The following is a 106,730-nucleotide window of genomic DNA, read 5'->3' on the forward strand; positions in this document are numbered from 1 at the left end:
TCGTACGTCGACGAGGTCCAGCCCGAGGCCGTGATCACCGACGTCGAGGACCTCCTCGCGACCGTGCGACCCCGGGAGCGAACGGCCGCACCGGTCGTCTGAGCCGGCGCAGGAGTGCACCCGGACGCCGGCTCCGACCCCGTCGGGAACCGAGCGATCGGGCGGGACGTGCCACGCGCACTGCGCCGAGCGTGACGGATCGGGCCCGCTCGGAGAACCGAGCGGGCAGACCGAGCGGACAGACCGAGCGGACAGACCCAGCGGGCAGACCGACCGGGCAGGACACGCCGGAGGCGTGCCGGCGCGCGGGCGCAATCTGTCGGCGTGCGCTGCCGAGCGTGACAGATCTGGCCCGCTCGGCGGACGGAGGCGACCGATGGAGCGGGCCGGGCCGGCCACGGACGTGACGGGAGGCGCGGTACCGACCGGCACCGCGCCTCCCGTTGCGTCGTCAGCGGGGCCTACGGCCAGCTGGGCTCCGTCGCGGGCATGATCGACAGCTCGCGGATCTCGCAGCCGGCCGGCTGCGACAGCGCGAACAGGATCGAGTTCGCCACGTACTCCGGCTCGATGAGCTGCGCGTCCGGGCCCGGCTTGTACTGCTCGGTCCGGCCCTCGAAGAACGCGGTGCGCATGCCGGCGGGGATGATGTTCGTCACACCGATGCGCCCGGCGGTCTCGGCGGCCAGCGCCTGCGAGAAGCCGCGCACGCCGAACTTCGACGCCGAGTAGGCCGTGCCGTCGCCGACGCCCTTGAGCGCGAGCGACGACGAGATCGTCACGACGCGGCCGTGCGTCGCCTCGAGGGCGGGCAGCGCGGCGCGCACCACGGCGGCGGTGCCGAGCAGGTTGACCCCGACGATGCGCTCCCAGTCGCCCGAGGAGATCCCGCCGATCGGCGCGGGCTTGTCGATGCCCGCGGCGGTGACGACGGCGTCGAGTCCGCCGTGGCGCTCCGCGGCCTCGCGGACGGCGCGCTCGGTCGCCTCGGTGTCCGTGACGTCCACGGCGACGGCGTCGGTGCCCTCCGGGACGCCGTCGACGCGCAGGTCGAGGACGATGGGGGTGCCGCCGGCCTCGACGACCGCGGCGACGACGGCCGCGCCGAGACCGGAGGCGCCGCCGGTGACGAGGACGCGACCGATGGGGGTGGTGGGGACGGGCATGGACTTCCTTCCGGGAGTGGCGTGGTGCCGGTCCGTCGGCGGTGCCGACGGGACGTGTGTGGTGACCGGTGACGGACGGGAGGCCCGTGGCGGCGGTGCGCCGTGCCTCCCGTCCGACGTGTGGTCGGGGTGGGTCCTCAGCCGACCGCGGCGAGTGCCGCGGCGAGCCGCGTGGTGGACCGACCGGGGTGGAACGGGACGGTGACGACCCGACCGCCCCACTCGGCGAGCGTCGCCGCCTCGGGGAGCTCGCTCGCGGCGTAGTCGCCGCCCTTCGCCCAGACGTCCGGGCGGAAGCGGCGGAGGGCCTCGTCCGGGGTGTGCTCGTCGAAGACGACCACGGCGTCGACGCAGTCGAGCGCGAGCAGCAGCTCGACCCGGTCGTCCTGCGTCATGATCGGGCGCTCCGGCCCCTTGAGGGCGCGCACCGAGTCGTCCGAGTTGAGGCAGACCACCAGGCAGTCGCCGAGCGCCCGCGCTGCGGAGAGCGTGCGGGCGTGCCCGGCGTGGAGCAGGTCGAAGCAGCCGCCGGTGGCGACGACGGTCCCACCGGCGCTGCGGACGTCGTGCACGACGCGCAGCGCGTCGCGGTCCACGCCGGGGACGGGCACCGGAGCCGGGCCGTCGTCGGCGAACAGCGCGGTCACGCCGCCGGCCGCGAGGTACTCCGAGGCAGCGAGCACGCCCGCGGCGACGGCCTCGGCGACGTCAGCACCCTCGGCGAGGGCGATGGCGACGCCCGCGGCGAGGCGGTCACCGGCGCCGCACGGGTCGCCGGCGGTGACGGACGGGGCCGGGACGAACCGGCTGTCCAGCGCGGCCGGCCGGGTGCCGTCCCCGCTGCGACGCGAGGCGACGAGTGCGCCGCGGTCGCCCATCGTGACGGCGACGGCGTCGACGTCCCAGGTCCGGACGAGCTCGGCCGCGGCGTCCGTGGCGAAGGGCACGCCCTCGCCGGACAGGTCGGTGAAGCGCCGGGCCTCGCTGGTGTTCGGGGTCACGACCGCGGTGCCCGCGACGGGGGAGGCACCCTTCGGGTGCGGGTCCCAGACCACGGGCGTCGTGCGGGCCACGGCGGCGAGGGCGGTACGGAGCCCGTCGGCGGCCGCGACGCCACGGCCGTAGTCGGCGACGACGATCGCGTCGGCGCCCTCGAGCGCCGCGGTCATCTCGGCGGTCGTGCCGGGGACGGGCGGGGTGGCGCACCCCTCGTCGATGCGGACGAGCGCGTGGTCGACCACGCGGACGCGGGTCTTCACCGGGGTCGGCGCACCGGACGGACCGGCGACGACGTGCACGTCGGGCAGCAGGGCGCGGATCTCGTCGGCACGATCGTCGTCGCTCAGCACGGTGACGAGCGTCACGTCGTGGCCGTCGCGTACGAGCATCGAGGCGACCAGGCCGGCGCCACCGGCACGACGGTCGTCGGTCCGGACGTCGACGACCGGGACGGGGGCGTCCGGGCTGAGCCGTTCGCTCGTGCCCGAGACGTCGACGTCGAGCAGGGTGTCGCCGACGACGACGATGCGACGCCGGGTGCCGTCGCCGGAGCCCGGCGTCGCGCTGGCGGTGCGCTCCGTGCCGCTCACCGGCGGCCGCCGCGGCGGAGGGCCGGCTCCATCGCACGGCAGAGGGCGTGCACGAGGACGAGCTGCGCCTCCTGCACGTTGGCCGAGGGGCCCTCGATGCGGATCGCGTCGTCGACCGCGTCGGCGAGCGGGTTCGGCCCGGGGCCGGTCATCGCGATCGAGCGTGCACCGACGGCCCGAGCGGCCTCGGCCGCGCGGAGCAGGTTCGGGCTCTTGCCGCTCGTGCTCAGCAGCACGACGACGTCACCGGCGCGCGCGTGCGCCGTCACCTGGCGGGCGAAGACCTGGTCGTAGCCGTAGTCGTTCCCGATCGCGGTGACGGCGGAGCTCTCGGCGTGCAGGGAGATCGCCGAGTACGCCGGACGGTCCCCGTCGAAGCGGCCGGTCAGCTCGGAGGTGAGGTGCTGGGCCTCCGCCGCCGAGCCGCCGTTGCCCGCGGCGAGCAGCCGACGGCCGGCGACGAGCCGTGCGGCGATGTCGTCCGCCCACGCCGCGATGTGGTCCTTGTGGTCGACGAGCGAGGCGATCACGGGCACCGAGGCGGCGATGTGGTCGACGACGGTCCGGACGCTGGCGCTCTCGGTCTCCGGCTCACGCGTGCCGGTCTGCTGCTCGATGGTCATCGTGCGGTCCTCTCCGTCGGGTGCGGCAGCACCGCGGGCGTCGGGCGGGCGGTCCGTCCGGCGCGTCCGGGACGGGCGCCCGGGATGGTCGTGGCGGGGGTGATCCCGACGGGGTCGTTCGACACGTGTGCCGTGTCGGTCCCGGTCGCCGCGACGGCGGGCGCGGCGAGGCCGTTCGCGGCGCCGGCGACGAGGCGCTCGTACACGCGCTCGCTCTCGGCGGCGACCTTGTGCCAGGTGTACCGGGACTCGGCGCGCTCGCGTCCCGCGCGTCCGTACGCGTCGCGCCGCTCGCGGTCGTCGAGCAGCGCGCCCACGGCGGCGGCCACGGCCTCCTCGTCACGGGGCGGGACGTGCAGGCCGGTGGCGTCCTCCACGACGGTGTCGATGAGTCCGCCGACGCTCGACGCGACGACGGGACGACCGCACGCCATGGCCTCGAGCGGCACGATGCCGAAGGGCTCGTACCAGGGGGCGCACACGACGACGTCGGCGCTGCGGTAGACGGCGGGCATGTCGTGCTGCCCGAGCTGGCCGCGGAAGGTCACGTGCTCGCGCACCCCGAGCGACCGGGCCAGGGCGTCGAGGCGCTGGTACTCCGGGTCGTCGGCGAGGTCGGCTCCGGCCGTGCCGGCTCCGCCGACCACCACGAGCTCGGCCTCGCGGCCCTCGTCGAGCAGCTTCGCGAGTGCGGCGATGGTCGTGCCGACACCCTTCCGGCGCACCAGGCGCGACGCGGTGAGCACCCGGAAGGGGCGCCCACGCTCCTCGACGGGGCCGTCGGGCCGGAAGAGCTCGGTGTCCACACCGCACGGCACCACGGAGATGGCGTGCAGCGGCACGCCGAGGGTCTTGAGCTCGAAGGCCTCGTCGGAGCACGTCGCGACGACCTGGTCGACGCTCCGGCCCACGGCGGGCTCGATCCACTCGCGCTCCGCGGGGCTCGTGTCGGCGGTGCCCTGGTGGCGACGCTTCACGACGCCCAGCGCGTGGAAGGTCTGCACGACCGGGATCCGGACGCCACCGGTGCGGGCGTGGACCTGCTTGACGGCCTCGAGCGCGGCGTACCCGGACATCCAGAAGTGCCCGTGCACCACGTCGGGGCGGTCGACGAACCACTCCGCCGCGAGCACCGAGGCGAACGTGTCCATGAACGGGAACAGGTCGTCCTTCGGGACGTGGCGGGCGGGCCCGGCGTCGACCTGCACGACCTCGACGCCCGGGCGCAGCAGCACGCGGACGGGCTGGTCGGCGTCGTCGCGCCGCGTGTACACGGTCACCTGGTGGCCGCGGTCCGCGAGGGCCGCGGACAGCTCAGCGACGTGCACGTTCTGTCCACCGGCGTCGACTCCGCCGAGCACCGCGAGCGGGCTCGCGTGCTCGGACACCATCGCGATCTTCATCGGAGGCTCCCTTCCAGCGCGGCGTCCGCCGCGCGTCCGCGCCGCGCACCACGCGCGACGGCGTCGTCGAGGAGGTCGTCCCAGTCCGCCAGGTACCGGCCGAGCGCGTGCCGCTCGAGCGCGGCCTCTCGGGCGACGGCACCGCGGCGACGGGCCTCCTCGGGGTCCTCCAGGAGCGTCCTGGAGGCACGGACCAGCTCGTCGACGTCGGTCGCGATCGCGCCGGCCTCGGCGGGCACGGTCCGTGGTGCGTCGGTCGTCGCGAGCACGAGGACCGGCATCGCCATGTGCATCGCCTCGATCAGCGACAGGCCGAGCGACGTCCAGCGGTTCGGGTGCACGTACGCGCGTCGTTGCGCGAGTGCGGCGTGCATGGGGTCTGCGGGGACGTCGCCGAGGGCGACGACGCGGTCGCCGAAGCCGAGTTCAGGGAGCCGGTCGGTGCCCATGCCCCAGAGGTCGACGGGTGCGACCTCGGCGAAGCGGGGGAGCAGGTCCGTGCCGACCACACGGCCGCGGCGGACCGGTTCGTTGATGACGACACCGAAGCGCTCGAGCGCGCCGGTGTAGAGCGGGCCCGGGTCGACGACGCCGTGCTCGACCACCGTCGTGCGGGTCGTGCCGCAGTCCCACATGAGGGCGTTCCAGTGCGTGACGTGCGCGATCACCAGGTCGTCGCGGTCGCGCATCGGGTGCAGGCTGCTCGGGACGTCGACGCGCGGGGCGTTGTGCTCGACGAAGACCACGGGGACCTCGCGGCCGCGGAGCAGGCGACGGGCCTCCTCGAGCTCCTCGGTGCGCTGCAGGACGACCACGTCGACCTCGGCGTCGGCGAGGTCGGCCGGGTCGATCTCGATCGCGTTCGCCGGCCAGTCGCGGCCGCCCCGCCCGAGCCCCCAGCCGTCGCGGGCCGGTGTGGTGGGGATGAGGTACTCGTGGGGGCCGCGGACGAAGGCGTCCATCCAGCCGCCGTGCACGTGCCACACGAGGATCCGCATGCAGGGCCTTTCGACGGTTCGGTGCCCCTCCGGACAGCTGCCCCGCCGGCGCTCGCGCGCGCTGCGCAGGTGCCGGGAAGAGGAGCAGGAGGAGCAGTGGCGCACGCTACGGGAGCACTGCTGGTCCTCCTCGCAGCTTCTCCTGCTTCATCCGCTGAGCGCACTGCCGTCCGCGACGGCGCCGGGTCCGGTGCCGCGCGCCAGCAGGCGTCCGTGTGCGTCGAGGACGTCCTGCACGCGCACTCCGGACAGGCACGGGTGGCCCGGGACCGGGCACTCCCGGGCACGGCTCAGGCGGCAGGCGGCGGTCTGGTCGCCGAGCAGTTCCACCTCGGGTGCGTACGGGGCCCACTTCACCGCCGGCACCACCGGCGAGAACAGGCTGACGATGCGCGCACCCACCGCGGCGGCGAGGTGTGCCGGACCGGTGTTGCCGACGACGACGACCTCGGCGCCGGCGAGGACCGCGGCGAGCTCGGCGGGCGACGTCCGACCGCCGAGGTCGACCGCGGTGTCGCCCGCGACGGCGGCCGTGAGCGCCCGCTCGCCGGGGCTGCCCGTGACGACCACGGGGATCCCGCGCTCGGCGTAGGCCGCGACGAGGTCACGGTGGTGCTCCTCCGGCCAGGAGCGCGCCGGGACGCTCGCGCCGGGGTGGACGACCACGTAGCGGTCCAGGGCGGCCACCTCGGGTGGTGCGACGGCGTCGATCCGCACCACGAGCCTCCCGTCGTCATCCGCCGGCAGGGCGAACCCGGCGGCCTCGGCGATGCGGAGGGCGCGCTCCGGCTCCGGGAGGTCCTCCGGCAGGTCCTCGCCCGGGCGGAGCCGCACGTCGAGCAGCGACCCGGGGTGGTCGACCGACGCACCGGAGACCCGGGGCACCCCGGCCAGGCGGAGCAGCAGGGCGACCGGCAGGGGCGACTGGTGGAACGAGGTGAGCACGACGGCCTCGTCGGGCTGTTCCTCGGTGACGAGCGCACGGAACTCGCCGAGCAGCGCGTCGTCGATCGGCCGCGCGGTCTCGGTCACCCAGGGCGCTGCCCAGACCCGCACCCGGTCGACCCCGGGCAGCAGGTCTGCGGCCGGGGAGCCCTGGGGGCCGCAGAGCATCGTGACGTGCGCGGCCCCCGCGGCGACGGCGCGCACGGCGGGGCCGGCCACCAGGACGTCGCCGAACGAGTCGAGCCGGACGACCAGGACGCGCGGACCGGTCCGCTCGTCGGCCGTGGTCGACTCCGCACCCTCGGGACCGCGCTGCTCGGCGCGGCTCACGCCCGGGCCGCCGGGACCCGGGCCAGCACGAGGGAGACGGCGTCGTCGAGGGAGCCGGCGACGGTCTCCGCCGCCTCGACCTCCTCGGCGCGCGTCCGCGGCGTCGGCACCAGCACGCCCTGCGCACCCGCCGCCGCCGCCGCACCGACGTCGGCGCCGATGTCCCCGACCACCACGATCTCGGACGGGTCGAGCCCGAGCCGTCGCGCGGCGTCGAGCACCATCCCCGGACGCGGCTTGCGGCACGCACACCCGTCGCCGGCGTCGTGCGGGCAGACGCACCAGACGTCGAACGGGCCGACCAGCTCGTCCACGCGGGCGTTCGTCGCGTCGACCTGCTCGCGGGTCGCCAGGCCCTTCGCGATCGCCGACTGGTTCGTCACGACCCCGACGCGCAGACCGGCGGTCCGGGCGCGCTCGACCGCGCGGTGGGCGCCGGGCACGGGGACGACCTTGTGGGGGTCGGCGTTGTACGGGACGTCGATGACGAGGGTGTCGTCACGGTCGAAGAGCAGACCGCGGACGGCGCGGTCCTTCGCGAGAGCCATGCTCCTTGGTACCGTCCGCCGGCCGGGAACCGGCCCAGGCGCGGCCGGATACCGTCGGACCGTGACCGCCGTCCCCGCCCTGCCCCCGTCCGACGGACGCCCCGACCTGCTCGTCCTGCGCGCCATCAAGCTCGGGGACGCGCTCGTCGCCGTCCCCGCACTGCACGCGCTTCGCCGGGCGTTCCCCGGCCACCGGATCACCCTGGCGACGACCGCGTGGCTCGCCCCGGTCGTCGAGCTGCTGCCCGTCGACGTGCACCTCGCGCAGCACGGGCTCGACCACCCGATCGCCGCCCCCGCCGGAGCGGTCGACGTCGCGGTCAACCTGCACGGTGCCGGGCCGGAGTCGTCCGACCTCGTCGCCGCACTCGGTGCCCGGCGCGTGATCGGCCACGCCGACCCGACCCACGGGTACGAGGGCCCGGAGTGGCCGGACGACGTCCACGAGCGGGAGCGCTGGGCGGACCTGCTCACCTGGCACGGCATCCCCGCCGACCCCGACGAGGTCGCCATCGCCCGCCCGGCCGCCCCGTCCGCCGCGCCGGGTGCCGCGGTCGTGCACATCGGCGCCTTCCACGGTGCGCGGCACTGGCCGACCGACCGCTTCGCAGCCGTGGTGCGAGGGCTCCGCGAGCGCGGCCTCGACGTGGTCCTGACGGGAGGCGCGGACGACGTCGAGCGCGCCACCGCCGTCGCGCAGTCGGCCGGCTTGCCGCCGGAGGCGGTCCTCGCGGGCGCGCTGGAGCTGCAGGCCTTCGCCGGCGTCATCGCATCGGCATCGCTCGTCGTGACCGTCGACACGGGGGCGGCCCACCTCGCCTCCGCCTACGGGATCCCGTCCGTCGTGGTGTTCGGGCCGGCGCCGCCCGAGGCCTGGGGACCGCCCGCCTCCGGTCCGCACGTCGTGCTCACCGACGCGTCCGTGCGCCGCGGGGACGTGTTCGCGGAGGACCCGGACCCGGCGCTCCTGGCCGTCGGCGTGGACGACGTGCTCGCCGCCGTCGACTCGCTCCCGGTCGCCCCCGTCACTTCGCCGTGAACCCGCCGAGGGGTCGTCGGTAGCGTCGAGGCGTACCTGTCCTGCTCGAAGGGAGCGCCCCGTGTTCGAAGCCGCCAACATCCGTGACTGGATCGGCCTGCCCGTCGTCGACGAGACCGAGGACAAGATCGGCACGCTCGAGAGCATCTACTACGACACCGCGACGTCCGATCCCGCCTTCGGCGCCGTCACCACCGGGCTGCCCGGGTTCCAGAAGCTGCTCTTCGTCCCGCTCGTCGGTGCGACGGTGGCGCCGAAGCACCTGCTCGTGACGTTCCCGAAGAAGCTCGTCAAGGACGCCCCGACCATCCCGACCGACGGTGAGCTCGAGGCCTCGACCGAACCCGTGCTGTACGAGCACTACGGCCTGCAGTACCAGACCGGCAGCAACGGGGAACGGCGCCTGGGTCGTCGCTGACACCGGCACCCGGGACGGGCAGGTAGCCTTGCCCGTCCCGTCGTCGCGTCCACCCGGAGGACCCCCTGCAGCGCACCACCCGCTCGAAGCGGTCGACCGCCGTCGCCCTCGTGCTCGCGGTCCTCGCCGCGGTCGTCGTCGCGCCGTCGGGCCCGGTCGCGGTCGCACCGACCGACGGCGCCGTCGCGGCGCCGATGTGGCCGGTCCCGGAGCCGTACCCGGTGACGGACGACCCGGCCGAGACGCTCGCCGACCTGCCGCCGGGCAGCGAGTACGTCGCACTCGGCGACTCCTACTCGGCCGGCTACGGCCTGGGCGACCCGACCCGGCTGCCGACGAGCGCCTGCGCGCAGTCGGCGCGCGACTACCCCCACCGGCTCGCGGCGCGCTTCGGACTCGACCTGACCGACGTGACGTGCGCGGGGGCGACCAGTCGTGACGTCGTGTCGGGGTACCAGTTCCGCGGGGTGCCGCCCCAGGTCCGGGCACTGTCCGAGGACACCCGGCTGGTCACGCTGACGATCGGCGGCAACGACGCCGACCTGTTCGGCACCGCCGCATCCTGCCTGGCGCTGTCCTCCCGCGGCCCGGTGTTCTCCGGTCGGGACGCCCCGTCGTGCCGCAGCACCCTCGTGCACGACGGAGTGGACGACCTCGACGTGCGCATCCGGTCCCGGGTCGCGCTCGGGATCGCGGACACGCTCGCCGCGGTCCGCCGGGCCGCGCCGAACGCGGTCGTGGTCTTCCTCGGCTACCCGGCGATCTTCCCGGACGCGGCCCACACGCCGGCGCGGGGGTGCTTCCGCTCGGCGCTCGACCTCGGCTCGCTCGTGGGGTCCTTCCCGCGGGACACCTACCCGTTCACCGACGGCGACGTCCGGTACCTGCACGGGGTCCAGGAGTCGCTCGACGAGGTCTCGGCGTCCGCTGCCGAGGCGGCCGGCGTCCCGTTCGTCGACGTGTTCGCCCGGTCGCAGGCGCACTCGGCCTGCGCGACCGACGACCCGTACGTCGCGGGCGTCTCGCTCTCCGGGGCGGGCGACCTGAGCCGCATCGACATGGTGCCCGGGGCCCTGCACCCGAACGGGCGCGGGGTGGCGTGGTTGACCGGGCAGGTGGCCTCGGAGCTCCGCCGGCTCGCGGACTGAGCCGTGCACGGCCGCTCGTCGTAGGGTCGATCGGTGGTCACCAGCGCCGGACTCCTGCTGCACCGTCGGTCGCCCGTGGACGGCACCCCGGAGGTCTTCGTCGCGCACATGGGCGGACCGTTCTGGCGTCGACGCCCGCGCGCGTGGTCGATCCCGAAGGGGCTCGTCGAGGACGGTGAGGACGCACTCGACACCGCGCGCCGCGAGTTCGCCGAGGAGATCGGGGTCCCCGCACCGACGGGACCCGTGCTCGACCTCGGCGAGGTCCGCCAGGCCTCCGGGAAGCGCGTCCGGGTCTTCGCGGCACGGGCCGACGACTTCGAGGTCGACGAGGTGCTGAGCAACACGGTGCAGGTCGAGCTCCCGCGCGGTTCCGGTCGGTTCGTCGCGGTCCCCGAGGTCGACGACGCCCGCTGGTTCGGCGTCGAGGAGGCGCGCGGGGTGCTCGTGTCCGGCCAGGTCGTCGCGCTCGACCGGCTGCTCGCGGTCCTGGAGGGCCGGTGATCCGCGACCCGCACCGGGGCTGTCCCTCGTCCGCGCTGCCCGGATAGCCTGAGCAAGCGTCGGGTATTCGTCGGCGCCGACACAGGGGAGCACACATGCGCAGATGGCGCTCCGTCATCGCCGGCGTCATCGCCGTCGCACTCGGGGCAGGACTGGCGGTGAGCGGCGTCACGAGCGCGACGGCCGCGACCACGGGGAACTGGGCCACCGTCACGGTGGACGGCACGAGTCGTGCGTACACCGGCTCGATCGCGCTCCCGGGGTTCCCGGACACCACCTTCACGTCCACCTCCCGGCAGGCCACGGTCGTCTCCGGCGCATCGACGTGGCAGGGGGCGTCGACGCCGCCCGGCACGGTCTACGGCACCAGTCGCGGTGCGACGTACCTCAACCAGCGGCCGGCGGCGGACGACGCGCGGAGCCCTGCCGTCACGACCTGGACGTTCGACGGTGGGACGCCAGGGGCCGGCGGTTGGTCCTTCGTCCTGGGCGACGTCGACGCCGACCAGGCGACGATCTCGGCGACCCTCGCGGACGGCACCCCAGCCACCGTGGACCAGCTCGGCTACGCGGGTTCGTACAACTCGTGCTCGACCGTCTCGCCCGGCGGGTGGAGCTGCCCGCGCGATCCCGGAGGCGTGGCGGCGGGTCAGGACCTGCCGTCCTGGGACCCGGCCACGGGGGTGCTGCGGGGCAACGACGCCGCGAACGACACCGCCGGCGCGAGCGCATGGTTCACACCGACGGCGTCGCTCGCGACGCTGACCATCGCCTACCAGCAACGCAGTGGCCTCCCCGTCTACCAGACCTGGTTCGCGAACCGGACCTCGTCCCTCTCCGGCACTGCGGCACTCGACGGCGAACCACTGGTGGACACGCTCGTCACCGTGACCGCTCCGAACGGCACCGAGTACACGACGACCACCGGTGCCGACGGTGCGTACGCGTTCCCCGCGCTCACCCAGGCCGACGGGTACCGGGTGTCGATCGCGACCCCGGACAACGCGGCGGTCGACCGCGCTCCCGCGGTGGTCGACCTCCGGACCGACGTCACGGACGCCGACTTCGTCCTCAGCACGGTCCCGGGGACCGTCGACCTCGACGGCTCGGTGGTCGACGCCGACGGCCGCCCCGTCGCCGACGCCGAGGTGACCGTCACGGACACCTCGGCGCTGCCCCTCGCCACCGTCGTCACGGACGCGGACGGGCGCTGGCGTGCCGTCGGCCTGCCGGCCGGCACTGCGGTCGTCGCGACGGTGAGCGGTGCCCCGCCGGTGTCGGGCTCGACCGGTGCCGACGGTGCCCCGGTGGCTGCGCTCGACCCGATCGTCCTGCCGATCAGCGTGGGGACGATCACGGGCCGCGTGACGCTCGACGGCGGCGCCCCCGCCGCACCCGCGCTCGTGGAGGTCCTGCAGGGCGGTGGCGTGGTGGCCACCGTCGAGACGGACGCCGACGGCACGTACGGTCTGGCGCTCCGGCCCGGCACCTACACCGTCCGTACCGAGGCCGCGGTCGCCGGTGCTCCGGAGCCGACCGAGCTGACGGTCGAGGTCACCGCCGACGGCACGGTCCGAGCGGACTTCCCGTTCACGACGCCGGTGGCGGTCACGGTCGGGCAGGCCGGTTCCGTCCGCTACGAGGACGGCACGCCCGTCGTGGACACGACCGTCACCGCACGGCCGGTCGAGGCCGGTTCGGGTGCCGTGGTCACGGTCGAGACGACCGCCGACGGCGGGTACTCGCTCGCCGGGTTGACGCCGTCGACGGAGTACGCCGTGAGCGTCGAGGGGGCCCCCGTCCGGACGGTCACGACGCCCGCCACGGGGACCGCCGCCGACGCCGTCGACTTCGTCCTGCCCCTGCCGACGGTCGACCAGCCGGGCACGGTCAGCGACGCGGACGGCGCCCCCGCCGCGGCCGTCCCGGTCGTGGCGACGCCGACCGGTGACGACGACGGCGAGCCGGTCAGCACGACCACCGGCGACGACGGCACCTTCGTGCTCGAGGGGCTCCGCCCGCTGACCGAGTACACGATCACGGCCGGGACCGGCTCCGAGCAGTCGGACCCGGTGGTGGTCACGACCGCCGCGGTCGGCGGCACGCCGGAGCCCGTGCGCCTCGTCCTCGCCGAGGTCGCCGGCACGCCGCAGCCCACCCCGACGGTGACGCCGCAGCCGACCGACGGCCCGACCCCGAGCGCGGCACCCGTCGCGGGCGGTACCGGCACGGGCGACGGTGGTGGCCCGACCGGTGGCGGACTGGCCTTCACCGGAGCCGACGTCACCCCCGCGGTCGCCGTCGCAGCGCTGCTGCTCCTGACCGGCGGCGGGTTGCTGTCGGTCGGCGCGGCACGTCGTCGACGGTCGGTCCCGCAGGACTGACCGCACACCCGGCCGTCGGGCTCGGGGCTCCGGGCTCCGGGAGACGGGAGCGGGGCGGGTCGACACCGGTCGGCCCGCCCCGCTCCCGTGTCCCGGGCTCAGCGCCGCCGCTGCGTCCGCACGGATCCCGTCGCGGTCGACACCGTGCCGGTGGCGACGCCGATCGACCCGGTGATGGTGGCGATCGCACGGCTGACGACCGGCACCGAGCTGGTGACGACCGCGAGCGAGGACGTGATCGCCTCGACCGACGTCGTGGACAGGTGCTCCTGCGCGTGCGTGTGCACCGGGAAGCCGCGGCGCGCCGCGAGCACGACGCCGAGCGAGCCGATCAGCACGACGGCGCCGGCGAACGGCAGGTACTGCAGGCCGACCGCACCGAGCGCCTGCCCGCCGACGGCTGCCCCGCCCGCGATGCCGATGTTCGACGCGCCGTTGACGAGGGCGCCGGCGATGTCGGGGGAGACGCCACCGGTGCGGATCGCCGCGGCCATGAAGAGGGTGCCGGTCGTGCCGTTCGCCGCCATCCAGATCCCGGCGACCACCATGGTGCCGAACAGCGAGCCGTGCACGAACGGCAGCACGGCGAAGGCGGCGGCCATCACGGCGACGGCGGCGATCAACGTCTGCCGCGGTGCCCGGTCGACGAAGGTGCCGGCGAGCCAGAGGCCGACGATGCCGGTCCCGCCGAGCACCAGGAGCGCACCGCTCACCATGCCGGCGTCGAGCCCGGCGTCGATCGCGTACGGGCCGATGTAGGTGTAGACGACGTAGTGCCCGGCGAAGAGCAGCAGGTCTGCGACGACGACGGAGAGCAGTCCGGTGCGGGCCCACGCGCGGGGTGAACCGATGTGCGGGGACGCGGTCCCGCTGACCGCCGGCAGGAACGCGACCGCGACCAGCGCGAGGAGGGCTGCGGCGAGCGCGACGGAGCCGACGGCGGGGCGCCACCCGATCGTCTGCGCGACCCAGGTGGCCAGCGGCACGCCGAGGACGAAGCCGAGCGAGCTGCCGGAGTAGACGAAGGCGATCGCGCGTCCGGCCAGCCGCGGGGGCACGATCCGCGTCGCGTAGGCCGACGCGACCGAGAAGAAGAGCGCGTGTGCGACGCCGCCGACGACGCGACCCGCGCAGACGACGGCGAAGCTCGGCGCGACCGCGACCAGCACGTTCGAGACGGCGTAGCCGACCAGGGTCGACACCAGGACCGCCTTGCGGGGCAGCCGCGCGGTGAGCGACGTCAGCGGGAGGGCGAGGATCGCCACGGCTGCCGCGTACACGGTGACGACGAAGCCCATCGTCGACTCGCTGACGCCGAGGTCGCGGCTCATCGTGCCGAGCAGCCCGACCGGCATGAGCTCCGTGGTGATCGCGAAGAAGGTGGCGAGCCCGAGCACGGCGATGCCGACGATCGACCGGTTGGTGACGGTGATCGGCCGCGTGCTCGTCGACACGGCCGAGGTGGTGGTGTTGGTGGACACGCTGCTGACCTCCTCCGGGGAACGCCGGAGCGCGCGTCGGACCGGCCGTCGTGACGGCGGTGCGCGGTGCGCGCTCGCGGTGGGTGTGGTCCGGGTCGAACGACCCGGTCGGGTTGTGACGACTCCACGGCGAGTGCGCACATCCAGTGTTGCACGGAGCATCCGGATCGCGCGAGGGGGTCGCCGAAGAATCTTGTAGCGCTCCAACGAGATGCTCGGACGAGCATTCCCGTTCAGTTCTCGTTCGTCACCGTGCCCTGCACACCGCCGCCGCGCAGGGTGACGGTGAGCGTGCCGCTCATCGACTGGGCGGAGAGCGAGACGTTCCCGTGCAGGGCGTCCTCACGCGGGTAGCAGGCGGTGGTCGACTCGAGCCGGTTCGCGGTCGCCACCAGGCAGATGGTCTCGCGGTCGGTCCCGACCCCGGCCCACACGTTCCACGGAGTCTCGAAGGCGCTGCCGTCCAGGGCCCGGTTCGTGAACACGAGCCGGGTCGTGCGGAGGCTCACGGGCGCCTCGACCGGTCCCGGCAGCTGGTCCGCGGAGGTCTGCGGGATGTCCAGCAGCTCCTCGAGGGTGATCGCGCCGGGTGTCGGTGTCGTGCTGGGCGCGGCGGCCAGCTGCCCGTCGGTCGTGCCCACCAGCGTGCCCGCCGCGAACGCCAGGCCGACGACCGCTGCCGCGCCGAGCGCGATCCAGGCGCGCGGCCGCGCGGTCCAGAGCAGTCCGCTCACCCGCGTCCGCCACGTGGGACTCCCGGCCTGGAGGTCCGCCCCGCCCCCGGCGCGGGCGGCACCCGGTCCCGTGGTCCGTTCCTGCTCGCCCTCCGGCCCGACCGGGTCGGCGGGCGCCGACGCACCGGCCGAGCCGGGCCCGGTCCGGATCGGCCCCGCCGCCGGTGTCGGTCGGTCAGCGGTCGACGCAGCGACTGACGACCGTCCGGCCTCGCTCGTCGTGCGGTCCGCCGGACGTCCGTCGTCGGTCGTCGTCCCGGCCGGCGGCGTCGCGCCCGCGACGGTGCTGCCGTCCCGCAGCCCGCGGAGCTCGAGCCGGGCGCGCGCAGCGTCCTCGGCCGCGACCCCGGCTCCCCACGCGAGGGCCTCGAGTCGTGCCCGTTCCGCCGTGACGTCCTCGTCGGCCATGCGCACTCCCGGTCCGGACGCACCGGACACCCACATGCTCCCACCCGGACGACGGCACGTCCGCCCCCCGAGCGGGAGGTGTCCAGTCCCCGAGGCGTAGACGGGTGGCATGAGCACCGACGCAGGAACCGGGCACGACGCCTCCGGCCACGACCAGACCCGGCACGACGCCGAGCCCGAGACGCTCGAGCCCCTGAGCCACGACACCCAGTCCGGCGAGGCCGACTACGTGGCGACGAGCCCCGGCGGCAGCGGGACCGAGCGGCACGTCCCCACCCCCGACGAGGAGCAGGGCCGTGGCACCGAGTACGACCCCGTCGACCAGGGGCCCCAGCAGGAGGGCCAGGGCGGCTGAGACCGGCCGCCCCGCGCCCCCCTGCCCGGCTCAGCGGACGATCCGGCGCAGCACCGCGCGTTCCCCGAGGGTCCAGACGGCGCTCGTGACGACGTAGAGCGTCGCGGCGAGCGGGACGACCGCGGCGAGGACGACCGACGCGAAGGGCGCCCAGCGCGCCAGGGCAGCGGCCGGACCGGCCCCGGGCGTACCGGCGGCCGGCTCCGCCGTCGGGTTCCAGTGCACGGTGGCCCGGCGCGACGCCTCGACCACCACCGCCATCACGACGAGCAGCACGAGTACCACCCAGGCGTGGCTCCACAGCGGCGACGCGAGCGCCACCAGGAGCGTGTGCCCGAGCGGGATCCCGACCAGTGTCGCGTCGAGCAGGGCGTTCGCGGCACCGGCGACCGACGCGTGCGTGAAGAGCGCGTACACGAGCGAGAGGACCGGAGCCTGCGCGAGCACCGGGAGGCACCCGGCCAGCGGGGAGACGCGCTCGGAGGTGTACAGGCGCTGCACGGCCTCCTGGAGGCGTCGCGCGTCCGCACCGTGGCGCCTGCGGAGGGCGGCGAGCTGCGGGGCGAGTCGACGCCGGTCGCGCTCGGCCCGGACCTGCAGGACGGCGAGCGGGACGAGCACGATGCGCACGCCCAGGGTGAGCGCCACGACGGCGAGCGCCGCTGCGGCGCCACCGGCGACGGGGGACAGGGCTGCGGTGAGCGCGGTGAGCAGGTCGACGCCGGCGCGCAGCAGGTCGCCGACGACGGGCAGGGTGGTGATGTCCATGACGTTCCGTTCGAGTGGAGGGGTCCGTGACGACGTGACCCGACCACCCGCGGGCGGTCAGGCCGGGGTCGGCGCTCCCGGTGCTCGCGACCGCACCTGGCCGTCGGCGTCGGGGTGGCTCCACGCGATGCGGGTCGGCCGCTCCACCGCTGCGCCCGTCCGCTCGGAGCCCTCGGCACCCGGATCGACACCGAGCGCCGTCGCGAGCAGCCGGACGACGAGCACCGTGACGGCGACGGCGGCGAGGCCGAGCGCGGCGACGGCGAGCAGGGGCGCCGGGGAACCCGACGGACCGAGCAGGCCGGCATCGCCGATCTGCAGCACCGCGAGGGCGCGCAGCAGGAGTTCGACGACGGTCATGGTCCGTTCAGCGTAACCCCCGCGTGCCGTCGAGGACCGGCAGTCCCGGACGGGCAGGATCGCAGGCATGACCGCAGGATCGCCGAGCACCCCAGCGACCCTCGCCCTGGAGCGGGCGGGGATCCCGTTCACGCCGCACGTCTACGAGCACCACGAGACCGCGACCAACTTCGGTGAGGAGGCCGCCGCGGCACTGGGCCTCCGTGAGGACCAGGTGTTCAAGACGCTCGTCGTCTCGGTGGACGGGCAGCTGGCCGTGGCGGTCGTGCCGGTCGCGAACCGCCTGGACCTCAAGGCCATCGCAGCTGCCCTCGGCGGCAAGAAGGCGACGCTCGCCCAACCTGCCCTCGCCGAGAAGCGGACCGGGTACGTGGTGGGCGGGATCAGCCCGGTCGGACAGAAGACCAGCCTGCGGACGGTCGTCGACGAGACCGCGCTCGAGCACCCGAGCATCTTCGTCTCCGGCGGGCGTCGCGGGTTCGACATCGAGGTCGCGCCGGCCGACCTGGTCCGCGTCACCGGCGCCTCCACGGCGGCCATCGCGAGGACCTGAGTCGGTCTGACGCAAGTTTCTGCACCCGCCGGGAATGGAGCGGGTCCTCCAGCGTTGCATTGAGTCGAAGGCACTCAAGTTCCCAGGAGGTCCCTTTGCCAGCAACGTTCGGCCCGAGCGGTGGCGACGACGCGTTCGACGCGTTCCTCGCGCGGCTCATCGCGGCCCAGCAGTCCGGTGCCCAGCGATCCGTCCCGCTGGGACGCCCGGTCGACATCACGCGGCTCCTCAGCCGACGTACCCACGAGGTGCTCCAGCACACCGCCGAGTACGCCGTCGCACAGGGCCAGCACGAGATCGACGCGCTGCACGTCCTGCACGTGCTCGTGCGCACCGAGCCCTTCACCGCGGTCCTGCGCACCGCCGGTGTCGACCCGGAGCAGTTCGCCGCCGAGGTCGAGCAACGCCTCCCCGCGCCGACGGAGCCGCGTCCCGGGCGCACCGGGCAGCCCGCCCTGACCGGGACCGCACAGCGGATCCTGCTCGAGGCGACCCAGGCCGCCAAGGCCTTCGGCAGCACCTACACCGACCCCGAGCACGTCTTCTTCGCGCTCGTCACCGACCAGGACACCGTCACGGGGCAGCTGCTCGCGAGCGCCGGTGTCACCCCGCAGCACCTGCAGGAGCACGCCCAGCAGGCCGCGGCAGCAGCACGAGAGGGGCGCCCGATGCCCGGAGCCACCGAGACCACCGCCGACCCCACGAACGGCACGACGAGCGACACCCCGACGCTCGACCGGTTCGGCACCGACCTCACCGAACGCGCCCGCGACGGACGCATCGACCCGGTGATCGGCCGCGCCGACGAGATCGAGCAGACCGTCGAGATCCTGCTCCGCCGCACGAAGAACAACCCCGTCCTCATCGGTGAGCCCGGCGTCGGCAAGACCGCGATCGTCGAGGGGCTCGCCCAGCGGATCACCGACGGTGACGTGCCCGCGCTGCTCCGGGGCAAGCGGGTGGTCGCGCTCGACCTCGCCGGCATGCTCTCCGGCACCCGGTACCGCGGCGACTTCGAGGAGCGCCTGACGACGGCGATGGACGAGATCGCGGCGCACGCGGACGAGCTGATCGTCTTCATCGACGAACTGCACACCGTCGTCGGCGCCGGGGGCGGTGGCGAGGGCGGCTCGATGGACGCCGGCAACATCCTCAAGCCCCGCCTGGCCCGCGGCGACCTGCACCTGGTCGGCGCGACGACGCTGCGCGAGTACCGCCGCATCGAGAAGGACGCCGCGCTCGAGCGGCGCTTCCAGCCGGTCCGGGTGGGGGAGCCGAGCATCGAGGACGCCGTCGCCATCCTCGGCGGCCTCGCCCCGCGCTACGCCGAGCACCACGACGTGATCTACACCGACGACGCCCTGCGTGCCGCGGTGGAGCTCTCGCACCGGTACGTGACCGACCGGCACCTGCCGGACAAGGCAATCGACCTCATCGACCAGGCCGGGGCACGACGCCGTCTCGCCCTGTCGGGCGACGTCGACGTCGAGGCGCTCCGTGACCAGGTCGCGGAGCTGCAGGCCGACAAGGACCGCGCGGTGGCCGAGGAGCTGTACGAGGAGGCGTCGCGCCTGCGCGACGAGATCGACGGACTGGAGGCGCAGATCACCGCCGCCTCGCAGGGGGACGCGAGCAGTGCCTCCCGGCCGTCGACCGCCGACCGCGTGATCACCGAGGCAGACGTCGCCGAGGTCGTGTCGCGTGCCACCGGCATCCCGGCGACCCGGATCTCGCAGGGTGACCGCTCGCGCCTCGCCGCGCTCGAGGACGAACTCCACGAGCGCGTCGTCGGCCAGGACGACGCCGTGCGCGCCATCGCGACCGCCGTCCGACGCAGCCGGACCGGCATGGGCGACCCTCGTCGTCCCGTGGGCAGCTTCCTGTTCCTCGGCCCGACGGGCGTCGGCAAGACCGAGCTCGCGAAGGCCCTGGCCGGATCGCTCTTCGGCGACGAGTCCGCCATGCTGCGGTTCGACATGAGCGAGTTCGGCGAACGGCACACCGTCTCCCGCCTGGTCGGTGCCCCTCCCGGGTACGTCGGTCACGAGGAGGCCGGGCAGCTCACCGAGCGCGTCCGTCGCAACCCGTACTCGGTGGTCCTGCTCGACGAGGTCGAGAAGGCGCACCCGGACGTCTTCAACCTGCTGCTGCAGGTGCTCGACGACGGCCGCCTCACCGACGGACAGGGACGGACGGTCGACTTCCGGAACACCGTCGTCATCATGACGTCGAACATCGGCTCGGAGTTCCTCGCATCGCGCTCCGGTGCGCTCGGGTTCTCGGCCTCGGCGGACGGCGGCTACTCCGAGGAGGACCTGCGCGCCCGTGTGATGGGCAGGCTGCGCGAGTCGATGCGGCCCGAGTTCATCAACCGCATCGACGAGATCGTGCTCTTCCGCAAGCTGTCGCAGGAGCAGCTGCGGTCGATCGTCGACCTGCTGCTGCAGGACACCGCGCTCCGGCTCCTCACCCAGGGGATGACCCTGGCGGTGTCCGAGGCGGCGACCGACTGGCTCGCCGAGCACGGGTACGAGCCCGAGTACGGCGCCCGTCCGCTCCGTCGACTCATCCAGCGCGAGGTCGACGACCGCATCGCGACCCTGGTGGTCGACGAGCAGGCGCACGCCGGCGACACCGTCCGGATCGACCTCGAGGACGGCCGGCTCGTCGCCCGGGCGTCAGCCCCGGCGACGGTCTGATCCGACCCGCTCACACGGAACGGCCCCGGCACCCCAGCGGTACCGGGGCCGTTCCGCGTCCTGCGACGTCCTCGTGTGTTCTCGGATGCAATTCCGGAAATGTTCGAGAAAGGGGTTGCGCTCGCATTCCCGACGCCGATAGTGTTCACGAGCATCACCGGCTGTACGAGACCGAGAGGGGGCCGACAATGATGATCGCCATGACGAACCCGTTCCGTGGAATCCGTGGGATCGGCGGCACCCCGCTCCGTTCGCACTGACGCGGGACGTCCCGCTCCAGCCGTTCTCCTCGATCGACCGAGGTCCCGCTCGTCGCTGCCCTGAGCACGCGGTGGTGCGGTCCCGATCGTCGTCGCACAGCCCCGCTGTGCCGCACCACACACGCCGTGCAGGCCACGGCTGCCCGTCCAGCTGACGGACGCCCGTCCGGGTGACGGACGCCCGTCCTGCTGACGGCAGCCGGGGGCGCGGCGTGGTGGATCGAGATCGGACCGCGAGCGGCGGACGTCTCTCCGACGATTCCACTCGGTGACCCGATCGTTCACCGACAATGCAGCCTCGCGCATTCCTGCGCGCCCTGCCGATCATTTTCGCCCGCATTCACCGGGCGTTCTTCGCGATCCCGTTCCCGGCGCATGCACGCGGTCGGCGGTCGGGTTCTCCGTCATGCCCTCGGGCACCCACGAAAGGCACCATCGTGTCGAACGACATCGACGTCCGTCCCCCCGACACCCGCGCGGTGCGCCGCCGGGTCACGCTCGCCGACCGCATCGCCCTCCGGATCGGCATGTCGCTGATCATCTGGAGTCGTCGGACGCACCACGTGCGTCCGTCGGTCGACCACGCCACCCGTCAGCGGCTCGACCGGGAGCGGCGCGAGCGCGAGCTCGAGCTGCTCGTGCGGAGCGCCGCGATGCGCATGTGGCGCTGACGCGCCGCGACCCGGCCCGGCTGCGCCGACGCGGCGGCGCGCGTCCGGAGCCGCAGCCGCAGCCGCAGCCGCGACAGCGCCGCGCGCACGGCCTCCGCACAACCAGAAGCACCTCGCGCCATGCGATCGCATGGCGCGAGGTGCTTCCCGTTGTGCTCCACGACGAACGCCACACTCGCCGCGCCCGCCGCACATACGGCACCCGCCCCGCGCGGGACCGCGACCCCGCGCCTACCGCTTCCGGTTGGACACCAGTGCGACCGCGTACGACGGGAACCACGTCCCCGCCGCCGGCCCACCGTTGCAGGTCCCGTCGCTCGCCCCCGGCGTCTTCACCCAGAGCAGGGCGTCGAGCCGGGTCGTGCCCGCTGCGACGTGGGGCTTCCCTCCGAGACCGGCACCGGTCGGGTTGCACCAGGTGCCGAGCCACCCACGACCGTTCCTCGACACGTCGACGACGTACCGTGCCCCACCCGTCATCGCGCTGAGCCGCTCGGCGTAGGCCCGCTCACCGTCGACGCCGTAGAAGTTCGCGACGTTCGTGAAGAACCCCCGGGCCTGGGCGACACCGGCTTCCCGCAGGTACGTCGCCTGGAGCTCCGCGGGGTTCCAGTCCTCGTTCCCGCCGTCCAGGTAGGTGGGGACCCCCGCGGCGGCGTACACGCGCACGGCCGCCGCGATGAGGCCCGGCCGTCGGGCTCGCTCGGCGGTGCACGTGCTCAGGTGTGCCAGGGAGTCCGGCTCGACGATCACGACGGCCCGGTGCCCCTGGAGGTCGGCCGCGATGCGACGGTTCCACGCGGCGTACCGGGACGGGGAGAGGCCGCCCGCCGAGTACCCGCCGCAGTCGCGGTTCGGGACGGCGTACGTGACGAACACCGGCGTCGTGCCCGTCTTCTCCGCGGCGGCGAGGTTCCGCGCGATCACCCGGTCCAGCGCGTCGCCCGTGTACCACTCGCCGAGCCAGATCGCGATCGGCTGCTGCGCGATGGTGCGGGCCGCTGCGGCCTCGGTCGTCCTCCCCGCCGCGCTGAGCGCCGCCGCGGCCTGGGCGGGCTGGCTGTCCGGCTGCCGGTACAACCCACCGGCGAAGACCTGCCCGGGCGTCGCGGAGTGGAGGGCAGCGCGCGGCAGCGGCGCGGTGGACGCCGCCGTCGCAGCCGCGGGGAACGTCACGGTGCCCGCAGCCACCGCCGTCGCCACGGCGGCGAGCGCGACCATCGTCCTGATCCTCGAGTACATGGTCCCCGTCCTGTGTCCGTCCGCTGTCGGGACGTCCCTGCCGTCCCGCTCCACCTGCCGCAGACCATCAGAACCCGCGGGGCGGCGTCGGGGCGATCTCCAGAACGAGGGACAGGCGACGGACGGCCGGGCGCGTGCGGCGCCTGCGGTCGCGTACCGTTGTGCGGTGACCGAAACCGCAGCTGCACTCGTCGAACGCCTGACCGCCATCGTCCCGGACTTCCCGAAGTCCGGCATCCTGTTCCGCGACGTGACGCCGGTGTTCTCCGACCCCGTGGCGTTCGGACGGGTCTGCGAGGCCCTCGCGGCGCCGTTCGCGATCGGTGCGGGGTTCCAGGCGGTCGCTGGCATCGAGGCCCGCGGCTTCGCCCTGGCCGGGGGCATCGCGGCCCAGCACCAGGTCGGCGTGCTGACGGTCCGCAAGGCCGGCAAGCTGCCCGGCGAGGTCCTGAGCGAGCAGTACGCGCTCGAGTACGGCGAGGCAGAGCTCGAGCTCCGGCCGGGCCAGCTCCCGCAGGGCACGCGCGTGCTCGTCGTCGACGACGTCCTCGCGACCGGGGGCACCGCTGCGGCGACGATCACGCTCCTCGAGCGTGCCGGGTACGAGGCGATCGGCTTCGCGTCGCTGCTCGAGCTCGACGGGCTCTCGGGTCGGGAGCGCCTCGAGCCGCGCCTGCCCGTCACGACGCTCGGCCGCGTCCCCGCCTGAACCGCTGCCGCCGGCCTGGACCGCTGCCGCCGGCCTGGACCGCCGCGGCCGCGCCTTCACCGCGGCGGCCGCGCCTGGACCGCTGCGGCCGCGCACTAGTCTTGACCCACCCCTGAACCAACCGAGGAGCACCACGATCGTGACCGACGCAGTCGCACCAGAGCCCGCAGACCTGCCCCAGGCACCCGAGCCCCGCACCGCGACGACGGCCACGACGGGCACCGAGCTCTTCGACGGCGTCCGCGGTGTCGTCGCGATCCGCGTCGGCGGGGTGCTCAAGGACCTCGCGGCCGACGTGGAGGCGGGGGAGACCGTCGAGCCGGTGACGCTCGACGAGCAGGACGGCCTCGACATCCTCCGGCACAGCGCCGCACACGTGCTCGCGCAGGCCGTGCAGCAGATCAACCCGGACGCGAAGCTCGGCATCGGCCCGCCCGTCACCGACGGCTTCTACTACGACTTCGACGTCGCCGAGCCCTTCACCCCCGAGGACCTCAAGGCCATCGAGAAGGGCATGGACCGCATCGTCAAGCAGGCCCAGCGCTTCCGGCGCAAGGTCGTCACCGACGACGAGGCCCGCGAGCTGATGACGGGGGAGCCCTTCAAGCAGGAGCTCATCGGCCTCAAGGGCGCCGCGGCCGAGGGCGACTCCGGCGAGAGCGTCGAGGTCGGGGCCGGCGAGCTCACGGTCTACGAGAACGTCGACCCGAAGTCGGGCGAGGTCGTCTGGCAGGACCTCTGCCGTGGCCCGCACGTCCCGCACACCCGGTGGATCGGCAACGCGGCGAAGCTCATGCGCGTCGCGGCGGCGTACTGGCGCGGCTCGGAGAAGAACCCGCAGCTGCAGCGCATCTACGGCACCGCCTGGCCGGACAAGGACCAGCTCAAGGCGTACCTCGTCCGACTCGAGGAGGCCGCGAAGCGCGACCACCGCAAGCTCGGCGCGGAGCTCGACCTGTTCTCGTTCCCGGACGAGATCGGCTCTGGCCTGGCGATCTTCCACCCGAAGGGCGGCATCATCCGCCGCGAGATGGAGGACTACTCGCGCCGCCGGCACGAGCAGGAGGGCTACTCCTTCGTCTACACGCCGCACATCACGAAGGGCGACCTGTTCGAGCAGTCCGGCCACCTCGGCTGGTACAAGGACGGCATGTTCCCGGCCATGCACATGGACGAGGCCCGCGACGAGGACGGCAACGTCACCCGACAGGGTGCGGACTACTACCTCAAGCCGATGAACTGCCCGATGCACATCCTGGCGTACCGCTCGCAGGCCCGCTCCTACCGCGACCTGCCGCTCCGGATGTTCGAGTTCGGCACGGTCTACCGCAACGAGAAGTCCGGCGTCATCCACGGCCTGACCCGCGTGCGCGGCATGACCCAGGACGACGCCCACATCTTCACCACGCAGGAGAAGATGAAGGAGGAGCTGACCACGACGCTCGAGTTCGTGCTCTCGCTCCTCCGCGACTACGGGCTCGACGACTTCTACCTCGAGCTCTCCACGAAGGACCCGGAGAAGTACGTCGGCGACGACGAGGTGTGGGAGATCGCCACGAACACCCTGCGCGAGGTCGCCGAGGAGTCGGGCCTCGAACTCGTCCCGGACCCCGCCGGTGCGGCGTTCTACGGTCCGAAGATCTCCGTCCAGGCCCGCGACGCGATCGGTCGCACGTGGCAGATGTCGACCGTGCAGCTCGACTTCAACCTGCCCGAGCGCTTCGAGCTCGAGTACACGGCCCCGGACGGCTCGCGGCAGCGTCCCGTGATGATCCACCGCGCCCTGTTCGGCTCGATCGAGCGCTTCTTCGGCGTCCTCACCGAGCACTACGCTGGTGCGTTCCCGGCGTGGCTGTCCCCGGTGCAGGTCGTCGCGATCCCGGTCGCCGCGGAGTACGGCGACTACCTCGACGAGGTCGTCGCGAAGCTCCGTGCGCACGGTGTCCGCGCCGAGGTCGACCACTCGGACGACCGGATGCAGAAGAAGATCCGCACGCACACCAAGGCGAAGGTCCCGTTCCAGCTCATCGCCGGCGGCGACGACCGCGACGCCGGAGCCGTCTCGTTCCGCTTCCGCGACGGTCGCCAGGACAACGGCGTGCCGGTCGACGAGGCGGTCGACCGCATCCTCACTGCGATCCGCGACCGCGCACAGGTCTGATGGACCGCACGGGAGGCTCGGAGTCCGTCCCCGGGGCCGGTCACGTCGTCGACGTGGCCGGCTCCGGGGCCCCGGCCGACTCCGGGAGGCCGGCCGGCTCCGCGATCCCGGCCGACCCCGGTCCGCCGGTCGTCGACACGGGCGGTGCCGCGGGCACCGGCAGCGCGGACGACCCGCTGGTGATCCGCGACGCGGCCACGGGTGCGGCGGTGCCGGACGCCTTCCAGCGCCTGTGGAACCCGCACCGCATGGCCTACATCGACGCCGGGCGGGAAGGTCGGGGCCGCGGGCACGAGGACGACTGCCCGTTCTGCGAGGCGCCGCGGAAGTCCGACGAGGACGCCCTGATCGTCGCCCGCGGTGAGCACGCCTACGTGCTGCTCAACCTGTTCCCGTACAACAACGGGCACCTGCTCGTCTGCCCCTACCGCCACGTCCCGCTGTACGACGAGGCGACCGCGGAGGAGATCCGGGAGATCGCCGAGCTGACCCAGACCGCGATGCGCGTACTGCGTGCGGTGTCGCACTGCGACGGCTTCAACATCGGCATGAACCAGGGCGAGATCGCGGGCGCCGGTGTGGCCGCGCACCTGCACCAGCACATCGTGCCGCGGTGGGCGTCGGACTCGAACTTCTTCCCGATCATCGCCCGGACGAAGTCGATGTCCCAGATGCTCGGTGACACCCGCCGGCTCGTCGCCGACGGCTGGCCCGCTGCGGACTAGACTGTCGGCATCATGAGCGACAGCACCAGCACCTCGGGCACCAACGGCACCTCGATCACCGGCTCCGACCGCGTCAAGCGCGGCCTGGCCGAGATGCTCAAGGGCGGCGTGATCATGGACGTCATCGACGCCGAGCAGGCCCGCATCGCGGAAGAAGCCGGCGCCACCGCCGTCATGGCCCTCGAGCGCGTCCCCGCCGACATCCGTGCACAGGGCGGCGTGGCCCGCATGTCCGACCCGTCGATGATCGAGGAGATCATCGCCGCCGTCTCGATCCCCGTCATGGCGAAGGCCCGCATCGGCCACTTCGTCGAGGCGCAGGTGCTGCAGGAGCTCGGCGTCGACTACATCGACGAGTCCGAGGTGCTGTCGCCCGCCGACTACGTCAACCACATCGACAAGTGGAAGTTCACGACGCCCTTCGTCTGCGGCGCCACGAACCTGGGCGAGGCACTCCGTCGCATCACCGAGGGTGCCGCGATGATCCGCTCCAAGGGCGAGGCCGGCACGGGTGACGTGTCCGAGGCCACGAAGCACATCCGCACCATCTCGAAGGAGATCGCTGCGCTCCGTCACCTCAAGGAGGACGAGCTCTACGTCGCCGCGAAGGAGCTCCAGGCCCCGTTCGACGTGGTGAAGGAGGTCGCGCAGACCGGCAAGCTCCCCGTCGTGCTCTTCACCGCCGGTGGTGTCGCCACCCCGGCCGACGCCGCGATGATGATGCAGCTCGGAGCGGACGGCGTCTTCGTCGGGTCCGGCATCTTCAAGTCGGGCGACCCGGCGAAGCGCGCCGCGGCGATCGTCAAGGCCGTGACCTTCCACGACGACCCGAAGGTCATCGCCGAGGTTTCCCGCGGTCTGGGCGAGGCCATGGTCGGCATCAATGTCGCCGACGTCCCCGCTCCGCACCGCCTCGCCGAGCGCGGCTGGTGAGCGCCCGACCCCGCATCGGGGTCCTCGCGCTGCAGGGTGACTTCCGCGAGCACATCGCCTCGCTGACGGAGCTCGGCGCCGACGTGGTGCCGCTCCGTCGGCCCGAGGAGATCGAGGCGCTCGACGGCGTCGTGATCCCCGGCGGTGAGTCGAGCGTCATGGACAAGCTGTCCCGGACGTTCGGCGTCGCCGAACCGCTGAGCGCAGCGATCCGCGGGGGACTCCCCGCCTACGGCACCTGTGCCGGGATGATCATGCTGTCCTCCCGGATCGCCGCGGGCATCCCGGGGCAGCAGACGCTCGCCGTGCTCGACACGACCGTGCGCCGCAACGCCTTCGGCAGCCAGAACGACTCCTTCGAGACCGACATCCCGATGCCGGCACTCGGCGAGGCCCCCGTGCACGCGGTGTTCATCCGCGCCCCCGTGGTCGAGGAGCACGGCGCCGGCGTCCAGGTGCTCGGTGCCCTCGCCGACGGGCAGGTCGTCGCCGTGCAGCAGGACACCGTGCTCGCGAGCGCGTTCCACCCCGAGGTCGCCGGCGAGGACCGCTTCCACCGCCGCTTCCTCGACATCGTCCGCAGCGCCTAGGTCCTCCCGACCCGCAAGACGCAACGTCGGCGGTCCCTCGCAGCGGCATCGCACTGCGCGGTGTCGCCGACGTTGCGTTTCGCGCAAGGGGGCGGGGCGGCGGTGATCCGCGCCTCCCGGCCGGTAGACTGGTCCGGATCTTCCGCTAGACGCAAGGAGCACCGTGTCCGGGCATTCCAAGTGGGCAACGACGAAGCACAAGAAGGCGGTCATCGACCAGCGCCGTGCGAAGTCGTTCGCCAAGCTCATCAAGAACATCGAGGTCGCCGCGAAGATGGGCGGTGCGGACCTGTCGGGCAACCCGACCCTGGTCGACGCCGTCCAGAAGGCCAAGAAGACCTCGGTCCCGAACGACAACATCGACCGCGCGATCAAGCGCGGCGCCGGCCTGACCGGTGAGTCGATCGAGTACACGACGATCATGTACGAGGGCTACGGCCCGAACGGTGTCGCGATGCTCGTCGAGTGCCTCACCGACAACAAGAACCGCGCTGCGGCCGAGGTCCGGACGGCGATGTCCCGGAACGGCGGCACCATGGCCGACCCGGGCAGCGTCGCCTACAACTTCTCGCGCAAGGGCGTCATCTCGGTCACGAAGACCGACGGTCTCGACGAGGACACCGTCATGACGGCCGTCCTCGACGCGGGTGTCGAGGACGTGGTCGACCAGGGCGGCGGCTTCGAGGTCATCACCGAGGCAAGCGACCTCGTCGCGGCGCGCACGGCGCTGCAGGACGCCGGCATCGACTACGACTCGGCCGATGCCGAGTTCGTCCCCGGGGTGAAGGTCCCGGTCGACGCCGACACCGCCCGCAAGGTCTTCAAGCTGATCGACGCGCTCGAGGACAGCGACGACGTGCAGAACGTCTACGCCAACTTCGACATCCCCGCGGACGTCCAGGCCGAGCTCGACGAGGACGAGGACTAGTCCGGTGCTCCGTGTGCTCGGGGTGGACCCCGGGCTCACCCGGTGCGGCGTCGGCGTCGTCGAGGTCGCACCGAACCGGCGCGCACGACTCGTCCACGTGACGGTCGTGCGCACGCCCGCGGACATGGCGTTGGAGCAGCGGCTCCTGCGCATCGCCGACGGCATCGCTGCCGAGATCGACGACCACCGCCCCGACGCGGTGGCGGTCGAGCGTGTCTTCGCACAGGCGAACGTCCGGACGGTCATGGGCACCGCGCAGGCGGCGGGGCTGGCGCTGCACGCCGCCGCCGCCCGTGGGCTGCCCGTCGGGCTGCACACGCCGTCGGAGGTCAAGGCGGCGGTCACCGGCTACGGGAACGCCGACAAGCGCCAGGTGCAGACGATGATCGCGCGGGTGCTGGGGCTCGACGAGGCCCCGAAGCCCGCCGACGCCGCGGACGCGCTCGCCCTGGCGGTCTGCCATGCCTGGAGGCTCGGATCACCCGACCGGGTCGGTCCCGGCCCGTCGACGCTCACCCCGGCACAGCGCGCCTGGCGGGACGCGCAGGCCGGGGTCGCGGACACGCCGCTCGCGCGTGCCGCTGCCGCGGCATCGCGTCCGGGTGCCGCCGCGCGGCGGGCCGGCGCCGTCGGTGGGCGGCCCTAGGCTCGTGGGCATGATCGCGAGCCTCCGGGGAACCTGCATCGACGTCTCCGGATCGGCCGTCGTGGTCGAGGTCGGGGGAGTGGGGTACGCCGTCACGGTCACCCCGGCGCACGCACTGACGATGCGCCACGGCTCCGAGGTGTTCCTGCGCACGGCGATGATCGTGCGCGAGGACGAGCACCTGCTCTTCGGCTTCGAGTCGACCGACGCGCTCCAGGTGTTCGACCTGCTCCGCAGCGTCTCCGGCGTCGGGCCGAAGTCGGCGCTCGGTGTCCTCGCCCACATGGACCCGGCACAGGTCGCGAACGCCGTCGCGAGCGAGGACGACTCGGCGTTCCGCAAGGTGTCCGGCATCGGCCCGAAGACCGCGAAGCTCATCACGGTCGCCCTCTCCGGCAAGCTCGTGGCCTTCGAGCAGGCGCCTGCGTCCGCGACGGCCGCGGGTGGCAGCGCGCACCCGGCCGCGCTCGACGTCGTGTCGGCGCTCGTCGGACTCGGCTGGCGCGAAGACGCGGCACAGTCCGCCGTCGACGCCGTCGTGGCGAGCGACCCGGGTGCCGCTGCGATGGGCACGCAGGCCCTGCTCCGCGCCGCGCTCGGCACCCTGCGTCCCGCGGGGGCCGGCCGGTGAGCGGGATCACCTCGGCGGGAGCCGAGTCGCAGGAGGAGCTCGCCTTCGAGGGCGCGCTCCGACCGAAGTCGCTCGACGAGTTCGTCGGGCAGCGCAAGGTCCGCGGCCAGCTCGACCTCCTGCTCAAGGCGGCGGCCATGCAGGAACGCACCCCCGACCACATCCTCATGGCCGGTCCGCCCGGGCTCGGCAAGACGACCCTCGCGATGATCGTCGCGCACGAGTCCGGTCGGCCGCTGCGGATGTCGAGCGGCCCCGCGATCCAGCACGCCGGCGACCTCGCCGCGGTGCTGTCCTCCCTCGTCCCCGGCGAAGTGCTCTTCATCGACGAGATCCACCGGATGGCGCGCTCGGCGGAGGAGATGCTCTACCTCGCGATGGAGGACTTCCGGATCGACGTGATGGTCGGCAAGGGTGCCGGCGCGACGAGCATCCCGCTCGACCTCGCGCCGTTCACCCTCGTCGGTGCGACCACGCGCGCCGGGCTGCTGCCGAACCCGCTCCGCGACCGCTTCGGCTTCACCGCGCACCTCGAGTTCTACGAGAAGGACGAACTCGAACAGGTGCTGATCCGCGCGGCGCACCTGCTCGACCTGCGCATCGACCGGTCCGCCCTGCGCGAGATCGCCGGTCGCTCCCGCGGCACCCCGCGCATCGCGAACCGCCTGCTGCGCCGGGTGCGCGACTACGCCCTCGTGCACGGCACCTCGGACGGGATGGCCGCCGTGCAGGGGGCGCTCGACCTGTACGACGTCGACGAGCTCGGGCTCGACCGGCTCGACCGCGCCGTCGTCGAGACGATGCTCACGCGGTTCGACGGTGGCCCCGTGGGCCTGAACACCCTCGCCGTCTCCGTGGGCGAGGAGTCCGAGACGATCGAGTCGGTGGTCGAGCCCTTCCTGGTCCGCGTCGGACTCGTGACCCGGACGCCCCGCGGGCGGATCGCGACCCCGCAGGCCTGGCGTCACTTCGGGATGTCCCCGGGCGACGGAGTCGGCGCGCAGCCCGGCCTGTTCGACGACTGATCAGGTATACGATATTCTGATCCCGGTCGCCCGAGTGTCGTGGTCGGCCCGCACGGACTCAGGCGGTTGCCCGATCGCGGACACGCCCGTGCCCTAGACTGCTACGGCCCGAAGCCGAGCAGCGACCGCTCCGGCTGGATCCGAGCAACCAGAGAAGGCACCGCCCCCATGGACCAATCACTCTTCCTCATCGTCATCATCGTGGCGTTCGCCGCGTTCATGTTCTACAGCAGCCGCAAGCGCAAGAAGCAGCAGGCGGAGCTCCAGACGAAGATGGTCCCGGGCTCCCGTGTCATGCTCTCGTTCGGCCTCTACGGCACGCTCGTGTCCGTCGACGACGACAAGGTCACGGCGGACGTCGAGGTCGCCCCCGGCACCATCGTGACGGTGCACCGCCAGACCCTGTCGCGCGTGGTCGACGAGGACGCGTCCGACGTCGAGACCACCGTCGTGCCCGAGGACGACGCTGCGGCGCCGAAGCCGATCGCCGACCTCAACGGCGAGCCCGTCTACGGCGAGCGTGTCGACGAGTCGGACCCGACGAAGCGCAAGACCGAAGACTGACGCCCTCGGCCGCCGGGTCCACCGACCCGGCGGCCACACCCCTGCCGCCGGCCGTGAGGTCGTCGGTCCTGAACAGAAAGACGAGACGACCGGTGGCACGATCGACACCCGTCAAGAAGGCGCTGCGCTCGCTCACCTGGTTGGTGATCATCATGGCTGCCCTGGCCGGCCTGAACACCGCCGCGTCGGTGCTCGCCGCCAACAGCAAGGACGACACCGACGAGTGGTTCGCCGGCGCGAGCTGGGTCCCCGAGTTGGCGCTCGACCTGCAGGGCGGCACGCAGCTGACCCTCGCGGCGCAGAACACCGAGGGCGGTTCCGTCACCTCGCAGCAGTTGAACCAGGCGGTCAACATCATCCGCCAGCGCATCAACGCGACCGGCGTCTCCGAGTCCCAGATCAACACGCAGGGCACGAACAACATCGTCGTGTCGATCCCCGGCAAGCCCGACAAGGCGACGATCGACCGGATCGAGGCGGCTGCGAAGCTGACCTTCCGACCGGTGCTCTACACCGAGGCGGCCACGAACACGGCGGTCGGCGGCAGCGATGGCGGGACCGCCTCGCCGACGCCGTACTCGCCGCCGGCATCGCTCGACGCGACCCCGAGCGCGAAGCCGACCAACGGCAGCGACCTGTCCCAGGTCACGCCGGCGCTGCAGGACCTGTACACGAACTACAACTGCGCGGCCCCGGACGACGTCACGACGGCGCCCGACGACGAGCCGCTCGTCACGTGCGACCAGGACGGCGCCGCGAAGTACATCCTCGGCCCCGTCGAGGTCTCCGGTTCGGGCATCAGCAACGCGACCTCGGGTCTCGCCACCGACTCCCAGGGCGCGACCACCGGGCAGTGGGCCGTCAACCTGACGTTCTCGGGCAAGAGCTCGGACGACTTCCGCGACGTCACGAGCCGCCTCGTCAAGCTCCCCGCGCCGCAGAACCAGTTCGCGATCGTGCTCGACGGCACCGTCATCACGGCGCCCGCCTCGAACGCGGCCATCACGAACGGCAAGGCGCAGATCACCGGCAACTTCACCGCCGAGTCGTCCAAGACCCTGGCCGACCAGCTGAAGTACGGCGCCCTGCCCATCAACTTCCAGGTGCAGTCGAACGAGAACATCTCGGCGACGCTCGGCACCGCGCAGCTCGTCGGCGGTCTCGTCGCCGGCCTGATCGGTCTGATCCTGGTCGTGATCTACTCGATCATCCAGTACCGGGCGCTCGCGTTCGTCACCGTGCTCTCGCTCGGCGTCGCGGCGGTGCTGACCTACCTCGTGATCGCGATCATGTCGTGGCGTGTCGACTACCGACTGTCACTCGCGGGCGTGGCCGGTCTCATCGTGGCCATCGGCATCACGGCGGACTCGTTCATCGTGTACTTCGAGCGCATCCGTGACGAGCTCCGCGACGGCCGTGGTCTCGAGAGCGCCGTGGAGTCGGGCTGGAAGCGCGCCCTCCGCACGATCCTGGCGTCGGACTCGATCAACTTCCTCGCCGCGGTCGTGCTCTACATCCTGGCCGTCAGCGACGTGAAGGGATTCGCGTTCACGCTGCTCCTCACCACCCTGATCGACGTCGTCGTGGTCGTGCTCTTCACGCACCCGATGATGCAGCTCATCGCCCGGAGCCGGTTCTTCGGCGAGGGACACAAGTTCAGCGGACTCGACCCGTCCGCCCTCGGCGCCGTCTACCGAGGCCGGGCGCAGTTCCGCGCCCCGGTCGTGGACGGCAAGCGCCAGCGCAGCGCGGGCGAGGCCCAGCGCCGCCAGACGATCGCAGAGCGGAAGGCCCAGCAGGCCTCCGGCGACAACGGCTCCACGCCGGACGGGAAGGACGACTGATGGCCAGCTTCAGCCAGTTCGGCAGCGACCTCTACACCGGGAAGCGTTCGTACGACATCGTCGGGCGCCGCAAGACCTGGTACCTGATCGCCCTCATCGCGATCGTCGTCTCGTTGGCGGTGCCGTGGCTCCGCGGCGGGTACCACCTCGGCATCGAGTTCACCGGCGGGTCCGAGTTCACGATCTCGAACGCGAAGGACCTCGACCAGTCGGTCGCCACCCGAACGGTCGAGTCGATCGTCCCCGAGGGCGTGCCGCGCGTCTCCCAGGTCGGCCAGGACGGTATCCGCGTCCAGACCGAGCAGTTGACGGACCGCGAGACCAGCGAGGTGCAGGACGCCCTGGCCGAGGCCTACGGCGTGTCGGACGACCAGGTCGCCTCGACGTACATCGGCGCGACCTGGGGAGCCGACGTGCTCGCGCAGGCGATCCGCGGTCTCGTCATCTTCCTCGCGCTGGCGGCCGTGGTGATGGCCGTCTACTTCCGCACGTGGAAGATGTCCGTGTCCGCCATGGTCGCGCTGCTGCACGACCTGCTCATCACCGCCGGCGTCTACGGCATCGTCGGGCTCGAGGTCACCCCCGCTGCCGTCATCGGCTTCCTGACCATCCTCGGGTACTCCCTGTACGACACCGTCGTGGTGTTCGACAAGGTGCGCGAGAACACGTCGCGGGAGTCGCACCGCACCTTCATGCAGTCGGTGAACCTCGCCGTGAACCAGACGCTCGTCCGGTCGATCAACACCTCGGTCGTGGCGCTGCTGCCGGTCGCGGCGATCCTCTTCATCGGGTCGTACGTGCTCGGCGCCGGCACCCTGCGGGACATCTCGCTGGCACTGTTCATCGGCATCATCGTCGGCACCTACTCGACGATCTTCATCGCGTCGCCGATGTACGCGCACCTCCGCGAGAACGAGCCCAAGGTCAAGGAGGCCGACGCGAAGAAGACGCGGGCGGCCGAGAAGCGCCAGCGCGAGGTCGACGCCGCGGCCGAGGTCGCCTGATGGCGGTCGAGGTGCACGACGTCGACGTGGCCGAGGCTCGACGTCGGCTCGACGGAGGCGCGCGGTTGTTCGACGTGCGCGAGCAGGGGGAGTGGGACGAGGTGCACGCCCCGGAGGCGACGCTCGTCCCGATGTCCGAGCTCGTGGCCCGCTGGCAGGAGATCGACGGCGGTGACCAGCCCGCCATCGTCGTCTGCCACTCCGGCGCCCGCTCCGCGCGGGTCGTCGCCGCCCTCGAGCAGTCCGGGGTGCCGGCAGTGAACCTGACCGGCGGCATGGTCGCCTGGGAGCAGGCGGGCGAGCCGGTCGTGCGCGCCGGATCGTTCGGCGACGCCCAGGGCGAACCGCGTCACGAGCACTGACCGGACGCGCGTAGGCTTGCCAGACCGTACCCGGACACCGGTCGCAGGAGGCGCATCATGACGGACACCCGTGAGTCCTCGTCGCAGGGTGCGCCCACGCCCGGCGCGAGCCGTCCCGGGTCCGCGCCGCGGCCCTCCAGTCCGCTGAACGCGACGACCACCGGCAACCTCGGTTCCCTGCGGTCGCTGCTGCCGCGCCTCTTCTCGCGGGCGCAGCCCGCAGGGGCGGTCGACACGCTCATCCGCACCGTCCGGTCGCACCACCCGAAGGCCGACGTCACCCTCATCGAGCGGGCGTACTCGGTGGCCGAACGCGCCCACGACGGTCAGAAGCGGAAGTCCGGCGAGCCGTACATCACCCACCCGGTCGCGGTCGCGCAGATCCTCGCCGACCTCGGGATCGGCACGATCACGATCGCCGCGGCGCTCCTGCACGACACGGTCGAGGACACCGACTACCAGCTCGACCAGCTCCGTGCCGACTTCGGCGACGAGATCGCGATGCTCGTCGACGGTGTCACCAAGCTCGACAAGGTCAAGTACGGCGACAGCGCGCAGGCCGAGACCGTGCGCAAGATGGTCATCGCGATGTCGAAGGACATCCGCGTCCTCGTCATCAAGCTCGCCGACCGCCTGCACAACGCGCGCACCTGGGGCTTCGTGGAGTCCGCGTCCGCCTCGCGCAAGGCCAAGGAGACGCTCGAGATCTACGCGCCCCTGGCGCACCGGCTCGGCATCCAGATGATCAAGCTGGAGCTCGAGGACCTGTCGTTCGCGGTCCTGCACCCGAAGCTGTACGTCGAGATCGACAGCCTGGTCAAGGAACGGCAGCCGAAGCGCGAGCAGTTCGTGCAGAACGTGATCGGCACGCTCAAGAAGGACCTGAAGGCCGCGAAGGTCCGCGGCGAGGTCATGGGCAGGCCGAAGCAGTACTACTCGATCTACCAGAAGATGATCGTGCGCGGGCGCGAGTTCGACGAGATCTACGACCTGGTCGGCATCCGCGTGCTCGTGCCGACCGTCCGCGACTGCTACGCGATGCTCGGCTCCGTGCACGCTCGGTGGACCCCGCTGCCCGGTCGCTTCAAGGACTACATCGCGACGCCGAAGTTCAACCTGTACCAGTCCCTGCACACGACGGTGCTCGGACCGCAGGGCCGTGCCGTGGAGATCCAGATCCGCACGCACGAGATGCACCAGCGTGCCGAGTTCGGTGTCGCGGCGCACTGGAAGTACAAGCAGCGTGCCCAGGGACGGGACGTCGACGCCTCCTCGACCACCGACGACCAGGACATGGCGTGGCTCGCCCACATCACCGACTGGCAGGCCGAGACGAGTGATCCGGGCGAGTTCCTCGACTCGCTCCGCTACGAGATCGGCGCCAAGGAGACGTACGTCTTCACCCCGCAGGGCAAGGTCATCGGCCTGCCCGCCGGTGCGACCCCGGTCGACTTCGCCTACGCGGTCCACACCGAGATCGGGCACCGCACGATGGGTGCCAAGGTAAACGGGCGCCTCGTCCCGCTCGAGAGCACGCTGTCGAGCGGTGACGTCGTCGAGATCTTCACCTCGAAGAACCCGGACTCCGGCCCGAGCCAGGACTGGCTGACGTTCGTCCGCAGCCCCCGTGCCCGCAACAAGATCAAGCAGTGGTTCACCAAGGAACGCCGCGAAGAGGCCATCGAGCAGGGCCGTGACGCGATCGCCCGGGCGATGCGCAAGCAGAACCTCCCGCTGCAGCGCATCATGAGCCAGGACTCCATCGCCGAGGTCGCCTCGTCGATGCGGTACGACGACGTCTCCGCGCTCTACGCGGCGGTGGGCGAGGGCCACGTGTCCACGCAGTCCGTCATCGAGAAGGTGCTCGGAAACGTGCAGACCGAGGCCGAGACGGACGAGCCCGAGCTCGCCTTCCCGCGACAGGTCACGAGCCGCCAGCTCCGGAACAGCGACAGCGGTGTGCTCGTCCGCGGCGCGCCCGACATCCTGGTGAAGCTCGCGAAGTGCTGCACGCCGGTGCCCGGCGACCAGATCGTGGGCTTCATCACCCGCGGTCAGGGCGTCTCCGTGCACCAGGCGTCGTGCACGAACGTGAAGTCACTGATGAACGAGCCCGACCGGATGATCGAGGTCGAGTGGGCCCCGTCGTCGAAGTCGGTGTTCCTCGTGCAGATCCAGATCGAGGCGCTCGACCGCTCCGGGCTGCTCAGCGACGTCACACGCGTCCTGACCGACCACCACGTGAACATCCTGTCCGCGACGGTGTCGACGTCCTCGGACCGCCTGGCGCTCAGCCGGTTCGTGTTCGAGATGGGCGACACGACGCACCTCGACCGGGTGCTGAACGCCGTGCGGCGGATCGACGCGGTCTACGACGTGTACCGGGTCAGCGCGGGCTGACCCCGGCGGGCGCCTGATCGGGTGACGCGGCGATCGCCTGGTCGAGACGCCGGGCCGCCTGCCGCACCATGGGGATCGTCCCGAGCGCTGCCAGGCGGCGCCGGACCTCGTCGACCCGCACCACCCCGATCGCCACGAGGCCGCGCAGGGCATCGCGCGCGGACGCGTCGAACGCGCCGGGGGCGCGGAGCAGGTCGACCGCGGTGCGCTCCGGCGAGGTCACCCGGATCGGGCCCACCAGCACGGTGTCCTCGGCGGGGAGCCGGACCTCGCGCAGCCGCACGTCGAGGTCGACACGGATGCGGACGGTCGGCGGGACACTCACCTCGACCGGCGAGGGCGGGCGCGACGTCGCACCCCAGATCCAGGCGGCGGACCGCCCGCTCGCCACCACACGCTCGTCGGGCACGCGCCACGCGTGCGCGGCGGCGCGGAGGGCGGGCGTCTGCGGTTCCGCGGGGGAGGCCCAGCACCACCCGACGGGGACGAGCTCGCCGGCGAGCACCGCAGCGCGGAGCTCCGTCTCCGGCCAGTCGTCGCTGGTCAGCAGGCGGGGCGTCGGCACCCGCTCATCCTGCCGGACGGACGATCACCGCGGTCGGCCCTGTGGAGAGGACGTCGGCCTCGGCGCTGCGTGCGTAGCCGTGATCGCGACCGCGGCCCCGCGCCCAGTACGAGCGCGCGCCCGTGAACGGGCACGTGTGCCCGGGTGCCCTGGTGCCCGCGTCGCGTCAGCGCAGCACGTCTGCGCGGTGGACGAGCGCTGCCGCCCCGATGAGCGGCCCGTCCTGGGACAGCGCGGTCGGCACGATCCGGACCTTCGTCACGAAGCCGAACTCGACCCGCTCGGCCACCGCCTCGCGGGCGTACTCGAACAGGTCCGGCGTCACGTGCGAGAAGCCGCCGCCGATCGCCACGACCTCGAGGTCCACCAGGCTGGTCGCCGCCGCGACGGCCTGTCCGAGCGCCCGCCCGCTCCGCCGGACCGCCGCCACCGCGATCTCGTCGCCGGCCGCGTACGCGGCGGAGAGCTCCTCGCCGGTGCTCCCGGCGAAGCCCTGTCGCTGCGCCCAGGCGACGGTCTTCGGCCCGCTGGCGACCGCCTCGAGACAGCCGGTACCGCCGCAGGCGCACGGGTCGTCGAAGCCGCCGCACTCGACGTGGCCGATGTGTCCGGCGTTGCCGGTGGGTCCGCTCACCGTGCGCCCGTGCAGGATGAGACCGCCGCCGACGCCCGTCGACACGATCATCCCCATGACGTGGTCCGAGCCCTGCGCCGCACCGACCCAGTGCTCGGCCAGGGTGATCGCGAGCCCGTCCATCCGGAGCGTCACCGGCACCCCCTCGGGGACCAGGGCCGCGACCCGGTCGCGGAGCGGCCACCCGCGCCACACCGGCATGTTCAGGGGCGAGACGAGGCCGTGCTCCTCGTCGACCGGACCGGCCGCGCCGACGCCCACGCCGACGAGCCGGGCGTCCGCCGGCAGCGTCGCGAGGGTCGCCGTCACGACCTGGTCGACCGCCGCCTGCAGCTCGTCCGCACTCCGCAACGGTCCGGTGGGCTGCCGGTGCCGGGTGCCGGGCAGGACGACGCCCTGGTCGGTGACGAGGGCCGCCTCGACCTTGGTGCCGCCGAGATCGACGGCCAGCGCGATCGCGGACGAGGGGGACAGGGGTGCGGTGCTGGACATGCGCGCTCCGATGCGGCGGTCTGGAGGCCCGGCTCACCGTGACGACGTGACCTCGCGTCGGTGCGAGCCGGCCCCGGCGGTGTGGTCGGGTCGGTCGTTGCTGGTCCGGGCCAGGGTGGGGCCGCTCGCGTGCGCGGGCGGCCGAGACGTCAGTAGGAGGAGGTGTCGTCGCCGAGTGCCGACGCGGTTCCGGTGGACGCCCGGTGTGCGACCTCGTCGAGGATGCGTGCCGAGGCGCTCGTGCCGATGCGGTCGGCACCCGCGCGGACCATCTCGAGCAGCGTGTCGAGGCCGCGGACGCCGCCGGATGCCTTGACACCCGTGTCGGGACCGACGGTGTCCCGCATCAGGCGGATGTGCTCGGCCGTCGCGCCGCCGCCGGCGAACCCGGTCGACGTCTTCACGAAGGCCGCGCCGGCGCGCTGGGCCGCTCGCGATGCGGCGACGATCTCGTCGTCGGTCAGGAACGCGGTCTCGAGGATGACCTTCACCACGGTGTCCCCGGTGGCATCGACGACCGCACGGACGTCCTGCTCCACCCGGTCCCAGTCACCGGAGCGCGCTGCGCCGACGTTCTGCACCAGGTCGAGCTCGAAGGCGCCGTCGGCCAGGGCCTGCAGCGACTCGGCGACCTTCGCGGCGGTGGTCGTGGTGCCGTGCGGGAACCCGATCACGGTGCCGACACCCACCCCGGTGCCCTGCAGGCGCTCCACGGCGTGCGCGACGTCGCTCGGACGGACGCAGACGCTGAAGACCCGGTGCGCCGCGGCCTCGTCGAGCTGCGCATCGACGTCGGCGCGGGTGAGCTCGGGCTTCAGGATCGCGTGGTCGATGAGGGCGCGCACGGCGTCGGCGCCGAGCTCGTGCTGGTCGGCCCGGTCCTGGTGTGCGGGGATCGCTGCGTTGTCCACCCGGAAAGCCTACCCGGAGGCGACGCGCGTACCGTGCCCTCCATGCAGGTCCTCGTCACCGGTGCGACCGGGTACATCGGCGGACGACTCGTGCCCCGCCTCCTCGAGGCCGGGCACGACGTCCGTGTCTTCGTCCGCACGCCGCGGAAGCTCCAGGACGTGCCCTGGCACGACGACGTCGAGGTCGCCGAGGGCGACCTGCAGGACGCCGAGGCAGTCCGGTCCGCCGTCCAGGGTGTCGGGGCCGTCTACTACCTCGCGCACGCGATGGGTGCCGACGGCGACTTCGAGCAGGCCGAGCGGGACGCCGTCGAGACGATGGCGCGCGAGGCCCACGACGCCGGTGTGCGCCGCTTCGTCTACCTGGGCGGACTGCACCCCGACGGCGAGCTGTCGAAGCACCTCCGGAGCCGGAAGGAGGTCGGGGACGTGCTCCTGGCCTCCGGCGTGCCGACGATCGCCTACCAGGCCGGTGTCGTGATCGGCTCGGGGAGCACCTCGTTCGAGATGATCCGCCACGTGACGGACGTCCTGCCCTGGATGCCGGCACCCCGCTGGGTCCGCAACCGCATCCAGCCGATCGCCGTCCGTGACGTCCTGTACTACCTCGTCGAGGCGCTCGGCATCCCCGCCGACGTCAACCGGACGTTCGACATCGGTGGTCCCGACGTCCTCAAGTACGGGCAGATGCTGAACGGCTACGCGGTCGAGGCGAAGCTGCCGCAGCGGCGCTTCACCGTGCTGCCCGTGCTGACCCCGGGTCTCTCCGCACACTGGTTCAACATCGTGACGCCGATCCCGCGGAAGCTCGCGACACCGATCATCGAGTCGCTCCAGTTCGAGTGCGTGCAACGCGAGCACGACATCGACCGGTACGTCCCGCGTCCGGAGGGCGGACTCACCTCCTACCGCCGTGCCGTCCGGCTGGCCCTGACGAAGATGCGGAAGGGCGAGGTGCAGACGAGCTGGCGCAGCGCCACGCTCTCCTCGACCCCGGCGGACCCGCTGCCGAGCGATCCGGAGTGGGCCGGGCACACCGTCTACGTCGACGACCGGAAGCGGCACTCGAGCGCGAGCGCGGACGACGTCTGGGGCGTCGTGGAGTCGATCGGCGGCGAGAACGGCTGGTACTCCTTCCCCCTGGCGTGGGTGGCGCGCGGCTGGATGGACAAGGTCGCCGGCGGGGTCGGCCTGAACCGCGGTCGACGCGACCCCCACCGCCTGGAGCAGGGCGATGCACTCGACTGGTGGCGGGTGGAGCGGCTCGAACGCGGGCGCTACCTGCGGCTCCGCGCCGAGTTCAAGTCGCCGGGACGCGCCTGGCTCGAGATGCGGGTCACCCCGAGCGACGACGGCGGCAGCGACTACCACCAGCGGGCGATCTACTTCCCCCAGGGGCTGCCCGGACGCCTGTACTGGTACGGCATCCTGCCCTTCCACGGCATCATCTTCCCCGGCATGGTCGAACGCATCACGGCGGCGGCCGAGCGCGAGTCGCAGCACACGGAGTCGACGGGGCGGAACTGGACCCAGCAGAATGGGCCGCAGGAACCGGTACACGAGGAGGCAGCATGACCACCGAACACCCCACCGTCCTGTTCCTGGGCGACAGCATCACCGAGCAGGGTTCCTGGGACCAGTGGCTCCCGGGCGAGCGCACGAGCAACCAGGGCGTCGGCGGCGACACCACCGACGGGGTGCTCGCGCGACTCGACGCCGTGATCGTCGAGCAGCCCGAGGTGATCGTGCTGCTCATCGGGACGAACGACTTCGGGAACCACCGGTCGAGCGTCGAGCACGTCGTCCGCGGCGTCGAGTCGATCCTGGTGACGCTCCGCCGCGAGCTCCCCGGCGTCCGTCTGCTGCTCGTGTCGATCCTGCCCCGCCAGGCCGACTGGTGCGCCAAGATCGAGGAGGCGAACCGGCACCTCCGTCAGTTCGTCGCCACCTGCCACGCCCAGTACCTCGACCTCTGGCCGGCCCTCGCGGAGGACGACCACCTCGCCGACCGCTACACCGAGGACGGCCTGCACCTCACCGCCGACGGCTACCGCGCGGTCGTCGACGAGCTCGTCCCGGCGCTCGAGCGCGTCCGCGGGCTGCCGCCGATGTCCCGTCCGATCCAGGCGATCGACCTCGAGGAGGCCGGCGCCTGATGGCACGGAAGGGTCGGCCCCCCGCAGGCTCGTCGCTGCAGGGGGTGCCGACGCACCGCCCCGACGAGCGCCCGGCGACCACCGCGGCGTCGGCCGACGGGATGCCGCCCTTCACGCGCCCGGCACTCGCGCCGTCGCTGCTCGCCGCGGTCGTCCTCATCGCCTTCGTCGCGGTCCTCGACTCCTCGGGCTTCGTCTTCGTCCGGTGGGGCGTGACGGTGCTCGCGCTGATCGTGCTCGTCTTCGCCGTCCGGGGCCGCTCCTGGTGGGCCGTCGCGCTCACGGCCGCGATCGCGGTGTGTTGGAACCCCGTCGTGATCGTGCCGATCCCCGGCCAGGTCTGGGCGGGCCTCCAGCTCGTCGCTGCCGCGGCCTTCATCCTGACCGGCATCGCCGTCAAGGTGCCGCGCGAGACGGACTCGGGGCGCGCCTCCCGACCGTGACCGCGCGGCGCTCGCGCGCGCCCGCCGGACGGTAGGATCGCAGGAGCCGGGCACAGGGCCCGGCTGACGCGATGCGAAGGGCATGGATGAGCCACGAGACCGAGCCGGCGACCGAGAGTCCTCTGCTGAACCCTCGACCGTCCTCCGGCGGTCTCGACCGACCTGACGTCGTCGTCCGCAAGGGACGCCTGACCCTGGTCAACGGGCACCTGACGCCCCAGCAGTCGATGATCGAGGACCTGTTGTTCCTCGACGACGCGCTCACCGCCGGCGACGTCGACCACCTGCTCATCCGCGGCAACGACCGACGTCCGGTCGTCGCGGTCGACGAGCGCGACCGGCAGCGTGCCGAGAGCGCGATCATGGCCGCCGCGGTCAACGAGCCGTTCTACGCGAAGCCGCCGGGACAGCCCGCCGTGCTCGTGCTCGACGATGGTCTCGGATCGGTGGACGAGCCGGTGCTCCGGCTCTTCCGACCCCGGCTCGAGCCGATGGGACGCCTCCGCTACGGCGCCGAGACGAGCGTGCAGCTCGAGTTCTGGCGCGTGACCGACACCGAGGTGCTCGCCCCCGTCGAGAACGCCCTGATGCGCCGCAGTCTCCCCGTCGAGGAGTTCGAGCTCGTCGACATCGAACGCTACGGCCGCACCTGGCGCACCGTCGAGCACATGTTCGACGACCACGTGTCGGACATCCGGTTCCCGATCGACATCGTCTTCTCGTGGGTCGACGGCAACGCGATCGAGTACCAGCGGGCACGTCAGGCCGCGCAGGCGAACGCCGTGCTGGGGGAGGGCGACGACGCTCCGGCGCGCTTCCGACAGATCGACGAGCTGAAGTACGCGCTGCGCTCCGTCCACACCTTCGCGCCGTGGATCCGCCAGATCTACATCGCCACGGACTCGCCGGCGCCCGCGTGGCTCGCCGACCACCCGAAGGTCCGGATCGTCCGGAGCGAGGAGTTCTTCGCAGACCCCTCGGTGCTCCCGACGCACAACTCGCAGGCCGTCGAGTCGCAGCTGCACCACATCCCGGGCATCAGCGAGCACTTCATCTACTCGAACGACGACATGTTCTTCGGGCGGATGGTCGAGCCCTCGGTGTTCTTCAGCCCGGGGTCGGTGTCGAAGTTCATCCTCGCGACCACCCGCATCGGGCTCGGGACGAACAACCCGGCACGGAGCGGGTTCGAGAACTCCGCCCGCGTCAACCGTCGCCTGCTGCAGCAGCGCTTCGGCGCGGTGACCACACGGCACCTCGAGCACGCGCCCACACCGCTGCGCGCCTCGATCATGACCGAGATGGAGCACGAGTTCGCAGACGAGTTCCGCGCGACGATGGCATCGCGGTTCCGCGCGGCCGAGAACATCTCCGTGACGAACTCCCTGTACCACTACTACGCGCTGCTCACCGGTCGGGCGATCGTGCAGGAGAACGCTCCGGTGCGCTACGTCGACACGACCATGCAGTCCGGGCTGAAGGCGCTGGAGGACCTGCTCAAGAAGCGGAACGTCGACTTCTTCTGCCTGAACGACGGGAGCTTCCCGGAGGTCTCCGACGACGAGCGCACCCGGCGCGTGACGGACTTCCTGGAGAAGTACTTCCCGTTCCCGGCGCCGTGGGAGCAGGACGCGCAGTAGCCCCCAGCGGACCGTCCGGCCCGGTCTCCCTCGTCGCGGCGAACGGGCCGATGACGGCACTGTCGGTGCGGCGGGCGGGCCAGCCCTGGCGCCTCCGACCGAGCGGGCCATTCCTGTCGCGCTCAGCGCGCGGGCGCGACGAGTCGTACCCGGCGGACGACCGGCGCGCGGCATGTCGTGCTCGCTCGGCGGGCAGGAGTGGCCTCAGCGACGGACGGGAGGCTCGGCGCGCGTCTAACAGGGACGTCACCCGCATCGCGGTGTGCGGCCTGCAGCGACGTCAGGCCGTCATCGGCGGACGGCCGTCAAGGACGGACAGCCGTCAAGGACGGACAGCCGTCAAGGACGGACAGCCGTCGAGGACGCACAGCCGTCAGCGGCGGACGGGGGAGGTGGGCACCGTGTCGAGGGTGAACACCGGGATGCTCGAGGTGACGGGCGCCGGCTCGACGGCCGGGGCGATGGTGATGCCGGCCGCCGCAAGACGTGCCTCCGTCTGCTCCGACGACACCGGCTCACCGACCGTGGAGTAGTGGCCGATCGGCACCACCGAGTGCACGACGTTGTTCCCGTACACGTGGACGAGGTTGAACGACTGCGCGCCGTCCTGCCCCCGGGTGCCGCCCTGGTACTCGGTGAGGTCCTGCGTGTAACAGGTGGCACTCGCAACGGACACGGGCACGCCCGCGAACACGGCGCTCGTCGAGTAGTGCAGGTGTCCGGCGATGATCGAGATGACGTCCGACCCCTCGATCACCTCCGCGAGGGCCGCCTGGTCGCGCAGTTCGACGAGGACGGCGAGGTCCTGCACGCTCGGCACGGGCGGGTGGTGCATGGCGAGGATCGTGCCGTGCGGCGCCGCCTCGGACAGCACCTCGGCGAGCCAGTCGAGCTGCGCGGGGGAGACCTCGCCGTGGTGTGCCCCCGGCACGCTCGTGTCGAGGGTGATCACGCGGAGGCCGTTCACGTCGTAGACGAAGTCGACCGGACGATCGGTCGGCTGCAGCCCGAAGAGCTCCTGGCGGAAGGCCCCGCGCTCGTCGTGGTTCCCCATGGCCCAGATGACCTGCGCGCCGATCCGGCGGGCAGCCGGCTCGACGATGTCGCGGATCCGGACGTAGGCACCGACCTCGCCCTTGTCGGCGACGTCGCCGGTGACGACGATGGCCTCCGGGTGGGTGCCGGAGGCCTCGATGTCGGCGACGATCGCCGAGAGCCGTGCTGCGGAGTCGACGTCGCCGTAGAGCGCGCCGTCACCCGCCACGAGGTGGGTGTCGCTGAGGTGGAGGAGGAAGTGGTTCGGCCTGGGGTGTTCGGCCGTCCGGCTGTCCATCGGTCTCTCGTTCCGTTGGCGGATGCGTGGTGCAACACGTTGCCACACCGTCGATGACGAGTCCAGCACGCCACTCTGAATGCACGGTGAACCGGGAGTGGCGAGTCTGCTTCGGAACAGGCGAACGAACGAGCCCCCCGACCATGGTGTGGTCGAGGGGCTCGTTCGTTCTTGCCGAGGAACCTAGTGGTTGGCTGCGCCCAGCGCGGGGGCCTGGGCCTGGTGGTCGCCCTCCAGCTCCGGGCCGTGGTGCGCGGCGTGCGCTGCCTCGAGCTCGGCCTTCGTGACCGGCGCAATGCGGTCCTCGAAGAAGAAGCGGGACAGGTTCGCACGGACCTTCTGCACCCCGGTGATCCGACCCTTGGCGTCCGGACGGACCATGAGCGGCTTGTACTCGTTGAACTGCAGGAGCTTCCAGCGCTCGTACTCGTCGAGCTGCTCGTGCACCTCGATGTACTCGCCGTGCGGAAGCCGGACGATGCGACCCGACTCGTAGCCGTGCAGGACGATCTCGCGGTCCTTCTTCTGCAGCGCCAGGCAGACGCGCTTCGTGATCCAGAAGGCGACGAACGGACCGAGGACCGTCGTGGCCTGGATGACGTGGATCACGTGCTCGATCGACACCATGAAGTGCGTCGCGATGATGTCCGACGAGGCAGCGGCCCAGAGCGACGCGTAGAGCGTGATGCCCGCGGCACCGAAGGCGGTGCGGGTCGGAGCGTTGCGCGGACGGTCGGCCAGGTGGTGCTCACGCTTGTCGCCCGTGACCCACGCCTCGAGGAACGGGTAGGCGAACATCGCGATGATGAGCGCCATGAGGACGGCGATCGGGACGAGGATGTTGAACGACACCGTGTAGCCGAACCACACGACCTCCCAGTGCGGCGGCACCAGACGCAGCGCACCGTCAGCGAAGCCGATGTACCAGTCGGGCTGGGTACCGGCGGACACAGGGGAGGGGTCGTACGGGCCGTAGTTCCAGATCGGGTTGATCGTGAACAGCGACGCGATGAGGGCGAGGATGCCCGCGACGATGAAGAAGAAGCCACCGGCCTTCGCGGCGAACGCCGGGAGGATCGGGACGCCGACGACGTTCTCGTTGGTCTTGCCGGGGCCCGCGAACTGCGTGTGCTTGTTGATGACGACGAGCACGAGGTGGACGCCGAGCACCGCGACGAGGATCGCCGGGAGCAGCAGGATGTGCAGCGTGTAGAGGCGGCCGACGATGTCGGTGCCCGGGAACTCGCCACCGAACAGCAGGTAGGCGATCCACACGCCGATCACCGGGACGCCCTCGATCATGCCGACGATGATGCGCAGGCCGTTGCCGGAGAGCAGGTCGTCGGGGAGCGAGTAGCCGGTGAAGCCCTCGGCCATGGCCAGGACCCAGAGCACGAAGCCGAAGACCCAGTTGAGCTCACGCGGCTTGCGGAAGGCACCGGTGAAGAACACACGGGCCATGTGCAGCATCACCGAGGCGACGAACAGCAGGGCGGCCCAGTGGTGGATCTGTCGGACGAACAGACCACCGCGGATGTCGAACGAGATGTTCAGGGTGGACTGCAGCGCGGTCGACATCTCGACGCCCTTGAGCGGGACGTACGAGCCGTTGTAGACGACCTCGGTCATCGACGCCTGGAAGAAGAACGTCAGGAAGGTCCCCGACAGCAGGACGACGACGAAGCTGTACAGCGCGACCTCGCCGAGCATGAAGCTCCAGTGGTCGGGGAAGATCTTGCGCCCGACCTCCTTCACCAGGCCCGAGATGCTCGTGCGCTCGTCGATGTAGTTGGCGGTGGCCCCGATGAGTCGGGACCCGCGCGTCGGCTCGGGCCGTGTGGCCGTGGCCGGCGCGCTCGTGGTGGTGGTGCTGGTCATCAGCGTTCACGCTCCCAGAAGGACGGTCCGACCGGCTCGTGGAAGTCGCTCTGTGCGACCAGGTAGCCGTCGTCGTCGATCGCGATCGGAAGTTGGGGGAGGGGACGTGCAGCCGGGCCGAAGATGACCTCGCAGTTGTTCGAGACGTCGAACGTCGACTGGTGGCACGGGCACAGCAGGTGGTGCGTCTGCTGCTCGTAGAGCGCGACCGGGCACCCGACGTGGGTGCAGATCTTGGAGTAGGCGACGATGCCGTCGTAGCCCCAGTCCTCGTGCCCCGCGGAGGGGTTGAGGTCCTTCGGGTCGAGACGCATGAGGAGGACGGAGGCCTTGGCCTTCTCCTCGAGCATGTGCTCGGAGTCGAGCATGCCGTCCGGGATGACGTGGAAGACCGAACCGATGGTGACGTCCGACGCCTTGATCGGCAGACCCGTCGGGTCCTTCGTCAGGCGCATGCCGGACTTCCAGAAGGTGTGGCGCAGGAGCTCGTTCGGGTCCTCCGCCGGGGCGAAGTCACGGACGAGGACGACACCGGGCAGCGGGAAGGCCACCAGGGCACCGATCATCGAGTTGCGGATCAGCTTGCGACGGCTGAACCCGGACTCCTTGTCGGCGAGCTGGAACGCCTCGACCGCCTTGGCACGGGTCGCGTCGGTGCCACGGGTGCTGTGACGCAGTTCCGTGATCTCGCGATCCACGACGAGCGACTTCGACCAGTAGACGGCGCCGAGGCCCAGCGCGAGCAGGGCCAGGGCGATCGCCAGACCGAGCCAGAGGTTGCCGGCACGGACCGTGCCGAAGTCCTCGGGGTCGATCGGGAAGGCGATGTACGCGGCGATCGCGAGGACGCTGCCCACGATGGACAGGTAGAAGAACGTGGCGACCTGACGCTCGGCCAGACGCTGCTTCTTCGGGTCGACATCGGTGCGGCGCGCGCGGTGCGGCGGCTCACCCGGGTTCTCGAACGGGTCCGCGGGGACGACCGCGATCCCGGCCGACGTGCTGGTCGCGCCGTGCTTCTCGACAGCCGAGGACGAGTTCACTGCCTCGTCGTCGTGCTCTGCCATGGTGTTCCCTTCAGTGTCGTTCGACACGGACGATCAGTTGGACTTCGCGGTCAGCCAGACGGTCATCGCGACGACCGCGCCGAGTCCGAAGATCCAGATGAACAGACCCTCTGCCACCGGGCCGAGGGAGCCGAGGGCGAACCCGCCCGGCGACTTGTTGTCCTGCACGTACTTGAGGTACGTGATGATGTCGGCCTTCTGCTCCGGCGTCAGGTTGAGGTCGTTGAAGACCGGCATGTTCTGCGGGCCCGTGACCATGGCCTCGTAGATGTGCTTGCCGGAGACCGACTGCAGGTTCGGGGCGTACTTGCCCTCGGTCAGCGCACCACCGGCGCCGGCCACGTTGTGGCACATCGCGCAGTTGATGCGGAAGAGCTCGGCACCCTCGGCAGCGTCACCGCCACCGTTCGTGAGGTCGGAGGAGGGGATCGACGGGCCGGGGCCGAGCGACGCGACGTAGGCGCCCATCGCGTCGATCTGCTCGTCCGTGAACTGGGCGGGCTTCTCCTCGGCCTGGGGGCCCTGCGCGGCCATCGGCATGCGACCGGTCCCGACCTGGAAGTCGACCGACGCGGCGCCGACACCGATGAGGGACGGGCCCTCGCCGGTGCCCTGCGCGTCGAGACCGTGGCAGGTGGCACAGTTCGAGGCGAAGAGCTTCTCGCCCTCGTTGACCTTGGACTGGCTGGACACCGCGGAGGTGGTGCTGTCGTCGGCGTTGGCCGTCGAGCTGAACAGCGCGTACGCACCGCCGGTGGTCATGAGACCGACGACGATGAGCGAGACGGTCGCCATCGGGGAACGGCGGCCCTTCTTGGACTTGCTTCTGGTGAACATGCGGTGGGGGGTGTCCAGTTCCTACTTGAGAAGGTAGATGACAGCGAAGAGGCCGATCCAGACCACGTCGACGAAGTGCCAGTAGTACGACACGACGATCGCGGTGGTCGCCTCCTTGTGCCCGAAGTTCTTGGCGGCGAAGCCGCGGCCGAGGGTCAGGAGGAAGGCGATGAGACCACCCGTGACGTGCAGGCCGTGGAAGCCGGTGGTCATGTAGAACGCGGAGCCGTAGGCGCTCGACGAGAGCGTCACGCCCTCGTGCCAGAGGTTCGCGTACTCGAAGATCTGGCCGCAGACGAAGATCGCGCCCATGCAGTACGTGACGAAGAACCACTCCGTCATGCCCCAGTCCTTCGGGTTCCAGCTCGTGCGGTGCACCTGGAAGCGCTCCGCGGCGAACACCGCGAACTGGCAGGCGAAGCTGGACAGCACCAGGATGATCGTGTTCACCGAGGCGAACGGCACCTCGAGCTTGGCGGTCTCGGTCGCCCAGAGCTCGGGCGAGGTGCTGCGCAGGGTGAAGTAGATCGCGAACAGGCCGGCGAAGAACATGACCTCGCTGCCCAGCCACACGATCGTCCCCACGGCAACGGCGTTCGGCCTGTTCAGGACCGGACCGCTGGCGGATCTGGAGAGAGGGGTGCTAGTCACGTCCTCCATTATGGCCGAAACCACTGACAGTGTTTTCGCAGGACACTGGCGGGTCGTTCGAACTCAGTACGATCGAGCCATGTCCCACGCACTCTCCTGGCCTGCAGTGATCAGCGCGCTCATGGCGCACGAGGACCTCTCGATCAGGCAGTCCACGTGGGCCATGGAGGAGATCGTCCAGGGACGTGCGACCGCCGCACAGATCGCGGCCTTCGCGGTCGCGCTCCGCGCCAAGGGGGAGACCGTCGACGAGGTCGTGGGCTTCCGCGACGCCATCCTCGACGCCGCCGTCCCGCTGGACGTCGACCCGATGGCGCTCGACATCGTGGGCACCGGCGGCGACGTCGTCGGCACCGTCAACGTCTCGACGATGGCCGCGATCGTCATCGCGGCCGCGGGCGTGCCGGTCGTCAAGCACGGCAACCGCGCGAGCTCGTCGAAGTCCGGCTCGAGCGACGTGCTCGCCGCGCTCGGACTCGACCTCACGATGGACGCCGCGCGTGTCGCGGACACCTTCCGGCGTGTCGGTCTGACGTTCGCGTTCGCGAGCGCGTTCCACCCCGGCTTCGCGCACGCGGCACCGGTCCGGCGCGAGATCGGGGTCCCGACGGTCTTCAACTTCCTCGGCCCGCTGGTGAACCCGGCACGGTGCGAGGCGAACGCCGTGGGCGTCGCACAGCTCGAGCTCGTCCCGATCATCACGGGCGTCTTCCAGACCCGCGGCGCGACGGCGCTCGTGTTCCGCGGTGACGACGGCCTCGACGAGCTGACCACGACGGGCCACTCCCACATCTGGGAGGTCACGGGCGGCCGCGTCACCGAGCACGACCTCGACCCGCGCGACCTCGGGATCGCCCGCGCGCGCACCGAGGACCTGCTCGGTGGCGACCCGGAGCACAACGCCGCCGTCGTGCACCGCGTGCTGGCGGGTGAGACCGGTCCGGTCCGCGACATCGTGCTGCTCAACGCCGCCGCCGGCCTGGTGTCCTTCCGCCTCGCCGAGGACCCCGAGCAGGCGGACCGACCGATCCTGCAGCGCTTCCGCGAGCAGCTCGCCGTCGCAGCCGAGGCCGTCGACTCCGGCGCCGCCGCGCGGAAGCTCGCCGACTGGGTCGGCGCCGCGCCGGCGGCCTGAGCAGCCCTGCGCGGGACGCCGGCGTCGGCGCGAGCCGCACCGGAGACGACGAGACGCCCCCGGATCCGGGGGCGTCTCGTCGTGCGGGCGGCGTCCCGTGGCGAGCAGGCGGACACGAGGGTCCCGCTCCGGACGCACCACCGCAACGGCCTGGAGGCGCGGCACCGGCCCGTGGGACCGGCACCGCGCCTCCAGGCGGTCACCTCGTCAGTGCGTCAGCGCACGTCCTCGTCGACCCAGTCGAAGGTCTTCGTGACGGCCTTCTTCCACAGGCGGAGCTGGCGGTCGCGCTCGGCGTCGTCGAGCTGCGGCTCCCAGCGCCGGTCCTCCTGCCAGTTGGCGCGGAGCTCGTCGAGGTTCGCCCAGAACCCGACGGCCAGACCGGCGGCGTACGCGGCTCCGAGGGCGGTGGTCTCCGCGACGACCGGACGGACGACCGGCACGTTGAGGATGTCCGCCTGGAACTGCATGAGCGCGTCGTTGGCCGTCATGCCACCGTCGACCTTGAGCTCGGTCAGGTCCACGCCGGAGTCCGCGTTCACGGCGTCGAGGACCTCGCGGGTCTGCAGCGCCGTCGCTTCGAGGGCGGCACGCGCGATGTGCCCCTTGTTGACGTAGCGGGTCAGGCCGACCAGGGCACCGCGGGCATCCGGTCGCCAGTACGGCGCGAACAGGCCCGAGAACGCCGGGACGAAGTACACGCCGCCGTTGTCCTCGACGGTCTTGGCGAGGGCCTCGACCTCCGGGGCGCTGCCGATGATGCCGAGGTTGTCGCGGAGCCACTGGATGAGCGAGCCCGTGACGGCGATCGACCCCTCGAGGGCGTAGTGCGTCTCCTGGTCGCCGAGCTTGTAGCCGACCGTGGTGAGCAGCCCGTTCTCCGACCGGACGATCTCCGTGCCCGTGTTGAAGATGAGGAAGTTGCCGGTGCCGTAGGTGTTCTTCGACTCGCCCTGGTCGAACGCGGCCTGACCGAAGGTCGCGGCCTGCTGGTCGCCGAGGATGCCGGCGATCGGGACCTCGCGGAGCAGGCTGGAGGACTCGACGTGGCCGTAGACCTCGGAGGAGCTGACGATCTCCGGGAGCATCGACTTCGGCACCCCGAAGTCGGCCAGGATGTCGTCGCGCCACTGGAGCGTCTCGAGGTCCATGAACAGCGTGCGGGACGCGTTCGTGACGTCGGTCTTGTGGACGCCGCCGTCGGTGCCACCCGTCAGGTTCCAGAGGACCCAGGTGTCGGTGGTGCCGAAGAGCAGGTCGCCCGCCTCGGCCTTCTCGCGCGCACCCTCGACGTTGTCGAGGATCCAGGCGATCTTGGTGCCGGCGAAGTACGTGGCGAGGGGCAGGCCGACGATCGCCTTGTAGCGGTCGGTGTCACCGTCGGCGAGCTTGTCGACGATCGACTGCGTGCGGGTGTCCTGCCAGACGATGGCGTTGTAGACGGCCTTGCCGGTGTTCTTGTCCCAGACCACGGCGGTCTCGCGCTGGTTGGTGATGCCGACCGCCGCGACGTCGTGGCGGGTGATGTCGGCGCGGGACAGGGCCTGGCCGATGACCTCACGGGTGTTGTCCCAGATCTCCGCCGGGTCGTGCTCGACCCAACCGGCACGCGGGAAGATCTGCTCGTGCTCCTTCTGGCCGACCGACTTGATCGAGCCGGAGTGGTCGAAGACGATGGCGCGCGTCGAGGTCGTGCCCTGGTCGATGGCGACGATGTAGTCGGCCATGGGTTCTCCTTGGGTTGCGTTCGGTGTGGTGGACGGGTGGTCGTCAGGAGACGACGGGGAGCAGGAAGGTCGAGGCACCGGCGGCGAGGGCACCACCGACGAGCGGGCCGACGACCGGGACCCAGGCGTAGGACCAGTCGCTGGAACCCTTGCCCTTGATCGGGAGGATCGCGTGGGCGATGCGCGGGCCGAGGTCACGCGCCGGGTTGATGGCGTAGCCGGTGGGGCCACCGAGCGAGACACCGATCGCGATCACGAGGAAGGCGACGGGGACGGCACCGAGCTCGGCCGGGGTCTTGCCGTTGGTGAAGGCGAGCACGACGAAGACGAGCACGAAGGTGCCGATGACCTCGGTGACGACGTTCCAGCCGTAGCTGCGGATGGCCGGGCCGGTGGAGAACACGCCGAGCTTGGCGGCGGCGTCGGGCTCCTCGTCGAAGTGCTGCTTGTACGCCAGCCAGACGATGACGGCACCGATGATCGCGCCGATGAGCTGGGCGATCCAGTAGAGGAACATCTCGCCGACGGTGATCTTGCCCAGCAGGGCGAGGCCGAGGCTCACGGCGGGGTTGAGCTGACCACCGGAGCTGTACGACACGGTGACGCCGGCGAAGACCGCGAAGCCCCAACCGATCGTGACCATGAGGAAGCCGGCGCCGAAGCCCTTGGACTTCGTGAGGGACACGGCGGCGACGACACCGCCACCGAGGATGATGAGCAACGCCGTGCCGACGAGCTCTGACATGAAATTGACGCCGATGCCGTCCATCGGTGACCTCCAGTGCGAGTGGTGGGGGTCCGGTGGCTGCTGCGTCCGGCACTCCCCGTCGAGTGATTGGGGCCGAGCATAGTGAGGCGGATCGTCGCGACGCGATCACGCAACGAGTCGAGTCCGCGAAACTGCACGAACGTGCACGAGCGGTGTGCGGTCCGGCATCCCGCACCGGGGCCCCGTGAGCATGGTCCTGCACGAACGTGCACCGGAGACGAACGGGCGGTCGCTGTAGGGTGAACGCACTCCGGTCGACGACGGCGGTGGGGATCCGCCCGCGGTCGACCCCCGTCCTCGTGGAGGTCCGTCATGAAGAAGCTCATCAACGATCCGCACGACGTCGTGACCGAGACCGTCCGTGGGTTCGCCCGCGCGCACGAGGGGCACGTCGTCCTGGTCGAGGACCCGATCCACCTGCACCGCGCCGACGCCCCCGTCCGCGGCAAGGTCGGCATCGTGAGCGGCGGCGGCAGCGGGCACGAGCCGCTCCACGCCGGGTTCATCGGCCACGGCATGCTCGACGCAGCCGTGCCGGGGCCGGTCTTCACCAGTCCGACCCCGGACCCCATCGTCGCCGCGACGAAGGCGGTGGACGGGGGAGCGGGCGTGCTCCACATCGTGAAGAACTACACCGGCGACGTCCTCAACTTCGAGACCGCGGCGGAGCTGGCCGAGCTGGAGGACATCCGCGTCGAGTCCGTCGTCGTCGACGACGACGTCGCCGTGCAGGACTCGCTCTACACGGCAGGACGCCGCGGCGTGGCCGGCACCGTCGTGGTCGAGAAGTGCGCCGGCGCCGCAGCCGAGCGCGGCGACGACCTCGACGCCGTCGCGGCGGTCGCCCGCCGCGTCAACGAGGTCACCCGGTCGATGGGCCTGGCCCTGGGCTCCGGCACCGTCCCGCACGCGGGGGAGCCGTCCTTCACGCTCGCGGACGACGAGGTCGAGCTCGGGATCGGCATCCACGGCGAGCCCGGCCGCGAGCGCATCCCGATGGCTCCGGCCGACCAGCTCGTCGACCGCGTGCTCGAACCGGTGCTCGCCGACCTCGACGCGCCTGCGGGCTCGCAGCTGCTGCTCCTCGTGAACGGGATGGGCGGGACCCCGCTGTCCGAGCTCTACATCGTCTACCGGCGCGCCGCCGAGGTCCTCACGGACCGTGGCCACCACGTCGCGCGTAGCGTGGTCGGCGACTACGTCACGTCCCTCGAGATGCCGGGCTTCTCGATCACCGTCACGGTGCTCGACGAGGAGCTCACGGCACTCTGGGACGCTCCGGTGGAGACCCCGGCGCTGCGCTGGGGTCGCTGACCACCGTCCACCATCCAGGAAGGAACACGAATTGGCGCTGGACACCGCATGGGCCATCGACTGGGTGCGCCGCACCGCCGCGACGATCGACGACCACCGCGCCGAGCTCGTCACGCTCGACCGTGAGATCGGCGACGGCGACCACGGGGAGAACCTCGACCGCGGGTTCCGCGCCGTGCTCGAGACCGTCGACGGCGGCTCCTTCGACACCCCCGGCGCGGTCTTCAAGGCCGTCGCGACGAAGCTCATCTCGACGGTGGGCGGTGCCGCCGGTCCGCTCTTCGGGACCGCCTACCTGAAGGCCGCCCAGGCGGCCGGCGACGCGACCGAGCTCGACGCCGACACGCTCGTGGCCGTGCTCACCGCCGCACGCGACGGTGTCGTCTCCCGTGGCAAGGCCGAGGTCGGCGACAAGACGATGGTCGACGCGTGGTCTGCGGCCGTCGACGCCGCGACCGCCGCTGCGGCGGCCGGCGACGGGCCGGAGCGCGTGCTCGAGGCCGCCGCCGACGCCGCCGTGACCGGCGCCGAGTCGACCGACCCCCTCGTCGCCCGCAAGGGCCGCGCCAGCTACCTCGGGGAGCGGGCGATCGGACACCGCGACCCCGGTGCGCAGTCGACGGCGTACATCCTGCGCGCAGCGGTGGACGCCGCGTGACCGTCGGGATCCTGGTCGTCTCGCACAGCGCGGCGATCGCGACCGGCACCGTCGAGCTCGCCCGCCAGATGGCCGCGGACGTCCCGATGGTGGCCGCCGGCGGCACGGACGACGGCGGCATCGGGACGTCCTTCGAGGCGATCGCCGACGGCATCCAGGAGCTCGCGCCGGCGGACGCCGTCGTCGTGCTCTGCGACCTCGGCTCCGCCTACCTGACCACCGACACCGCACTGGACTTCCTCGACGAGGCCGACCGCGACCGGGTGCACGTCTCGCAGGCCCCGCTGGTCGAGGGCACGGTGGCCGCGGCGGTCGCCGCGCAGACCGGCGGCGACGTCGACGCCGTCCTGGCCGCTGCGTCATCGGCCGCACGGTCCGCGGACGACGACGAGAGCGCCTCCGACCCGACGGGGGACCGGCCGGGAGGCACGGCACCCGCCGACGACGCGGATCCGACCGACGGGGCGGTCACCGAGACCGTCGAACTGGTCAACGAGAGCGGCCTGCACGCCCGGCCCGCGGCCGAGTTCGTGAAGGCCGCCGCGAAGCACGAGTCGCGCGTCCGCGTCAACGGCGTCGACGCGAAGAGCCTCCTCGCGATCATGGCGCTCGCCCTGCCGAAGGGCGCGACCGTGACGATCGAGGCGGACGGACCCGACGCACGGGACGCCGTCGACACCCTCGTCGCGCTCGTCCGCTCCGGCTTCGGCGAGTGACGAGCGCCGCCGCGCGCGCCGAGGAGGCGGGCGCGGCGGAGGTGCTCAGCGTCCGGGTGTCACGAACTCCTGCAGCCCCGTGACCCGGAGCAGGTCCAGCTTCGCGGCGTCCTCGCTGCCGGGCACCGCCGTGTAGACCACGATCCGCAGGTCGCTGCCCGGCACGCTGAGCACGTCGCAGTCGATCTCCACCGGGCCGACCGGGGTGTGCACGACCTTGCGACTGGTCCGGTGCTCGGCGATGCGCCCACCGTGCCAGCGCCGCTCGAACTCCGGGGACGCACGGCGCAGCCGTGCCACCAGCTCCGCGAGACGCCGATCCGCCGGGTACCGGCCCAGGGCGGAGCGGAGGTCGGCGACCAGGTCGCTCGAGAAGTCCTCCTGGTGGGTGTCGTCCCACTCGACGCCGTCGTGCCCCTGCGTGAAGTGCCGCCACACGAGGTTCGCCTCGAGGCCCGTCCAGCGCCCGGGGTCGCCGGAGACCGTGGCCCAGAGGTCGTTCCACAGCACGATGTCGTGCGCCGCCGTGAACACGGCCAGCGGGACGTCCCCGAGCCGGTCGAGCATGCGGTGCACGCCGGGCGGGACGTGGCGGGGGACCTCGCCCCGCGAGGGCACCGCGGCGCCCGCGACCCGGAACAGGTGGTGGCGTTCGGCCTCCGTGAGCCGGAGCGCGGTCGCGAGTGCGCCGAGCAGCTGCGGTGAGGGGTTCGTCGCTCTGCCCTGCTCCAGGCGCACCACGTAGTCGACGCTGACCCCGGCCAGGGTCGCCAGCTCCTCGCGTCGGAGCCCGGCGGTGCGCCGGCCCGGCCCCGCCGGCAGTCCGACCTCGGCCGGACGCACCCGGTCACGCCAGGCGCGCAACACCTCCGCGAACTCGCTCATGCGACCATCATCACCCGGTTCGGGCAGGCGGTCCTGGTATTGCCGGTCCCACCGTCGACCGGTGCCTGGGAACCCGACGGCGACGCGGGCATCGTGGACGGCATGACCACCACACTCATCACCGGGGCCAACCGTTCGCTCGGCCTCGAGACCGCACGCCGACTCGTCGAGGCCGGGCACACCGTGTACGCCGGGATGCGCGACACCGCCTCCGGGGACGAGGCGCGGGCCATCGGCGCGCACGTCGTGGCGCTCGACGTCACCGAGCAGGCGAGCGTCGACGCCGCGCTCGCGTCGCTGCCGCAACTCGACGTGCTCGTGAACAACGCCGGGGTGCTCGGGACCTCGTTCGGCGTCGACGACCTCGACGCGGACGCGATGGCCGACGTGCTCGACACGAACGTCGTCGGGGTCGTCCGGGTGACGCAGGCGGCCCTGCCGCTGCTGCGTCGCTCGTCGAACCCGGTGATCGTCAACGTCGCGTCCGGCGTCGGCTTCGCGCGCTGGCTCACCACGCCCGGTCGCGACGAGTACCCGGTCCCCGCGGTGCCGTACGCGGCGTCGAAGGCGGCGCTCATCGCCGCGACGGTGCAGTACGCGAAGAACCTGCCCGGGTTCCGCGTCAACGCGACCGACCCCGGCTACACGGCGACCGCGTTCAACGGCTTCGGCGGGCACCAGACCGTCACGGAGGGCACGGACGCGACGGTGGCGCTCGCGCAGATCGGTCCGGACGGACCGACGGGGGAGTTCCACGACCGGACCGGCCGCATCGAGTACTGACCGGACGTCGGACGGGAGGCGCGTGGCGGGTCCGCCACGCGCCTGCCGTCGGTCGGTCTGCCAGGATGACGGCATGCGCGCAGTCCGGTACGACCGCTTCGGTTCCATGCCCGTCATCGTCGAGCTCCCGACGCCGGAGGCACCCGTCGACGGCGTCGTCGTCACCGTCCGTGCGACCGGGGTGTGCCGGAGCGACTGGCACGCGTGGAAGGGCCACGACGACTCGGTGTCGTTGCCGCACGTGCCGGGCCACGAGTTCTCGGGGACCGTGTCGGCCGTCGGCGACGACGTCACCGGCTTCGCCGTCGGCGACCGGGTGACCGCGCCGTTCGTCTTCGCCTGCGGTACGTGCGAGCAGTGCCGCGACGGGGCCACGCAGGTCTGCACCCGGCAGCAGCAGCCCGGGTTCACGCTGCCGGGCTCGTACGCCGAGGCGGTGGTGGTGCCGCACGCCGACGTGAACCTCGTGGCACTGCCCGACGAGGTCGGCTTCGCCGAGGCGGCGGGGCTCGGCTGCCGGTTCGGCACCGCGTACCACGCGCTGCACGCACGGGGTCGGGTCGCCGCAGGGGAGTGGGTCGCCGTCTTCGGCTGCGGCGGTGTCGGACTGTCCACCGTGCTGGTCGCCGTGGCAGCGGGCGCACGCGTGGTCGCCGTCGACGTCTCGCCGGCAGCGCTCGAGCGGGCGGCGGCACTCGGCGCGACCACGCTGCCGATGGGCGAGGACGTGGCGGCGACGGTGCACGGGGTGACCGGAGGGGGCGCGCACGTGTCGGTGGACGCCTACGGCAGCCGGGCGACCTCGCTCGCCGCGGTGGGCTCGCTCCGTCCGCGCGGTCGGCACGTGCAGGTCGGCCTGTTGCTCGACGACGAGGCCGTGCCGGTCATCCCGATGGGCAGGGTCATCGCCGACGAGCTCGAGCTGCTCGGGAGTCACGGGATCGCAGTGGGGGAGTACGCCGCGATGCTCGACGACGTGGTCGCCGGTCGGCTCCGTCCCGCCGAGTCGATCGGACGGACGATCGGGTTCGGCGACCTGCCCGATGCGCTCGAGGCGATGGACCGGCCGGCGACCGGGTCGGGGATGACCGTCGCGGTGTTCTGAGACGCCGCCGTCCCGGTCGTCTGCGACCTGCGGACAGCCGGTGTGTCATCTGACATACTGCGGAGATGACGTGGGGAAGCGGAGCGGGCGTCGAGCTCGCGGAGCTCGCAGTGATCGACGACTGTCGGCTGACGGTGCCACCGGGCGTCGACCGGGCGGACGGAGTCGTCCGCTCGTTCGTGGCGCGGATCCCACCGGGGGCGTCGACGGGGTGGCACCGGCACGACGCCTGGCAGACGGGGATCGTCGCCCGGGGGCGACTGCGACACCGGACGGCCGACGTCGTGCAGTACCACGAACCCGGTCAGGTGCTCGTCGAGGCACCCTTCGTCGACCACGAGGCGACGAACGTGTCCGACGAGGAACTGGTGCTCGTGTTCGTCGCGGCGCAGGTCGACGACTGCCCGCTGGTCACGCCGAGACCCGCGCCCTGACGCAGGGCGGGGCGATCAGGGGGGCCGCACAGACGGGAGTCCGACCGTCACGAGTCACCTGAGTTGACATAATATGCATTATCGGCGCTCAGTGCTGAACAGCCAGGCAGCCGATGAACTCGCGTCCACGCACCGTTCTCGTCGCACGCCGCGCCGCCGTTCGCCCGCCGTGGGTGCACGACATGCCGCTCACGATCAACGTGAACGGCATGTCGTGCGACCTGGGCGTCGTGACCGGCGGCGCATCGTGGCCGGATCCGCGGTGGCGTTGCGGGTCCGACGGACCTGCGCGGTCGGCGGCGACGGTCGGGTCGTCAGTGCTCGGGCGTCTCGTCGCCGGTGGGCACGTCGTCGGCGTCGATCTCGAGGGCGGCCTGCTCGCTGCCGTCCTCCTCGACCTCGGAACGGTCGGTGTCCGGCTGCTCCGGCTGCTCGGCCTGGGTGGTCTCTTCTGCGGGGTCCGGCTGGCTGTACGTCATGGCGGGGACGCTACTCGGCACGGCCTGTGTCGGTCCGGGCGGTGCGGTCGTCGACGGTGACCGGACAGACGGACGGGAGGCGCGTGGCGGTGCCGCCACGCGCCTCCCGTCCGGTGGTGCTACTGGTTCTGCAGCATCTGCGTCGCCAGCACGGCGCCGAAGATCATGAAGATGATCGCGATGACGATGCCGATGACGCTCAGGACGATGCCGGCGAGGACCATGCCGCGGTTCAGGCCCCGGCGACGCGCGACGAAGCCGAGGATCAGGCCGACGATGCCGGCGATCAGACCGATGATCGAGAACAGGAAGCCGAAGACGACGGCGACGATGCCGAGCACCAGCGACCCGATGGCGAGGCCGTTGCCGCCGTTCGTCGCGGGTGCCGCGCCGGGCGTGTTCGGTGCCGGCGGGAAACCGTTCGTGGACATGGGAGCTCCTCGTGTCAGGGCCGCTGGCACGGGTTGCGTGCGGCCGTCAGCGCACACGGTAGGCGCTTCCTGCGAAGTGCGTTCACATCAGCTGTACGCACCCGGTGCTGCCGGATCAGACGGCACGGTGCTGCCGGACCAGGTCCGGGAGCTCCACCGGCTCGAAGGGCTCGTCGGTGACGTCGAGCTCCTCGGCGGTCCACCACCGCGAAGCGAGGATGTCGACGCGCTCGTCGTCGGTCCACTCGGCATCGGACAGCTCGAACCCGGGCGTCCGGACGACGTAGAACTCGCTGTGGCCGCGGTCGTGGTCGGCCAGGTCCCACTCGACCGTGAAGTCCCAGCTCCACACGGGGTCGCCCGGATCGTCGACGACGACGCCGGTCTCCTCACGGAGCTCGCGGACGGCGGCGGCGCGGTGAGACTCCCCCGGGTCCACGCCGCCACCGGGGGTGATCCACCGGTGCGCGTGGTCGGACGACGGCGACCGCGTGTCCATCAGGAACACGCGGCCGTCCGGGTCGAGCAGGAGGATGCGGGAGGTCAGACGGAGGCCGGGCTTCGCTGTCATCCGCCCGAGGCTACCCGTCGCGCCGTCCCCCGCCCCGTGTCAGGCCGTGAAACCGCTCGTGTCGCCGACGAGCTTCGTGTGGTCGGCCGGGATCGGCTCGACGGCGGCCAGGGCGATCTCGGCCGCGAACTCGGACACGCTGTAGAGCTTCCCGACCTCCTGGCGCCGACCCTCGATCGCACCGGGGTTCAGGCGGTTGAGCAGCGTCGCCGTGATGGTGCCCTCGATCATGTCGCCGGAGACGGTCACGAACTCGATGCCGGCGGCCTCGAGCTGCGGGATGAGCTCGCGCAGCGCGAGTTCGCCGGCACGCTTGCTCTTGGCGACGGGGACGTACTCGTCCATCGTCTCGGCGGTCTCGACGAAGTGGGCCTGGTGGCTCGTCACGAAGACGACACGCGAGCCGGCCGGCATGTGCGGCACGGCGGTCTGCAGCATGTCGACCTGTGCGTCGCGGTTCAGGCGGAGTGCGTAGTCCTCCCCCAGGTCGGCCTCCATGCCGCCGGAGGCGTTGAGCACGAGCAGGTCGATCCCGCCCCACTCGGCCACGACGCGGTCGACCATCGCCTGGACGGAGTCGTGGTCGGTCAGGTCGGCAGCCACGGCGATCGCGGAACCGCCGGCAGCGACGACCTTCTCGACGATCTGCTCGGCGCGCCGGGCCTTGTTCCGGTAGTTCACGACGACCTTCGCGCCGGCCTCGGCCAGGTAGCCGACGGTGTCGGCGCCGATACCGCGCGACGACCCCGTGACGAGGGCGCGCTTGTCGGCGAGGGATCCGGGGGCGAGGGGGTTCGTCACAGGCGTGTTCTCCAGGTCGCTGCTGTGGCCGGTCGGCCGCCGACGAGCCTACCAACCGCGCGGCCCGCGCCGGGCGAGCGTCGGCCGCACCCGCGCGGACCCGAGCGTGACTTGATATGTTGAACGGAGTTGGACCGGCCGTCGCGACGCTGCACGCCGGAGCGCGCGATGCAAGGGAGGGAGATCGCGTGAACATCGACTGGATCCAGACCGTCGTCTGGATCGGACTGACACTGCTGCTGGGCGTGGTCGAGATCTTCACGCTCGACTTCATCTTCCTGATGCTCGCCGCGGGCGCGGCCGGGGGTCTGATCGCAGCGCTGGTCGGCGCGCCGTGGTGGCTCTCCGCGATCATCGCGGCCGTCGTCGCACTCGTGCTGCTCTCGCTCGTCCGCCCCCGGCTGCTCGTGGCGCTCGGCCGGAACGCCGACCCGCACCGCACCAACATCGAGGGGCTGATCGGCCTGCGCGGCACCGTCGCGGTGGCCTTCACGTCGTCGTCCCCCGGGCAGGTCCGTCTCGCGAACGGCGAGACCTGGAGCGCCCGGCTCGCCGCAGGCTCCCCCGACCGCACACCACCGCTCGGCACCCCCGTGGTCGTCGAGTCCATCGAGGGGTCGACCGCGGTCGTCCGCCTCGGAGAAAGGGCCACCTCGTGACCATCTCAGCCGGGACGATCGCCCTGATCGTCCTCGTCCTCGTCGTCGTGATCTTCGTGATCGTCGTCCTGTCCCGCGCGATCCGGATCGTGCCCCAGGCGACGGCCGGGATCGTCGAACGACTCGGCAAGTACCACAAGACGCTCAGCCCCGGACTCAACATCCTGGTGCCCTTCATCGACCGGCTCCGCCCGCTCATCGACATGCGCGAGCAGGTCGTGTCCTTCCCGCCGCAGCCGGTGATCACCGAGGACAACCTGGTGGTCTCGATCGACACCGTCGTCTACTTCCAGGTGACCGACGCACGCGCCGCCACCTACGAGATCGCGAACTACCTGGGTGCGGTCGAGCAGCTCACCACCACGACGCTCCGCAACGTCGTGGGTGGCCTCAACCTCGAAGAGGCACTGACCAGCCGCGACAACATCAACGGCCAGCTCCGGGTCGTCCTCGACGAGGCGACCGGCAAGTGGGGCATCCGGGTCGGTCGTGTCGAGCTCAAGGCGATCGAGCCGCCCGTGTCGATCCAGGACGCCATGGAGCAGCAGCTCCGCGCCGAACGGAGCCGTCGAGCCGCGATCCTGCAGGCCGAGGGCACCAAGCAGTCGGCGATCCTCGAGGCCGAGGGCCAACGGCAGGCCGCGATCCTCGCCGCCGAGGGTGACGCGAAGGCCCAGGTGCTCCGCGCCGAGGGTGAGGCGCAGGCCATCGCGACCGTCTTCGACGCGATCCACACCGGTGACCCGGACGACAAGCTGTTGTCCTACCAGTACCTGCAGACCCTGCCGAAGATCGCCGAGGGCACCGCGAACAAGCTCTGGATGATCCCGAGCGAGTTCACCGAGGCGCTGTCCGGCATCGCCAAGGGCTTCACCGGCGGGCGGACCGGCAGCGGTCCGGTCGCGGGAGCCGGTGGGGGCACGGACTTCCTGTCGCGCATCTCGAAGCTCGCGAACGAGAGCCTGGCGAACACCGCGACCGCGGACGGCGCGGCGGCGGCGAACCCCCGACCGGACGCCACCGCGGCCGACATCGTCCCGGACGCGGCGCTCGACGAGCGGCTCGAGGAGTCGAACCGCAGTGTCGACGCGCGCCTCGCCGCGGCCGACGAGGCCTCGCAGACCGCGCTCGGGGACGACCGCCAGCCGTAGGTCCCGCCGCACACGACGACGCCCGCCCCGGATCTCCCGGGGCGGGCGTCGTCGTGTCGGGGGTGGTGCTCAGGCGCCGCGACGTGCACGCAGGAACGCGAGACGCTCCTCCAGGAGCTCCTCGAGTTCCTCGCGCGAGCGACGCTCGAGCAGCATGTCCCAGTGGGTCCTCGGCGCCTTGACGTCCTCGGCAGCGACCTCGACGGGGATCCCGTCGTCGCCGAGCAGCCGTCCTTCGCGCCCCGTCCGGGGTTCCGACCACGTCTGCGGTACGTCCGCCTCGGCGGAGAAGACGACGTCGAACGTCTCCCCCGACTCGGTCTGGTAGACCGCGCGCTTCCGGTCGGAGAGCTCGACGCCCTCCTCGCTCTGGAGACTCTGGCTCCCGAGCCGCATCCCGCGGAGACTCCGATCAGCCATGTGTGTGCTCCTCTCGCTCGTCTGCCCTCCTCAACACTGTCCCACGCGGGATGCATCCCGACTGGGCGCATTCACAGAGCGTTCCCAGTGGGAGGTGGCGGTGTTCGGGAATCGCGGCGGAGCGACCGTGTCGATCGACGGCCCCACGGTGCGCACGCGAGCAGGGCGAGGAGGGCCCCGAGCGACACCAGGAGGGTGACCGACCCGGAGACGATCGTGGCGGGGGTCGTCCCGGTGCCGAGCGGCACGTCCGTGACCATCGAGGTCGCCGTGTACTCGGGGACGCGGTCGATGGTCCGCCCCGACGGGTCGATGACCTGGGACGCACCGACCGTCGAGATGTTGACGAGCGAGCGACCGGTCTCGACCGCCCGGAGCCGGGCGATCTCGAGCTGCTGCAGGTTCTCGTCGGTCCCGGAGAAGTCGGCGTTGTTCGTCTGCGCGAGGATGACCTGCGCTCCCCCGCGAGCCATGTCGGACGTGAGTCCGTCGTCGACGATGTCGAAGCAGACCGCGATCCCCGCCCTGATGCCGGCGACGTCGAGCACGTTCGGCCTGGTGCCCGGCGTGTAGTCGCGCTGCAGCAGCCCGATGAGCGACGGCGCGAGCTTCGAGAAGAACCAGCGGTCGGGCACGTACTCGCCGAAGGGGACCGGACGTTTCTTGTCGTAGGACGACTGCCAGCCGTCGGCGGTCCACACGAACGACGTGTTGTGCAGGACGCCGGACGGTGTCTGCGTGATCGCCCCGGCGACCATCGGCGCCCCGACCGTGTCGACCACGGAGTCGAGGGCGCCTGCGACGGCCGGGAAGCGCCGCGGGTCGGCCTCGGCGGCAGCCTCGGGCCAGACGACCAGGTCGACACCGCGCGCCTCGACGTCGGTCGCGGCGACCTGCGCGGCCAGGACCTCGCCCGGCTGGGCGCGGTCGAAGTACCCGGCCGGACCGTTGCCCTGCACGGCCTCGACACGGATGCTGCCGTCGACGCGGGTGGGCCAGGCGGGCACGGCCAGGACCACGGCGATCAGGAGCCCGGCGGTGGCGACGCGCGTGGACGCGGCGACGCCCGAGCCGGGTGTGCGAGGCACGACGAGCGCGAGCGACAGCACGACCGCGACGCAGTAGACGACGACGAACGTCACGCCGAGCACGCCCACGTACGCCGCGAGGTGCGTGAAGGGTCCCTGCGACTGGGACAGCCCGACGCGTCCCCACGCGAAGCCCTCGTACGGCCAGCTGCCGGAGAACCACTCGCGTCCGGTCCAGAGTCCGGCGACGACGGCCGGGAGGCCCCACACCCGCCAGGCGGTCGACGGCAGGACGCGCGCGACCCAGCGGTACGCAAGGGCGATCGCCACGCTGCCGAGGGCGAAGTACGCGGCCTCGAACAGCGCGAGCGCCAGCCACGGGACCGGACCGAGGTACCGCCCGGCCCAGGAGATCGCGGGCAGCCAGAAGGCCGCGCCGGCCACGTACCCGAGCCAGGCTGCACGTCGGGCGCGCTGCCCCATCGCGGCGAGCAGCATGCAGGCCATCGCCGGGTAGGCGAGGAACCACCAGCCCGGGGACGGGAACGACAGGGCGAAGAGCAGGCCGCCGACGACCGCGAGCGGGAACGCGAGGCGCAGCGGCAGCGCGGCGAACTCGTCGCGCCGCCCGTCCGGCAGGATCCCGGACCTGACACGGGACACCGTCGACGCCCGCGAGGCGCCTCTGACGACGCGGCGTCCCGCGGTGGAAGCGCCGGTCAGCGGGCGCGTGGCCGCGTCGGGGACGTGCACCGGGCCTCCCGTCAGACCGTCGCGTAGGCGACGATGCCGCGGCGCACCGCGTCCGTCGCCCGTCGCGCGGTCTGGGCGAGCTCCTCGTCGCCGGCGTTCCGGACCTGGTCCAGGAGGTCGATGACCTGCTTCGACCAGCGCACGAAGTCGCCAGCGGGCATGTCCAGGGTCCGGAGCACGTCGTCGAGCGCGGAGCCCGACGCCCAGCGGAACATGCCGACCGACATCGCCGGGGTCGGCGGCTGCGAACCGGCGAGCCGCGCGTCGCGCTCGATGTCGTCGAGCCGCGCCCAGATGGTCAGCGTCTCGTCGAGCGCCGGCCGGAAGGCTCCGCGGGGCAGGGCGTGCTCGGTCCCCGGGGCGTCCTCGCGCCGGGGCTGGTACACGATGGTGGCGGCCATGGCGGCGAGCTGCGCCGGGGTCAGTTCCTTCCAGACGCCGGCCTCGAGGCACTCGGCCACGAGCAGGTCGCGCTCACCGTAGATCCGCTGCAGGCGACGTCCGCCAGCGGCGACGGTCGCTTCGTCGTCCCCGGTGGCGACCAGGTAGCCGAGCTGCAGGAGCACGTCGGTGACCCGGTCGAACGTCGTCGCGACGGCACCCGTGCGGGAGCGGATCTGCTGGACGAGCTTGTCGTTGGCGCGCTTGAGCTTGTACCAGCGCTCGGCCCAGCGGGCGTGCGCCTCGCGGTCCGGGCACGCGTGGCAGGGGTGGCGCTGCATCTGCCGACGGACCTCGGTGATCGCCGCCTGGCGCTCCTGCCGGGCGCCGTGCGAGGCCTCGCGACCGCCGGGGACGTTCGTGCGCTCGAGGTCCGACAGGCGCCGGCGGAGCGCGGCGTACTCGGTGAAGTCGCCGAGGTGGCACTGCATCGCGCGCTGGTAGCCGTCGAGGGACTCCTGCTGCGACCGGACCTTGCGTGCGAGGTCGACGACGGAACGGTCCGCCTGGAACTGCGCGAACGAGGTCTCGAGGACCTCGCGCGTCCGCTGCCGACCGAACTGCTCGATGAGGTTCACGGCCATGTTGTACGTGGGCTTGAACGAGGAGTTGAGCGGGTACGTGCGACGGCTCGCCAGCGACGCGACGGCCTGCGGGTCGAGGCCGTCCGACCACTGGATGACCGAGTGGCCCTCGACGTCGATGCCACGGCGTCCGGCACGACCGGTGAGCTGTGTGTACTCCCCCGGCGTGATCGGCACCCGGGCCTCGCCGTTGAACTTCTCGAGCTTCTCGAGCACGACGGTCCGGGCCGGCATGTTCACGCCGAGCGCCAGGGTCTCGGTCGCGAACACGACCTTGAGGAGCTTGCGCTGGAAGAGGTCCTCGACGACCTCCTTGAACGCGGGCAGCAGGCCGGCGTGGTGTGCGGCCACACCGCGCTCGAGACCCTCGAGCCACTCCCAGTAACCGAGCACCGCGAGGTCCTCGTCGAGCAGGGTCCGGCAGTGGTACTCGGCCGTCTCGCGGATCTCGTTGCGCTCGTCGGCGGTCGTCAGCGAGATGCCGGACCGGAGGACCTGACGGACGCCCTGGTCGCAGCCGTTGCGGCTGAACACGAAGAAGATCGCCGGCAGGAGCATCCGCTCGTCGAGCACCTTCGCGATCTGCTCGCGGTACATCTTCTCGGTACGAGGGCCCCGGCGCTCGGGGTAGCCCCCGCGCCCGCGACGACCACGGTGGCCGCCGCCGTGCCGCTCGCTGCGCGAGGCGCCGCCGACGAGTCGGAGCAGCTCCGGGTTCACCCGGTTCGTGGCCGCCGCACCGCTCGAGTCGAACAGGTCGACCATCTTCGAGCCGACGAGCACGTGCTGCTCCAGCGGGACCGGCCGGTCCTCGGACACGATGACGTCGGTGTCGCCGCGGACGGTCTGCAGCCAGTCGCCGAACTCCTCGGCGTTGGACACCGTCGCGCTGAGGGAGACGAGCCGGACCTCGGTCGGCAGGTGCAGGATCACCTCTTCCCACACCGCTCCCCGGAACCGGTCCGCCAGGTAGTGGACCTCGTCGAGGACGACCCACGCCAGGTCGTCGAGCAGGTCGGAGTCCGCGTAGATCATGTTGCGGAGCACCTCGGTCGTCATCACCACGACACGGGCCCGCGGGTTGACGTTCGTGTCGCCGGTGAGGAGCCCGACCTCGGACTCGCCGTAGTCGGCCACGAGCTCGTTGTACTTCTGGTTGCTCAGCGCCTTCATCGGCGTCGTGTAGAAGACCTTCGCGGTGGGCTGCCGCATCGCGAGCCAGATCGCGAACTCGGCGACGATCGTCTTGCCGGCACCGGTCGGTGCGGCGACGAGGACGCTCCGGCCCTGGTCGAGTGCGTCGCAGCCGGCGACCTGGAACGGGTCGAGGTCGAAGCGCAGGTCGGAACGGAACAGCTCGAGGTTGCGCGAGCGGTTCCGGACCTTCGCCGCCTGGTAGCGCTCGGCGGCAGTGGGTCCGGCGGTCATCAGCGTGCGTACTCCTCGTCGAGCTTCGCCTGCTGCTTCGCCAGCCTGCGGTCGTGGAGCCAGGTCACGAGACACGCTGCTGCGTAGAGCACCGTCATCGGGATCGCCAGCAGGAACATCGAGATGACGTCGGCCGACGGGGTCACGATCGCGCAGAACACCAGGATGCACACGATCGCGACGCGCCACGACCTGATGATCGAGCTGGCCGACAGCACCCCGACGAAGTTCAGCAGCACGAGGAACACCGGCAGCACGAACGCGATGCCGACGGCGACGATGAGCTTGATGACGAAGTCGTAGTACGCCTTGGCGTCGACGATCGACGTGTCCTGCGCCGACACGAAGCTGCCCAGGATCCCGACGATGTGCGGCAGGACGTACCAGCCGAACCAGCAGCCCGCGAAGAACAGCGGGATCGCGGTGCCCAGGAACCCGAACACGTACTGCTTCTCGCGCCGCACCAGCGCCGGGACGATGAACGCCCAGACCTGGTAGAGCCAGACGGGGCTCGAGATGACGACACCGATCGTGATCGCGATCTGCAGCCGCAGGTCGAACGCGCCGGTGATCTGCGGGAAGTTCAGCTCGGCCGTGTGGCCGCCGACCTCGGCCAGCTGGGTGACCGGCTGCCGCAGGGCATCGAGCACGAACGGGGTGAGGAACCACCCGACGACCGCGCAGAGCGCGACCGCGACGACGGCCTTGAAGAGACGGTTCCGCAGCTCGATCAGGTGCTGCCCGAGCGACATGCGACCCTCGGTGTCCTTCTCCGGACGGCCTGGTCGCCTCGCTCGCCCGCTCGCGGTCGTCGAAGCCATGGCCCGATCCTACGGGACCGGGGCCGACAGTCGGGCCGTCGGCGGCGGACCCACAGGCGGACGACCGGACGGGAGGCGCACGGCGGGCCCGCCCCGTGCCTCCCGTCCGTCAGGGTGCGCGGCGGGCGCGGTGCACGCTGTGGCCGGCGCTGGCGGGGTGCACGCGGTGGCCGGCGACGGCGCGGTGCGCGCGCTACTCGGCGGCCAGGGCTGCTTCGGCGAACGCGCGGACGGCGGCACGGGCCGCCGGCGGGTCGAGGACGACCGCTCGGCCCGGCAGGCCGGCCACCAGCCGGACGACCCCGTCGAAGCCGTTCGATGCCGCGAGCCGGATGCGGACGCGGCCGCCTGCGTCCTCGGCGTCGGCGGTGTCCGCCAGGAAGTCCGCGACGAGGGGCAGCGCCGAGCAGTCGAGCTCCACCGTGACGATGACGTCGCCGCCGGACTGCTGGAAGAGCGTGTCCGGGATCACGACGTCGCCGATGGTCTTCTCGGCCGGGCGGTCGTCCACGCGCACGCTCGTCATCCGGTCGAGCCGGAAGGTCCGGAGCGCCTGCCGGTCGAGGTCCCAGGCACGCAGGTACCAGTCGGTGTCGATCGACTCGACGCGGAGCGGGTCGACACGGCGGGTCCCGCCTCGGGTGCGCGGGCCGGCGTACTCGAACGCCAGACCACGACCGTCGGCGACGGCACGGCGGATGGTGGCGAGCGCCGCGTCGTGCAGGTCCTGACCGACCGCGACGTTCGACGCCGCTCCCCCGGCACCGCGGGAGAGCTTCGCCATGAGGGACCGGATCGCGTCCCGGTCGGCGGCCTCGGGCAGCGCGGACAGGTACTGCAGGCCGGCGATCAGGGCCGAGGCCTCTCTCGCCGACAGCCGGGGCGAGTCGTCGATCGCCACGAGGTTCGTCAGCACGATCATGTCGTTCTGCTCGAAGTCGTCCCAGGCGATGTCGAACAGGTCACCGTGCTGGTACTGCATCGTCTCGCCGGGCACCCCGGACACCGCGATGAGCTCGACCGCACGGCGGATGCGCTGCTCGGGGACGCCGAAGTGCCGTGCGGCCTCGGCCACGGACACGCGCTCGTGGTCGATGAGGTACGGCACGAGGACGAGCAGGAACGCGAGCTTGTCCTGTGCCTGGAGCGGTTGCTGGTCAGGCACGGGTACCTCCGGCGTCGGCGGTCTGGTCGACGGCGGCGGTCTGATCTGCGTCGGCTCGGCCGGCCTCCGCGTGGTCGGCGACGAGGGCGCGCAGGCGGGCGACCACGAGCTCGCGGACCGCGGCGGGCTCGAGCACCCGGACCTCGGGACCGAAGGCCGCCAGTTCCTCGGCGAGGATCTGCGGGTCGACGTGGTGCACGACGAGCACGCCGTCGTCGTCGACCTCGGTGCCGCGTCGACGCTGGAGCCGGCGCTCGGCATCGGAACCGGGCACGACCGCGATCCGCGCCGTCCGTTCGGCCCACACCCGGTCCAGCTCGGTCAGGGCACGTTCGGCGGCGCCGGCGGGAGCGGGGTGCTGCCCGACCTGGTGCACGCTGACCGGTCCGACGATCCGCGACAGCAGGTAGTTCTTCGTGCCGCCGGTGGAGAACTCGTGCGCTGCGAGCATCCAGCGACCGCCGTGCTGCACGAGCGCGAGCGGTGCGAGGTCACGCCGGCGGGGCGCGTGCTCGCCCGGCGTGATGTAGTCGAAGCGCACGGCGGCGCCACGGTCGAGCGCTGAACGCAGGGGCTCGAACGCGGTGTCACGGGCGCGGAGCCGGGGCGAGTAGGCGGCCATGCCGGCGACGCCCTGCGCCGTGGCCGTCCCACCGTCGTCGGCACCGGCGGACCGGACCTTCAGCAGCGCCCGTCGTGAGTCGGTGGACAGCGCACCCTCGCGCCAGGCCATCGCCGCGAGCGACAGCAGCGCGGACTCGTCCGGGGTGAAGCGGACGTCGAGCGGCAGGTCGTACTCGCCCTTCGGGATGCGGTACCGGAGCGTCTGGTTGTTGCCGGCGGCGCCGGGCGTCTCGATCGTCTCGAGCGGGATGCCGAGGTCGCGGACGTCGTCCTTGTCGCGCTCGAACTGCCGCTCGAGCGACGCGTTGTCCCCACCGGACGTGTACCGCTGCCGGTAGCCCTGCACGTTGGCCAGGATCTCCGCCTTGGTCAGCCCGGCCTCGGTCGAGAGCAGCGCGAGCACCAGGCTGAAGAGCCGCTCCTCGGCGGGGACGCGGGGGGCTCGGGTGGCTGGCACGAGCCCGATCCTACGGCAGCGCGGGTGCACCGGAGTGCACCCGCGCGCGGTCGGTGGACGGACCGTCGAGGGTCAGGCGGGCATCTTCCCGAGCACGTCGATGACGTACGCGGTGGTGCCGTCCTGCTGGTGCACGATCGCCAGGACCTGGTCACCGACACGGTGGCCGAGGACGGCGTTCCGCACGCCGTCGATGACCTGGCCCTTCCCGAGCGGGATCGCCTGTGCGCCCGATCCGTCGGTCCAGCTCGAGCCGACGACGGACGAGTCGCCGTTGCTGCCGGCCCACGAGACGGCCGTGTACTTGATGACCGCGGTGTCCTTCGCGGTGAGCTCCGCCCCGGACCCCTTGCGGAGCAGGTGCAGCGCGTCGTCCTTCGGGGCGCTCCACGACGGGATCGTGATGCCGGGCGCACCCGACGGCGCGAGGACGACGGCGGGCATGCCGTCGCCGGCGAGCTGCGGCGTGCCGGTCGCCCGGGCGTCGAACGCCTGCTTGACGTCCATGACCGCGATCACGGCGTCCTCGGCCTTGCGCGACGTGCCGGATCCGGCGGTCGCGCTCCCGCTCAGCTCGCTCTTCGGCAGGGCGACGGCGAGCCGGTCGCCCACGTGGGCGCACTCGAGCGCGGTGCCCAGGGGGCCGTAGTTCGCAGCGCCCGCGGTGATCGGGGCGGTCTGCCCGGAGTACCCGCTGGTCTGCGCGACCTGACCGGTGCTGCCGTCGACGAGGGTGTACTCGACGAGGACCGGCGTCCCCTCCTCGATCTGGCGGCCGTCGCCGGAGCGCAGGACCGACACCTGCGTGCCCGTCGTGGTCAGCCCGGACGGCACCGACACCTTCGGCTCCTTGCCGAACGCACCGGACGCCGTCACCGCTGCCGACGCGGCACCGGGAGCCGGGCAGGAGGACGCGGCCGTACCGGCCCCGCTGGCGGCGCACCCCGTCAGGGACGCGGCGAGGCCGATGGTGACCAGGAGTGCGGGGATGGTGCGCACGGACCCTCTTTCCGTTCGGTGCTGGACGGGCATGCGTAGCCTAGCGGTCGCCGTCGGCGGCATCGTGCGAGGCATCCGGGGTGCCTTCGGCGCCGCCGTGCGCGATCCCCTGCGCGTCCGTCGAGGCCTCGGCAGCGGCGACCCTGCGCGCCTGGGCCGCTGCCTGACGGGCGACCTTCCGGAGCTTCTTGTCGCTGGCGGACCGCTCGCCGACGGCGCCGGGGGTCCAGGCCTCGACGTCCTCGTCCGAGAACTCGGCCTTGCCTGCACGACGCTTCAGGTTCGGCAGCACGACGCCGTCGGCGAGGCGCCGGGCGGTCACGAGGAACCCGGTGTGGCCGACCATCCGGTGGTCCGGACGGACGGCGAGACCCTCCACGTGCCAGGTGCGCACGAGGGTCTCGCTCGACTGCGGGTCCGTGAAGCGCCCGGTGTCCCGCAGCGCCTCGGCCGTGCGGGACAGCTGCGTGACGGTCGCCACGTAGCAGACGACGAGCCCGCCGGGGACGAGCGCGTCCGCCGCGGCGTCGACGCACTCCCACGGCGCGAGCATGTCGAGGACCACGCGGTCGATGCTCTGCGGTCCGGTGGCGCCGGGGAGCTCCTCGACGAGGTCGCCGACGGTCACCGACCAGTTGTCCGGCACGGCGCCGAGGAACGTGCCGACGTTGCCGCGCGCGATGGCGGCGAACTCCTCGCGGCGCTCGAACGACTGCAGCCGGCCGGTCGGACCGATCGCCCGGAGGAGGAAGAGCGAGAGTGCTCCCGAGCCGACGCCGGCCTCGACGACCCGGGCGCCCGGGAAGACGTCCGCGAAGGCGACGATCTGGGCGGCGTCCTTCGGGTAGACGATGGCCGCGCCGCGGGGCATCGACATCACGTAGTCGTTGAGGAGCGGCCGGAGCGCGAGGTACTCGTCGCCGGTGCTCGCCCGGACCACGGAGCCGTCGGGCTGCCCGATCACGTCGTCGTGCCGGAGCACGCCGCGGTGGGTGTGGTACTCGCCGGCGGTCTCGAGCGAGAGCGTCGTGAGCTTGCCCTTCGGGCCGGTGAGCTGCACGCGGTCACCGGCGCGGAACGGACCGCGCGGCGGGGTGTGCGGGGCGCCACCGGCGGTGTGCGGCAGGGCGACGACGTCGTCCTGCGAGGGCTGCTGGGTCTGCTCGGTCATCGGCTCGCCGTCTCGGTACGGGCCGCGAGGGCCGGGCTGGTCAGTTCGACGAGGCGGTCGACGTCCACGTCCGCCAGCGTCGTCAGGTGCACGTCGCCACCGGCGATCTCGGACAGCGGCACGATGTGCTCGACCGCGACGGTGACGGCGCCGGAGGCCACGGCCGAGGCGACCCCGGTGGCCGAGTCCTCGATCGCGATGCACGCGGTGGGGTCGACCCCGAGCTGCGCCGCCGCGGCCAGGTAGGCGTCCGGGTGGGGCTTCGGACGGTCGACGTCGTCGCCGGCGACGACCACGCGGAAGCCGCGGGCACCGAGGGCGTCGGCGGTGACGAGCGCCATCGTGCGGCGGGACATCGTCACCAGCGCGGTCGGGATGCCGCGGTCGTGCAGCTCCTCGACGAGTTCGCGGGCGCCGGGACGCCAGGGGAGCTCACCGCCCTGCAGGCGCTGCGTCACGTAGTCGGTCATCCACAGGACGATCTCCTCGACCTCCATGTCGACGCCCCGGTCGCGGAGGATCTCACCCGACCGCTCGAGCCCGCTCCCGACCAGGGAGAGGCCGTCCTCGTGGGTCCACTCGGCGCCGTACCGGTCGGTCAGCTCGACCTGGGACTGCTGCCAGATCGGTTCGGTGTCGATGATCGTGCCGTCCATGTCCCACAGCACGGCTGCGGGGAGGACGCGTTCGGGGTGCTGGGCGGTCACGGGCGACGAGTCTACCGGGGCACCGACCGGCGCCGCGGTTCCGCTCGGGGCGGACGGAGGGGTGCCCGCGGGCGGCTCCGGCATATCCTGGGTGATCGACCGTGTCCGGCCGCGCGCGATCACCGTGCGCGCCCCGCTCCACCACCAGGAGGCCCCTCCGTGCCACAGCACTCCCCCTTCAGCGACGGCCGGCTGCTCGTCGTCGCCTTCGAGGGCTGGAACGACGCCGGCGAGGCTGCGAGCGGCCTCGCCCGCCGGATCGTCGACGCGCTGGAACTCGACGAGCTGCGCGAGATCGACGGCGAGCGGTACGTCGACTACCAGTTCAACCGGCCGGAGGTCGGCACCGCGGAGGACGGTTCCCGAGCCATCCGCTGGCCCCGCATCGTCCTGCACGGGCCCGGCGCCGAGGGGCGTCCGGTCATCGGCGCGGCCGGTTCCGAGACCGAACGCGACGTGTTCGTCCTGGTCGGGCCGGAGCCGTCCCGGACCTGGCGGGGGTTCTGTGCGGAGGTCATCGACCTCGCCGACGTGTACTCGATCGACGCGGTGGTGTTCGTCGGCGCGATGCTGGCGGACGTCCCGCACACCCGACCGATCTCGGTGTTCGTGTCGAGCGAGAACGCCGGTGTCCGTGCGGCGTTCGACGTCGACCGGTCGACGTACGAGGGACCGACCGGCATCCTCGGCGTGCTCTCCGACGCGATGGACACCGCGGGGCTCACCACGCTCTCCCTGTGGGCCTCGGTCCCCCACTACGTGCACAACTCGCCGTCGCCGAAGGCCACCCTGTCCCTCCTCGACAAGATCGAGGAGCTCGCCGACGTCACGGTCCCGCGGGGCAGCCTGCTCGACGAGGCCACCGAGTGGGAGGAGGGCATCGACGCCCTCGCCGCCGACGACGAGGACATGGCGAGCTACATCGGCCAGCTCGAGCAGGCCCGCGACACGGTCGACTCCCCCGAGGCGTCGGGGGACGCGATCGCGCAGGAGTTCGAGCAGTACCTCCGCCGACGCGAGCGCAAGGACGGCAAGGACGGCGGCACCGCCGGCGGCGAGGGTCCGTGGCGGCCCCCGCAGCCGCCGCAGCAGTAGTCGCGACCACGGGACGGACGGGAGGCGCGGTGCCGGCTGGCACCGCGCCTCCCGTCCGTCCCGTCGTCGGCACGCGCTCCGGTCGCACGACGTGCCGCTCACCTCTGGGGTGAGCGGCACGTCGTGCGACCGCGACGGCCACCGGCGGCACGTCGCGCGACCGGGAGAGCGCCTGCCCGAGCCCCCGGTCTCAGGCCAGGCGGATGCCGAGCAGGGCGTCGACGAGGTCGACCAGCTCCGGTGTCGCGCGGGTCCCCGCGGCGATCGCGGTGTCGACCGCGGCGACCGCACCCGGCGTGTCGAGGTCGTCGGCGACACGCGCGCGGATGCGGGCGATCGCGTCGGCGGCGTCGTCCTCGTGACCCGGAGCGTCGCCGGACGCCCAGGCGTCCCACGTCGCGAGCCGGGTGGTCGCGCTCGTCAGTTCGCCGTCGAACCACTCCCAGTCGTCCGAGTACCGGTGCGACAGCAGTGCGAGCCGGACGGCCCGCGGGTCGGCGCCGTCGTCGAGCAGGCCGCGCACGGTGACGAGGTTGCCGAGCGACTTCGAGATCTTCGACCCCTGGTAGGCGATCATGCCGGTGTGGACGAAGGCGTTGGCGAGCGGCTGGTGCGCGAGCGCGGCGGCGTGCCCGGCGCTCATCTCGTGGTGCGGGAAGACGAGGTCGCTGCCGCCGCCCTGCACGCTGATCGGCAGGCCGAGCTTGTCGCCCGCGATCACGCTGCACTCGATGTGCCAGCCGGGTCGTCCCGGGCCGAGCTCGGTGTCCCAGCTCGGCTCCCCGGCGCGCTCGGCACGCCAGAGCAGCGGGTCGAGCGGGTCGCGCTTGCCGGCGCGGTTCGGGTCCCCGCCCCGCTCGGCCGACAGCACGAGCATCGTCTCGCGGTCCAGGCGGCTCTCGTCGCCGAGCGCCCACGCCTCGGTGGGGCGGTTCACGTCGAAGTAGACGTCGTCGCCCTCGGAGTCGTCGGTCGGCACGTCGTAGGCGTACCCGGTCTCCTGCAGGTACCCGACGGCCTCGGCGATGCGCTCGACCTCGTCGGTCACCGCGACGAAGTGGTCCGGCGGCAGGACGCGGAGTGCCTCCATGTCGCGGCGGAACAGGTCGATCTGCGACGCGGCGAGCTCGCGCCAGTCGACGCCGTCCCGCGCGGCGCGCTCGAGCAGCGGGTCGTCGACGTCCGTGGTGTTCTGCGCGTACTCGACCTCGAGCCCCGCGTCCCGCCAGGCGCGACCGAGCGTGTCGAACGCCAGGTAGGTCGCCGCGTGGCCGAGGTGGGTGGCGTCGTACGGCGTGATGCCGCACACGTAGAGCGTCGCGCCCTCCGCGCCGTGGGTCGGGTCCACGGGCCGCCCGGCCGCGGTGTCGTGCACCACGGGTCGGGGCGCGTCACCGGGGACGGACGGGACGGACGGGACCTGCCAGGCCCTCACGGCTGGATCACTCCGAGCGACAGCAACACGATGAGCACGATACCGAGTGCGATCCGGTAGACCACGAAGGGCATGAAGCTGCGCTTCGAGATGTAGTTCATGAACGCGGCGATGACGACGAAGCCGACGACGAACGCGACGACGGTCGCCACCAGCGTGTCGACGAGACCGAAGGGCGCGCCGTGGTCGCCGAGGCTCGTCGCGGCCTCGTAAAAGCCGGACAGGAACACCGCGGGGACGGCGAGCAGGAACGCGAAGCGCGCCGCGGCCGGTCGGGTGTAGCCGAGGGCGAGTCCCATCGACACCGTGGCGCCGGAGCGCGAGACGCCCGGGACGAGCGCCAGCATCTGGGCGACGCCGATGAGCAGGCCGTTCCGGAACGTCATCTGCTCGATCGGACGGACCTTGCGCCCGACGACGTCGAGCACGCCGAGCACGACGCCGAAGACGATGAGCACGATCGCCACGATCCAGAGCGACCGGAACGTGGTCTCGATGGAGTCCTTGAGCAGGAGTCCGGCGACCCCGATCGGGATCGTGCCGAGGATCACCAGCCACCCGAGCCGCACGTCCGGGTCGCCCTTCGGCACGTCGCGCCGGACGACCGAGCGGAACCACCGCCCGACGATCCGGGTGATGTCCTTCCAGAAGTAGATCAGCACGGCCGTCTCGGTGCCGAGCTGCGTCACCGCGGTGAACGCGGCACCCGGGTCCTTCGCATCGGGCAGGAAGAGCCCGACGATGCGCAGGTGCGCGCTGGAGGACACGGGCAGGAACTCGGTGAGTCCCTGCACGAAGCCGAGGAAGATCGCCTCGAGGATGTGCATCGAGCGGGGCCTTTCGTGCCGGTCGTCGCGGGTCGCCGCCGAGGGGCGACCCGGCAATGTATCAGTACGTGGCGAGCAGGTCGCCGAGGACGCGCCGCCCGAAGGCGAGGGCGTCGAGGGGCACGCGCTCGTCGACGCCGTGGAACATCGCCGGGAAGTCGACGTCCTCCGGCAGCTGCAGCGGGACGAACCCGTACCCGGCGATCCCGAGCCGCGACATCGCCTTGTTGTCGGTGCCGCCGGACAGCAGGTAGGGCAGCACGGGCGCCCCGGGGTCGTGGCGCTCGAGCGTCCCGCGCACGGCGTCGACGAGGGGTCCGCCGAAGTCCTGCTCGAGGCCGACGTCCCGGTGCGTCATCACGACCTCGACGTCGTCGCCCGCGAGTTCCCGGACCCGCTCGAGCACGGTCTCCTCGTCGCCCGGCAGGCAGCGGAGGTCGACGAGGGCCTCGGCAGCGTCCGGGATCACGTTGTGCTTGTACCCGGCGCGGAGGACCGTCGGGTTGGTCGTCGTGTGCAGCGCCGCGTGGATGAAGCGCGAGGCGGACCCGGTCGCGAGGGCGACCTCGTCCGGCCCGGTCGTCACGGGGTCGACGCCGAGGAGCCGCGCGATCTCGCGGACCATCGCCTCGGTGGTGCCGGAGAGCCGGACCGGCCACTCCTCCGCTCCGATGCGCGCCACCGCGGCGGCCACCTTGGTCACCGCGTTGTCCCGCATCACGTGCGAGCCGTGCGCCGCGGTGCCCCGCGCGACGAGCTTGATCCACATCAGGGCCTTCTCGCCGGTCTGCAGCAGGTAGGCCCGCTGCCCGCCGAGGGTCACCGAGTACCCGCCGACCTCGCTGATCGCCTCGGTCGCGCCGGCGAAGACCTCCGGGTGCGTGTCGACGACGTGGTGGGCGCCGAGCACCCCGCCCGCCTCCTCGTCCGCGAAGAACCCGATGACGAGGTCACGCTCGGGTGCGCCCTGACCTTCGACCACGTCGCGCAACGCCGTCAGCATCATCGCGTCCATGTTCTTCATGTCGACCGCGCCGCGGCCCCAGAGCATGCCGTCGCGCACCTCGCCGCCGAACGGGTCCACCGTCCAGTTCGCGGGGTCGGCCGGCACCACGTCGAGGTGCCCGTGCACGACGAGACCCGGCTTGTCGGCGTTCCGCCCTGCCACACGGGCGACGACGCTCACCCGGCCCGGCTCCGACTCGAAGAGCTGCGGCGCGAAGCCCAGGTCGCGCAGCTCCGCCTCCACGTACTGCGCCGCCTCGGTCTCGCCGACCGACCTGCCCTCGCCCCAGTTCGTGGTGTCGATGCGGATGAGGTCCCGCGCGATGGCGGCGGTGGCCTCGAGGTCCGGCTCGGTCGGCAGGGCGTCGCTCATGCCACCAACGCTACCGGCAGCCCGCGACGCACCCGCGTACGCCCCCCTGCTCGCCCGTCGTTCCGGGGGACTCGCCCGGGATGCGCGCCCGTGTTCATCGTGCGTTCAGAGCCGTGCTAGTGTCTTCTCTCGGCAGGAACGCCGGGAAAACAGCCCGGAACGACAGCCGAACAAGTGCAGAACACCCTGTCCGGGTGGCGGAATTGGTAGACGCGCTAGCTTGAGGTGCTAGTGCCCGTATTAGGGCGTGGGGGTTCAAGTCCCCCCTCGGACACAAGAGGAGAAGAGCCCCCTGGCCTGTCGGCCAGGGGGCTCTTCTCGTCCGTGCTCGCCCGGCGAGCATCGCGGGCCGATGACCCGATGCACGCGCATCGTGCGACATCACCGCTGTCGAACGACGAGCGCGGTGTCGCAGGAGGCGCGCGGCGCGAGGGCCTCCGCCCCACGTCTCAGTGACGCCGCAGGCGACGCACGACCAGCACCAGGCCGCCGAGGGCGGCGAGCCAGCCCCAGTTCGCCACGAGCGGGTCGAGCAGCCCGTGCCGCCAGTCCCGCCGCGAGGACCCGATCCGCGACCGCACGGGGTGCACCCGCCACTCGGCGCGGACGCCGGTTTCGTGCACGACCCGGTCCGGTCGGCCGCGGAGCGCGTCCGTCACCCGGTGGGTGGCCACGTCGATCCGGTCGCCCAGCACGAGGAGCAGCCAGTGCGCCAGCCGTCCCTCGCTGTACCGGGCGTAGGCGAACCGCTTCACGACCCCGGCGAGCCCGGACAGCGGTTGCGCCGTCCCGAACACGGGCGTGACGTGGGCGTGCTCGATCGACCGCTCGCGGCCCTCGCCGCCGGGCTGTGGCTCGGGGACGTCCCAGTGGGCACCCGAGGCGAGTCCGACCTCGCGGGAGAGCTTCGGCACCGACGGACGGTCGGCCGGGTCGAGGTCGCTCCCCCACCCGGGGATGCGCTCACGGAGCTCCGCCGACGAGGGCACACGTCGGGGCGGGTCGGCGATGTAGGGCGTGTGGTCGGTCACGGGTGTCTCCTTCACGGCACGATCACCGTCTTGATGCAGTCGTCGAGCTTCGACGAGAACAGGTGGTAGGCCTCGTCGATGTGCTCGAGCGGGACCCGGTGCGTGATGATGTCGCTCGGACGGAAGTGTCCGGCCTGGATGTGCTCGAGCAGCCGGGGCCACTGGCGCTTGACCGGCGCCTGGTTCGTGTGGATCGTCAGGCCCTTGTTCATGGCGTCGCCGAACTTCACCGCGCTCGGGATCGGTCCGTACGCGCCGACGGCGGAGATCGTCCCGCCCTTGCGCACACCGTCGATCGCCCAGTTGAGCGCGGTCGGTGACCCGCCCTGCAGCTTGAGCTTCGACGCCGTGACCTGCTGGGTGAAGTTGCCGTCCGCCTCGGCACCGACGGCGTCGATCACGCTGTCCGCTCCGAGGAAGTCGGTCTGCTGCTTCATCTCGAGCACGACGTCGTCGACCTCGGCGAAGTTGATGGTCTCGGCGTGGGCGAAGGTGCGCGCCTTCTCGAGCCGGTACTCCAGCTGGTCGATGACGATCACGCGGCCGGCACCCATGAACCACGCCGACCGGGCAGCGAACAGCCCGACCGGGCCGGCGCCCAGCACCACCACGGTGTCGCCCTCGCGGATCGAGGCGAGCTGTGCGCCGAAGTAGCCCGTGCTCAGGGCATCGGTCATCAGGAGGGCGTCCTCGGCGTCCAGCCACTCCGGGATGACGGACGGGCCGACGTCGGCGAACGGTACGCGGACGCGCTCCGCCTGCCCGCCGTCGTAGCCGCCCGTGGTGTGCGAGTACCCGTAGATGCCGCCGACGGCCGTCGCGTTCGGGTTCACGTTGTGGCAGTTCGAGAACAGCCCCCTCGCGCAGAACCAGCAGGAGCCGCAGTAGACGTTGAAGGGCACCATCACGCGGTCGCCGACGGCGAGTGACGCCACCGACGAACCGACCTCCTCGACCACGCCGATGAACTCGTGGCCGAAGGTGTGCCCGACGCGGGTGTCGGGCATCATGCCGTGGTAGAGGTGCAGGTCGGAACCGCAGATCGCGGCCCGTTCGACCCGGACGACGGCGTCGTTCGGGTGCTCGATCCGGGGATCGGGCTTCTCCTCGACACGGACCCGGTACGGTCCGCGGTAGGTCATGGCACGCATGGGCGCTCCTCTCGTTCGTGGAGCCCACGCTCGCCTCGGTGCCGTGCGAGGCGATCCAGGACCGCGCGATCTGAGCAGAACGACCGGGACCGTCGACGAGGGACCGGCGAACGGACGGGAGGCGCGGTGCCGACCGGCACCGTGCCTCCCGTCCGTCACGTGGTGACGTCGACCTGTGTCAGCTCTTCGAGGCCTCGACGAAGTTGCGTCGCGGGTCGGTCTCCTTGATGAGGCTGGTCGCGTCGCGGCCTGACACCGCACCGGTGATCCAGCCGATGACGATGCGGACCTTCCGGTTCAGCGTCGGCATCGCGTACACGTGGTACGAGCGGTGCGCGAGCCAGGCGAGCAGGTTCGTCATCTTGACACCCTTGATGTTGCCGGCGCCCTTGCCGACGCCGTACGAGGCGACGGTGCCGATCGACGGGTGGCGGTACTCCTCGAGCGGCTTGCCCGTGATGGTGGCGACCACGTTGTCCGCGGCGACGACGGCCTGACGGACGGCGTTCTGCGCGTTCGGCGGGTAGTAGGCCGGCTGCTTCTCGGCGGTCAGGTCGGGGACCTGCGCGACGTCGCCGAGGCCCCAGACACCCGGGACGACCTCGTGCGTGTCCTCGGCCTCGACCTGGAGCTTCGCGTTCGCAGCGAGGTGGCCCTTCGGACCACGCGGCAGGTCCGTGGCGTCGAGGAGCGGGTTCGGCTTGACGCCGGCGGTCCAGACGAGCAGCCCGGTGGCGAACTCGTCGCCGTCGGAGAGCTTGATGACCCCGCCCTCGGCGCTCGGCATGGTGGTCTTCAGACGGACGTCGATGCCGCGGGCACGGAGCGACTCGAGGGTCCACTTCGAGAGCTCCGGGCCCACCTCGGGCGCGACGCGGTCGAGCGCGTCGATGAGCACCCAGCGCGGCTGCTCACCGGCGAGCGACGGGTAGGTCTTGATGGCGGCCTGCGAGACGTCGAAGAGCTCACCGATCGCCTCGACGCCGGTGTAGCCACCGCCGACGAAGATGCTCGTCAGCAGACGGCGACGCTCGTCCTCGTCACGGGTGGCAGCGGCCTTCGCGATGTTGTCGAGGAGCTTCGCGCGGACGTAGGCGGCCTCCTCCACGGTCTTGAAGCCGACGCCGTACTCCTCGAGCCCGGGGGTCGGGAACGTACGGGTCACCGAGCCGAGCGCGACGACGAGCTGGTCGTAGCCGAGCGTGCGGTCGTCGCCGCCGGCCGTGGCGATGGACACGGTCTTGTCCTTCGACGAGATGCCGGTGACCTTGCCCTGGATGACGCGGGTCTTCTTCAGCGCGCGACGGAGCTCGAAGGTGACGTCCTTCGGGGCGATGTGCCCGCCCGCGACCTCCGGCAGGAACGGCAGGTACGTGTAGTACGTGTTCTGGTCCACCAGCGTGATCCGCATCGGCACGGTCGCGGCGTGCTTCTGGAGCTGCTTGACCGTGGTGTAGCCGGCGGAGCCGCCGCCGAGGACGAGGACGTGAGGGATGGAGTCTGCCATGCACCCGGTCTACCGGAAGAACCCCTGTGACGTCACCAAGCCGCGCCGCCCGGTCCGTGCACCGCAACCGGATCGCTCACCGGGCGATCACCGTCCGGGCGGACGGTCCTGCAGGCGCCACCAGGCGGTCTCGGCCAGCTCGGGGCCGGTGTGGACGCCGTGCTGGGTGCGACGGGACTCGGTGAGCGAGAACCGGCGCAGGCGGTACCCGCCGCCGAAGCGGTCGATGATCGCCTCGGGTGAGGACTCCGGCGTGCGCTTCACCAGCCACGTGCGGTCGTCGACGGGCTCGATCACCGTCGGTTGCCGATCCGCGAGCGCAGCACGTCGATCCGCTTCTGGATCTGTTCGATGCTCGCCTGCGCCACGGCCGGCCCACCGCTGATCCGACGGAGCTCGGCGTGGATGGCCCCGTGCGGTTCGTTCGCGTGCCGGGACCAGATCGAGACGAGCCGTGCGAGCTCGGTCCGCTGCTCCTTGATGGTCTGGTACATCGGGCGCGACTCGTCGGGCTTGCTCTTGGGGAGGCCGTCCTTCGCCGCGCGGCCCTTCGACCGCTTCGCCTGGGATGCCTGACGGGCCCGCAGGAGATCGCGCACCTGGTCGGGTTCGAGGAGCCCCGGGATGCCGATGAAGTCGAGTTCCTCGAGCGAGCCGACCTCGCCCCCGGTGCCGAACTCGCCGCCGTCGTAGAGCACCCGGTCGAACGACGCCTGCGAGTCGAGCGCCTCGAACGGCTGCACCTCGAGCAGGCTCTCGGACGCCCGGTCCTCCTTGTTGGCCTCGGCGACCATGGCGTCCTCGGGGTTGTACATCCCGTCGTCGCTGTCCTTCGGCCGGTCGAGGGCGTGGTCGCGCTCGAGCTCGAGCGACGCCGCGAGGGCCATCAGCCCGGGCACGCTCGGCAGGAACACGCTCGCGGTCTCGCCGCGGCGGCGGGCCCGGACGAAGCGCCCGATCACCTGCGCGAAGAACAGCGGTGTGCTCGCGCTCGTGGCGTACACGCCGACGCAGAGCCGGGGTACGTCGACGCCCTCGGACACCATGCGGACGGCGACCATCCAGCGCGAGGTGTCCTCGGCGTACGCCTGGATCCGGCTCGATCCGGCGGCCTCGTCGGAGAGCACCACGGTCGGTCGCTCGCCGGTGATCTGCTGCAGGATCCGGGCGTAGGCGCGCGCGGTCGTGGTGTCGGTCGCGATCACCAGGCCGCCGGCGTCCGGCACGCCGCGACGGACCTCGGTCAGCCGCTTGTCGGCGGCCGACAGCACGGCGGGCATCCACTCGCCCTCCGGCGAGAGCGCGGTCCGCCACGCCTGTGCGGTGATGTCCTTCGTGACCTGCTCGCCGAGGGACGCCGACATCTCGTCGCCCATGCGCGTCTTCCAGCGCATCTGCCCGGCGTAGGCCATGAACAGCACCGGGCGGACGACGCCGTCCTTGAGCGCGCGGCCGTACCCGTAGTTGTAGTCGGAGATCGAGGTCCGGATGCCCTGCTCGTCGGGGGCGTACTGCACGAACGGGATCGGGGCCGTGTCCGACCGGAACGGGGTGCCGGAGAGGGACAGCCGACGGGTTGCCTTCGTGAAGGCCTCGCGGATGCCGTCGCCCCAGGTGAGTGCGTCGCCGCCGTGGTGGACCTCGTCGAGGATCACCAGCGTGCGACCGCCCTCGGTGATCTTCTGGTGGACCTCGGGGTTCATGCCGACCTGCGCGTAGGTGATCGCCACGCCCTGGTAGTGCCGCCCGAACATCCCGTCGCCGTTCTTGAACATCGGGTCGATCCGGATGCCCACGCGGTCGGCAGAGTCCGCCCACTGCCGCTTGAGGTGCTCCGTCGGGGCCACGACGACGATGCGGTCGACGGTGCCGCGGGCGAGGAGCTCCGTGGCGAGGCGGAGCGCGAACGTGGTCTTGCCGGCGCCGGGGGTCGCGGCGGCGAGGAAGTCGCGCGGCTCGGTCTCGAAGTACTTCGTGAGCGCCTCGACCTGCCACGCACGGAGCTTCGACGCGGTTCCCCACGCAGCCCGCTCCGGGAAGGCCGGTGACAGGTGCTCGGCGGCCGCGTTGCCGGCGTTCTCCGCCTGGACCACGGCCTCGTCGTGGGGTCGGGCAGCGCCCGGCGCGGCCGGTTCACCACCGACCGCGGACTGCTCCCGCGTCGCCCGGTCGTCGCCGTCCGGGGCGTCGCCCCACAGCGTCGCGGGCTGCTGCTGGTCGTCGTACTCCGCTGCGCTCACTTCACGCGATCCTACCGTCAGGCCGGGTCCTGCCGGGCGTGCGGCGGACGCTGCTCGGGCGTGCCGCGCACGAGCGAGGCGGGCCGGAGCACGCCGGCACCGAAGCGTGCGGCGACCGCGTCGACCGTCGTCTCGGTCTCCCGCCACGGCGCGTCGTCGTCCCACAGCGCGTTGCTCGCCGCTGCCGGGACGAGGTTCTCGCCGCGCACGCCGATCAGGCGGATCCGGTTGCCGGGCCGGTGCAGGACGTCGTAGAGCTCGACCGCCTCGTGGTGGAGCCGCTTCGCCACGTCGGTCGGTTCGGCGAGCGTCCGGGACCGGGTGAGGGTGCTGAAGTCGGTGTACCGCACCTTGAGCGCGACCGTGCGGGCCTGCACGTCGGCGCGGCGCAGGCGCACGGCGACCTTGTCGGCCAGGCGCAGGAGCTCGCGGGCGACGTCGTCACGCTCGGTCAGGTCACGTCCGAAGGTGACCTCGTGCCCGATCGACTTCTCGCTGACGCCGGTGTCGACCACGCGCGGGTCGCGGCCCCAGGACAGGTCGTGCAGGCGCTGTCCGCCGGCGGGACCGAGTGCGGCGACGAGCGACGGCAGCGGCGTGTGGGCGAGGTCCCCGACCGTGCGGATGCCACGGCGCTCGAGCTTCTCCTGCGTCGTGCCGCCGACGCCCCAGAGCGCCGCGACCGGTTGGGGGTGCAGGAAGGCCACGGTGTGCGCGGCCGGCACGACGAGGAGCCCGTCCGGCTTGGACCGGCTCGACGCGAGCTTGGCGACGAACTTGGTGGAGGCCGCGCCCACCGAGCAGTGGAGACCCGTCTCGGCGAGGACCGCGGCGCGGATGGCGGTGCCGATCTGCCACGGGGTGCCGTAGAGCCGGAGCGCACCGGCGACGTCGAGGAACGCCTCGTCGATCCCGAGCTTCTCGACCTTCGGGGTGAACTGCCCGAAGACGCGCATCACCGCGGCCGACTTCGCCGCGTACTTCTCGAAGTGCGGCTCGACGATGACGGCGTTCGGGCACCGGCGCTTCGCCACGGCCATCGGCATCGCCGAGTTCACGCCGTAGCGACGGGCCTCGTACGTGGCGGCGGTGACGACGGAGCGGTCCGAGTCGTGTCCGACGATGACGGGGAGCCCGCGCAGGTCGGGACGGTCCAGCAGTTCGACGGAGGCGAAGAAGGCGTCCATGTCGACGTGCAGGACCGTCGCCGTCACGTCGTCGACCGGACGCTCGGAGACGAGCCGGTTGCGTCCGTCCTGCTTGCTCACCCGGCGATGATGCCACGCACCACCGACACCCGGGCCGGGCTCCGGCTCAGGCGAGCGGCCCGAGCTCCGCGGCGGCGATCGTCCGCGCCGCCGAGTCCCGCGTCGACGGGTGGTACTGCCCCGCACGGACGTCCCGCGCGAGCCGGGCGAGTTCCGACGACGCCCGGAACGCCGAGCCGCCGGCGAGCCGCAGCGCCTCGTCCACGACGTGCTGCGCCGCGTCCACCGTCCGCGCCTTGGTGCCGACGAGCAGCGGGAACCAGCGGGGGCCGAGGTCGTCCAGCTCGTCGACCGACCGGGCCAGGGCGGACACCTGCAGGGCGACCGCGTCGACCGCGCCGCGCAGGTCGGCGACCGCACGGCGGACGTCGGGGTCCTGCGACCGCGGGACGCCGTCGCGCCCGCGTCGACCGGACACCGCTGCGACGGCCAGTCCGAGCGCCCGTTCGGCGATCCCGACGTACACCGACGCCACGAGCAGCTCGAACGCCGCGAACACCCCGAAGACGAGCGGGTCCTGCGTCGGACCGACGGGGAGCACCCGGACGATCCGCGACGCCGGCACGTGCACGCCGTGCAGCAGCGTCGTCCGGCTCTGGGTCGCGCGCATCCCGAGCGTGTCCCAGTCGTCGAGGTGCTCGACGTCGCCGTCGGACCGCAGCACGAAGCCGTGCACGAGCCGTGGCTCCGGACCACTGGTGTCCTTGCCGAACACGCTGAGGACGTCCCACGCCGGGGCGAGCGAGGTGGACACCTTCGTGCCGGTGAAGCGGTAGCCGCCGTCGCCGTCAGGCTCCGCCGTCGTCGACGAGTCGAACAGCACGGCGTCGTTGCCCGGTTCGCTCACCCCGAAGGCGAGCAGGTGGTCGACCGCCGCGTGGTCGGTGACGGCCTGGAGGAACGACCCGCCCCGCGCCGTGACGGCGCGCGCCGCCTGCACCCACACCTGGTGCATCCCGAGCCCGAGCGCGGTCGCCGGCGCGGCCTGCGCGAGCCGCCGCTGCAGGGCGCTCGTCGCGGCGAGGCCGAGCCCAGCGCCGCCCTGCCCGACCGGGACGCCGATGCGCAGCCAGCCGGCCGCGCGCAGCTCCTCGAGGTCCTCGGCGCAGAACGCGTTCTCGGCGTCGTACCGCGGCGCGCGGGCGGCGATCCGCTCCAGCAGGTCCTGCGACAGCGTCCACCCGGGTTCGTCGGCCAACGTCATGCCACGAGACTACGGTCGGAGGCGTGTCAGCTCGTCATGCGTGGTCCAGGTACGTCGCGATCGGTGACTCGTTCACCGAGGGGATCGGTGACCCGGACCCCACCGTCCCCGGCGGCAACCGTGGGTGGGCCGACCGCGTGGCCGAGGTCCTCGCCGGCCGGGCGGACGGGTTCGCGTACGCCAACCTGGCGATCCGCGGGCGCCTGCTCGGGCAGATCGTCGACGAGCAGGTCGAGCCGGCCCTCGCGCTCCGCCCCGACCTCGTGACGGTGTCCGCCGGCGGCAACGACATCATCCGCCCCGGCTCGGACCCCGACGAGCTCGCCGAACGGTTCGACGGCATGGTCGGGCGGCTGCGGAGCGACGGCGCCACCGTCGTGCTCTTCACCGGCCCCGACGTCGGCATGACACCCGTGCTCGGCATGGTCCGCGGCAAGACGGCGATCTACAACGAGAACCTGCACGCGATCGCGCTCAAGCACGGTGCCCTCGTCGCCGACATGTGGGCGCTCCGGGTCCTCCGCGACCCCCGGATGTGGGCGCCGGACCGCCTGCACCACTCCCCGACCGGCCACGCGACCGTCGCCGCGGCCGTGCTCGACGCCCTCGGGGTCGAGCACGGGCTCGACCCGGTGACGCCGGAGCCGCTCGAGGCCAGACCGTGGCGCGAGGCCCGCGTCGAGGACCTCGGGTGGGCGCGCGAGTACCTCGTCCCCTGGGTCGTGCGGCGCATCCGGCACACGTCGTCCGGCGACGGCATCAGCGCGAAGCGGCCCGACCTGCAGCCCGTTGACGTGACGTCCGACACGCCCTGACCCGGAGTGCACCCTCGGTCGGAGGCCGCACCCCCGTGTGCGCGGCGCGGTGTCCGCCAGTGGGCGCGATCGGTCAGTCGACCGGGCGGCGCAGCGTGAGCGGCCCGTCGTGCAGCGGCTGCGTGGTCCACTCCCCCGTCGCCGTCCCCGCGGTCGGGTCGAGCCGGAGCCGGGCGGCGTGCGGGGTCTCGACGAAGCGGACGACGACCTCGACGGTGCCGTCGGGTCCGGTCGCACCGCTCGTGGCGAGCGGCCCCTCGACCGACCACGCGCCCTGACCGACCGGGACCGACAGCAGCCCGCCGTCGACGTCGACCGTGAGTCGCCAGCCCTCGGCGTCGGACTCCAACCGGAGCCCCTCGAGCACGCCGTCGGACTCGTAGGACCCGGCCACGGCGTCGGCCAGGCGACCGCCCTGCACCGGGGGCAGCCCGAGGGAGGCGAGCCGTGCCTCCAGACCGGGGTCCGCGTCGACACCGGCGGCCGTGCCCGCAGCGCCCTCGTCGCCGTCCTGCGGCGCGATCGCCGGCAGCAGGTGCTGCCAGGCCGCGTCGAGCACCGCCTGCATGTCGAGCGACTGCCCGGTCAGGGCGAGCACGACGTCCTGCTCCGGCAGCACGACGCAGAACTGGCCGTACGCGCCGTCGCCGCGGAAGCCGTGGCGGGCCATCCAGAACTGGAAGCCGTAGCCCTGCCGCCAGTCCGCGTTCTCCTCGTGGGGGTTGTCGACCTGCGTGCTCGTGGCGGCGTCGACCCAGTCCTCGTCGAGGATGCGCTGCCCGTCCCACACGCCCCGCTGCAGGTACAGCTGGCCGAGCGCTGCGACGGCGGCCGTCGGCGCGTACGCACCGCTGAACCCGAGCTCGGCGCCCGTGTCGTCGCGCTTCCACGAGAGGTCGTCGATGCCGAGCGGGTCGAGCAGGCGCGGGCGCAGGTAGTCGACGAGGGACTCGCCGCTCGCCCGGCGGACGATCGCGGCGAGCGTGTACGTGCACGGCTGGTTGTACGCGAAGACCGTGCCGGGTTCCTCGTCCGGCGGGGTGAGGAGGAACCCGCGGACCAGGTCCTCCGGGTCGGTGGCCTCGGCCCGCTGCAGGGTCTCCTCGCGGTGCCCGGACGCCATCGCGAGCAGGTGTCGGACCCGGATCCGGCGACTGCGCTCGTCGGTGACGTCCGCGTCGAGCTCAGGGAAGCACGACAGCACCGTGGCGTCGAGGTCGACGAGCCCCTCACGGACGGCGATGCCGACGGCAGCGGCGGTGAAGCTCTTGCTGAGCGAGTAGAGCAGGTGGACGCGGTCCGCGGCGTAGGGGGCCCACCATCCCTCGGCGGCCACCCGGCCGTGTCGCAGCAGCACGATGCTGTGCGGCTCGACGTCCGGTGTCGACTCGAGGGCGTCGAGGAACGCGGTGATCCCGCGTGCGTCGATGCCGAGGGCGGACGGGGTGCTGCGCGGGAACGTCGTCGTCACGCTCGAGACCCTACGCGGCGAGCCCCCAGCGCTGCGGTGGCGACGCGGGGTCGAGCGACGTGGAGGCCGCGCGCGGGGCTGCGCCGGCGGCGGCTGCCGACGGACTGGTCTCGACGCCGCGGAACGGGTTCGTCCAGCGCCACCAGAGCCCCGGGTCCTCGATGGAGCGCTCGAGCTCGAGCGGCACGGTCACGGGGTCGTGGTGCTCGATCGAGAACCGTACGGAGCCGACCCGCTCGCCCCGCTCGCCGAGCGTGACGCTGTCGAGCCGGGTGCGTGCGGTGACCGTCGTGTCGCCCCAGACCAGGACCTCGGCGGCATCGGCGGCCACGGCGTCGGCGTCGTCCCGCCAGGGCGTCGAGTAGGTGCCGAAGGTCTGGCCGGCGTGCGTGAGCGTGACCGTCTGGAAGTTGTCGGCCACCGAGCGGAGCAGGCGGCGGACGTCGACGTCGAGTGACGGGTGGTCCCTGCCGCCGAGCATGACACCGACGACGGTGACCTGCCGGCCCCCGCGCTGGTACGTGGCGGCGAACAGCAGGCAGGCCCCCGCCTCGTCGAGCGTGCCGGTCTTGATCCCCTCGATGCCGTCCATCCCGAGGAGCTTGTTCGAGTTCTCGATCTCGCCCGCCCCGGGCACGGTCACCTGCTCCGTCCCGACGATCTCCTTCACGACGGGGTCAGCCAGTGCGAGCTGTCCGAGCCGCACCAGGTCGGTCGCCGTCGAGCGGTTCGCGGGGTCGAGGCCGGTCGGCTCGTGGATCGTCGTGTCGTCCAACCCGTGCTCGTCCAGCCAGGCCGAGGCGGCGCGCTCGTAGCCGTCCATCGACCCGAAGGCCCAGAGCGCGAGCGCACCGGCGTAGTTGTTCGCCGACTTCATCAGCATGACCTGCATGGTCTGGTGCTCGGACAGCCGCAGGCCGTCCGGCATCGGCGCCACCTCGCCGTTCTGCGCCAGGTACTCGGCGTAGAGCGCCTGCATCTGCGCGTCGAAGCGGATCGTCGGGCCGGACTCCCCGCGGTCGAGCGGTCTCGCATCGAGCACGACCAGGGCCGTCACGACCTTGGTGATGCTCGCGATCGAGCGGGCCTTGGTGTCCCCGCTGGTGCGCAGGCTCTCCGGGAACCCGGTGGCCTGGACCGCGGTCGCCCCGTAGCCCGGGAACCGCAGGTCCGGCAGGGTCGAGGTCGGGGCGGAGTACTTCGTCGTGGTGGCGCTCGCCGGCGCGAACGGCACGACGGCGACGGCCACCAGGTACCCGACGGCGAGCAGGAGCACCGCGACGACGCCGATCGTCACGGGCCTCCTGACGGCGGAGCGGGGGCTGCGGACGACACGGGGCACGGGAACCGAGGGTACCGGGCAGTCCCGGGGTGCCGGCCGACAGCGAGCCGCCGGTCGTCCCCCGACCGTCGTGTGACGAACACGTAAAACATCGCGCTCCGGGATCCGTGCGTCGCCCGGCAGCCCCTAGCGTGCTGGACATGCACCACGGAACCACCCCGGGCGCCACGCGTGGCGGCCGCACCACCGCCCCGTCCACCGACCCGGCCACCGACCCGGCCGAGGGCAAGAAGACCGCACCGGGCCCGGCTCCGGCTCCGGCTCCGGCTCCGGTCACGGTGCTCCAGCCCGACACCGGCCCGGTCCGGTCGTCGCGGTACCTGCCGGCCGAGGCCGACCGGGTGCTCTGGGGACGGCTCCCGAACGGCGACGACCGCCCGGTCGTGACGCTCGCTCCCGGTGACGACCTGACGATCGACACCGTGAGCCACGAGGGGCTCCTGCCGGACCAGGGCAGTGACCCCGTCGCCTTCTTCGGCCGCCACGGCGTCGCGCCGGAGCACGTGCTCGCCGACGCGGTCGCGATCGCCCGGACCGGTCGCCGCGACCCGGAGCGGGACGGCCCGCACGTGGTCACCGGACCGATCGCCGTCGACGGTGCCGAGCCGGGCGACGTCCTGACCATGACCGTGCTCGAGACGCTCCCCCGCGTGCCGTACGGCGTGGTGTCGAACCGGCACGGCCGCGGGGCCCTGCACGGCGAGTACCCGGTCGACGGGCGCACCGTCAGCGTCTTCGCCGACGTGGTGCCCGCCGACGACGGGCCCGGCGACGACGGGCCCGGCGACGACAGGCCCGGCGACGACCGGCTCCTCGGACGCATCCCACTCACCGAGCGCGGGGACCGGTACGCCCGGTTCCCGCTCGCGCCCTTCCTCGGCATCATGGGCGTCGCGACCCCCGGCGAGCGGCTGCACTCGGTCCCGCCCGGACGTCACGGCGGCAACATCGACGTCAACCTGCTGCAGGCCGGTGCGCAGCTCCACCTGCCGGTCCTCGTGCCGGGTGCCCTGGCCTACGTCGGCGACCCGCACTTCGCGCAGGGGGACGGCGAGGTCGCGCTCACCGCCATGGAGGCCTCCCTCCGTGCGACGGTGCGCTTCGACGTCACGCCGGCCGCCGAGGCAGCGCAGCAGTTCGGGGAGCTCGTCTGGCCGCTCGTCGAGACGCGGGACCACCTGGTGCCGACCGGACTCGACCCCGACCTCGACGAGGCCGTCCGGGCCTGCGTCCGGCACGCGATCGCGATCCTGGGCGCGCGGTACGGCATGGAACCGCACCTCGCGTACGCCTACCTCAGCGCGGCGACGGACTTCGACGTGTCGCAGGTGGTCGACCTGGTGACCGGGGCGCACGCCCGCATCCGCAAGGCCGACTTCGCGGACGTCCGGTGACGGCCGCGGCACGGCCGACCGGCGGTCCGTCGGCACCGACCGGCCTGCTCGACGCCCTCGACGCCTACGAACGGGCACTCGCCGACGACGACCTCGCGGCGCTCGACGACGCGTTCGTCCGCTCCGCCGACACCCTGCGCGGCGACGACCGCGGCCTGCTCGTCGGGCACGACGCGATCAGCACCTTCCGCGGTGCGCGGGGTGGAGTCGCGCCGCGCCACCTGTCCCGCACCGAGGTCCGGGTGCTCGCCGAGGACCTCGCGCTCGTCGTCTGCGTCGCCGCGTTCCGCGACGGCGGCTCGGGTCTGCAGACCCAGCTCTGGCGCCGTCAGGCCGACAGGTGGCGCATCGAGGCGGCGCACGTCACCGGTCGATCCCGACCCCTCGACACCACCGTGTGGCGCGTCGTCGGCGACCCGCTCCTGCCGCCGACCGGCCGCGGCCGTCTCGACGGCGCCACGGTGGCGGTCAAGGACCTGTACGCCGTCGCCGGCCACCGCGTCGGGGCCGGCAACCCGACGTACCTGCAGGAGTCCGTGCCCGTCCCCGCCTCCGCAGCGGCGGTCGCCGCCCTCCTCGACGCCGGCGCGTCGGTCCGCGGCATCGCGCGGACGGACGAGTTCGCCTACGCGCTGACCGGACGCAACGAGCACCACGGCACCCCGCCGAACGGCGCCGACCCGTCGCGTGTGCCGGGAGGCTCGTCCAGCGGATCAGCGTCGGCCGTCCGTTCCGGGGTGGCGGACGTCGGACTCGGTACGGACACCGCGGGATCGCTGCGGATCCCCGCCTCGTACCAGGGGCTCTGGGGCCTGCGGACGACCCACGGCGTCGTCGACCGCGCCGGACTGCTGCCGCTCGCGCCGTCGTTCGACACCGTCGGGTGGCTGACCAGGGACGCCGACACCATGGTCCGTGCCCTCGACGCCTCGGTGCCGCACGGGTCGCACCCCGTGTCGGAGGCCGGGGCGCCGGTCGTGCTCGCGGAGCTCCTCGCCGCCGCGGACCCGGCGACGCAGGACGCCGTCCACGCCGTCGTCGGTGACCTGCCGGTCGTGACGCTCGACGACCTCGGGCTCCCCGCGCTCGAGGACCTCCGCGAGCTCCTGCGGCTCGTGCAGGGTGCCGAGGCGACGGCGGCGCACGGGAAGTGGATAGCGGCCCACCCCGGCGCCCTCGGGGCCGTCGTCGGGCAGCGGTTCGCCGCGGCCGCCGCGAACCCGCCGGACCTCGTCGCGGAGGCCCTCCGGCGCTTCCCCGGGGTCCGAGAAGCGATCCGAGCGGCCCTGGTCGACCGGGTGCTCGTCACGCCGACCGCTCCGGGCCCGGCCCCGTCGCTCGGCGCCGGCGCGGAGGAGCTCGAGCGCGTCCGCACCGCGACGACCACCATGACCGCGCTCGCGAGCGTGGGCGGGGTGCCCTCCCTGAGCGTGCCGGCGCTCACCGTCGACGACGCACCCGTCGGCCTGTGCCTGACCGGCGGGACCGGCACCGACCGAGCACTGGTGACCACGGCGGACCGCTGGCTGCGCGACGGGGTCGGCACGGGCCTCCCGGCCGGCGCTGCCTGAAGCGGTACGCCGGGCCGTCGACGAGCGGTCAGCTGGTCAGGTGGTCGGACGTGCAGCGCGCTGCGCGTGCGTGACCGCCCAGAGCCCCACCGCGCTCGCCGCCGCCACGTTGAGCGAGTCGACGCCGTGCGCCATCGGGATGCGGACCGTCGTGTCGGCGGAGGCGATCGCGGCGTCGGTCAGGCCCTGCCCCTCCGTGCCCATCACGAGCGCGACCCGCTCGGGGACGTCGGCGACGAACGCGTCCAGGTCGACCGAGCGGTCGGTGAGCGCCATCGCGGCGAGGTGGAAGCCCTGCGCGCGGAGTTCCTCGCCGGCGGCCGGCCACTCCCCGATGCGGGTCCACGGCACCTGGAGCACCGTGCCCATGCTCACCCGGACGCTCCGGCGGTACAGGGGGTCCGCGCAGCGCGGGCTCACCAGGACCGCGTCCGCCCCGAGGCCGGCGACGCTGCGGAACACCGCGCCGACGTTGGTGTGGTCGACGACGTCCTCGAGCACCACGACGACCTTCGCGTCCCGGACCACGTCGGCCACCGACGGCAGCTCCGGTCGGTGCATCGCGGCGAGGGCACCCCGGTGCATCCGGAAGCCGGTGAGGTCCTCGAGCAGCGCATCCGGTCCGACGAAGACCGGGCCGTCGTGGTCCGCCACCAGGGGCAGCACGCTGTCGAGCCACTTCTCCTGCACGATGACGCTCCGCGGGACGTGCCCGGCGCGGACCGCGCGCTCGATGACCGTGTTCGACTCGGCGATGTACAGCCCGCCCTCGGGCTCCGTGACCCGCCGCAGCGCCACGTCGGTGAGCCGGGCGAAGTCGTCGAGTCGGGGGTCGTCGAGAGAGTCGATGCGGACGGGGTGCACGGGGCTCGTTTCGTGGGAAGGCGGCTGGGCGTTCGGCTGTTGAGGGTACCGTGGACGACGTGCTGACCGACCCGATGACGGACGAGCTCGACCGCGTCGTGGAGCTGCTGACGGGCAAGCGCGTCGCCGTGCTCTCCGGCGCCGGGCTGAGCACCGACTCCGGCATCCCCGACTACCGCGGCGCGGGCCGGGTGGTGCGGAAGCCGATGACCTTCCAGGAGTTCCGCTCCGACCCGGCGAAGCGCCAGCGCTACTGGGCCGGTTCGCACCTGGGGTGGCGCACCTTCGCCGCCGCCCGGCCGAACACCGGTCACCGCGCGCTCGCCGTCCTCGAGGACGCCGGCATCGTCACCGGGGTCGTCACGCAGAACGTCGACGGCCTGCACCTCCGTGCCGGGTCCCGGCGGGTCGTGGAGATCCACGGCTCGATGGACCGCGCGGTCTGCCTGACGTGCGGGCAGGTGTTCTCGCGCGCCGACCTCGCCGGTGTGCTCGACCGCGAGAACCCCTGGATCGACGAGCCGGGCACGGTGCAGCTGCAGCCGGACGGCGACGTCGAGATCACCGACGTGGAGCGCTTCCGGGTGCCCGACTGCTCGGTGTGCGGCGGGGTGCTGAAGCCGGACGTCGTGTTCTTCGGCGAGTTCGTGCCCGCCGAGAAGTTCCGCGAGGCCGTCTCGATCGTCGCGGACGCCGACGCGCTGCTCGTCGTGGGCTCGTCGCTCACCGTGAACTCCGGCGTCCGACTGGTCGACCACGCCACCCGGCGGAAGCTCCCGGTCGTCATCGTGAACCGGGGAGCCACCCGCAGCGACCGGCGCGCGGTGGCGAAGCTCGACGCCGGCACCACGGAGACGCTCGAGGCACTGGCTGCGCGGCTCGTCCCGTCCGCCGCGGCGTCGGCTGCACCGGCGACGTCCGCTGCGGAGTCGTCCGCTGCGGTGTCGGCTGCTGCGGAGTCGTCCGCTCCGGTGTCGGCTGCTCCGGAGCGCTCTGGCAGGATCGACGGGTGACGACGCTCCTCACCCTGGTCCGGCACGGCGAGACCGACTGGAACGCGCAGCGGCGCATCCAGGGATCGACCGACATCCCCCTCAACGACACCGGGCGATCCCAGGCCGCGGCCACCGCGCTGCTCCTCGGTCGCCGACGGTTCGACGCGGTCGTCGCGTCACCGCTGTCACGCGCGTTCGAGACCGGCGCGATCATCGCCCACCACCTCGGGCTGCCGGAGCCGACCACCCACCCGGGTCTCGCGGAGCGCTCGTACGGCGAGGCCGAGGGGCTCACCGACACCGAGGTCGCCCAGCGCTACCCGCACGACGACGTCCCCGGACGGGAGTCCCGCTCCGCGCTGCTCGCACGGGCGACCGAGACGCTGGCCGAGATCGCCGTCCGCTTCGACGCGGGGTCGGTCGTGGTCGCCACGCACGGTGCCGTCATCCGGGCCGTCGTCAACGCCGCGGCTCCCGGCACGGCGGACCGGTACACGACGCCGATCCGCAACGGGTCCGTGCACTCCTTCCGCTGGGACCCCGAGCGGTTCCGTGCCGAGCTCGTCCGCTTCGACGACCCGCTCGACGAGGTCTCGGAGCAGACGGGCGACGAGTCCTTCGCCGAGCAGAACCCGCTCGAGCGCCGGTAGCGCGGGCGGCGGCCCGTCGCGCACGGTGGACCGGTACCGGACGGTGGACCGGTACCGGACCGTTACCTGCGGCTCCGCGAGCGCGGGGGCCCGCTCGGACTAGGCTCCGGTCCACGGGCGGCCCGACCACCGTCCGGTGGTGCTCGCACCCGTGCGCGAGGAGGGGCCGTGACGAACCAGGGACCGGTGGACGACCGAGTCGACTCGTCCGACGACCTCGACCGGGCGTTCGGCCCGGACACGGCCTCCGTCACCCGGCCGTCCACCGGCCAACGACTCCGACGCGGCACCGTCATCACGCTGTCCTTCGTCGCGGTCGGCGTCGTCATCGCCGTCGTCCTGTCGACGATCGTCAGCAGCATCCAGACCGGGGTCGGCGGGGTGTTCCCGCGACCCCAGGCAGCGCTCGACCGGTTCCGGACCGCGGCGGCCGACGTACCGGGCGTGCTCGCCGTCCGTGACGAGGAGACCACGCGCGACTCCCTTGCGGCCTACCGGGTGTCCGCCGTCGTCGAGGCGTCACCGGACCTGTCGCCCGGTCAGCAGGTCGACCTCGTCCGCGCCCTGAGCGCCGCGGCGGCCGACGCGGACGGCAGCGGAGTCGTCGTGTCGGCGGAGGCCCGCTTCGACACCCTGGTGGTCGGGGTCACGACGGACGCCGAGGTCACGCGACAGCGGCTCGAGGTCGCTCGCTCGGTCGCGGCGATCGGCGGGGTCGTCGCGGTGCGCAGCGACTGGGGTCCGGGGGCACCGTCGGACGAGCCGGACGCGCAGCGCGTCGAGCTCGCCACGGTCGGCACCGGTGTGGCCCTCGCCGCGATCATGGACGTCGCACAACGTGAGACGCACGCGGTCTTCCCCGGCGCCGAGGTGACCTCGCGTCAGCCGTCCTGACGACACCGCTGCTGTCGGCGCCCCACCACTCGTGCGCCGGTCCCGGTCAGCGCTGCTCTCGGTCCTGCACCGCGCGCTCGACGGCCCGGGTCACCTGTTCCGCCGAGTCCTGCCACCGGAACCGGGCCGCCCGCTCGAGCGAGGCCCGCGATGCCTCGTCCCAGCGGTCCTCGAGTCGCCGCACCGCCGCTGCCACCGCGGACGGCGACGACGGGTCGAAGTACTCGGCGGCGTCCCCGCCGATCTCGCGGAAGATCGGGACGTCGCTGACGACCACCGGGGTCCCCACACCCATCGCCTCGACGAGGGGGATGCCGAAGCCCTCGTCGAACGAGGCCGTCGCCAGCGCCGTCGCCCCGCGCAGGGTCGCCAGGTACTCGTCGTCGGAGGCACCGTCGTGGAAGACGATCGCCCCGGTCGGCGCCCGGGCCTCGAGCCGTCGTCGGTCGGCGTCGGACACCCGCGACATGCAGTGCAGCGTCCAGTCGGCTCCGAGCAGGGGCAGTGCGGCCGCGAGCGTCTCGACGTTCTTGTACGGCATGAACGACCCCATGTAGACGAGCGTCCGCGCACGGCTCCCGTCGGGCTCGCGGGGCACGGCCGGGTCGGCCGCGTTGTACGCCACCGTGACGGGGCGCTTCGTCAGACGGTGTCGCTCGATGAGCCCCGCGGTGGTCTCGGACACCGTCACGACGCCGTCCGCGCCGTTCAGCAGCAGGCGTTGCGGCGCCCAGCTCAGGTGGAAGAGCCGCCAACCGAGCCGGATCGGCCACGAGAACTCCCGCGGAGGCGTGCGGTTCCGGTAGTAGATGAGGTCGTGCAGCGTGAGCACGAGGGCGTAGCGGCGGCCGCGGGACCCCATGGTCTGCATCGGTGAGAAGACCGCGTCGAGACCGAGCCGGTTCACCGTCCGGGCCACGAGCGGCTCCCCCGCGTCCGTCGGGGCCGGGATGCGTTCCCACGGGATGCCGTCGGGCAGCGACGCGAGCTGCCGTTCGTCGTGCACGAGCAGGACGTGGTCGTGCCGGTCGGGCAGGTGCGCGACGACACCGGCGGTGAAGCGACTGATGCCGTCGTGCCGACCGATCCGGACGTACCGGCAGTCGATCCCGATCCGCAGGCGCCTCACGAGGCGGACTCCCCCGGCGTGCCGTCGGCCGACGGTGACGCCGCCGACGCGTCGGGAGCCTGCTGCGGTGCGGTGGACCTCGTCCTGCGCGGGTTCCCGCGTCCGGCACGACGGCGGGCCGTCGGCTCGGCCATGCGACGGAGCACCGCGTCGGCGGCGGCTCCGGGCGTCTCGTAGTGCACGAGGTGTCCCACGTCGGGCACCACGACGAGCTCGGCGTCGCGGAGTCGGGAAGCGAGTGCACGCTGCTCGGGCAAGGCCGTGATGTCGTCGTGCTCCGCGGCGACGAGCAGCACGGGGACGTCGATGTGGTCGGCGTACTCGGACACGTCGTGCGTGACCGAGGTGCGGAACGCCTCGAGCACGCTCGTGCGGTCCGCGAACGCCGAGAAGTACCGGTCGTGCTGGTCGTGCACCCATCGCCGCAGGTCGCGGTCGCGTGACTTCAGCATGGCGAGGCTCATCGCCCGCACGATCGCGCGGTTCCGGAGCAGCCCGAGTCCGAGCGGCCTGGGGAGCACCGCGCCGGCCCGGTAGTAGCCGATCGCGATGCCGGTGCCGACGGCCCGGGGCCCCTGCAGCGCGGGTGCCGCGATCGGGTTCACCAGCACGAGCAGCCGGGTGTCGAGGCCGGCCGCGACGGTGGCCGCCGTGACGATCGACCCGAAGGAGTGTCCGAGCACCACGGTCTCGGGACCCAGGGCGAGCGCGCGGTGGAACCCGGTGAGCCACCCGACGTAGGCGTCGACGTCGGAGACCGGCAGCGGGTCGGAGATCCCGAAGCCGGGCAGGTCGGGGACGACCACGCGGACGCCCCGGAGGTGGGCGGCGATCGTCTCGAGTCCGTGGTGGTCGCCGCGGAACCCGTGCACGGCGAGGACCGTCTCGGTGGCGTCGGCCGGCCCGTACTCCCAGTAGTGCGTGGTGCGGCCGTCGAGGGTCACGGCCCGGTGCACGACCGGCGTCGCGGCGACGAGCGACTGGTACGGGGAGATCACGGGTGGTTGCATCGCGGCCAGTCTACGAAGCGGCGACCGGGGTGGTGCGCCCCGCGCCCCGCTGTGGAGGACGACGGACGGGAGGGACGCTGTGGAGGGGTGTCGCGCCTCCCGTCCGGCCACGTGACGCGGTCGTCACGGCGACCCGCGGACAGCAGCAGGAGCACGCGCCTACTGTGGCCGTGGTCGGGCCACGCCGCCGGCCCGCCGACGACGAGGAGCACGCTTGACCTTCACGGCCCCGATCCAGCTGCCCGGCCTGACCCTGGACCCGCAGTGGTACAAGCGCTCGGTCTTCTACGAGTGCATGATCCGCTCGTTCGTCGACTCGAACGGCGACGGCATCGGGGACATCCAGGGCGTCATCGGCAAGCTCGACTACCTGCAGTGGCTCGGCGTCGACGCCATCTGGCTGCCGCCGTTCTTCCAGTCGCCGATGCGCGACGGCGGGTACGACATCTCCGACTACCGGGCGATCCTGCCCGAGTTCGGCACGCTCGACGACTTCCGCGAGCTCGTCACGAAGTCGCACGAGCGGAACATGCGCATCGTCATCGACATGGTGATCAACCACACCTCCGACCAGCACGAGTGGTTCCAGCAGTCCCGCGAGGACCCGGACGGCCCCTACGGCGACTTCTACGTGTGGCGTGACACCGACGAGCACTACGAGAACATCCGCATCATCTTCGTGGACACCGAGGAGTCGAACTGGACCTTCGACCCGGTCCGCCGGCAGTTCTTCTTCCACCGGTTCTTCTCGCACCAGCCCGACCTCAACTTCGAGAACCCGGCCGTGGTCGAGGCCGTCTACGACGTCGTGCGGCACTGGCTCGACCTCGGTGTGGACGGGCTGCGGCTCGACGCCATCCCCTACCTCTTCGAGTCCGAGGAGGGCAACGGCGAGGGCGAGCCGGAGACCCACGAGTTCATCAAGAAGCTCCGGGCCATGGTCGACGACGAGTACCCCGGGCGTGTCCTGCTCGCCGAGGCGAACCAGTGGCCGCGTGAGACCGCCGCGTTCTTCGGCACCGACGAGGAGCCGGAGTGCCACATGGCGTTCGACTTCCCAGTGATGCCGCGCATCTTCTACTCGCTCCGCGCGCAGCACGCCGCCGAGCTCAAGGCGATCCTGTCCGAGACCCTCGACGTCCCCGAGAAGGCCGCGTGGGGGGTGTTCCTCCGCAACCACGACGAGCTCACGCTCGAGATGGTCAGCGAGGAGTACCGCCAGGCGATGTACGGCTGGTACGGCTACGACCCGCGCATGCGGTCGAACATCGGCATCCGTCGTCGCCTCGCTCCCCTGCTCGACAACTCACGGGCCGAGCTCGAGCTCATCCACGCCCTGCTGTTCTCGCTGCCCGGGTCGCCGTTCCTGTACTACGGGGACGAGATCGGCATGGGCGACAACATCTGGCTGCCGGACCGCGACTCCTCGCGCACGCCGATGCAGTGGACCCCGGACCGCAACGCGGGCTTCTCGACCGCCGACCCGGGCAAGCTGTACCTGCCGGTCGTGCAGTCGCTCGTCTACAACTACGCGCAGGTCAACGTCGAGGCGCAGCTCGCCCAGTCCCGCTCCCTGCTGCACTGGGTCCGCAACGTCATCCACGTCCGCAAGGCGCACCCGGTCTTCGGCCTGGGCTCGCTGCACGTGCAGGACACCACCAACGACTCGGTGCTCGCGTTCGTCCGGTCGTGGGAGGGGTCCGGGCAGCAGTTCGGCCCGTCCGCCGAGGACGTCCTCTGCGTGTTCTCCTTCGCCACCAACCCGACGTCGGTGACGATCTCGGCGCCGGAGTTCGCCGGACGGCCGCTGTACGACCTGTTCGGCGGCGGGTCGTTCCCCGCGTTCGACGAGGACGGCAACGTCACCCTCACCATGGGGACGCAGTCGTTCTACTGGCTGCACGTCGGCGCGCCGGTCGGCGTGTAGCGAGCGCCGGCCGGCGGCCTCCGTCCGCCGGGTGGTCGCTGTCGGCCTGGAGGCGCGGCTCACCCCGCGCTCGTCGCGTCGCCGTCGCGTGTCGTCGCGCTCCGCCAGGCGGGTCGCCTGGAGCGTGTCGTGGCGCCCCGGCAGGCGGGTCGCGTGGAGCGTGTCGGACCGTCCCGTTAGCCTCGTGCCGTGACGTACTCCCCAGCAGCGCTCGACACGCCCGCACCCGCCGCCCCGGCCGTGCAGGACCTGAGCGGTCGTCCCTGGTGGCACGCGCTCGGCGTGTTCGACCTCGAGACCACCGGCGTCGACGTCGAGACCGCCCGCATCGTCACGGCGCACGTCGGCCTGATCGACATGACCGGACGCTCCATCGCGGAGGGTGCCTGGATCGCCGATCCCGGGATCGCGATCCCCGAGGGCGCTGCCGCCGTGCACGGCTACACGACCGAGCGCGCCCAGGCCGAGGGGCGCCCGGCCGGCGAGGTCGTCGCCGAGATCGTGGCAGCGGTCGAGGCCGTGTTCGCGCGCGGCATCCCGCTCGTGATCTACAACGCTCCGTACGACCTGACGGTGCTCGACCGCGAGGCCCGACGGCACGGCATCGCCTCCCCTGTCATCGGCAACGTCGTCGACCCGCTCGTGATGGACAAGGCGCTCGACACCTACCGCAAGGGCAAGCGCACGCTCGAGGCAGCGTCCGAGCTCTACGGCGTGACCCTGTCCGACGCCCACGACGCCGCCGCGGACGCGATCGCTGCCGGGCGTGTCGCGCAGGCCATCGCGGCGAAGTACCCGGAGGAGCTCGGTGTCTCCGCCGAGGAGCTGCACCGCAAGCAGGTCGGCTGGTGTGCCGAGCAGGCCACCTCGTTCCAGGACTACATGCGGAAGAAGCGCGACCCCTCGTTCACCGCCGACGGTCGCTGGCCGCACCGCAACGGCTCGTAGCGCCGCGGTCACCGCGGCGCCGTCTCCGAGCCGCCACTGAGCCGCTGTCGCCGCGCCGCCACTGGGCCGCTGAGCCGGTGTTGCCGCGCCGGCGCTGAGCGGCCGCTGTCGCCGCGCGCCGCAGCTGGGCCGCCCTGCGAGCGGTGCCGCGCATCGGCGCTCCCGGCCAGCGCCGGGCGCCGGCGTCCGGCACCCGCCTGCTGTCCCGCAGAACCGGAAGCACGTCGCGCCGTGGAATCACGTGGTGCGACGTGCTCTCCGTGGTGCGCGAGCATCGCGCACCACGGCCCGCGCACCACGGTCTGAGCACCTCGCAGCCCGTGCACCACGGCCTGCGCACCGCGCACCGAGGCTGCGCCGCACGGTGCGCTGCCGGGCCGTCGGGCGGCGCGACGCTGCCACCTCGACCGGCGAGCGTTCCCGGCGGTCCCACACCGAGCCTCCTTGCCGTGACCGCGGCTCGCGCCCGCAGTACGTGCACAGTCGAACGCACCTCGAACCACGTGAACGCCTGGCGCGACGTGCTCCAGGTTGCGCGCGAGCACCACGCGCCACGGCGCGACAGCACGACGACGCCGTGCGCGCATGCTGGACGCCGCGCCCGCGCCCGCGCCGCGCTCGCGCCGCCCGTGCGCTGTTGCGCCCCGTTCCGGACCCTGCGCCCCGGTGCACCGGGGCGCAGCATCCGGAGCAGGGCGCGTCTCGCGTTCTCACCGACCACAGCGCGCCGTCCCCGAACCCGGCGCCCCGCCCCGACCCGACCATCCGCGCAACGCAGAACGGGCGGCCCTCCCGAAGGAGGACCGCCCGTCCGAGCGCGAACGCAGACTTACTTGCTGAAGCCCTTGAAGCGCTGGTTGAACTTCTCGACGCGACCGGCCGAGTCGAGGATGCGCTGCTTGCCCGTGTAGAACGGGTGCGACGCCGACGAGATCTCGACGTCGATGACCGGGTAGGTCGCACCGTCGAGCTCGATGGTCTTGTCGCTGGTCGCGGTCGAACGCGTCAGGAACGTCTCACCGGAGGCCAGGTCGCGGAAGACGATGGCGTTGTACTCGGGGTGGGTGTCGGTCTTCATGGAGATTCCTCGGTTGGAGATGGTGGGAGATGCGCGGACGGCCGGTTCGAGCGGACTCGATCGGGACCCCCGCGCGGGAAGTCTGCGGCGTGCGCCAGCCGTCCACGTTACCAGACGACGGGCAGGATCGGGAGCGTCAGGCCGCGCGCGCCGTGTACCGACCGGCGTCCTTCGACACGGTCAGCTCCACGCCGAAGGCCTGGGACAGCGTGGGAGCCGTCAGGACCTCGTCGATGGGGCCGGCGGCCTGGATCCCACCGTCGGCGAGCACGAGGGCGTGCGTGAAGCCCTCGGGGATCTCCTCCACGTGGTGGGTGACGATGACGATAGCCGGCGAGTCGCTGCTCTGCGCGTAGCCGCCGAGCGTGCGCACCAGGCTCTCGCGCGCACCGAGGTCGAGCGACGCAGCCGGCTCGTCGAGGAACAGCACCTCGGGATCGGTCATCACGGCGCGCGCGATCTGCACGCGCTTCTGCTCGCCGTCGCTCAGCTCACCGAACGTGCGGTCGGTGAAGTCACCGAGGCCCCACTCGTCGAGCACCCGCTGGGCGCGGCGGACGTCGAGCTCCTCGTACTCCTCGTTCCAGCGACCGGTGACCGAGTACGCGGCGGTGAGCACGACGTCGACGACCTTCTCGGTCACCGGGATCCGGCGGGCGAGGGCGGTCGACGCGAAGCCGATGCGCGGACGCAGCTCGAACAGGTCCGCGCCGCCGAGCTCGGTACCGAGCACCTCGACACTGCCCGACGTCGGGAACGTCTGGGCACCGGCCACCTGCAGCAGCGTGGTCTTGCCGGCGCCGTTGGCACCGAGCACCACCCAGCGTTCGTCGTCCTGCACCTCCCACGAGATCCCGTCGAGGATGGTGGCCCCGTTGCGGACCACGGAGACGTCTGACAAGCGCACGACCGAGGGCATGGCTCCAGCCTACGGCTTCCGGGCGAGCACCTCGTCGTAGACCTGCCGCGTGCGGTGCGCGATCGCGTCCCACGTGAACTCGCTCTCGACGCGGAGGCGTCCTGCGCGTCCCATGAGCTTGGCGAGCCCCTCGTCGGCCAGGACCTCGTCCAGCGTCCGGGCGAGGTCGGCCACGAAGCGGTCCGGGTCGTTCGGCGTGCCGGTGCCGTCCTGTGCCTGGTCGATCGGGACGATGCGCCCGGTCAGCCCGTCGGCGACGACCTCGGGGATGCCGCCCGTGCGCGTGCCGACCACGGGGATGCCACAGGCCATGGCCTCGAGGTTGACGATGCCGAGCGGCTCGTAGATCGACGGGCAGACGAACACGGTCCCCGACGACAGGACGTTCACGACCTCCTGGTGGGAGAGCATCCGGTCGATCCAGACCACACCGTCGCGCTCCGCGCGCAGGGACTCGACGAGTCCGGTCACCTCGGCCATGATCTCCGGCGTGTCCGGAGCGCCCGCGCACAGCACGATCTGCACGTCCGACGGCAGCGACGCCACCGCGCGGAGCAGGTACGGCAGGCCCTTCTGCCGGGTGATCCGGCCGACGAACACGACCGAGCGGCGCGACGGGTCGATGCCGAGCGCGCGCACGGCGTCCTCGTCGACGGTCGGCTTCCACTCGTCGATGTCGATGCCGTTGTAGACGACGTGGACCTTCGCCGGGTCGATGGACGGGTAGGAGCGCAGGATGTCCGCCCGCATGGCCTTCGAGACCGCGATCACGCCGTCGGCCTGCTCGAACGCCTCACGTTCCATCCAGCTCGACAGGCGGTAGCCGCCCCCGAGCTGCTCGGCCTTCCACGGGCGCAGCGGCTCGAGGCTGTGGGCCGTGACCACGTGCGGGATGCCGTGGGTGAGCTGCGCGATGCGCCCCGCGGCGTTGGCGTACCAGGTGTGGGAGTGCACCAGGTCGGCGCCCGCGACGTCGGCGGCGATGCGGACGTCGGTACCGAGCGCCTGGAGCGCGCCGTTCGCGTCCTCGAGGCCCTCGGGCGTGCGGTACGCCCACACGCCCTCCTCGTCACGGAACGCCCCGAAGGCGCGCACCCGGACGTACGTGTCCGTCCCCGACCGCAGCGCAGCCGTGAGCTCGGCCACGTGGACACCCGCTCCGCCGTAGACCTCCGGCGGATACTCCCTGGTCAGTAGATCGACTCGCACGGACTCAACGTAACGGGTTCGCCGTCCGGACGCCTACTGTGAACCACATGGCACCAAAGAAGGTATTCGGCATCGTCCTCGCCGGCGGCGAGGGCAAGCGGCTCATGCCGCTCACGGCCGATCGCGCGAAGCCCGCCGTCCCGTTCGGCGGCAACTTCCGTCTCATCGACTTCGCGCTCTCCAACCTCGTGAACTCCGGGTTGCAGAAGATCGTCGTCCTGACCCAGTACAAGTCGCACAGCCTCGACCGTCACGTGGCCGAGACCTGGCGCATGGAGGGGCTCCTCGGGTCCTACGTCGCGTCGGTGCCGGCGCAGCAGCGACTCGGCAAGCGGTGGTTCGCCGGTTCGGCGGACGCGATCCTGCAGTCCCTCAACCTGCTCCGCGACGAGCGCCCGGACATCGTGGTCGTGGTCGGTGCGGACCACGTCTACCGGATGGACTTCCACCAGATGATCGAGGCGCACATCGCCTCCGGCCGCAGCGCCACGGTCGCGGCGATCCGGCAGCCGATCGGCCTCGCGGACCAGTTCGGCGTCATCCAGGTGGACCAGGACGACCCGACCAAGATCGACGCGTTCCTCGAGAAGCCGAAGGACGCCGTCGGCCTGGCCGACTCGCCGGACGAGATCCTCGCGTCGATGGGCAACTACGTGTTCAACGCCGACGCCCTCGTCGACGCGGTGCTCCGCGACGGCCAGATCGAGTCGAGCAAGCACGACATGGGCGGCGACATCGTCCCCGACTTCGTGGCCCGCGGCGACGCCGGCGTCTACGACCTGCAGCGCAACGACGTGCCCGGCTCGAACGACCGCGACCGGTACTACTGGCGCGACGTGGGGACGATCGACTCGTTCTTCGACGCCCACATGGACCTCATCGCGCCGGTCCCGGTCTTCAACCTGTACAACCAGGACTGGCCGATCTTCAACCAGCAGACGAACCTGCCGCCGGCGAAGTTCGTCCGCGACGCGAACGGCAACACCGGCTCGACGGTCGACTCGATCGTGGCGCTCGGGTGCCTGCTCTCCGGCGCCCAGGTGGAGCGCAGCGTCATCGGCCCGTGGTGCGGGATCGACTCGGGTGCGAAGGTCCTCGACTCCATCGTGTTCGAACGGGCGTCCATCGGCGCCGGGTCGGTCGTGAACCGCGCGATCCTCGACAAGGACGTGGTCATCGCGCCCGGTGCGCAGGTCGGCGTCGACCGCGAGACCGACGAGGCCCGCGGCTTCACCGTCACGGAGTCCGGCATCACGGTCGTCGGCAAGGGCGTCCGCGTCGAGGCCTAGTCCGGGACGGTCGCCGAGTCCGGGCTGCACCTACCGACGTCGGCAAGGGCGTCCGCGTCGAGGCCTGACCGCACCCGCCACCCGGCCAGGAGGCGCGGCTGACGTCACAGACGTCAGC

Annotated in this window: 101 protein-coding genes and 1 tRNA gene (1 of these 102 cut by a window edge); 48 read left to right on the forward strand and 54 right to left on the reverse strand. The window is 72.3% G+C overall.

Annotation, left to right across the window (positions count from 1 at the left end):
* Nucleotides 1–102 carry the 3' portion of a glycosyltransferase family 9 protein gene (locus M3666_RS13300; RefSeq protein ID WP_251155470.1) on the forward strand. Its footprint begins 1,020 nt before the window's first position, so only the last 102 of its 1,122 coding nucleotides appear in the window; its start codon lies beyond the left edge, outside the window; the stop codon is at nucleotides 100–102.
* 359 nt (nucleotides 103–461) lie between these two features.
* On the opposite strand, the gene M3666_RS13305 is transcribed toward M3666_RS13300, so the two are convergent.
* The 7 genes from M3666_RS13305 to M3666_RS13335 all read right to left on the reverse strand — a co-directional run bounded on the left by M3666_RS13305 (nucleotide 462) and on the right by M3666_RS13335 (nucleotide 7,602).
* On the reverse strand, nucleotides 462–1,166 hold the full coding sequence (locus tag M3666_RS13305) for an SDR family oxidoreductase (RefSeq protein ID WP_066654246.1): 705 nt from the start codon (nucleotides 1,164–1,166) through the stop codon (nucleotides 462–464).
* Nucleotides 1,167–1,303: 137 nt separating this feature from the next.
* Nucleotides 1,304–2,755 (reverse strand): PfkB family carbohydrate kinase, encoded by a 1,452-nt coding sequence (locus tag M3666_RS13310; protein ID WP_209682638.1) that lies wholly within the window; start codon nucleotides 2,753–2,755, stop codon nucleotides 1,304–1,306.
* Nucleotides 2,752–3,378 (reverse strand): SIS domain-containing protein, encoded by a 627-nt coding sequence (locus M3666_RS13315; RefSeq protein WP_066654250.1) that lies wholly within the window; start codon nucleotides 3,376–3,378, stop codon nucleotides 2,752–2,754. The genes M3666_RS13310 and M3666_RS13315 overlap by 4 nt, the downstream gene beginning before the upstream one ends.
* Nucleotides 3,375–4,781, reverse strand: a complete 1,407-nt coding sequence (locus M3666_RS13320; protein ID WP_251155471.1) for a glycosyltransferase — start codon at nucleotides 4,779–4,781, stop codon at nucleotides 3,375–3,377. Before M3666_RS13320 ends, M3666_RS13315 begins: the two co-directional genes overlap by 4 nt.
* Complete coding sequence (locus M3666_RS13325) at nucleotides 4,778–5,779, reverse strand: glycosyltransferase (protein WP_251155472.1); 1,002 nt, start codon at nucleotides 5,777–5,779, stop codon at nucleotides 4,778–4,780. Before M3666_RS13325 ends, M3666_RS13320 begins: the two co-directional genes overlap by 4 nt.
* 147 nt (nucleotides 5,780–5,926) lie before the next feature.
* Nucleotides 5,927–6,979, reverse strand: a complete 1,053-nt coding sequence (locus tag M3666_RS13330; protein ID WP_251155513.1) for a glycosyltransferase family 9 protein — start codon at nucleotides 6,977–6,979, stop codon at nucleotides 5,927–5,929.
* Nucleotides 6,980–7,050: 71 nt separating this feature from the next.
* Nucleotides 7,051–7,602 carry an HAD-IIIA family hydrolase gene (locus tag M3666_RS13335; protein WP_066654254.1) on the reverse strand — a complete coding sequence of 184 codons (552 nt, stop codon included), beginning with the start codon at nucleotides 7,600–7,602 and terminating at the stop codon, nucleotides 7,051–7,053.
* A 61-nt stretch (nucleotides 7,603–7,663) separates the two neighbouring features.
* Between M3666_RS13335 and M3666_RS13340 the strand changes: the two genes are divergently transcribed.
* From M3666_RS13340 to M3666_RS13360, 5 genes are all read left to right on the forward strand, one after another.
* Complete coding sequence (locus M3666_RS13340; RefSeq protein WP_251155473.1) at nucleotides 7,664–8,641, forward strand: glycosyltransferase family 9 protein; 978 nt, start codon at nucleotides 7,664–7,666, stop codon at nucleotides 8,639–8,641.
* 61 nt (nucleotides 8,642–8,702) lie between these two features.
* Nucleotides 8,703–9,059, forward strand: coding sequence for a PRC-barrel domain-containing protein (locus M3666_RS13345; RefSeq protein WP_209682631.1), 357 nt, complete (start codon nucleotides 8,703–8,705; stop codon nucleotides 9,057–9,059).
* Between the two features lie 110 nt (nucleotides 9,060–9,169).
* On the forward strand, nucleotides 9,170–10,207 hold the full coding sequence (locus tag M3666_RS13350; RefSeq protein ID WP_066654256.1) for an SGNH/GDSL hydrolase family protein: 1,038 nt from the start codon (nucleotides 9,170–9,172) through the stop codon (nucleotides 10,205–10,207).
* A gap of 33 nt (nucleotides 10,208–10,240) precedes the next feature.
* Nucleotides 10,241–10,711 carry an NUDIX domain-containing protein gene (locus M3666_RS13355; RefSeq protein WP_251155474.1) on the forward strand — a complete coding sequence of 157 codons (471 nt, stop codon included), beginning with the start codon at nucleotides 10,241–10,243 and terminating at the stop codon, nucleotides 10,709–10,711.
* A 95-nt stretch (nucleotides 10,712–10,806) separates the two neighbouring features.
* Entirely contained in the window at nucleotides 10,807–13,095 is a 2,289-nt protein-coding gene (locus M3666_RS13360; protein WP_251155475.1) for a carboxypeptidase-like regulatory domain-containing protein, read from the forward strand.
* Nucleotides 13,096–13,193: 98 nt separating this feature from the next.
* On the opposite strand, the gene M3666_RS13365 is transcribed toward M3666_RS13360, so the two are convergent.
* Nucleotides 13,194–14,576, reverse strand: a complete 1,383-nt coding sequence (locus M3666_RS13365) for an MFS transporter (RefSeq protein ID WP_251155476.1) — start codon at nucleotides 14,574–14,576, stop codon at nucleotides 13,194–13,196.
* Between the two features lie 233 nt (nucleotides 14,577–14,809).
* Nucleotides 14,810–15,718 carry a hypothetical protein gene (locus M3666_RS13370; RefSeq protein WP_066654267.1) on the reverse strand — a complete coding sequence of 303 codons (909 nt, stop codon included), beginning with the start codon at nucleotides 15,716–15,718 and terminating at the stop codon, nucleotides 14,810–14,812.
* A gap of 109 nt (nucleotides 15,719–15,827) precedes the next feature.
* Between M3666_RS13370 and M3666_RS13375 the strand changes: the two genes are divergently transcribed.
* Nucleotides 15,828–16,073 (forward strand): hypothetical protein, encoded by a 246-nt coding sequence (locus tag M3666_RS13375; protein ID WP_066654269.1) that lies wholly within the window; start codon nucleotides 15,828–15,830, stop codon nucleotides 16,071–16,073.
* A 30-nt stretch (nucleotides 16,074–16,103) separates the two neighbouring features.
* Here the strand turns inward: M3666_RS13375 and M3666_RS13380 are convergent, their stop codons facing one another.
* Together M3666_RS13380 and M3666_RS13385 are read right to left on the reverse strand one after the other, a co-directional pair.
* Nucleotides 16,104–16,841, reverse strand: a complete 738-nt coding sequence (locus tag M3666_RS13380) for a membrane protein insertase YidC (RefSeq protein ID WP_251155477.1) — start codon at nucleotides 16,839–16,841, stop codon at nucleotides 16,104–16,106.
* A gap of 57 nt (nucleotides 16,842–16,898) precedes the next feature.
* Nucleotides 16,899–17,201: a hypothetical protein gene (locus M3666_RS13385; protein ID WP_209682619.1), complete on the reverse strand. Its 303-nt coding sequence runs from the start codon at nucleotides 17,199–17,201 to the stop codon at nucleotides 16,899–16,901.
* Nucleotides 17,202–17,268: 67 nt separating this feature from the next.
* Between M3666_RS13385 and ybaK the strand changes: the two genes are divergently transcribed.
* The 3 genes from ybaK to M3666_RS13400 all read left to right on the forward strand — a co-directional run bounded on the left by ybaK (nucleotide 17,269) and on the right by M3666_RS13400 (nucleotide 21,384).
* Complete coding sequence (ybaK, locus tag M3666_RS13390) at nucleotides 17,269–17,754, forward strand: Cys-tRNA(Pro) deacylase (RefSeq protein ID WP_066654277.1); 486 nt, start codon at nucleotides 17,269–17,271, stop codon at nucleotides 17,752–17,754.
* Nucleotides 17,755–17,849: 95 nt separating this feature from the next.
* Nucleotides 17,850–20,453 carry an ATP-dependent Clp protease ATP-binding subunit gene (locus M3666_RS13395; RefSeq protein ID WP_251155478.1) on the forward strand — a complete coding sequence of 868 codons (2,604 nt, stop codon included), beginning with the start codon at nucleotides 17,850–17,852 and terminating at the stop codon, nucleotides 20,451–20,453.
* Nucleotides 20,454–21,150: 697 nt separating this feature from the next.
* A complete protein-coding gene (locus M3666_RS13400; RefSeq protein ID WP_209682613.1) occupies nucleotides 21,151–21,384 on the forward strand; it encodes a hypothetical protein in 234 nt (77 codons plus the stop codon).
* A 231-nt stretch (nucleotides 21,385–21,615) separates the two neighbouring features.
* Here M3666_RS13400 and M3666_RS13405 read toward each other — a convergent pair whose 3' ends face one another.
* A complete protein-coding gene (locus tag M3666_RS13405; protein WP_251155479.1) occupies nucleotides 21,616–22,626 on the reverse strand; it encodes a glycoside hydrolase family 6 protein in 1,011 nt (336 codons plus the stop codon).
* 166 nt (nucleotides 22,627–22,792) lie between these two features.
* Here M3666_RS13405 and M3666_RS13410 point away from each other — a divergent pair, with 166 nt between their 5' ends.
* From M3666_RS13410 to M3666_RS13475, 14 genes are all read left to right on the forward strand, one after another.
* Entirely contained in the window at nucleotides 22,793–23,335 is a 543-nt protein-coding gene (locus M3666_RS13410) for an adenine phosphoribosyltransferase (protein ID WP_251155480.1), read from the forward strand.
* Nucleotides 23,336–23,507: 172 nt separating this feature from the next.
* Complete coding sequence (gene thrS / locus M3666_RS13415) at nucleotides 23,508–25,496, forward strand: threonine--tRNA ligase (protein ID WP_066658210.1); 1,989 nt, start codon at nucleotides 23,508–23,510, stop codon at nucleotides 25,494–25,496.
* 176 nt (nucleotides 25,497–25,672) lie between these two features.
* Nucleotides 25,673–26,221 (forward strand): HIT domain-containing protein, encoded by a 549-nt coding sequence (locus M3666_RS13420; protein WP_251155514.1) that lies wholly within the window; start codon nucleotides 25,673–25,675, stop codon nucleotides 26,219–26,221.
* Between the two features lie 12 nt (nucleotides 26,222–26,233).
* The gene (pdxS, locus tag M3666_RS13425; RefSeq protein ID WP_066654286.1) at nucleotides 26,234–27,154 is read left to right on the forward strand and encodes a pyridoxal 5'-phosphate synthase lyase subunit PdxS; all 921 of its coding nucleotides are present in this window, start codon (nucleotides 26,234–26,236) and stop codon (nucleotides 27,152–27,154) included.
* Entirely contained in the window at nucleotides 27,151–27,744 is a 594-nt protein-coding gene (gene pdxT, locus M3666_RS13430) for a pyridoxal 5'-phosphate synthase glutaminase subunit PdxT (RefSeq protein WP_251155481.1), read from the forward strand. Before pdxS ends, pdxT begins: the two co-directional genes overlap by 4 nt.
* Nucleotides 27,745–27,907: 163 nt before the next feature.
* Entirely contained in the window at nucleotides 27,908–28,672 is a 765-nt protein-coding gene (locus tag M3666_RS13435; protein WP_066654289.1) for a YebC/PmpR family DNA-binding transcriptional regulator, read from the forward strand.
* A 4-nt stretch (nucleotides 28,673–28,676) separates the two neighbouring features.
* Nucleotides 28,677–29,318, forward strand: a complete 642-nt coding sequence (gene ruvC, locus M3666_RS13440) for a crossover junction endodeoxyribonuclease RuvC (protein WP_235426326.1) — start codon at nucleotides 28,677–28,679, stop codon at nucleotides 29,316–29,318.
* Nucleotides 29,319–29,328: 10 nt separating this feature from the next.
* Nucleotides 29,329–29,949, forward strand: a complete 621-nt coding sequence (gene ruvA, locus M3666_RS13445) for a Holliday junction branch migration protein RuvA (protein ID WP_209682601.1) — start codon at nucleotides 29,329–29,331, stop codon at nucleotides 29,947–29,949.
* Nucleotides 29,946–30,974, forward strand: coding sequence for a Holliday junction branch migration DNA helicase RuvB (gene ruvB / locus M3666_RS13450; protein ID WP_066654292.1), 1,029 nt, complete (start codon nucleotides 29,946–29,948; stop codon nucleotides 30,972–30,974). The genes ruvA and ruvB overlap by 4 nt, the downstream gene beginning before the upstream one ends.
* A 168-nt stretch (nucleotides 30,975–31,142) precedes the next feature.
* On the forward strand, nucleotides 31,143–31,538 hold the full coding sequence (yajC, locus tag M3666_RS13455; RefSeq protein WP_066654294.1) for a preprotein translocase subunit YajC: 396 nt from the start codon (nucleotides 31,143–31,145) through the stop codon (nucleotides 31,536–31,538).
* Nucleotides 31,539–31,630: 92 nt separating this feature from the next.
* Nucleotides 31,631–33,382 carry a protein translocase subunit SecD gene (secD, locus tag M3666_RS13460; RefSeq protein ID WP_209682595.1) on the forward strand — a complete coding sequence of 584 codons (1,752 nt, stop codon included), beginning with the start codon at nucleotides 31,631–31,633 and terminating at the stop codon, nucleotides 33,380–33,382.
* The gene (secF, locus tag M3666_RS13465; protein WP_251155482.1) at nucleotides 33,382–34,386 is read left to right on the forward strand and encodes a protein translocase subunit SecF; all 1,005 of its coding nucleotides are present in this window, start codon (nucleotides 33,382–33,384) and stop codon (nucleotides 34,384–34,386) included. Before secD ends, secF begins: the two co-directional genes overlap by 1 nt.
* Complete coding sequence (locus tag M3666_RS13470; protein WP_081984848.1) at nucleotides 34,386–34,748, forward strand: rhodanese-like domain-containing protein; 363 nt, start codon at nucleotides 34,386–34,388, stop codon at nucleotides 34,746–34,748. The genes secF and M3666_RS13470 overlap by 1 nt, the downstream gene beginning before the upstream one ends.
* Before the next feature lie 57 nt (nucleotides 34,749–34,805).
* Nucleotides 34,806–37,148 (forward strand): bifunctional (p)ppGpp synthetase/guanosine-3',5'-bis(diphosphate) 3'-pyrophosphohydrolase, encoded by a 2,343-nt coding sequence (locus M3666_RS13475; protein WP_245171075.1) that lies wholly within the window; start codon nucleotides 34,806–34,808, stop codon nucleotides 37,146–37,148.
* On the opposite strand, the gene M3666_RS13480 is transcribed toward M3666_RS13475, so the two are convergent.
* The 3 genes from M3666_RS13480 to deoC form a co-directional block, all read right to left on the reverse strand.
* A complete protein-coding gene (locus tag M3666_RS13480; RefSeq protein ID WP_251155483.1) occupies nucleotides 37,135–37,713 on the reverse strand; it encodes a type IV toxin-antitoxin system AbiEi family antitoxin in 579 nt (192 codons plus the stop codon). The two genes, M3666_RS13475 and M3666_RS13480, sit on opposite strands and share 14 nt — an antisense overlap.
* Before the next feature lie 166 nt (nucleotides 37,714–37,879).
* Nucleotides 37,880–38,839: an ROK family protein gene (locus M3666_RS13485; RefSeq protein WP_066654306.1), complete on the reverse strand. Its 960-nt coding sequence runs from the start codon at nucleotides 38,837–38,839 to the stop codon at nucleotides 37,880–37,882.
* A 149-nt stretch (nucleotides 38,840–38,988) separates the two neighbouring features.
* Nucleotides 38,989–39,750, reverse strand: coding sequence for a deoxyribose-phosphate aldolase (deoC, locus tag M3666_RS13490; protein WP_374109590.1), 762 nt, complete (start codon nucleotides 39,748–39,750; stop codon nucleotides 38,989–38,991).
* Between the two features lie 42 nt (nucleotides 39,751–39,792).
* Between deoC and M3666_RS13495 the strand changes: the two genes are divergently transcribed.
* From M3666_RS13495 to M3666_RS13510, 4 genes are all read left to right on the forward strand, one after another.
* Entirely contained in the window at nucleotides 39,793–41,325 is a 1,533-nt protein-coding gene (locus tag M3666_RS13495) for an SDR family oxidoreductase (RefSeq protein ID WP_251155484.1), read from the forward strand.
* Entirely contained in the window at nucleotides 41,322–41,906 is a 585-nt protein-coding gene (locus M3666_RS13500; RefSeq protein WP_066654309.1) for a GDSL-type esterase/lipase family protein, read from the forward strand. The genes M3666_RS13495 and M3666_RS13500 overlap by 4 nt, the downstream gene beginning before the upstream one ends.
* Nucleotides 41,906–42,349, forward strand: a complete 444-nt coding sequence (locus tag M3666_RS13505; RefSeq protein WP_235426328.1) for a DUF6804 family protein — start codon at nucleotides 41,906–41,908, stop codon at nucleotides 42,347–42,349. Before M3666_RS13500 ends, M3666_RS13505 begins: the two co-directional genes overlap by 1 nt.
* 86 nt (nucleotides 42,350–42,435) lie before the next feature.
* Nucleotides 42,436–43,989, forward strand: coding sequence for a stealth conserved region 3 domain-containing protein (locus tag M3666_RS13510; RefSeq protein WP_081984855.1), 1,554 nt, complete (start codon nucleotides 42,436–42,438; stop codon nucleotides 43,987–43,989).
* 373 nt (nucleotides 43,990–44,362) lie between these two features.
* Here M3666_RS13510 and M3666_RS13515 read toward each other — a convergent pair whose 3' ends face one another.
* The 5 genes from M3666_RS13515 to M3666_RS13535 all read right to left on the reverse strand — a co-directional run bounded on the left by M3666_RS13515 (nucleotide 44,363) and on the right by M3666_RS13535 (nucleotide 49,764).
* Nucleotides 44,363–45,322 carry a phosphodiesterase gene (locus M3666_RS13515; RefSeq protein ID WP_251155485.1) on the reverse strand — a complete coding sequence of 320 codons (960 nt, stop codon included), beginning with the start codon at nucleotides 45,320–45,322 and terminating at the stop codon, nucleotides 44,363–44,365.
* 183 nt (nucleotides 45,323–45,505) lie between these two features.
* On the reverse strand, nucleotides 45,506–47,200 hold the full coding sequence (locus tag M3666_RS13520; RefSeq protein ID WP_251155486.1) for a ubiquinol-cytochrome c reductase cytochrome b subunit: 1,695 nt from the start codon (nucleotides 47,198–47,200) through the stop codon (nucleotides 45,506–45,508).
* Entirely contained in the window at nucleotides 47,200–48,267 is a 1,068-nt protein-coding gene (locus M3666_RS13525) for a ubiquinol-cytochrome c reductase iron-sulfur subunit (RefSeq protein WP_066654314.1), read from the reverse strand. Before M3666_RS13525 ends, M3666_RS13520 begins: the two co-directional genes overlap by 1 nt.
* A 33-nt stretch (nucleotides 48,268–48,300) precedes the next feature.
* Nucleotides 48,301–49,104 (reverse strand): cytochrome c, encoded by an 804-nt coding sequence (locus M3666_RS13530; protein WP_251155487.1) that lies wholly within the window; start codon nucleotides 49,102–49,104, stop codon nucleotides 48,301–48,303.
* A gap of 21 nt (nucleotides 49,105–49,125) precedes the next feature.
* Nucleotides 49,126–49,764, reverse strand: coding sequence for a heme-copper oxidase subunit III (locus tag M3666_RS13535; protein WP_058727853.1), 639 nt, complete (start codon nucleotides 49,762–49,764; stop codon nucleotides 49,126–49,128).
* Nucleotides 49,765–49,834: 70 nt separating this feature from the next.
* Here M3666_RS13535 and trpD point away from each other — a divergent pair, with 70 nt between their 5' ends.
* Nucleotides 49,835–50,890: an anthranilate phosphoribosyltransferase gene (trpD, locus tag M3666_RS13540; RefSeq protein ID WP_066654317.1), complete on the forward strand. Its 1,056-nt coding sequence runs from the start codon at nucleotides 49,835–49,837 to the stop codon at nucleotides 50,888–50,890.
* A 215-nt stretch (nucleotides 50,891–51,105) separates the two neighbouring features.
* Here trpD and glpK read toward each other — a convergent pair whose 3' ends face one another.
* Both glpK and M3666_RS13550 read right to left on the reverse strand, forming a co-directional pair.
* Nucleotides 51,106–52,617 carry a glycerol kinase GlpK gene (gene glpK, locus M3666_RS13545; RefSeq protein WP_251155488.1) on the reverse strand — a complete coding sequence of 504 codons (1,512 nt, stop codon included), beginning with the start codon at nucleotides 52,615–52,617 and terminating at the stop codon, nucleotides 51,106–51,108.
* 43 nt (nucleotides 52,618–52,660) lie between these two features.
* On the reverse strand, nucleotides 52,661–53,386 hold the full coding sequence (locus tag M3666_RS13550; protein WP_251155489.1) for an MIP/aquaporin family protein: 726 nt from the start codon (nucleotides 53,384–53,386) through the stop codon (nucleotides 52,661–52,663).
* Nucleotides 53,387–53,698: 312 nt separating this feature from the next.
* On the opposite strand from M3666_RS13550, the gene dhaK reads away from it, so the two are divergent.
* Genes dhaK through dhaM form a run of 3 tightly spaced genes read left to right on the forward strand, consistent with a single transcriptional unit; the run spans nucleotide 53,699 to nucleotide 56,074 of the window.
* A complete protein-coding gene (gene dhaK / locus M3666_RS13555; protein ID WP_066654323.1) occupies nucleotides 53,699–54,700 on the forward strand; it encodes a dihydroxyacetone kinase subunit DhaK in 1,002 nt (333 codons plus the stop codon).
* A gap of 31 nt (nucleotides 54,701–54,731) precedes the next feature.
* Nucleotides 54,732–55,358, forward strand: coding sequence for a dihydroxyacetone kinase subunit DhaL (gene dhaL / locus M3666_RS13560; protein WP_066654325.1), 627 nt, complete (start codon nucleotides 54,732–54,734; stop codon nucleotides 55,356–55,358).
* Nucleotides 55,355–56,074 carry a dihydroxyacetone kinase phosphoryl donor subunit DhaM gene (gene dhaM / locus M3666_RS13565; RefSeq protein ID WP_251155490.1) on the forward strand — a complete coding sequence of 240 codons (720 nt, stop codon included), beginning with the start codon at nucleotides 55,355–55,357 and terminating at the stop codon, nucleotides 56,072–56,074. Before dhaL ends, dhaM begins: the two co-directional genes overlap by 4 nt.
* 45 nt (nucleotides 56,075–56,119) lie before the next feature.
* Here dhaM and M3666_RS13570 read toward each other — a convergent pair whose 3' ends face one another.
* Nucleotides 56,120–56,959 (reverse strand): helix-turn-helix transcriptional regulator, encoded by an 840-nt coding sequence (locus tag M3666_RS13570; RefSeq protein ID WP_251155491.1) that lies wholly within the window; start codon nucleotides 56,957–56,959, stop codon nucleotides 56,120–56,122.
* 102 nt (nucleotides 56,960–57,061) lie between these two features.
* On the opposite strand from M3666_RS13570, the gene M3666_RS13575 reads away from it, so the two are divergent.
* From M3666_RS13575 to M3666_RS13585, 3 genes are all read left to right on the forward strand, one after another.
* Nucleotides 57,062–57,742, forward strand: a complete 681-nt coding sequence (locus tag M3666_RS13575; protein ID WP_251155492.1) for an SDR family NAD(P)-dependent oxidoreductase — start codon at nucleotides 57,062–57,064, stop codon at nucleotides 57,740–57,742.
* A gap of 73 nt (nucleotides 57,743–57,815) precedes the next feature.
* Nucleotides 57,816–58,847 (forward strand): alcohol dehydrogenase catalytic domain-containing protein, encoded by a 1,032-nt coding sequence (locus M3666_RS13580; protein WP_066654332.1) that lies wholly within the window; start codon nucleotides 57,816–57,818, stop codon nucleotides 58,845–58,847.
* A gap of 65 nt (nucleotides 58,848–58,912) precedes the next feature.
* Nucleotides 58,913–59,281: a cupin domain-containing protein gene (locus tag M3666_RS13585; protein WP_209682561.1), complete on the forward strand. Its 369-nt coding sequence runs from the start codon at nucleotides 58,913–58,915 to the stop codon at nucleotides 59,279–59,281.
* 314 nt (nucleotides 59,282–59,595) lie between these two features.
* Here M3666_RS13585 and M3666_RS13590 read toward each other — a convergent pair whose 3' ends face one another.
* The 4 genes from M3666_RS13590 to M3666_RS13605 all read right to left on the reverse strand — a co-directional run bounded on the left by M3666_RS13590 (nucleotide 59,596) and on the right by M3666_RS13605 (nucleotide 61,563).
* Entirely contained in the window at nucleotides 59,596–59,760 is a 165-nt protein-coding gene (locus tag M3666_RS13590) for a hypothetical protein (protein ID WP_158407754.1), read from the reverse strand.
* 119 nt (nucleotides 59,761–59,879) lie between these two features.
* Complete coding sequence (locus M3666_RS13595) at nucleotides 59,880–60,191, reverse strand: DUF4190 domain-containing protein (RefSeq protein ID WP_066654336.1); 312 nt, start codon at nucleotides 60,189–60,191, stop codon at nucleotides 59,880–59,882.
* Between the two features lie 115 nt (nucleotides 60,192–60,306).
* A complete protein-coding gene (locus M3666_RS13600) occupies nucleotides 60,307–60,762 on the reverse strand; it encodes an NUDIX hydrolase (RefSeq protein WP_251155493.1) in 456 nt (151 codons plus the stop codon).
* Nucleotides 60,763–60,801: 39 nt separating this feature from the next.
* On the reverse strand, nucleotides 60,802–61,563 hold the full coding sequence (locus tag M3666_RS13605) for an SDR family oxidoreductase (protein ID WP_251155494.1): 762 nt from the start codon (nucleotides 61,561–61,563) through the stop codon (nucleotides 60,802–60,804).
* A gap of 188 nt (nucleotides 61,564–61,751) precedes the next feature.
* Here M3666_RS13605 and M3666_RS13610 point away from each other — a divergent pair, with 188 nt between their 5' ends.
* Both M3666_RS13610 and M3666_RS13615 read left to right on the forward strand, forming a co-directional pair.
* Entirely contained in the window at nucleotides 61,752–62,222 is a 471-nt protein-coding gene (locus tag M3666_RS13610; protein WP_066654342.1) for an NfeD family protein, read from the forward strand.
* The gene (locus M3666_RS13615) at nucleotides 62,219–63,373 is read left to right on the forward strand and encodes an SPFH domain-containing protein (RefSeq protein ID WP_066654344.1); all 1,155 of its coding nucleotides are present in this window, start codon (nucleotides 62,219–62,221) and stop codon (nucleotides 63,371–63,373) included. The genes M3666_RS13610 and M3666_RS13615 overlap by 4 nt, the downstream gene beginning before the upstream one ends.
* 69 nt (nucleotides 63,374–63,442) lie before the next feature.
* Here the strand turns inward: M3666_RS13615 and M3666_RS13620 are convergent, their stop codons facing one another.
* From M3666_RS13620 to M3666_RS13660, 9 genes are all read right to left on the reverse strand, one after another.
* On the reverse strand, nucleotides 63,443–63,793 hold the full coding sequence (locus M3666_RS13620) for an RNA polymerase-binding protein RbpA (RefSeq protein ID WP_058727838.1): 351 nt from the start codon (nucleotides 63,791–63,793) through the stop codon (nucleotides 63,443–63,445).
* Nucleotides 63,794–63,864: 71 nt separating this feature from the next.
* Nucleotides 63,865–65,484, reverse strand: a complete 1,620-nt coding sequence (lnt, locus tag M3666_RS13625) for an apolipoprotein N-acyltransferase (RefSeq protein ID WP_251155495.1) — start codon at nucleotides 65,482–65,484, stop codon at nucleotides 63,865–63,867.
* A gap of 101 nt (nucleotides 65,485–65,585) precedes the next feature.
* A complete protein-coding gene (locus M3666_RS13630; RefSeq protein ID WP_066654346.1) occupies nucleotides 65,586–68,027 on the reverse strand; it encodes an RNA helicase in 2,442 nt (813 codons plus the stop codon).
* Nucleotides 68,027–68,779 (reverse strand): twin-arginine translocase subunit TatC, encoded by a 753-nt coding sequence (gene tatC, locus M3666_RS13635; RefSeq protein WP_251155516.1) that lies wholly within the window; start codon nucleotides 68,777–68,779, stop codon nucleotides 68,027–68,029. Before tatC ends, M3666_RS13630 begins: the two co-directional genes overlap by 1 nt.
* A gap of 262 nt (nucleotides 68,780–69,041) precedes the next feature.
* Nucleotides 69,042–70,013: a WYL domain-containing protein gene (locus M3666_RS17165; RefSeq protein WP_251155496.1), complete on the reverse strand. Its 972-nt coding sequence runs from the start codon at nucleotides 70,011–70,013 to the stop codon at nucleotides 69,042–69,044.
* Nucleotides 70,006–71,094 carry a YafY family protein gene (locus tag M3666_RS13645; RefSeq protein ID WP_251155497.1) on the reverse strand — a complete coding sequence of 363 codons (1,089 nt, stop codon included), beginning with the start codon at nucleotides 71,092–71,094 and terminating at the stop codon, nucleotides 70,006–70,008. The genes M3666_RS17165 and M3666_RS13645 overlap by 8 nt, the downstream gene beginning before the upstream one ends.
* A 72-nt stretch (nucleotides 71,095–71,166) precedes the next feature.
* Nucleotides 71,167–72,093, reverse strand: a complete 927-nt coding sequence (locus M3666_RS13650; protein ID WP_251155498.1) for an FKBP-type peptidyl-prolyl cis-trans isomerase — start codon at nucleotides 72,091–72,093, stop codon at nucleotides 71,167–71,169.
* A gap of 40 nt (nucleotides 72,094–72,133) precedes the next feature.
* Entirely contained in the window at nucleotides 72,134–73,264 is a 1,131-nt protein-coding gene (locus M3666_RS13655) for a tRNA (adenine-N1)-methyltransferase (protein ID WP_251155499.1), read from the reverse strand.
* Nucleotides 73,261–73,971, reverse strand: coding sequence for an HAD family phosphatase (locus M3666_RS13660; protein ID WP_251155500.1), 711 nt, complete (start codon nucleotides 73,969–73,971; stop codon nucleotides 73,261–73,263). The genes M3666_RS13655 and M3666_RS13660 overlap by 4 nt, the downstream gene beginning before the upstream one ends.
* 159 nt (nucleotides 73,972–74,130) lie before the next feature.
* On the opposite strand from M3666_RS13660, the gene M3666_RS13665 reads away from it, so the two are divergent.
* Nucleotides 74,131–75,066 (forward strand): proteasome assembly chaperone family protein, encoded by a 936-nt coding sequence (locus M3666_RS13665; protein ID WP_066654364.1) that lies wholly within the window; start codon nucleotides 74,131–74,133, stop codon nucleotides 75,064–75,066.
* A gap of 190 nt (nucleotides 75,067–75,256) precedes the next feature.
* On the opposite strand, the gene mshC is transcribed toward M3666_RS13665, so the two are convergent.
* The 3 genes from mshC to M3666_RS13680 form a co-directional block, all read right to left on the reverse strand.
* Nucleotides 75,257–76,501: a cysteine--1-D-myo-inosityl 2-amino-2-deoxy-alpha-D-glucopyranoside ligase gene (gene mshC, locus M3666_RS13670; protein WP_251155501.1), complete on the reverse strand. Its 1,245-nt coding sequence runs from the start codon at nucleotides 76,499–76,501 to the stop codon at nucleotides 75,257–75,259.
* Entirely contained in the window at nucleotides 76,498–77,328 is an 831-nt protein-coding gene (locus M3666_RS13675; protein WP_209682544.1) for an undecaprenyl-diphosphate phosphatase, read from the reverse strand. The genes mshC and M3666_RS13675 overlap by 4 nt, the downstream gene beginning before the upstream one ends.
* 61 nt (nucleotides 77,329–77,389) lie before the next feature.
* The gene (locus M3666_RS13680; protein ID WP_251155502.1) at nucleotides 77,390–78,706 is read right to left on the reverse strand and encodes a M20/M25/M40 family metallo-hydrolase; all 1,317 of its coding nucleotides are present in this window, start codon (nucleotides 78,704–78,706) and stop codon (nucleotides 77,390–77,392) included.
* 188 nt (nucleotides 78,707–78,894) lie between these two features.
* Between M3666_RS13680 and M3666_RS13685 the strand changes: the two genes are divergently transcribed.
* Nucleotides 78,895–78,980 (forward strand) — tRNA-Leu (locus M3666_RS13685).
* Between the two features lie 175 nt (nucleotides 78,981–79,155).
* Here M3666_RS13685 and M3666_RS13690 read toward each other — a convergent pair.
* The 7 genes from M3666_RS13690 to M3666_RS13720 all read right to left on the reverse strand — a co-directional run bounded on the left by M3666_RS13690 (nucleotide 79,156) and on the right by M3666_RS13720 (nucleotide 87,107).
* Nucleotides 79,156–79,737, reverse strand: coding sequence for a hypothetical protein (locus tag M3666_RS13690; protein ID WP_251155503.1), 582 nt, complete (start codon nucleotides 79,735–79,737; stop codon nucleotides 79,156–79,158).
* A gap of 11 nt (nucleotides 79,738–79,748) precedes the next feature.
* Entirely contained in the window at nucleotides 79,749–80,888 is a 1,140-nt protein-coding gene (locus M3666_RS13695; RefSeq protein WP_251155504.1) for a zinc-dependent alcohol dehydrogenase, read from the reverse strand.
* A 178-nt stretch (nucleotides 80,889–81,066) separates the two neighbouring features.
* A complete protein-coding gene (locus tag M3666_RS13700; protein ID WP_066654372.1) occupies nucleotides 81,067–82,395 on the reverse strand; it encodes an NAD(P)/FAD-dependent oxidoreductase in 1,329 nt (442 codons plus the stop codon).
* 87 nt (nucleotides 82,396–82,482) lie between these two features.
* Nucleotides 82,483–82,692, reverse strand: a complete 210-nt coding sequence (locus M3666_RS13705) for a hypothetical protein (RefSeq protein ID WP_066654373.1) — start codon at nucleotides 82,690–82,692, stop codon at nucleotides 82,483–82,485.
* Nucleotides 82,689–84,488: a DEAD/DEAH box helicase gene (locus M3666_RS13710; protein WP_209683346.1), complete on the reverse strand. Its 1,800-nt coding sequence runs from the start codon at nucleotides 84,486–84,488 to the stop codon at nucleotides 82,689–82,691. Before M3666_RS13710 ends, M3666_RS13705 begins: the two co-directional genes overlap by 4 nt.
* A 164-nt stretch (nucleotides 84,489–84,652) precedes the next feature.
* On the reverse strand, nucleotides 84,653–85,903 hold the full coding sequence (gene dinB, locus M3666_RS13715) for a DNA polymerase IV (RefSeq protein WP_066654375.1): 1,251 nt from the start codon (nucleotides 85,901–85,903) through the stop codon (nucleotides 84,653–84,655).
* A 46-nt stretch (nucleotides 85,904–85,949) separates the two neighbouring features.
* Nucleotides 85,950–87,107 carry an acyl-CoA dehydrogenase family protein gene (locus M3666_RS13720; RefSeq protein ID WP_251155505.1) on the reverse strand — a complete coding sequence of 386 codons (1,158 nt, stop codon included), beginning with the start codon at nucleotides 87,105–87,107 and terminating at the stop codon, nucleotides 85,950–85,952.
* Between the two features lie 23 nt (nucleotides 87,108–87,130).
* On the opposite strand from M3666_RS13720, the gene M3666_RS13725 reads away from it, so the two are divergent.
* Complete coding sequence (locus M3666_RS13725) at nucleotides 87,131–87,922, forward strand: SGNH/GDSL hydrolase family protein (RefSeq protein ID WP_066654378.1); 792 nt, start codon at nucleotides 87,131–87,133, stop codon at nucleotides 87,920–87,922.
* A 73-nt stretch (nucleotides 87,923–87,995) separates the two neighbouring features.
* On the opposite strand, the gene M3666_RS13730 is transcribed toward M3666_RS13725, so the two are convergent.
* Nucleotides 87,996–89,393: a serine hydrolase gene (locus M3666_RS13730; protein ID WP_066654379.1), complete on the reverse strand. Its 1,398-nt coding sequence runs from the start codon at nucleotides 89,391–89,393 to the stop codon at nucleotides 87,996–87,998.
* Nucleotides 89,394–89,403: 10 nt separating this feature from the next.
* Nucleotides 89,404–90,735, reverse strand: a complete 1,332-nt coding sequence (locus tag M3666_RS13735) for a D-alanyl-D-alanine carboxypeptidase family protein (protein WP_144411301.1) — start codon at nucleotides 90,733–90,735, stop codon at nucleotides 89,404–89,406.
* 140 nt (nucleotides 90,736–90,875) lie between these two features.
* Between M3666_RS13735 and M3666_RS13740 the strand changes: the two genes are divergently transcribed.
* Nucleotides 90,876–92,129 (forward strand): acetamidase/formamidase family protein, encoded by a 1,254-nt coding sequence (locus M3666_RS13740; protein ID WP_081984861.1) that lies wholly within the window; start codon nucleotides 90,876–90,878, stop codon nucleotides 92,127–92,129.
* A complete protein-coding gene (locus M3666_RS13745; RefSeq protein WP_251155506.1) occupies nucleotides 92,126–93,700 on the forward strand; it encodes an AtzH-like domain-containing protein in 1,575 nt (524 codons plus the stop codon). Before M3666_RS13740 ends, M3666_RS13745 begins: the two co-directional genes overlap by 4 nt.
* A 36-nt stretch (nucleotides 93,701–93,736) precedes the next feature.
* On the opposite strand, the gene M3666_RS13750 is transcribed toward M3666_RS13745, so the two are convergent.
* A complete protein-coding gene (locus tag M3666_RS13750; RefSeq protein ID WP_066654382.1) occupies nucleotides 93,737–94,564 on the reverse strand; it encodes an RNA methyltransferase in 828 nt (275 codons plus the stop codon).
* A gap of 74 nt (nucleotides 94,565–94,638) precedes the next feature.
* Here M3666_RS13750 and M3666_RS13755 point away from each other — a divergent pair, with 74 nt between their 5' ends.
* The 3 genes from M3666_RS13755 to M3666_RS13765 all read left to right on the forward strand — a co-directional run bounded on the left by M3666_RS13755 (nucleotide 94,639) and on the right by M3666_RS13765 (nucleotide 97,103).
* Entirely contained in the window at nucleotides 94,639–95,577 is a 939-nt protein-coding gene (locus M3666_RS13755) for a Sir2 family NAD-dependent protein deacetylase (RefSeq protein ID WP_251155517.1), read from the forward strand.
* The gene (locus M3666_RS13760) at nucleotides 95,574–96,209 is read left to right on the forward strand and encodes a histidine phosphatase family protein (RefSeq protein WP_251155507.1); all 636 of its coding nucleotides are present in this window, start codon (nucleotides 95,574–95,576) and stop codon (nucleotides 96,207–96,209) included. The genes M3666_RS13755 and M3666_RS13760 overlap by 4 nt, the downstream gene beginning before the upstream one ends.
* Nucleotides 96,210–96,377: 168 nt before the next feature.
* Entirely contained in the window at nucleotides 96,378–97,103 is a 726-nt protein-coding gene (locus tag M3666_RS13765; RefSeq protein ID WP_251155508.1) for a hypothetical protein, read from the forward strand.
* 46 nt (nucleotides 97,104–97,149) lie between these two features.
* Here the strand turns inward: M3666_RS13765 and M3666_RS13770 are convergent, their stop codons facing one another.
* Both M3666_RS13770 and M3666_RS13775 read right to left on the reverse strand, forming a co-directional pair.
* Nucleotides 97,150–98,223 carry a glycosyltransferase family 1 protein gene (locus M3666_RS13770; protein WP_251155518.1) on the reverse strand — a complete coding sequence of 358 codons (1,074 nt, stop codon included), beginning with the start codon at nucleotides 98,221–98,223 and terminating at the stop codon, nucleotides 97,150–97,152.
* Nucleotides 98,224–98,228: 5 nt separating this feature from the next.
* Nucleotides 98,229–99,242: an alpha/beta fold hydrolase gene (locus M3666_RS13775; RefSeq protein WP_251155509.1), complete on the reverse strand. Its 1,014-nt coding sequence runs from the start codon at nucleotides 99,240–99,242 to the stop codon at nucleotides 98,229–98,231.
* A 214-nt stretch (nucleotides 99,243–99,456) separates the two neighbouring features.
* On the opposite strand from M3666_RS13775, the gene treS reads away from it, so the two are divergent.
* Nucleotides 99,457–101,169: a maltose alpha-D-glucosyltransferase gene (treS, locus tag M3666_RS13780; RefSeq protein WP_251155510.1), complete on the forward strand. Its 1,713-nt coding sequence runs from the start codon at nucleotides 99,457–99,459 to the stop codon at nucleotides 101,167–101,169.
* 249 nt (nucleotides 101,170–101,418) lie between these two features.
* Nucleotides 101,419–102,117, forward strand: coding sequence for a 3'-5' exonuclease (locus M3666_RS13785; protein WP_066658248.1), 699 nt, complete (start codon nucleotides 101,419–101,421; stop codon nucleotides 102,115–102,117).
* Between the two features lie 829 nt (nucleotides 102,118–102,946).
* Here M3666_RS13785 and M3666_RS13790 read toward each other — a convergent pair.
* From M3666_RS13790 to glgA, 3 genes are all read right to left on the reverse strand, one after another.
* Complete coding sequence (locus M3666_RS13790; RefSeq protein ID WP_022905175.1) at nucleotides 102,947–103,195, reverse strand: type B 50S ribosomal protein L31; 249 nt, start codon at nucleotides 103,193–103,195, stop codon at nucleotides 102,947–102,949.
* Between the two features lie 136 nt (nucleotides 103,196–103,331).
* Nucleotides 103,332–104,114: an ABC transporter ATP-binding protein gene (locus tag M3666_RS13795; protein ID WP_066654391.1), complete on the reverse strand. Its 783-nt coding sequence runs from the start codon at nucleotides 104,112–104,114 to the stop codon at nucleotides 103,332–103,334.
* Between the two features lie 9 nt (nucleotides 104,115–104,123).
* Entirely contained in the window at nucleotides 104,124–105,323 is a 1,200-nt protein-coding gene (glgA, locus tag M3666_RS13800) for a glycogen synthase (protein ID WP_251155511.1), read from the reverse strand.
* A gap of 47 nt (nucleotides 105,324–105,370) precedes the next feature.
* Here glgA and glgC point away from each other — a divergent pair, with 47 nt between their 5' ends.
* Nucleotides 105,371–106,612, forward strand: coding sequence for a glucose-1-phosphate adenylyltransferase (glgC, locus tag M3666_RS13805; RefSeq protein ID WP_066654395.1), 1,242 nt, complete (start codon nucleotides 105,371–105,373; stop codon nucleotides 106,610–106,612).
* The last annotated feature ends 118 nt before the right edge of the window (nucleotides 106,613–106,730 follow it).

It is taken from the genome of Curtobacterium sp. ODYSSEY 48 V2, assembly GCF_023712625.1.
Classification (GTDB): Bacteria; Actinomycetota; Actinomycetes; order Actinomycetales; family Microbacteriaceae; genus Curtobacterium.

Bases quoted from the DNA above. Each gene is read 5' to 3' on its own strand.
- M3666_RS13620 (WP_058727838.1), bottom strand. From the start codon at position 63,793: ATGGCTGATCGGAGTCTCCGCGGGATGCGGCTCGGGAGCCAGAGTCTC.
- M3666_RS13695 (WP_251155504.1), bottom strand. From the start codon at position 80,888: ATGCGTGCCATGACCTACCGCGGACCGTACCGGGTCCGTGTCGAGGAG.
- M3666_RS13790 (WP_022905175.1), bottom strand. From the start codon at position 103,195: ATGAAGACCGACACCCACCCCGAGTACAACGCCATCGTCTTCCGCGAC.
- M3666_RS13335 (WP_066654254.1), bottom strand. From the start codon at position 7,602: ATGGCTCTCGCGAAGGACCGCGCCGTCCGCGGTCTGCTCTTCGACCGT.
- M3666_RS13515 (WP_251155485.1), bottom strand. From the start codon at position 45,322: ATGGACAGCCGGACGGCCGAACACCCCAGGCCGAACCACTTCCTCCTC.
- M3666_RS13385 (WP_209682619.1), bottom strand. From the start codon at position 17,201: ATGACCGTCGTCGAACTCCTGCTGCGCGCCCTCGCGGTGCTGCAGATC.
- M3666_RS13360 (WP_251155475.1), top strand. From the start codon at position 10,807: ATGCGCAGATGGCGCTCCGTCATCGCCGGCGTCATCGCCGTCGCACTC.
- secF (WP_251155482.1), top strand. From the start codon at position 33,382: ATGGCCAGCTTCAGCCAGTTCGGCAGCGACCTCTACACCGGGAAGCGT.
- M3666_RS13680 (WP_251155502.1), bottom strand. From the start codon at position 78,706: ATGAGCGACGCCCTGCCGACCGAGCCGGACCTCGAGGCCACCGCCGCC.
- M3666_RS13380 (WP_251155477.1), bottom strand. From the start codon at position 16,841: ATGGACATCACCACCCTGCCCGTCGTCGGCGACCTGCTGCGCGCCGGC.
- M3666_RS13585 (WP_209682561.1), top strand. From the start codon at position 58,913: ATGACGTGGGGAAGCGGAGCGGGCGTCGAGCTCGCGGAGCTCGCAGTG.
- M3666_RS13675 (WP_209682544.1), bottom strand. From the start codon at position 77,328: ATGCACATCCTCGAGGCGATCTTCCTCGGCTTCGTGCAGGGACTCACC.
- M3666_RS13755 (WP_251155517.1), top strand. From the start codon at position 94,639: ATGACGGACGAGCTCGACCGCGTCGTGGAGCTGCTGACGGGCAAGCGC.
- M3666_RS13405 (WP_251155479.1), bottom strand. From the start codon at position 22,626: ATGTACTCGAGGATCAGGACGATGGTCGCGCTCGCCGCCGTGGCGACG.
- M3666_RS13550 (WP_251155489.1), bottom strand. From the start codon at position 53,386: ATGGACGGCATCGGCGTCAATTTCATGTCAGAGCTCGTCGGCACGGCG.
- M3666_RS13510 (WP_081984855.1), top strand. From the start codon at position 42,436: ATGAGCCACGAGACCGAGCCGGCGACCGAGAGTCCTCTGCTGAACCCT.
- ruvA (WP_209682601.1), top strand. From the start codon at position 29,329: ATGATCGCGAGCCTCCGGGGAACCTGCATCGACGTCTCCGGATCGGCC.
- M3666_RS13590 (WP_158407754.1), bottom strand. From the start codon at position 59,760: ATGACGTACAGCCAGCCGGACCCCGCAGAAGAGACCACCCAGGCCGAG.
- M3666_RS13530 (WP_251155487.1), bottom strand. From the start codon at position 49,104: ATGTTCACCAGAAGCAAGTCCAAGAAGGGCCGCCGTTCCCCGATGGCG.
- M3666_RS13795 (WP_066654391.1), bottom strand. From the start codon at position 104,114: ATGCCCTCGGTCGTGCGCTTGTCAGACGTCTCCGTGGTCCGCAACGGG.
- M3666_RS13775 (WP_251155509.1), bottom strand. From the start codon at position 99,242: ATGCAACCACCCGTGATCTCCCCGTACCAGTCGCTCGTCGCCGCGACG.
- M3666_RS13740 (WP_081984861.1), top strand. From the start codon at position 90,876: ATGCACCACGGAACCACCCCGGGCGCCACGCGTGGCGGCCGCACCACC.
- M3666_RS13320 (WP_251155471.1), bottom strand. From the start codon at position 4,781: ATGAAGATCGCGATGGTGTCCGAGCACGCGAGCCCGCTCGCGGTGCTC.
- dhaK (WP_066654323.1), top strand. From the start codon at position 53,699: ATGAAGAAGCTCATCAACGATCCGCACGACGTCGTGACCGAGACCGTC.
- M3666_RS13525 (WP_066654314.1), bottom strand. From the start codon at position 48,267: ATGGCAGAGCACGACGACGAGGCAGTGAACTCGTCCTCGGCTGTCGAG.
- M3666_RS13495 (WP_251155484.1), top strand. From the start codon at position 39,793: ATGCAGGTCCTCGTCACCGGTGCGACCGGGTACATCGGCGGACGACTC.
- M3666_RS13535 (WP_058727853.1), bottom strand. From the start codon at position 49,764: ATGGAGGACGTGACTAGCACCCCTCTCTCCAGATCCGCCAGCGGTCCG.
- M3666_RS13630 (WP_066654346.1), bottom strand. From the start codon at position 68,027: ATGACCGCCGGACCCACTGCCGCCGAGCGCTACCAGGCGGCGAAGGTC.
- M3666_RS13700 (WP_066654372.1), bottom strand. From the start codon at position 82,395: ATGGCAGACTCCATCCCTCACGTCCTCGTCCTCGGCGGCGGCTCCGCC.
- glgC (WP_066654395.1), top strand. From the start codon at position 105,371: ATGGCACCAAAGAAGGTATTCGGCATCGTCCTCGCCGGCGGCGAGGGC.
- M3666_RS13720 (WP_251155505.1), bottom strand. From the start codon at position 87,107: ATGACGTTGGCCGACGAACCCGGGTGGACGCTGTCGCAGGACCTGCTG.
- M3666_RS13325 (WP_251155472.1), bottom strand. From the start codon at position 5,779: ATGCGGATCCTCGTGTGGCACGTGCACGGCGGCTGGATGGACGCCTTC.
- M3666_RS13305 (WP_066654246.1), bottom strand. From the start codon at position 1,166: ATGCCCGTCCCCACCACCCCCATCGGTCGCGTCCTCGTCACCGGCGGC.
- M3666_RS13375 (WP_066654269.1), top strand. From the start codon at position 15,828: ATGAGCACCGACGCAGGAACCGGGCACGACGCCTCCGGCCACGACCAG.
- M3666_RS13500 (WP_066654309.1), top strand. From the start codon at position 41,322: ATGACCACCGAACACCCCACCGTCCTGTTCCTGGGCGACAGCATCACC.
- trpD (WP_066654317.1), top strand. From the start codon at position 49,835: ATGTCCCACGCACTCTCCTGGCCTGCAGTGATCAGCGCGCTCATGGCG.
- M3666_RS13505 (WP_235426328.1), top strand. From the start codon at position 41,906: ATGGCACGGAAGGGTCGGCCCCCCGCAGGCTCGTCGCTGCAGGGGGTG.
- M3666_RS13580 (WP_066654332.1), top strand. From the start codon at position 57,816: ATGCGCGCAGTCCGGTACGACCGCTTCGGTTCCATGCCCGTCATCGTC.
- M3666_RS13475 (WP_245171075.1), top strand. From the start codon at position 34,806: ATGACGGACACCCGTGAGTCCTCGTCGCAGGGTGCGCCCACGCCCGGC.
- tatC (WP_251155516.1), bottom strand. From the start codon at position 68,779: ATGTCGCTCGGGCAGCACCTGATCGAGCTGCGGAACCGTCTCTTCAAG.
- M3666_RS13370 (WP_066654267.1), bottom strand. From the start codon at position 15,718: ATGGCCGACGAGGACGTCACGGCGGAACGGGCACGACTCGAGGCCCTC.
- M3666_RS13485 (WP_066654306.1), bottom strand. From the start codon at position 38,839: ATGTCCAGCACCGCACCCCTGTCCCCCTCGTCCGCGATCGCGCTGGCC.
- M3666_RS13570 (WP_251155491.1), bottom strand. From the start codon at position 56,959: ATGAGCGAGTTCGCGGAGGTGTTGCGCGCCTGGCGTGACCGGGTGCGT.
- ybaK (WP_066654277.1), top strand. From the start codon at position 17,269: ATGACCGCAGGATCGCCGAGCACCCCAGCGACCCTCGCCCTGGAGCGG.
- M3666_RS13655 (WP_251155499.1), bottom strand. From the start codon at position 73,264: ATGACCGAGCAGACCCAGCAGCCCTCGCAGGACGACGTCGTCGCCCTG.
- pdxS (WP_066654286.1), top strand. From the start codon at position 26,234: ATGAGCGACAGCACCAGCACCTCGGGCACCAACGGCACCTCGATCACC.
- yajC (WP_066654294.1), top strand. From the start codon at position 31,143: ATGGACCAATCACTCTTCCTCATCGTCATCATCGTGGCGTTCGCCGCG.
- M3666_RS13520 (WP_251155486.1), bottom strand. From the start codon at position 47,200: ATGACCAGCACCACCACCACGAGCGCGCCGGCCACGGCCACACGGCCC.
- M3666_RS13470 (WP_081984848.1), top strand. From the start codon at position 34,386: ATGGCGGTCGAGGTGCACGACGTCGACGTGGCCGAGGCTCGACGTCGG.
- M3666_RS13315 (WP_066654250.1), bottom strand. From the start codon at position 3,378: ATGACCATCGAGCAGCAGACCGGCACGCGTGAGCCGGAGACCGAGAGC.
- M3666_RS13600 (WP_251155493.1), bottom strand. From the start codon at position 60,762: ATGACAGCGAAGCCCGGCCTCCGTCTGACCTCCCGCATCCTCCTGCTC.
- glpK (WP_251155488.1), bottom strand. From the start codon at position 52,617: ATGGCCGACTACATCGTCGCCATCGACCAGGGCACGACCTCGACGCGC.
- M3666_RS13595 (WP_066654336.1), bottom strand. From the start codon at position 60,191: ATGTCCACGAACGGTTTCCCGCCGGCACCGAACACGCCCGGCGCGGCA.
- M3666_RS13575 (WP_251155492.1), top strand. From the start codon at position 57,062: ATGACCACCACACTCATCACCGGGGCCAACCGTTCGCTCGGCCTCGAG.